We start from the raw sequence: 114,290 nt of genomic DNA, 5'->3' as shown, positions 1-114,290 counted from the left end.
CGCTATGTGCTGCAGCGGCTGCTGGGCGAGGGCGGCATGGCCTCGGTGCACCTCGCGTACGACAGCGTGCTGGACCGGCAGGTCGCGCTGAAGAGCATGCACAACGAGCTGGGCCGGGACGCCTCGTTCAAGGAGCGGTTCCGCCGCGAGGCGCAGGCGGTGGCCCGGCTGGAGCACCCGAACATCGTCACGGTGTACGACAGCGGCGAGGACGTCGCGCCGGACGGCTCCAGCACCCCGTACATCGTCATGCAGCTGGTCGACGGCAAGGGCCTGCGCGAGGCGATCAACGAGGCGGTCGCCCAGTACGGCGCGATGCCGACCGAGGAGGCCCTGCGGGTCGTCGTCGGCGTGCTGAACGCGCTGGAGGCCTCGCACGACATGTCCCTGGTGCACCGCGACATCAAGCCCGGCAACGTCATGTTCGATCGCAAGGGCAACGTCAAGGTCATGGACTTCGGCATCGCCCGGGCGCTGGAACCGGGCGCCACGTCGATGACGCAGACCGGCATGGTGGTCGGCACCCCGCAGTACCTGTCGCCCGAGCAGGCGCTCGGCAAGCCGGTGGACGCCCGCTCCGACCTCTACTCGGTCGGCGTGATGCTCTTCGAGATGCTCACCGGGCAGCTGGTCTTCGACGGCGACTCGGCGTTCTCGATCGCCTACAAGCACGTCCAGGAGGAGCCGCCGGCGCCGTCCACCCTCAACCGGTCGGTCACCCCGGCGGTGGACGCCTTCGTCGCCCAGGCGCTGCGCAAGGACCCGGCGCACCGGTTCCAGAGCGCGGCGGCGATGCGGGACGAGGCGGAGCGGCTGATCGCGGCCGCGAAGGGCGGCGGCAGTGGGCACCCGTTGCAGGCCAGTACGCCGCTGGTGATCAACGAGGGCCCGCGCTCGGTGCACGCGGCGCCGCAGACCCCGCAGACCCCGCACCCCCAGTACCTCCAGCAGTCTCCGCAGCAGCCTCCGCCGCCGCAGCAGCCGCAGTACCGGACCCCGCCGCCGGCCTTCCAGCCGCCGCGTCCACAGGGGCCGCAGACCCCGCACCCCCAGTACCTCCAGCAGCCTCCGCCGCCGCAGCAGCCGCAGTACCGGACCCCGCCGCCGGCCTTCCAGCCGCCGCGTCCACAAGGGCCGCACACGCCGCACCCCCAGTACCTCCAGCAGGCCCCGCCGCAGCGGGCGCACACCCCGCCGCCGCAGCCGATGCCGCCGTACCAGCAGCCGAAGGCGCCCAGCGGCGGCGGCTGCTCGACGGCCGCGGTCGTCATCGTGATCATCGTCGGCGTGCTCGTGCTGGCCGGCATCATCATCGCGATCGTGGTCAACAAGGCGCAGGACACCAAGTCGAAGACCAAGACCGGGCACACCACCGGTGAGCGGCCCGCAGTGGTGCTGGTGGTTGACCTTCCGGTCGACCGGAATGGCCTGCTCTGACGCTTTCCGGCCGGTTCGGGCGTGCCACGGGCCCGCGCCGGAGGCGGTAGCGTTCGGGGATACGAAGCGACAGGGCACCGCGATCCGAGCGAACGCCCGGGGCGAGGAGCGATGGCACAGACGCAGCAGCCGGATGACGGAACGGGTGCCGGAGCTGACGGCCGGACCGGCGGGACGCCGAGGATGCCCGGACCCGGCAGCGACGCCGCGACCAGCGCGTTTCCCCCGGTCGGGCCCGGCGGCCCGCAGACCCCCGGCCGCGGTACGGCCGCGCCGCTGGGCACGGTCGGCGACGGCCGCTACCGGCTGACCTACCGGCTCGGCCGCGGCGGCATGGCCGAGGTGTTCGCGGCCGAGGACGTACGGCTGGGACGGACGGTCGCGGTCAAGCTGCTCCGCGGCGAGCTGGCCCAGGACGACATCGCCCGGCTGCGGTTCACCCGCGAGGCACACGCCGTCGCGGGGCTCAACCACCACTCGATCGTCGCGGTCTACGACACCGGCGAGGAGTACGCCGGGGACGAGTCCACGCCGTACATCGTGATGGAGCTGGTCGAGGGCCGGACCGTCCGCGAGCTGCTGGTGGACGAGGACGCGCCGCCGGTCGACCAGGCGCTGATCATCATCGCCGGGGTGCTGGAGGCGCTGGCGTACAGCCACCGCAACGGCATCGTCCACCGGGACATCAAGCCCGCCAACGTGATCATCACGACCGCGGGCGCCGTCAAGGTGATGGACTTCGGTATCGCCCGGGCGCTGACCGGCACGGCCAGCACCATGACCCAGACCGGCATGGTCATGGGCACCCCGCAGTACCTCTCGCCCGAGCAGGCCCTCGGCAAGCCCGTCGACCACCGCTCCGACCTGTACGCGGCCGGCTGCATGCTGTACGAACTGCTGGCGCTGCGCCCGCCGTTCACCGGCGACACCCCGCTCTCGGTGGTCTACCAGCACGTCCAGGACATGCCGGTGCCGCCCTCGCAGGCCAACGGCCGGGTGCCGGTCGGGCTGGACCAGCTGGTGCTGCGCTCGCTGGCCAAGAACCCGGACGACCGCTTCCAGGACGCCGACGAGTTCCGCGCGCACGTCCAGCACGCGCTGCGCGAGATGCACGGCGCGGGCGGCGCGGGCTGGGCCGGCACCACGGCCGGGCTGGCCGCCGCGGGGCAGGGGAACACCGACGCCACCCAGGTGATCCGGCCCGACCAGACCGCGGCCACCGCGGCCTTCGGCGCGATCGGCCCCGGCGACCAGACCTCGGTGCTGCCCTACCAGGGGATGGGGGGCCCGGGCGGCCCGCACACCCCGTCGACGCCCTACCCGGGGGCCGGCGGCCCCTACGGCGGCGGTGGCGGCGACGACGACGGCGGCTCCGGCCGCCGGCGCGGGCCGTGGGCCTGGGTGGCCGGCGCCGCGGCCGTGCTGCTCGCGGCCGGGGTCGGCATGGCGTTCGCGTTCAGCGGCAACGAACCCGGGAACTCGCACACCGTGCCGCCGACGCCGCTCCCGGCGGTCAGCACGACCGAGCCCAGCACGCCGCCCCAGAGCGGCTCGCAGAGCCCGCCCGCGTCCAACACCGGCAGCCGGCGCCCGACGCAGCCGACCGAGAACGGCAGCAACGGCGGCGGCTACAACAACGGCGGCAGCGGCGGCAACAACAACGGCAACAACAACGGCAACAACAACATGTCGCCGTCGCCGGGTTCGGGCAAGCACTCGACGCCCGCGTCGCCCAGCCAGACCCCCAGCCACACGCAGCCGCCCACCACGGCGCCCGGCACGCCCAGCACGGCGCCGACCACCCCGAGCACGGGAAGCGGCGGCAGCACGGGGGCGGCCACGCAGCCGCCGGCGACCAAGTCGAACCCGCCGGCGACCCAGCCGCCCGCGACCCAGCCGCCGGCGACGCCCTGATCGGGCCGCGCTGACACCGGTCAGTTGGCGAAGGCGTCCAGGACCTGTTCGTACTCCTGGCACCACCACGTCAACTGGCCGGCCGAGGCGGGGTAGAGCGGGTCGGCCCGGTGGTCGGCCCGCTGGTAGCGCCACTGGAGCATCCAGAAGTCGTTCAGCCGCTCCCACCAGACCCGGTGGACGGCGGCGGCCAGGTGTTCGGCGGTGGCGGCTCCGGTGGCCCGGTAGGACTGCGAGTAGTGGCGGACCCGCACCAGGTCGAGGGTGCCGGACGCCCGGTCGTTGAAGAGCAGCGTGGCGGCGCGGACGGCCTCCTCGGCGCGCGGCTGTGGGCCGAGCTTGTCCCAGTCCAGGACGGCCGCGACCGGGCCGCCGTCGGGGCCGTCGCCGTACAGCAGGTTGAGTCCGTGGAAGTCGCCGTGGGTCCAGCCGGTGGGCGGGGCGGTCTGCGGGGCGGGGCGGCGGTGGGCGTGTTCGGCGAGCAGTTCCAGCCTTTCGGTGAGCCTCCGTTCGACCAGCGCGTCCAGGTCGCCGTACGGGCGGTGGGCGCGGGCGTGGCGCCGCAGGTCGCGGGCGAGGTCGGCGCTGTCGAGGGGGTCGGCGGTGCGGTAGCCGGGGGGCTGTTCGAAGGGGGCGCATACGTCGTCGAGCGCGCCGTGCAGTCGGCCGAGCAGCGCGCCGAGCGCGTCGCACTGCGGCGGGGAGAGGTCGGTACCGTGCCGGTGTCGGCCATCCACCCAGGGGAACAGCGCGAACAGCCGGCCGCCGTAGCCGGCCACCGTGCCGGCTCGTTCGGCGCAGGTCAGCGGGGGTGCGACGGGCAGTCCGAGGGCCTGGAGCCCGGCCATCGCCCGGTGGTGGGCGACGATCTTCGGGCGGCTGGCGGTGGCGGCGTCGACGTAGCACTTCAGGAAGTACGCGCCGGTCTCGGTGGTGACCCGGTACCCGCGGTTCAGCAGGCCTTCGGCGACCGGTTCGGCGGTCAGCAGTCCCCCCACCCGATAGCGGCCCAGGACCTCGGCGAGTGCGGCGCGCGGGACGGGCGGACTGAGGGTCCCTATCGGCGGCGCGGAGAGGTCGGGGCGGGCCGGGGAACAGGAGAGGGTCTGGCTGAAAGTCACAGCCAGAGGTTAGGGCCCCCGTGCGGGGGCCCTTGACAAGTCGTCAGTTCTGTGATCGCTGTTCTGATCAGTGCTGCTGGTCCGCCTGGTGCCGCGCCACGAAGGCCGCCGCCTGGGTGCGTCGCTCCATTCCCATCTTGGCGAGCAGACTGGAGACGTAGTTCTTCACCGTCTTCTCGGCCAGGTGCAACTCGTTGCCGATCTGACGGTTGGTCATCCCCTCGCCGATCAGATCGAGGATCCGGCGCTCCTGCTTGGTGAGTTGCGCCAGCCGCTCGTCCTCCTTCTCGCCGCCGTCGCGCAGCCGGGCCAGGACCCGGCTGGTGGCGACCTGGTCGAGCAGCGACTTGCCGGCCGCGACGTCCCGGACGGCGGTGATCAGGTCGGTGCCGCGGATCGCCTTCAGGACGTAGCCGGACGCGCCCGCCATGATCGAGTCGAACAGCGCCTCGTCGTCCGAGAACGAGGTCAGCATCAGGCACTTGATCTCCGGCAGCCGGGACCGGATCTCCCGGCAGACCTCGACCCCGTTGCCGTCCGGCAGCCGGACGTCGAGCACCGCGACGTCGGGGTGGACCGCCGGGATCCGGGTGAGCGCCTCGGCGGCGGTGCCGGCCTCGCCGACCACCTCGATGTCGTCCTCGACCGAGAGCAGGTCGTGCACGCCCCGCCGGACAACCTCGTGATCGTCGAGCAGGAAAACCCTGATTTGTCCGTTATCAGTCACGTCCAAAGCCTCCCATATCACCGTACGGAAGACCTATCGTCCCTGGTGCCGCAGTCAGGCGGTCCGGCCGGGGCGGTCCAAAACCGATACCGAGAACCCCCTTACGTACGGGCTCGCGCCCGGATAACGTGCGCTGGTGTCCTGAAGGCGCCCGAATTGAGAGCTGCGTCACGCGGTCCGTCACCCCCACCCTTCCGACGGCGCGCTGCCCGCGGCACCCTCGGGGTTGTAAGCCCTGAACAAGTAGGACGTCCTAGCGCAAGCGCGCCAAGGGCGGACGCTGGGTAACGTTCTCGTGAGGGACGCCGTCGGAACAGGATCACCACCTGCCCCGCAGTAGGAGCGCACACCCACGCGCGCCCCGCGAGGCGGTGACCGGACCGGTCACCGGCGACCCCGGGCGGCCGGACAGACCGAGGAGTGAACGTGACCGTCAAAAGCACGGCGAGGGCCCGCAAGAAGGCGGCCCCCGGCGTCCCTGACACCCTCCGCGCCACGGGGAAGGACACCCAGCCGGAGCTCGTACAGCTGCTCACCCCGGAAGGCGAACGGGTCGAGCACCCGGACTACCCGCTCACCACCACCCCGGAGGAGCTGCGCGCCCTCTACCGCGACCTGGTGCTGGTCCGCCGGTTCGACGGCGAGGCCACCGCACTCCAGCGCCAGGGCGAGCTGGGCCTGTGGGCCTCGCTGCTCGGCCAGGAGGCCGCCCAGGTCGGCTCCGGCCGTGCCATGCGCACCGGCGACTACGCCTTCCCCACCTACCGCGAGCACGGTGTCGCCTGGTGCCGCGACGTCGACCCGCTCAACCTGCTCGGCATGTTCCGGGGCGTGAACCACGGCGGCTGGGACCCGAACGAGAAGAACTTCCACCTGTACACCATCGTGATCGGCGCGCAGGCCCTGCACGCCACCGGCTACGCGATGGGCATCAGCAAGGACGGCACCGACGACGCGGTCATCGCCTACTTCGGCGACGGCGCCTCCAGCCAGGGCGACGTCAACGAGGCCTTCACCTTCGCCTCGGTCTACAACGCGCCCGTGGTGTTCTTCTGCCAGAACAACCAGTGGGCGATCTCCGAGCCCACCACCACCCAGACCAAGATCCCGCTGTACCGCCGCGCCTCCGGCTTCGGCTTCCCCGGCGTCCGGGTCGACGGCAACGACGTGCTGGCCTGCCTGGCCGTCACCCGCTGGGCGCTCGACCACGCCCGCAGCGGCAACGGCCCGGTGCTGATCGAGGCGTTCACCTACCGGATGGGCGCGCACACCACCTCCGACGACCCCACCCGCTACCGGCCCACCGAGGAGACCGAGGCCTGGAAGGCCAAGGACCCGATCGCCCGGCTCCGCGCCCTCCTGGAGAAGGAGGGCCTGGCCGACGAGGAGTTCTTCACCGCGATCGACGCCGAGAGCGAGCGGCTGGGGCTGCGGGTGCGCGAGGGCGTGCGCGGCATGCCCGACCCGGACCCGACCCTGATCTTCGACCACGTGTACAGCGAGCCGCACGCGCTGGTCGATGAGGAACGGGCCGAGTACGTCCAGTACGCGGCCTCCTTCGAGGCGGGGGAGAACCTCTGATGGCCGGTCAGCTCAGCATTGCCAAGGCGCTCAACGGCGCGCTGCGCAAGTCGCTGGAGAGCGACCCGAAGACCGTCCTGATGGGCGAGGACATCGGCAAGCTCGGCGGCGTCTTCCGGATCACCGACGGCCTGCAGAAGGACTTCGGCGAGGGACGGGTGATCGACACCCCGCTCGCCGAGTCCGGCATCGTCGGCACCGCGATCGGCCTGGCGCTGCGCGGCTACCGCCCGGTGGTGGAGATCCAGTTCGACGGCTTCGTCTACCCGGCCTTCGACCAGATCGTCTCCCAGCTGGCCAAGATGCACGCCCGCGCGCTCGGGAACATCAAGCTCCCGGTCACCATCCGCATCCCCTTCGCGGGCGGCATCGGCGCGGTCGAGCACCACAGCGAGTCGCACGAGGCGTACTTCGCGCACACCGCGGGCCTGCGCGTGGTCAGCCCGTCCAACGCGCACGACGCGCACTGGATGCTGCGGCAGGCCATCGCCTCGGACGACCCGGTGGTCTTCCTGGAGCCCAAGCGCCGGTACTGGGACAAGGGCGAGGTCGGCGACGCCGCCGACCTCGGACTGCACGACGCCCGGATCGTGCGCTCCGGCACCGATGCCACGCTGCTCGCCTACGGCCCGATGGTCAAGGTCTGCCTGGAGGCCGCCGCGGCCGCCGAGGAGGACGGCCGCCGACTGGAGGTCGTCGACCTGCGCTCGCTCTCCCCGGTGGACTTCACCACCCTGGAGGAGTCGGTCAAGCGCACCGGGCGGGCCGTCGTGGTGCACGAGGCGCCGGTCTTCCTGGGCATGGGTGCCGAACTGGCCGCCCGGCTCACCGAACGGTGCTTCTACCACCTGGAGGCGCCCGTCCTGCGGGTCGGCGGCTACCACGCGCCGTATCCGCCGTCCCGCGTCGAGGAGGCCTTCCTCCCCGACCTGGACCGCGTGCTCGACGCCGTCGACCGCGCACTCGCGTACTGATCCGGGGGAGCGAAGATGACCACCGAAGTTCGCTCGCTCCGCGAGTTCAAGATGCCCGATGTGGGCGAGGGCCTGACCGAGGCCGAAATCCTCAGCTGGTACGTCAAGCCGGGTGACACCGTCACCGACGGGCAGGTCGTGTGCGAGGTGGAGACCGCCAAGGCGGCGGTGGAGCTGCCGATCCCGTTCAACGGGGTCGTCGATCAGCTCTTCTTCCCCGCGGGCGCGACGGTCGACGTCGGCACCGTGATCATCTCGGTCGCGGTCGCCGGGGAGGCCGGGGCCGCGGCTCCTGTCGCCGCTGCTGCTGTTGCACCCGTCGCCGCCGCCGCGCCGGCCGAACCGGCCGAGCCCGAGCGGCGCGAGGTGCTGGTCGGCTACGGCCCGCGCACCGGCACCGCCCAGCGCCGGGCCCGGCGCACGACCACGAAGACCGTCACCGCGACGCCGGCTCCGGCCGCGCCCGTCGTGCCGGCCGCTCCGGTCGTGTCGGCCGCGCCCGCCTCGTCCGTCCTGGCCGAACATCCCGCCGGGGAGCGGCCGTTGGCCAAGCCGCCGGTGCGCAAACTGGCCAAGGACCTCGGCATCGACCTGCGCGCGGTCGTCCCGACCGGCCGGGACGGCGTGATCACCCGCGAGGACGTGCACGCCCACGCGTCCGCCCTGGCCACCGCGCAGGCCGCCCCGGCGGCGCCGGTCGAGGCCGGGCCGGTCGCGGCGGCGGTGCCGGCGCCGGTCACCGTGGCGGGCGACGTCCGGGTGCCGATCAAGGGCGTCCGCAAGGCGACCGCGCAGGCGATGGTGGCCTCGGCCTTCACCGCCCCGCACGTCACCGAGTTCGTCCAGGTCGACGTGACCCGCACGATGAAGTTCGTCCGCCGGCTCAAGGAGAGCGGCGAGTTGGGCCGGGACGTCCGGATCAGCCCGCTGCTGCTGGTCGCCAAGGCGCTGCTCACCGCGGTCAAGCGGCACCCCGAGATCAACGCGCAGTGGGACGAGGCGGCCCAGGAGATCGTCATCAAGGGCCAGGTGAACCTCGGCATCGCCGCGGCCACCCCGCGCGGTCTGATCGTCCCCAACATCAAGGACGCCGGCGGCAAGACCCTCACGGGCCTCGCCGTCTCGCTGGGCGAGCTGATCGACACCGCCCGCCAGGGCAAGACCTCGCCGGGCGACATGCAGGGCGGGACCATCACCATCACCAACGTCGGCGTCTTCGGCGTCGACACCGGCACCCCGATCCTCAACCCCGGCGAGGCCGCGATCCTCGCCGTCGGCGCGATCCGGGACATGCCGTGGGTGCACAAGGGCAAGGTCGTCCCGCGTCAGGTGACCACGCTGGCGCTCTCCTTCGACCACCGCCTGGTGGACGGGGAGTTGGGCTCCAAGGTGCTGGCCGACGTGGCCGCGCTGCTGGAGCGCCCGAAGCGCCTGATCACCTGGGGCTGACGGCCCGGGACGTCACGAACGGGAAGCCACGGAGGGGCCTTCCCCCACACCGCCGTGTGGGGGAAGGCCCCTCCGCTTCTGCCCGCCCGTCGGCCGTCGCTGGGGGCGAGGCCGGCGGGCGGCGATCAGGACCAGCCGATGACGGACGCGCGCATGACGTGACTCCCCGGGGTCATGGGTCTGACGGCGTGGCTGGGCGAGGACGACGGGCCCGCTCCGGGCGGGGCGGAAGCGCCCCGGCCCCGCCGGTCGCGCCCCCCGTGCCTTCATCCGTACAGACGTGCATCCTCGCCGGGGGTTGCAGGTGGTTTCAAAGACTTTTCCGTGAGCCCCCGGCGCGGCGTTCGGGATACTTCCGGAATGACTGAAGAGCTGACGGTCCGACCGGAGACGGTGCCGGGCGGGGGCGGGGAGCGTCGGTCGCTGCGGCGGGACGTGTCGGGGCCGGCGCTGCTGGCGGGGTTGGTCTGCATCGCGGTGTCGTTCTCGGGTCCGCTGGTGGTGGTGCTCGCGGCGGCGGCCGCCGGGCGGCTGGACGCGGCGCACACGGCGTCCTGGATCTGGGCGGTGGCCATCGGCAGCGGGCTGAGCGGCTTCGCGCTGAGCTGGTGGACCAGGACCCCGGTGATCACCGCCTGGTCCACCCCGGGCGCCGCGCTGCTGGTGACCAGCCTGGGCGCGTACCCGTACCGGGAGGCGGTGGGGGCGTTCCTGGTGAGCGCGGTGGTGGTGACGCTCTTCGGGGTCACCGGCTGGTTCGGCCGGCTGATCGCGGCGGTGCCGACCGGGATCGTCAACGCGATGCTGGCGGGCATCCTGTTCTCCTTCGGCGCCGGGATCTTCGGCGCCGTGCACGGCGCGCCGGTGCTGGTGGTGGGCAGCCTCGCGGCCTTCCTGCTGGCCAAGCGGCTGGCCCCGCGGTACGCCGTCCCGGTGGCGCTGCTGGTGGGCGGGGTGCTGGCGGCGCTGACCGTCGGACTCCCGCTGCACCTGGGCTCGGGCGGGCCGACCCGGCCGGTGTTCACCGTGCCGGCGTTCTCCTGGGCGGCCACGGTGGGGCTGGCGCTGCCGCTCACGATCGTGGTGCTGGCCTCGCAGAACGCACCGGGCCTCGGGGTGATGCGAGCCTTCGGCTACCGGGCGGACGACCGGCTGCTGATCGGGTCGACCGGTGTGGTGTCGCTGCTGCTGGCGCCGTTCGGCTCGCCGGGGGTGAACCTGGCGGCGATCACGGCGGCGATCTGCTCCGGCCCGGAGAGCCACCCCGACCCGCGCCGCCGCTACGTCGCGGGGATGTCCTCGGGCGTGCTGTACGTGCTGGTGGGCAGCTTCGGCGGGGTGCTGGTGAGCCTGTTCACCGGCCTGCCGAAGGAACTGATCGCGGTGATCGCCGGGGTCGCCCTGCTGGCCTCGCTGCAGGGCAGCCTGGCGGCGGCGGTGGCGGACGAGCGGGGGCGGGACGCGGCGGTGGTGACCTTCCTGGCCAGCGCCTCGGGGATGAGCCTGTTCGGGATCGGCTCGGCCTTCTGGGGCCTGCTGTTCGGCCTCGGCACCCACCTGGTGCTGAACCTCCGCAGGCGCTGACGAGGGGCCTGTCATCGGCCACATTCCAGTCATTGGGATGACTGGTGTGGTGAGGGTCATTCGGCCAGGTCGGTGACTTTTTCGGCGCGCGGTAGGGGTGACACACCCGTCCGGGTACGTCTTCGCTCCACCACCCGGGCTACGCCGGGTGACCGGAACCCCGAGGACGCACCCGCATGCCACCTGGCAACCCTGGCCGTCTCGTTCGGAGTCTGGCCGCGCTCGTGCTGGTGTCCACCGCCGTACTCCCCGCCGCCCTGGAGCTGGTCGGCCCCTCGCCGTTCGGTGTGATCGGGCCGGGCGCCCCCGCCGACCGGGCGGTCCCGCCGCACAGCGCACAGCGCGCCGACCGCCGGCCCGTCACGGCCGCGCCCACCGTCGACATACGCCGCACCGGGGACCCGGCCAACCGGATCACCCTGGTCCTGCTCGGCGACGGCTACACGGCCGCCGAACAGGACCTGTTCCGACAGCAGGTCGACCGGGCCTGGCACGCGCTGATGGCCATCGAGCCGTTCCGCACCTACCAGGGGTTCTTCAACATACGGCGGGTCGAAGTGGTCTCCCCGGTCTCCGGGATAGCCGAGACCGAGAGCCGCGGCCGCAACCCCGCCACCCCGCTCGGCATGCACTTCTGGTGCGAGGGCACCGCCCGGCTGCTCTGCGCCGACGAGGCCGCCACCGCCCGGTACGCGGGCGACAGCTCCGGGCCGCAGTACCTGATAGCCCTGGCCAACTCCACCGAGTACGGCGGCGCCGGTGGTACCGGGGTGACCACCCTGGCCGGCGGCAGCCCGGACGCCGGGCGGATCATCCAGCACGAGATCGGCCACACCGTGGGGGACCTCGGCGACGAGTACGACAGCGCCCCGGACGACGCCGAGTACCCGAACCTCGCCACCCTCGACGCCGACGACATGCGCAAGAAGCAGACCAAGTGGTGGCGCTGGCTGGGCGCGGAGTCCCCGGACGGCGCCGGGACGGTCGGCGCCTACCGCAGCGCCAACGGCCTCTACCGGCCCACCCCCGACTCGGTGATGCGCACCCTGGGCAGCGCCTACAACCTGCCGTCGCGCGAGGCGATCATGGAGGAGCTGTACCGCAGGATCCGGCCCACCGACACCCCGTCGCCGCCGCCCGGCGAGGTGAGCGGGCGGCCCCGGCTGAACGTCCGGCCGGTGCCGCTGACCGGCCCGCGACAGCTGAAGGTCGAGTGGAAGGTGGACGGCGTCGCGGTGACGCCGCAGGCCGCCGACGGCTCCTGGCTGGACACCGACCAGCTGAACCTGGCCCCGGGCCGGACGGCCACCGTCACGGCGACCGTCCGGGACACCACCGACTGGGTGCGGGACGAGGCCTTCCGGGACCGCTACATGACCCGGTCGGTGTCCTGGACGGTGACCGGCTGACGCCCGGTCCGCGGAATCCGTGGAGTCCGCGCCCCGTGGAATCCGTGGTCCGTGGAGTCCGTGGTCCGTGGACGATCGACCGCACCCCGCACTGGGCGTCCCATCATGGGATGACTAGTCTGGTCGCACTATGACCGTGGAGCCCGCCCGCTCAGCCGCACCCCTGTCCGTCCCCGCTCCCCGAACCGCCGACCCGACGCCGCCGGTCGCCCCGACGCCGTCCGCCGCCCCCGCACCGTCCCCGCCCGGCGGGCGCGCGGCCTGGCTGGCCTGGTCCATCGGCGTCAGCGTCTACATCCTCGCGGTGATCCACCGCACCAGCCTCGGCGTGGCCGGACTGGATGCCGCCGACCGCTTCGGCATCGGCGCCTCCGCGCTCTCCACCTTCTCGATCCTCCAGGTGCTGGTCTACGCGGCCATGCAGATACCGGTCGGCCTGCTCGTCGACCGGATCGGGCCGCGCCGGGTGCTGCTGCTCGGCGTCGTCCTGCTGAGCTTCGGCCAACTGGCCTTCGCGTTCAGCTCCTCCTTCGCCCCGGCGCTGGCCTCCCGGGCGGTGCTCGGCTGCGGCGACGCGATGACCTTCATCAGCGTGCTGCGGCTCGCCGCCCGGTGGTTCCCCGCCGCCCGGAACCCGTTCGTGGCCCAGCTGACCGGCCTCGCCGGAATGGGCGGCAACCTGATCACCACCGTGGTGCTCGCACAGGCCCTGCACCGCGAGGGCTGGACGCCCACCTTCACCGCGATCGCCCTGCTCGGCGTCGCGGTCTTCGCGCTGGTCGCGCTCTTCCTCAAGGAGGCGCCGGCGGCGGCCGTACGGCCGGTCGAACACCCGCCCGCGCCGCGGCCGAACGTCGGCCGGCAGGTCCGCGCGTGCTGGCGCGAACCGGGCACCCGGCTCGGGCTCTGGGTGCACTTCACCACCCAGTTCCCCGGCAACGCCTTCGGCCTGCTCTGGGGCCTGCCCTACCTGGTGGAGGCGCAGGGCCTCTCCCGGGCCGCGGCCGGCGGACTGCTGACCCTGCTGGTGCTCAGCAACATGGCCTTCGGCTTCCTGTTCGGCCGGGTGCTCTCCGTCTCGGCGCGGGCCCGGATGCCGATCGTCCTCACCGTCATCACGGCCACCGCCCTCGGCTGGGCGCTGGTCCTGGCCTGGCCCGGCGGACACCCGCCGATCTGGCTGCTGTCCGCCATCATCGTGGTGATGGGCAGCAACGGCCCGGCCTCACTGGTCGGCCTCGACTACGCCCGCGCCAGCAACCCGGTGGAGCGCCTCGGCACCGCCTCCGGGATCGTCAACATGGGCGGCTTCATCGGCACGATGATCACCCTCTTCGGCATCGGCGTCCTCCTGGACGGCCTCTCCCCGGCCGGCACCGACTCCTACTCGGCCGACGCCTTCCGCTGGGCGTTCTGCTGGCAGTACGTCCCGCTGGCGGTCGGCACCGTGATGATCCTGCGCCTGCGCCGCAAGGTCGCGGCGGAGGAGAAGGGGCTCTGACCTGCGAAGGGCGTCGAAACTATTGCTTTGGGTGATGGTTTCCCGCCGCTACAGCCCGATGCCCCGGAGCACCTCGGTGATCTCTGGCGGCCGTCCGTAGAGCTGGACCCGGTCGATCACACAGAGCACCGTGCCCTCCGGCGGCATCATCGGTGTGCGAGCCGGATGCGCCCCCGGTCGGGTCGGCTGCTCGGCGGCTTCGCGCCGCATGCGGATCAGGTCCAGCAGCTTCAGTTTTGGGCAGCCGGGGACGATTCGGCTGGCCCGGATTCCGACTCGTTCTTCGCCCGGGCAGGCGAAGTAGGCGCCGAACGGTGGTCCGCTGTCCTCTTCGCGGTTCGGTAGGTGGAGGACCATCTCGCCGTGCTGGCAGTGGACCGTTCCGTCCGAGTGGACGGTCAGGCCGGGCCAGTCCTCGTGGTCGATCTCGGCGACGATCCGTACCTGTTGTCCGATCGCCTCTGCCAGGGTCTCCGCCATCCGCCGTTGCTGGGCGGGGATGTCGGCGTCCCCACGGCGGATGGAGGGGAGGAGGTCTCGGGTGACCCAGTCCCTGAACGGCTGGGCGTCGGGCTTGCTCGACCTCATGATCAAGGTATACAAGCCAGCCTCGCTGATCACCCCGAGCAGTGGGTTTCCGCGCGCGTATGGTTTCCCACCTGCGGAAACGTCGTAACCATCGCTTTTGGCGATGGTTACCAACCGCAGGTCGACGGTGCGGTGCTGGTGGGTCTCCAACCTCTTGACGGCGTCGGGCGGATTACGCCGGCCCAGGACTCGGCACACGTCCGCCGTGACGAACCACGGTTGTCCGTCGATCATCACGACTCTGATGGGTTGGCCCGTGACCGGGAAGCTCGACCGGACCAGGACCATCTGTTGCTGTTCGTCGTCCATGGGGACGCCCCTCCTTCTTCCGGGTGGTGGCGGGAGTGCCCGGAACAACGAGGTCGAACGGGTGAGGTTCTGGTGCTGGATTGACGGATGGATGCACGAGTGGTGCCGACCCGGCGCGCACTCGTGCGTGTACGCCGGGTGGCGTGCGCTGTGGGGTGGCTGGGGTCAGATGGTGACCGCGAAGGCGGACAGGACGCGGTCGGCGAGTTCCTTGTCGCCGTCGATGGTGACCGGGCCGGGGCGGCCGCGGCCGCAGGCGAGCCGGAGGTAGGTCTCCCAGTCCATGGTGAGCTGGACGTCGGGGGCCAGGCTGATCGACTCGTCGACGGTGCCGCGGCCGGTCGAGTCGACCCGGACGGTGCGCAGGAACTCCACGCGGCCGGTGACGTCCAGAACCATGGCCGTTCCGGCCGGGGCGCCGGCCCGGTGGGCGACGGCCTTGGGCAGCAGCCCGAGCAGGACGTCCCGGGCGATCAGGGCGGCCGGGGAGTCGAGGTTGCCGGGGGTGTCCAGGGCCCGGCGCAGGTCCTGCTCGTGCACCCAGACGTCGAAGGCCCGCAGGCGCAGCAGCTCGTGGTACGGCACGTCGCGGCTGTTCGGGCCGGCCGGCCAGCGCACCGGCTCCAGGGGTGTCTGCTTGGCGTTCCGCAGTGCCCGGGAGCGGCGGATGATCGTGTACTCCAGCTCGCTGGTCATCTCCAGAGCGGTGTGGCAGCGGCGCTTGTCGACCGGCAGTTCGATGTAGCGGGCGAAGTCGGTGGTGACGTGGCGAAGGTCACGCGGCAGGGAGTGGATCGGGCGGGGGTCGCCGAGGAGTTCGGACTCGACCGCGATGATGTGCGAGACGACGTCCCGGACCGACCAGCCGGGGCATTCGGTGGCCCGGTTCCAGGAGCCCTCGGGGAGGGGGGCGACCAGCTCCGATATGGACTCGATGCTCTGGGCCCACGCCTCCGTGTAAGCCTGCACGGTCTGGTTGTCCGTCACGGGAATCTCCGGCCCTCCGTCAGCTTCCTTGCCCTCTGCGCCCGGCCTCCCCGGTCGGCCGGGATGGTCCGGCTTCCAGGCGCACACGCTAACCGCACGTTACGCTGCCGGGAGACAGCTGGGCAGCGCTTTCGGGTGACGATCGTAGGTCTCTTGCCGTGGACGGTGGTACTGTGCGCGCTTCATTGATCCAACTCGGGGTCTCCGACGCCGAGCCGCCCGCCGAACGGCGGGCCCGGGCCGCCGCGCTGGTCCGGGCGCAGCAGGGCGCGGACCTGGTGGTCCTGCCGGAGCTGTGGCCGCTCGGCGGCTTCGCCTACGACCTGTGGTCGGACGGCGCCGAGACGCTGGACGGGCCCACTTCGGACGCGATGGCGGCGGCCGCGCGGGCGGCCGGGGTCTGGCTGCACGCCGGTTCGATCGTCGAGCGCGACCCGGACGGGCCGATCTACAACACCTCGCTGCTGTTCGCCCCGGACGGCGAGCTGGTGCACACCTACCGCAAGATCCACCGCTTCGGTTTCGACAGTGGCGAGGCGGTGGTGATGGGCGCGGGGCAGGAGATCGTCACCGCGGCCACCGACTTCGCCACCCTGGGCCTGGCCACCTGCTACGACCTGCGCTTCCCGGAGCTGTTCCGGGCGCTGCTGGACGCCGGCGCGCAGCTGCTGGTGGTTCCGGCGGCCTGGCCGGCCCGGCGGCGCGAGCACTGGACGCTGCTGGCGCGGGCGCGCGCGGTGGAGGAGCAGGCGTTCGTGCTGGCCTGCAACACGGCCGGGACGCACGCCGGGGTCGAGCAGGCCGGGCACAGCATCGTGGTGGACCCGTGGGGCCGGGTGCTGGCCGAGGCCGGCACGGAGGAGCAGGTGCTGACCGTCGAGTTCGATCCGGCCGAGGTGGGCAAGGCCCGCGAGGAGTTCCCGGTGCTGCGGGACCGCCTGCTGGGGATCCCCGCGCCGGTCCAGCGCTGATCCTGGCCCGCCCCGGCCCGCCCCGGCCCGGTCCGGGCGGGGGAGTCCGGGGGCGCCGGGGCCTCCGGGGGGTTGGTTTGTACCTTCTCGGGGCGGGTTTGAGAAGATGAGCACTCGTCGTGTTCCCCGCCGCTCGTTGGCCGGTCCGCCGAGGGGCGGCCTGATCGGCCCGCCCCAGGAGGTTGCGCGCATGCCCGGCAACGGCGCAGGCGACACCCGTCCCGTCATCCAGCGCAACAGCCTGCGCGAGCAGATCGCCGGTGCGCTGCGCGAGGAGATGATGGCCGGCCGGTTGGCGGCCGGCCGCAACTTCACCGTCAAGGAGATCGCCGAGCTGTACGGCGTCTCGGCGACCCCGGCCCGCGAGGCGCTGGTCGACCTCGGTGCGCAGGGGCTGTTGCGGGCCGAGCACCACCGCGGGTTCACCGTGCCCGAGCTGGGCTGGGACGACTTCCTGGAGATCTTCGAGTCCCGGGTGCTGGTCACCGACAGCTACTACCGTCAGTTCTCCGCACGCAGGGCGCTGCCGGACCTCGCCAGGCTGCCCTCGCTGCGCCGCCGGGCCGACGCGGCGGTCCGGGCCGCCCGGGCCGGGAACCTGGACGTGATGGTGGGCTGCGACCGCCGGTTCTGGCAGGAGGTCGCCGCGCTGATCGGCAACCGCCGGATCGGCGACTACCTGGACTGGCTGCGGGTGCAGTCGTGGATGTTCGCCGCGCCCTACCTGCGGGAGCTGCCCGTTCTGGCCGAGGTCTGCTGGGACCGTCACCTCGACCTGGTCGACGCCATCGGCGCGCGGGACCTGGTCGGCGCGCACCGGATCATCTGCGAGTACAACCTGTACACCGCCCGGCTGCTGGCCGGGCTGGCCGGGCGGCCGCTGGAGTCGGTGACGGTGCTGGGGCTGCTCACCGAACCCCTGGACGGCGATCCTCTGAATAGCGAACCCCTGAATAGCGAACCCCTGGACGGCGAGCCCGGTGGCGGCGGACCCGGTGGCGGCGGGCCCGTGCCGCCGGCCCCGTCCGCCGAAGCCCCGCCGGTGGCGGCCGAACCGGCCCCCGGCCAGGCGTTCGACCAGGTCGGGAGGGGCCGGCGCCGGCCGGGCGAGGAGGTCGGCCGGGAGCTCGGCCGCGAACTCGGGCTGGGCCTCGGCCTGGTGCCGCAGCCGCGCTCGGTGCCGTACGGCCGGTTCGGCCGGCGGCTGCCCGAACCGCCCCCGGACGCACCGCAGGGACGGCCCGACCCGCGCCCGGCCCCGGGCCGGTAGGGTGGGCGGTCGTCGAACCGGGCGTCCCGCACAACGGCCGTCCGGGTACCGACCCCGCCCCCGTCGTCGTCCCGCCCTGCGGGCGACCCCGTCGCCCGGAGAGGAACTGCCGGCCATGGCCTGCGACCTCTGGCTCGTCCCGCTCGTGGACGTGCTGAGCCACAGCCCCGACAATCCCTTCAGGGACGATCTCGCCCTCTACAACGCGGTGTTGGCCTCCCGCGGGCTGCCAGAGGTGCCGGTCTACCAGTACGTCCCGGGGCTGAGCGGGGCGGTCGAGCCGATAGCCGCCTTCGACTACGACTCGCTGCACTTCCTGCGCCGTGCCTACCTGCTGGGCCTCACCGGGCTGGACATCACGCCGGTGGACTCGCTCGGCGGCGACTACGAGCAGCTGCTGGAGATGTTCGAGAGCAGTGCCGAACAGTCGCACCTGGTCTGGCACTTCGACCACGCGGGCGCCTACGTGCCGATAGAGTTCCCGGCGCCGCTGGTGGACGACGCGCTGCTCGCCTCCGGCGGTCCGCTCGGCTCCAGCCACGGGCTGCTGCGCGAACTGCAGGCCGTCGCCCCGGCGCTGGGCCTCGACCCGCTCAACCCGCCGGACCCGACCCGGCCGCTCGGCCCGACCGGCCTGGAGCAGCCGTTCGGGCCGCCGCTGGACGACCTGCACCCCTTCGCCCGCGAGCGGCACGCCTGGGCGGGCCTGTACGCGGCGGCGACCCGCAGCCTCGCCCAGGGCTCGATGGTGGTCTTCGCCTGAGGCGTCCGGCAGCCTTTTGCCCGAGGCGTCGCCCGCCGCATCCGCCCGGGCGCCGCGTCTGCCCGGGCGCCGTACCCTCCCGCCGCACCCTCCCGCCGCACCGGCCCGCCCGCCACGGCAGGCGGCCCGCCTTCCCGCCCGCTACCGCAGCGGCCCCTCCGGCGGCCGCTGGCGCGGCATGGTGGGCCGGGTGCCCGGCGGCGGCAGCACCCGCACCTGGGCGCCCACCCCGCTCTCGCTGCGCCCGCCCCAGGTGCCCGGGGCCTGGGTGGGCAGCTGGGTCATGGACGCGCGGAACTCCAGCATCCACTCCGAGGTCTCGGTGCGGACCATGTCCGAGACGTCCTCGCAGAACCGGCGCAGCACGCCGAGGCAGCGCTCGGCGGCTTCGCCCGCGGTGCCCTCGGTCGGGCCGAGCACCTCGCGCACGCACTCCGACGCCCAGTCGAACTGGAAGGCCTCCAGCCGGCGTTGCAGCGCCTGCGCGGTGCTGACGTCGCGCATCCAGCCGGAGGTGAGGCCGAACACCCGGTCGGTGCCGTGGCAGGCGGCGGCGAGCGCCAGGCCGACGTAGCCCCAGCTGGTGCCGTGTGAGACCGCGCCGGTCAGGTCGACCAGCGGCGCGGTCACCCCGCCCACCGCGAAGCCGGCCGTGCCGAACCGCAGCAGGCGCGCCCAGCGGCGCTTCCAGATCCGGTCCTTGCGGTACCACTCGATCGCCTCGACCGCCCGTTCCTCGGACCAGCGGTACAGCTCCTCCAGGCGCTCGGCCGGCTCGCCCCAGTCCCCGAGCGGGAACTGTCGAGTGCTCAGATCGGTCCGTCGGCGGGTGGACGCCTGGCGGGCGATGGTCGCGGCGGGCGGGTCCTCCTCGCCGATCTCCTTGCCCCAGGCACTCTCCTCGGGCTGCATTTCCGGCTGGCTCACCTGTGGGGCTCCCTGTGGCGGGCGGACTGCTGGGTCTGGCGGTCCATCGGCTGACGCGACGTCTGCCGTTGGTTGTCCAACAGCACTTCTTACCGCCAAATGGCTGACCATGGGGTCGCTTCCCCGGTGATCGTTACCGGATTCGGCCACCGGAACCCGGGGTGGAAGGGATGCGGGGGTCGGCGAGATTTCACCCGTCCGAGGGAGGGTCCGGTGACCCGCCGTCCTGACTCGGGCACCCGGTGCGCACCGAGCCGGTCCGAGTTGGAGGTTTCTCCGACATCCTCGGCGTACGGACCGCCCCGACTGGAGGATCGGACGGGACCGGAGAGCGGCCGGAACTGGCCACCGACTACCCTTGCCAAGCGTGAAGGTCCTCGTCATCGGCGGCGGCGCCCGCGAACACGCCCTGTGCCGCTCTCTGTCCCAAGATCCCGCCGTCTCCGAGCTGCACTGTGCCCCGGGCAACGCCGGGATCGCACAGGTGGCGACGGTCCACCCGGTCGACCAGCTGAACGGCGCGCAGGTCGCCGACCTGGCCGTGCGGCTCGGCGCCGCCCTGGTCGTCGTCGGCCCGGAGGCCCCGCTGGTCGCGGGCGTCTCCGACGCCGTGCGCGCGGCCGGCATCCCGGTGTTCGGCCCGTCCGCCGAAGCCGCCCGACTGGAAGGCTCCAAGGCCTTCGCCAAGGACGTGATGGCCGGGGCCGGCGTGCCCACCGCCCGCTCCTACGTCTGCACCACCCCGGCCGAGGCCGCCGAGGCGCTGGACGCCTTCGGCGCGCCGTACGTGGTCAAGGACGACGGCCTGGCCGCCGGCAAGGGTGTGGTGGTCACCTCCGACCGCGCGGCCGCGCTGGCGCACGCCGCCTCCTGCGAGCGCGTGGTCATCGAGGAGTACCTGGACGGCCCCGAGGTGTCGCTGTTCGCGATCACCGACGGCACCACCGTCGTCCCGCTCCAGCCCGCGCAGGACTTCAAGCGCGCGCTGGACGGCGACGAGGGCCCCAACACCGGTGGCATGGGTGCCTACTCGCCGCTGCCGTGGGCGCCCGCCGGGCTGGTCGAGGAGGTCCAGCGGAGCGTCCTGCAGCCGACCGTCGACGAGCTGCGCCGCCGGGGCACCGAGTTCTCCGGCCTGCTCTACGCGGGCCTCGCGCTCACCTCGCGCGGTACCCGGGTGATCGAGTTCAACGCCCGCTTCGGCGACCCGGAGACCCAGGTCGTGCTGGCCCGGCTGCGCACCCCGCTGGCCGCCGTCCTGCTGGCCGCCGCCACCGGCACCCTGGACCAGCTGGAGCCGCTGCGCTGGGACGAGGGCGCGGCCGTCACCGTGGTCGTCGCCTCCGAGGGCTACCCGGCCGCGCCGCGCACCGGTGACCCGATCGAGGGCCTGGCCGAGGCCGAGGCCGACGGCACCGCGTTCGTCCTGCACGCCGGTACCAGGGCCGACGAGGACGGCCGGGTGCTGAGCGCCGGCGGCCGCGTCCTGTCGGTCACCGCGACCGGCGCCGACCTGGTGGAGGCGCGCGACCGCGCGTACGCCGCCGTGGACCGGATCGCCCTCAAGGGCGGCCAGCACCGCACCGACATCGCCCTGAAGGCAGCCACCGAGTAGGGCCTGCCCCGCCTCCGCCCGCAGGGCGCCGCGCACCGTGGGATTTCCCCCCATGGACGCAGCGCCCTGCGGCGTTTCCGGGGCGGGAGTGACTCCGGGGGCCGGCGCACCGTTCGGCGGCCGGATTCCAGCCCATCGGGTGACAGCACCCGCATCCGGCTGACGTAGCCGGGCGCCCGGCCTTATGGTGCGCTGGATCGCAGTGCGACGTGGCCGTGCGCCGGGGTCGCCGCCGGGTAGCGGTGTTCCCACGGGGGGATGCTGGACGGCGTCCGGCCGGGCGGGTGCCCGGGTGCTTCGCACCGGACCGGTCGTGACCGTCCGGAATCCGGGCGGTGTCACCGGGACGAGTGGAAACCGGGGCGATCCGGAACACCCACTCGGGCCGGTGCGTCGAACATGGCAGAAGCGCCACACAGCATGCACTACCGGGGATCGGACGCCTCCGCTTCCCGGTCGGAACTGATCGTTTCGAGTCGGCTCAGGGCCCGTCGCCGGGCGCCCGAGGGCTCCGAAGGGGGTGCCGCACCGTATGGCCGCAGTCGACACCGCGCGCGCTCACGCCCAGGCGGTCCTGCGGGTCCGTGGTCTCGCCCTGGCCGCCGCCGCCATGCCCGCCGCCGTCGCGGTGGTCCTGCTCGCGGGCCGGTTCACCGGGCGGATCGGCGCACCCGGCTCCTCCGACGCCGCCGGGTGGGACGCCGCCCGCTGGGTGGTCTGCGCGGTGGCCGCGCTGACGCTCCTGGTGGCCGGGCTGACCGCCCGCGCCTACCACCGGGCCGTCCCGCCCCGGACCCCGGCCGTTCCGCTGAAACGCGCCGAGGCACCCGAGCTGTACCGGCTGATCGACGAACTCGCCGACCGGCTGGACGTGCCCGCGCCCTCCACCGTGGCCCTCACCCCGGACTGCGACAGCTGGCTGGAGGACGTGCCCCCGGTGCGGCGGGCCCGCCCGTTCCGGGCGCACCCCGAGCCGCCGGGCCCGGTCCTGGTGATCGGCTCGCCGTTCCTGTGGTGGATGCGGGCCGGCGAACTGCGCGCCCTGCTCGCCCCCGTGGTGGCCGGCACCGCCGCCTCCGCCGACCCGGAGATCGCCGCCGCCCGCCGCTTCCTGCGCAGCCTGGACGCCAGCCTGGACTCCGGCCAGGGTGCCGCCCCCGGCCTCGGCGGCGGCACCCTGGCGGGCCCGCCCCGGCCGCCCCGCCGCGGTCCGGCCGCGCTCGCCGAGCGGATCACCCGCGGGATCACCCGCCGGCTGCTCGGCGCCTGCCGAGGCCACGCCGCCGAGTTGGAGCGCTCCGTGGCGAGCTGGGCCTCCGAGCAGGCCAGGACGGTCGACTACGGCCTGCGGATCGCCGCCCAGGAGCAGGTCGGCCTGGCCTACGCGGGCTGGGACCGGCTGCTCACCCGGGTCGCGCTGCCCGCCTGGCGGCTCGGCCGCCACCCCGCCCACCTCAACGCCGGCGTCGTCTCCGCCCTCACCGAGCTGTCCCGGCGCGACCGCCTGGCCGACGGCTACGGCACCCGGCTCGGCGACCGTCCCGCCTGCGACCTGCTGGAGGAGCCCGGCACCGTCGACCGGGCGGTCTCCCGGCTCGCCGCCGAGCTGTTCTTCGGCAGCCCGGCCGCCGGAGGCTGGCACGAGCTGGAGTGGACCGACTACCCGGCCGACGTGGTGGACGCCGGCTGGCGGGCCCGCGCCGCCGCCCTCCAGACCGCCCTGGACCGGCTCGCCCCCCAGGCCCGCCCCGGCTCCCCGACGCTCACCCGGTTGCTGGTCCGGCTCGCCGAGGGCGAGGGGGAGCAGTTGGCCGCCGCGCTGGCCGCCCAGCTGGCCCGCACCACCGCCCCGGCCCCGCTGCTCGAAACCGCCCGCAGCGGCCGTGACCTGCTGGTCGACCACGTCACCGCGATGGTCTGCTGCGCCGCCGTCGACACCGCGGGCGGCGCGCCCGGCCTGGACTGGCTGGACGGTCCGGTGCTGCTGCTGGGCGGGATCCGCCGCACCGACCTGGCCGGGCCGGTCGCCCAGGCCGTCGAACAGGGCCAGGACGGCCCGCTGCGGTCCTGGCTGGACGCCGCCGACGTCCGTCTGGAGAAACCCGTCCGGTTGTGAGCCGGACAGGCGGCGCTCGGCGCTCCGGCGCGCGCCCCCAAACCGACCGGCGGGCGGCCGTCTCCGCAGGCCGGAGGCCCGGCCGGGGGAGGGCGTGAGATTCCCGGCACCAATTGCGACCGCAGGGTGACGGAGCGCCAGCACTCTGTGGTGTATTAGACCGCACGCACATCCGGGGGGCACGTGCCAACCGGGCGGAAGTGCACCTGGGAGGGGCGCGTGGGCACGGAACTCAACCGCCGCTGGGAGTCCGGAACGCACGCTTACAGCGTCTCCGACCCCTTCGGCCAGGGCCCACTGCCCTGGCTGCGCAGCCCGGACCAGTACCTGGCCGGCGCCGAGGGCGCCGTCCCCTGGTACGTCTCGGTGGACGCGCCCGGCCAGCGGCCGCTGGCGGCCGGCGCCCGGCCCAAGCCGCCGGTCGGCACCCCGCAGAGCGCCAACGACGTGGACCAGCAGATCAAGGGCTTCGCCTCGGCCGGGGTGATCCGCCCCGGCGGTTCGGTGGACTTCCGGGTCACCGTCAACCCGCCCCGCGAGTTCACCGTGGACGTCTGGCGGATCGGCCACTACGGCGGCGACGGCGCCCGCCACATGACGTCCAGCCCGCTGATCGCCGGGCTGGCCCAGCCCGCCCCGCTGGTGGTCGAGCGGACGGTCTCCTGCCACCACTGGTGGCACTCCTGGCGGTTGCAGATCCCGGTGCACTGGAAGCCCGGCGCGTACGTCGCCGTGCTGACCACCGCGGACATGCTGCACCGCAGCCACATCCCGTTCACCGTCCGGGACTTCGAGGACCGGGAGCACGCCGCCGAACTGCTCCTGGTGGTCCCGGACGTGACCTGGCAGGCCTACAACCTGTTCCCCGAGGACGGCCGCAGCGGCGCCAGCCTCTACCACGCCTGGGACGGCCGGGGCGGCCTGGTCGGCGAACCGGAGGCGGCCGTCACGGTCTCCTTCGACCGCCCGCACGCCACCGCCGGGCTGCCGCTGCACGTCGGCCACGCGTACGACTTCATCCGCTGGGCCGAGCGCTACGGCTACGACCTCTCCTACGCCACCGCCACCGACCTGCACGCGGGCCTGGTCGACCCGGGGCGGCACCGGGCGCTGATCTTCCCGGGCCACGACGAGTACTGGTCCGAGCCGATGCGCCGGGCCGTCGAGCAGGCCAGGGACGACGGCACCTCGCTGGTGTTCCTGTCCGCCAACACCATGTACTGGCGGGTCGAGCTGACCGCCGCCGCCTCCGGCGAACCCAACCGGCTGCTCAACTGCCGCAAGCGGCAGAAGGTCCAGCCGGGTAGCTCGGCCGCCGGGGTGCCCGGTTCGGCCAGCGCGCTGTGGCGGGACGCCGGCGAGCCCGAGCAGCAGGTGCTCGGCCTGCAGTACTCGGGCCGGGTCGCCGCGCCCGTCCCGCTGATCGCCCGGCACACCGCGCACTGGCTCTGGGACGGCACCGGCTTGCAGGAGGGCGACGAACTGCCCGGCCTGGTCGCCGGCGAAGCCGACCGCTACTACCCCAAGGTGGCGCTGCCCGAGCACACCGAGCGGGTGCTGCTCGCACACTCGCCGTACCAGGACCTCGCCGGCCGCACCCGCTACCAGGAGACCTCGCTGTACCGGGCGCCCAGCGGCGCGTACGTGTTCGCGGCCGGTACCTTCGCCTGGTCGCCCGCACTGGGCCGCCCCGGCCTCACCGACGAGCGGATCCAGCGGGCCACCGCCAACCTGCTCGACCGCCTCGGCAAGAACGAGGCCTCCTTCGGCCGGGCCTCCCTCACCCGGAACGGGGCCGCCCTCGGCCAGAAACGGGGCCTCGGGGGTTCGTGAAAGACTGCGGGGGCAGTGACCTCCCCTTTCGCGCGCCCCACGCCCGCGAACGACCCCTGAGGACTGAGACACCGTGAGCGGATTTGTCACCAAGCCCGAGCCGGTCCAGGTGCCCGGCCTGGTCCACCTGCACACCGGCAAGGTGCGCGACCTCTACCGGACCGAGTCGGGCGAGCTGGTCATGGTCGCCAGCGACCGGATGTCCGCCCACGACTGGGTGCTGCCGAACGAGATCCCCGACAAGGGTCGCGTCCTCACCCAGCTGTCCCTGTGGTGGTTCGAGCGGATCGCCGACATCGTCCCCAACCACGTGATCTCCACCGAGGTCCCGTCCGGCGCCCCCGCCGACTGGAAGGGCCGCACGCTGATCTGCCGCAGCCTGGACATGGTCCCGGTCGAGGCGGTCGCCCGCGGCTACCTGGCCGGCTCCGGCCTGGCCGAGTACCAGGAGAACCGCACGGTCTGCGGCATCGCCCTGCCGGAGGGCCTGGAGAACAGCTCCGAGCTGCCCGCCCCGATCTACACCCCGGCGCTCAAGGCCGAGGTCGGCGAGCACGACGAGAACGTCTCCTACGAGGAGACCGCCCGCCGGATCGGCGCCGACCTGGCCGCCCAGCTGCGCCGCACCACCCTGGACGTCTACGGCCGGGCCCGGGACATCGCCCGCGACCGCGGCATCATCCTGGCCGACACCAAGTTCGAGTTCGGCCTGCTGGACGGCGAGCTGCTGATCGGCGACGAGGTGCTCACCCCGGACTCCTCCCGGTACTGGCCGGCCGACGAGTGGCGGCCCGGCCGCTCGCAGCCGTCCTTCGACAAGCAGCTGATCCGCGACTGGCTGGTCTCCCCGGCCTCCGGCTGGGACCGCTACAGCGAGCAGCCGCCGCCGGAGCTGCCGGCCGAGCTGGTCGAGCAGACCCGCGCCAAGTACATCGAGGTGTACGAGCGGCTGACCGGCACCGCCTGGGCCTGACGCCCGGCCGCCCGCGAGCCGTGCCCGTATTCGGGACCTAGATCCAGCCGTGCTCGCGGGCGATCCGCACCGCCGCGTGCCGGTTCTCGGCGCCCAGCTTCCCGGCCGCCGAGGACAGGTAGTTGCGGACGGTGCCGGGGGACAGCGCCGCCCGTTCGGCGATCTCGGTGATCGAGGTGCCGTCGGCGGCCAGCTCCAGGACGTCCGTCTCGCGCGGGGTGAGCGGGGTCTCGCCCGCGCTGATCGCGTCCGCGGCCAGCTCCGGGTCCACGTACCGGCCGCCGGCCCGGACGGTCCGGATGATGCCGGCCAGGTCGGCCGCCGAGACGGTCTTCGGCAGGAAGCCGCGCACCCCGACCTCCAGCGCCCGCTTGAGGTAGCCGGGGCGGCCGTGGCCGGTGACGATCATGCAGCGGCAGTCCGGCAGCAGCCGGCGCAGTTCGGTGGCCACCTCGATGCCGTCCTTGCCGGGCATCTGGAGGTCCAGCACCGCGACGTCCGGGCGGTGGGCCTGTGCCATCGCCAGCGCCTCCGGGCCGGAGCCGGCCTCGGCGACCACGGTGATGTCCTCCTCCAGGGAGAGCAGCGCGGCCAGCGCGCCCCGGATCAGGTGCTCGTCGTCGGCGAGCAGGACGCGCACGGGTGCGGGGTCGGTCATCGGGCGGTCCTCCGTCGGTGGGTGCGGGTCAGAGCGGGACGGCGGCGAGCATCCGGAAGGTGCCCTGGGCGGCCTCGGGGATGGTGAGCTCGCCGTCGTGGGCGGCCAGCCGTTCGCGCAGGCCGCGCAGTCCGGTGCCGCCGCCCAGCGAGGGGAGCGGGACGGCGGGCACCCCGTCATTCTCCAGCTCCAGGACGGCGCGGCCGTCCTGGAGGTTCAGCCGGATCAGGCAGTGGGCGGCCTCGCTGTGCCGCAGCACGTTGGTGGTGGCCTCGCGGATCACCCAGCCGAGCACCGACTGGATCGGCGGCGGCAGTTGGTCGGCGTTCTCGCCGAGGTCGATCTCGCAGGCGACGTCGGCGCTGCGCAGCACCGCGCGGGCGCCGATCGCCTCGGCGTGCAGGTCGGCGGTGCGGTAGCCGCGGATGACGTCCCGGACCTCGCGTTGCGACTCCTGGGCGATCCGCTGCACCTCGGCCATCTGGTCGGCGGCCTCCGGGCGCCCGCGGCGGGCGAACTGGACGGCGAGTTCGCTCTTGAGCGCGATGGTGGTGAGGTTGCGGCCCATCACGTCGTGCAGGTCGCGGGAGAACCGCAGCCGCTCCTCGGCGACGGCCAGCCGGGACTGGGCCTCGCGGGCGGTCTCCAGCTCCCAGATGATCGCGGTCACCCAGGCGAAGCTGCGGCAGGTGCCGACGAGGAAGGTCAGGCTGATCGCCGCCCCGACCGCCAGTCCGGCCGTGGTGGCGGGGCTCATCCCGGCCAGCAGCATCGCCGGGGCGATCAGCAGGATCAGGCCGAGTCCGGCGGCGAAGACCTGGCGCAGGGGCAGGCCCACGCTGATCGGGCCGATGGCGGCGCACAGCATGGCGATGGCGATCGCCGCGGTGAACGGCGTCCCTCCGGGCTGCCCGGGTTCGGCGGAGGACGGGCCCAGCAGCAGGACGGCCCAGGAACCGGCGACCGAGAGTGCGCTGTTGACGATCAGCCAGCGCAGGTGCTCGGTGGGGCGGTGCAGGTAGTGGTCGAGCGAGGTGCGGAACGCCCGGAGGCAGAGCAGGGTGGAGGCGAGCGAGACGACCACGGTGACCCGGACGGCGTCGACCGACCGGTCGATGTTCGTGACGGAGGAGGCGCTGAGCACCAGGTTCACCGGAACGATGCACCAGGCCACCATGTAGAGCGACCAGCGGAAGTACAGCTCGGCGCGTTGGGGCTTGCCGAAGCCCTTCCATCTGCGGACCGGCCCCTGGACGGCCATCGAATCGCTCCCCGTTTCGATCAAGATCGTGTCGCTACCTTCATATCAGAGGCGGAACGGGGGTCTGACCTTCGCACTTCCGGAGAGGGTGCCCGCCGGGGGCGTCAGCGGCGCGACTCCCAGCGGAAGTAGCGCACCGCGCCCCAGACCGCCAGGCCGAGCCAGACGGCGCCGGTCACCAGGTGCGGGGCGGCGGTGGACCAGGTGCCGGCGAAGCCGGTGGCGGCGGCCGAGCCGTCGCTGCCGGTCCAGCCGATCCGGATCAGCTGGAAGGCCGGGGTGGTGGGCAGCAGGCGGCAGAAGTCGGCCAGCCCGGGGGGCATGATCTCCAGCGGGATGAGCAGGCCGGAGCCGAACTGGGAGACCAGCAGCACCGGGAGGGTGGTGATGCCGGCGGTCTCGACGGTCTTGGTGAAGGCGCTGGAGACGGCGGCCAGTGCGATGAAGACGGCGATGCTCAGGACCAGCCCGACGGCCAGCAGCAGCGGGTTCACCGGCGTGCTGAGCTTGAGAAGGGCGGCGGCGCCGACGCCGACCACGGCGCACATCATCAGGGCGAGGCTCACCGAGGGCACCGCCGTGCCGGCCAGGATCTCGATGTCCCGGGCCTCGCCGGTGCGCAGCCGCTTGAGCACCAGCTCGTTGCGGCGGGCGACGTACGCGGCGGTCAGGTTGTAGTAGACGACGAAGGCGAGGACGCCGCCGATGGTGCCGGTGATCAGCAGCGTGTCGACGTCCAGTCCGGGGTGGGACTCGGCCTGCTGCTTGAGCATGTTGTGCCGGCCGGCGATCAGCAGCAGCGGCAGCAGCAGCGCGGTGAACAGGGCGGCCCGGTTGCGCAGCAGCAGGGTGGCCTCGGCGCGGCCGAGGGAGAGCAGCCGGCGGGCGGTGGTGCTCTGCGGGCCGGCGGCGGTCTTGGCGGCGGTGGCGGTGGTCATCGGGCGGATCCGATCAGGCGGCGGCGGGCGGTGCGGGCGGTGGGGGCGGCGGGCGACTGGGGCGGGGCCTGGTGGGCGGCCTCGGAGGCGATGGCGAGGAAGGCCTCCTCCAGTGAGGCGCTGCGGGCGTCCAGGGAGCCGAGCGCGATCCCGTGCTGCTGGGCCCAGCCGAGCAGTTCGAAGAGGGTGCGCTGGAGGCCGCCGGTCTGCACGGTGACCTTGCGGCCGTCGACGGTGATCTCGGCCCCGGCGAGGACCGGCAGCGCCGTCCCGGTGAACTCGGGGAGTTCGAAGCTGATCCGGGAGGGCCGGCCGGCGATCACCTCGGCGACGGTTCCGGTGGTGACGACCCGGCCGCCGTGCATGATGGCCAGCCGGTCGGCGAGCTCCTCGGCCTCCTCCAGGTAGTGCGTGGTGAGCAGCACGGTGGTGCCCTGGGCGCGCAGTTCGCGGACCAGCCGCCAGACGGCGGCGCGCGCCTCGGGGTCGAGGCCGGTGCTGGGCTCGTCCAGGAAGAGCACCTCGGGGCGGCCGAGCAGGGCCATCGCGAGGTCGAGCCGGCGCCGCTCGCCGCCGGACAACTGCTTGACCCGGACGTCGCGGCGGTGGCCGAGGCCGACCAGCTCCAGGGCCTCGTCGACCGGGCGGGCGCCGCTGGTCATGCCGGCCCAGCTGCGGCCGGTCTCGGCGATGGTGAGGTCGCCGGGGAAGCCGCCTTCCTGGAGCATGATGCCGATCCGCGGGCGGACGGCGGCGCGCTCCCGGTGGGGGTCGTGGCCGAGCACCCGGACGGTGCCGCCGGTGGGGGCGGCCAGGCCCTCGATGAGCTCCATGGCGGAGGTCTTGCCCGCCCCGTTGGTGCCGAGCAGGGCGAACAGCTCACCGCGGCCGACGGTCAGGTCGACGCCGCGGACGGCGTGGTAGCCGGTGGTGCCGGTGCCGTAGTGGCGGTGCAGGTCGGTGACCTCGATCACGCTGTCGCCGGGGCGGAGGGGCTGGCTCGTTTCCATGGCTCAAGCCTTCCGCCTCCCCGGCCGGGCGGGCAGTGCGCGCCGTCATGAGCCGGCGGTGGAGATCCACGGGTCGGCGATGACAAATGTCATGGGCCGGGATCGGCGTGGAGCGGGAATGCCGAAAGGCCCCCTCGATCGAGGGAGCCTTTCGTTCTGGAGCGGACGACGAGATTCGAACTCGCGACCCTCACCTTGGCAAGGTGATGCTCTACCAACTGAGCCACGTCCGCAGGTCTTACTATGGAGTTGTGCTGTGCTCGCGCACTGCGAGCGGACGACGAGATTCGAACTCGCGACCCTCACCTTGGCAAGGTGATGCTCTACCAACTGAGCCACGTCCGCACGGTGCCTGGTGGGGCACCCGCCGCCTCTCCGGATCTCTCCGTTGCGGCGACGAGGATTACTCTACAGCATCGTTCGGGGTGGTCGCCCCACCCTTTCGGTCCAGGCGGGCGGGGCGACCGGGGTGCCCGGGGCGGTCAGTTCGCCTCGGCGAACTGCTCGTACACGTGCTTGGGGATGCGTCCGCGGGCCGGCAGCTCCATGCCGCGCGACAGGGCCCAGGCGCGCACCGCGGCCGGGTCCGGGGTGAGCGCGGTGCGGCGGAAGGACTTTCCGGTGCGGCTCTGGCGGCGGCCGGCCGCGACGAACGGAGCGAGGGCCTCCCGCAGCTTTTCCGCGTTGTCCACGGACAGGTCGATCTCGTACGACTTCCCGTCGACGCCGAAGTGGACGGTTTCCGCCGCGGCGCCGCCGTCCAGGTCGTCGGAGAGCGTGACAACTACACGCTGAGCCATGGGTGTCAATCCTCTCGGGCAATTCGGCCGCCGGTCCGCGGGGTGCGTCCGGGGGCCTGATGTGCACCCACTCGCGCAAGCGCATACGGGCAGGCCTGGTGGCCCGCCGGATACGCAGCACTTGCCGCGACAGGTGGCCCTATTCTGCACCCGAAGGGGGTCGAAATCGAAGAGTCCGGCATTCTTTTCCGGATATTCACGTGTCTTCGCCGGAGTGCCGGATACCGGAGTGCGGGACGGGTCGATCTGTCCCGGAGTGCCGTATTCGGGTGTTCTTCGGGTGTTCTCGTTCCGGGGGTCGAATCCGTGGAAACCGCGCGGCCCCGCCGGGGGTTCACGGGCTTGGATCCCTTGCCGCGTAAGGGTCTCGAGTCTACGCGCGTCGCCTGCCCCGGCCAGCAATCCCGCCCGAAACCCCCGGTAGTCTGGAGTTCCCCCGCCTCACCGAAGACACCACCGGGAGTGCCAGTGGCACGCGTCGTAGTCGACGTCATGCTCAAGCCGGAGATCCTCGACCCCCAGGGCCAGGCGGTGCAGCGTGCACTGCCCCGTCTCGGATTCACCGGGATCGCCGACGTCCGCCAGGGCAAGCGTTTCGAGCTGGAAGTGGAGGGCCCGGTCGACGACGCCGCGCTCGCCCGTATCCGCGAAGCCGCCGAGACCTTTCTCGCCAACACCGTGATCGAGGACTTCACCGTCCGCGTCGAGGAGGCGGCGAAGTGACCACCCGCGTCGGCGTCGTCACTTTCCCCGGCTCCCTCGACGACCGTGACGCCCAGCGCGCGGTCCGCCTGGCCGGCGCCGAGCCGGTCGCGCTCTGGCACCGTGACAAGGATCTCCACCAGGTCGACGCCGTCGTCCTGCCGGGCGGATTCAGTTACGGCGACTATCTGCGCTGCGGCGCGATCTCCCGCTTCTCGCCCGTGATGGACACCGTCATCGAGCAGGCGAAGCTGGGAATGCCGGTCCTCGGTATCTGCAACGGCTTCCAGGTGCTCTGCGAATCGCACCTGCTGCCCGGCGCGCTCACCCGCAACGACTCGCTGCACTTCGTCTGCCGCGACCAGAAGCTGCGCATCGAGAACACCGGTACCGCCTGGACCCGGGATTACTCGGCGGGCCAGGAAATCGTCGTTCCGCTGAAGAACGGCGAGGGCCGGTTCGTCGCCGAGGAGCGCGTCCTGGACCAACTGGAGGCGGAGGGCCGGGTGGTGGCCCGTTACGTGGCCCGCGGCGATGCCGCTGACGGATGCGGTAACCCGAACGGTTCGTACCGCGACATCGCCGGCATCACCAACGCCGCCGGCAATGTCGTCGGCCTGATGCCGCACCCGGAGCACGCCGTGGAGCCGCTCACCGGTCCGACCGTCGAGGGCCTGGGCTTCTTCACTTCCGTCCTGAAGCAGCTGGTGAACGCCTGATGAGCCTCGACACCGTCAAGAACGCCGAGCAGACCCCGGACGTCGCCCAGCCCTGGGCCGAACTCGGGCTCAAGGAGGACGAGTACGCGCGCATCCGCGAGATTCTCGGCCGCCGCCCGACCGGCGCCGAACTCGCGATGTACTCGGTCATGTGGTCGGAGCACTGTTCGTACAAGAGCAGCAAGGTCCACCTGAAGCAGTTCGGCGACAAGAAGCCCGACTCGGACGCGATGCTCGTCGGCATCGGCGAGAACGCCGGTGTGGTCGACGTCGGCCAGGGCTACGCCGTGACCTTCAAGGTCGAGTCGCACAACCACCCGTCGTACATCGAGCCCTACCAGGGCGCGGCCACCGGCATCGGCGGCATCGTGCGCGACATCCTGGCGATGGGCGCCCGCCCGGTCGCCGTGATGGACCCGCTGCGGTTCGGCGCGGCCGACCACCCGGACACCCGGCGCGTGCTGCCCGGGATCGTCGCGGGCATCGGCGGCTACGGCAACTGCCTGGGCCTGCCGAACATCGGCGGCGAGGTCGTCTTCGACTCCTGCTACCAGGGCAACCCGCTGGTCAACGCGCTGTGCGTGGGCGTCATGAAGCACGAGGACATCCACCTCGCGCAGGCCTCCGGCGCCGGCAACAAGGTCATCCTGTACGGAGCCCGCACCGGCGGCGACGGCATCGGCGGCGTCTCCGTGCTCGCCTCCGAGACCTTCGACGACACCAAGCCGACCAAGCGTCCGGCCGTCCAGGTCGGCGACCCGTTCCAGGAGAAGCTCCTGATCGAGTGCACCCTGGAGATCTTCCGGGAGAAGCTCGTCAAGGGCATCCAGGACCTGGGCGGCGCGGGCCTGTCCTGCGCGACCTCGGAGCTGGCGAGCGCCGGCTCCGGCGGCATGCGGGTCGAGCTGGACACCGTGCCGCTGCGCGACAACACGCTCTCGCCCGAGGAGATCCTCATGAGCGAGTCGCAGGAGCGCATGTGCGCCATCGTCGAGCCCGGCAAGGTCGACCGCTTCCTGGAGATCTGCGAGAAGTGGGACGTCATCGCCACCGTCATCGGTGAGGTGACCGACGGCGAGCGCCTGGAGATCTTCTGGCACGGCGAACTCGTCGTCGACGTGCCGCCGCGCACCGTCGCCCACGAGGGCCCGACCTACCAGCGCCCGTACGCCCGCCCGAGCTGGCAGGACGCGCTGCAGGCCGACGCCCCCACCGGCGAGCGGCTGGCCCGCCCGACCACCGGCGAGGGCCTCAAGGCCGACCTGCTGAAGGTCGCCGGCTCCCCGAACCAGGCCTCCAAGTCCTGGATCACCGACCAGTACGACCGCTACGTGCTCGGCAACACCGTGCTCTCGGTCGGCGAGGACTCGGGCATGATCCGGATCGACGAGGAGACCAACCTCGGCGTCTCGGTCGCCACCGACGGCAACGGCCGCTACACCAAGCTGGACCCGTACACCGGCGCCCAGCTGGCCCTCGCCGAGGCCTACCGCAACGTCGCGGCCGGCGGCGCCAAGCCGCTCGCGATCTCCGACTGCCTCAACTTCGGCTCCCCCGAGGACCCGGACGTGATGTGGCAGTTCGCCGAGGCCACCCGCGGCCTGGCCGACGCCTGCCTGGTGCTCGGCACCCCGGTCACCGGCGGCAACGTCTCGCTGTACAACCAGACCGGCGAGGTCGCCATCCACCCGACCCCGGTGGTCGCGGTGCTCGGCGTCATCGACGACGTCACCCGGCGCACCCCGGTCGCCTTCGCCGAGGAGGGGCAGCTGCTCTACCTGCTCGGCGACACCGCGGACGAGCTCGGCGGTTCGGCCTGGTCGCAGGTGGTCCACGACCACCTCGGCGGTCTGCCGCCCAAGGTCGACCTGGAGCGCGAGCGGCTGCTCGGCGACATCCTGATCGCCGCCTCGCGCGACGGCATGATCGACGCCGCGCACGACCTCTCCGACGGCGGCCTCGGCCAGGCGCTCGTGGAGAGCTGCCTCAAGGGCGGCCACGGCGCGCGGATCATCGTGCCCGAGGGCGCGGACCCGTTCGTGTTCCTGTTCTCCGAGTCGGCCGGCCGCGCTGTCGTGGCGGTGCCGCGCAGCGAGGAGCTCCGGTTCAACGACATGTGCACCGCGCGCGGCCTGCCGGCCACCCGCATCGGTGTCGTGGACGGCGAATCCCTGGACGTCCAGGGCCAGTTCACCGTCTCGCTGGCCGAGCTGAAGGACGCCCACACCGGCGTCATCGAGGCTCTGCTCGCCTGACCCGCGCGGTTCGAGGGGCGGACGGTCCGACGGGGCCGTCCGCCCCTCGGCGTATGTTGGGGGCCATGCCCCCCAAGCCCCGTACCTACCAGCCGCAGAAGGTGCGCACCGCGCTCGCGGCGCAGACCGGCGCGCTGCGCGACGCCGTCCGGCAGCTGTGTGAACGCCCGGACGCCGAGCAGTGGTTGGCCCGGCCGACCAGGCTGGGGGAGTGGACGGTCCGCGAGCTGATCGCGCACCTCGCCGTCCAGCTCGACTTCGTCCCCGAGCACCTCGACGATCCGCTGGAGGGGCGGGCACCGTTGGACCTGTCGGGGTGGGTGGCCGCGGTCGGCACGGTCGCGCCGCTGCTCGACGAGCAGGCCCGGGCGAGGGCCGCGGGCGACTTCGGCGGGGACGCGGCCTCGGTGGCGCAGGCCTTCACCCGGGCGGCGGACGCGCTGACCGGTCTGCTGGACCGGCCCGAAGCCGCCGACCCGGTACGGCGGTTCGAGATCCGGCTGGGCTCGATGACACTCGCCGACATGCTGGTGACCAGGCTGGTGGAGACCGTCGTGCACGCCGACGACCTGGCCGCCGCGCTCGGCCTCGACGGCTTCCCGCACGACCGCCAGGCCGTCGCCGCCGTCACCCGGCTGCTGGCCGACGCCTTCGCCGACCGCGCGCCGGGCGGCGCGGTCGAGCTGCGGATCCCGCCGTACGCCGTCGTGCAGGCCGTCGAGGGCCCCCGGCACACCCGGGGCACCCCGCCGAACGTGGTCGAGACCGACCCGCTGACCTGGATCCGGCTGGCCACCGGCCGGGCCGACTGGGCCGCCGCGGTGGACGCGGCGGCGGTCTCCGCCTCCGGCGAGCGCAGCGACCTGCGGGAGTACCTGCCGGTGCTCGGGTAGCCGCGCTTCGGGGGGCGTCCTACGGCACCGACGGCCCGCTGAGGTAGGTGCCGTTCTCCGAGTACGGCCAGGCGTTGGGCTCGCAGCCCTTGAGTCCGTAGATCTGCTGCATCATCGCGGGCGCCGGCTTGCCCGGGCCGGGGCAGGTCTCGTGCCCGTGGCCTATCCGGTGGCCGACCTCGTGGTTGATGATCAGCGCCCGGTACTCGTCGAGCGGGCCGCTGAACTGCGGTGAACCGGTGTTCCAGCGCTTGGAGTTGACGAGCACCTGGTTGCCGACGTTGCAGTTCACCTCGCCGTGGGTGTCCAGGCCGGAGGCGCCGCAGATCCGGTCCACGGTGGCCGGCGAGGCGATCTTCACGGTGAAGTCGTACCCGCCGCCGGCGACCAGCTGGAAGCCGTTCTTGCGGTCGTTGGTCCAGCCGCGCCTGTCGCCGAGGAAGCCGTGGATCTGGGCGGCGGCGCCGCCGGCGTCGATGCCTATGCCGTCCTCGACCTCCACCCGGTAGCGGCGCACGGTGCCGCGTCCGACCGGCTGGGCGGTGGCGGCGGCGATGCTGAAGGTGCCCGCGCCCTTGGCCGGGCCGGGGTCGGGCGTGGTGGGCGTGGTGGGGGTGGGTGTCGAGGACGGGGCGGGGGGCTCGCTCGGGGTGTCGGTCGGCGTCGGGGTCGGCGTCGGGCCGGCGGGCGAGGGAGCCTGATCGGTCGGCGGGGCGATCCGCGCCTGGGCGGTCGGCCCGCCGCCGGGCGCGTCGGAGGAGCGGGTCAGCACGACCGCCGTACCGCCCAGCACCGCCACCGCCGTGACCAGCGCCGCGAGCATGCCGGGCCCGAGCCGGCGCGGCGGCCGTCGGCGTCGGCGGCCGCGGGCACTGCCGCTCCTGGCGGCGGATCTGGCTGCGGGCATGATCGACACCCTGACATGGCGAACGGGTGAATGTCCACATACCGGGTATGCAGGCGCCCGGCGGCTGCCGCCGATCCCGGGACGCCGGTTGACCCTGGCGTCCCGGATGGCAGACTGCCTGCATGGCGATTCACCGGAATCTTCTCGACGGCCCCGATCCGACCCTTCTCCCGGAGGACGAGCAGCCCTACCGCATGCTGGCGGAGGAATCGGCCTCACCCACCCAGGTGGCCGCCGACTTCCCGACCTTCTGCCTCGCCTGGGCGATGCTCGCCGACGACGCCTACGCGGCCGGCCGCTACGTCGAGTCCTACGCCTACGCCCGCACCGGCTACCACCGCGGCCTGGACGCGCTGCGCCGCAACGGCTGGAAGGGCCACGGCCCCGTGCCGTGGGAGCACCGCGGCAACCGCGGCTTCCTGCGCTGCCTGGCCGGGCTCGCACGGGCGGCCGGCGCGATCAAGGAGACCGAGGAGGAGGCCCGCTGCTGGCAGTTCCTGAAGGACAGCAGCGCGGAGGCGTACGCGGAGCTGAAGCAGTAGACCCGCACGGCTGCTGAGGCAGCAGACCCACACACGGGTGCGCCCCCCGGTGAAGTCCACCGGGGGGCGCACCCGCGTTCACGCCGTGGCCGGGCTCACTTCAGACGGTTGCCGGCCGAGCGCAGCTGCTGCGCGGCCTCCAGCACACGGGCGGCCATGCCCGCCTCGGCGAGCTTGCCCCAGGTGCGCGGGTCGTAGGTGTTCTTCTTGCCGACCTCGCCGTCGACCTTCAGCACACCGTCGTAGTTGCGGAACATGTGGTCCACGACCGGGCGGGTGAAGGCGTACTGGGTGTCGGTGTCCAGGTTCATCTTCACGACGCCGTTCTCCAGCGCGGTGGCGATCTCCGCCGCGGTCGAGCCGGAACCGCCGTGGAAGACGAAGTCGAACGGGTCGGTCTTGCCGTACTGCTTGCCGATCGCGTCCTGCAGCTCGCGCAGCAGCTCCGGCTTCAGCACGACGTTGCCCGGCTTGTAGACGCCGTGCACGTTGCCGAACGAGGCGGCCAGCAGGTAGCGGCCCTTCTCGCCCAGGCCCAGCGCCTCGGCGGTGCGCACGGCGTCGTTGACGGTGGTGTACAGCTCGTCGTTGATCTCGTGGGTGACGCCGTCCTCCTCGCCGCCGGTCGGGGTGATCTCGACCTCAAGGATGATCTTGGCGGCGGCGGCCTGGGCCAGCAGCTCCTGGGCGATCGCCAGGTTGTCGGCGAGGGTCTCGGCCGAGCCGTCCCACATGTGCGACTGGAACAGCGGGTTCTGGCCCTTGGCCACGCGCTCGGCGGAGACCGCCAGCAGCGGGCGGACGTAGCCGTCCAGCTTGTCCTTCGGGCAGTGGTCGGTGTGCAGTGCGACGGTGATGTCGTACTTGGCGGCGACGATGTGCGCGAACTCGGCCAGCGCCACGGCGCCGGTCACCATGTCCTTGTTGTGCTGGCCGCCCAGGAACTCCGCGCCACCGGTCGAGATCTGGATGATGCCGTCGCTCTCGGCCTCGGCGAAACCACGCAGTGCGGCGTGCAGGGTCTGCGACGAGGTGACGTTGATGGCCGGGTAGGCGAACTTGCCCGCCTTGGCCCGGTCCAGCATCTCGTTGTAGACCTCGGGAGTTGCGATGGGCATGCGATCCGCTCCTGTCGGGTTGCGGCGTACGGACGGTGCTGTCCGACGCTGTGTACGCCTTCGGTACGACTCCGTGCCGGCCGCCGACGCGCGGCGCTGCGGTGTGGCTCTCCGGCACCAAGGTTCGAGCGACCTCCGCGGTACGGCAATGAGGGTGGTGTGCCGCTGCGGACCGGACGCCCGTGCCATCCTCCCAGACTCGTGCCCGCAGGTCAGCAGGAGCCCGCCAGTCGGACCGTCGCCGCCGCCGACGCGGACGGCCCGCTCCTGCGACGTTCGGCGGACACCGGATACACCTGCCGGGCGAAGCCTCCGTACAGGACGGCCCGCTATCCTGCGGCCGTGGACTACAACCAGCTGGCCGTCAACCTGCTCGACGCCAAATCACTGATCTCGTCCCTCGGCGCCATCGGGCTGATCGCGATCATCTTCGCGGAGACCGGCCTGCTGGTCGGCTTCTTCTTCCCGGGTGACTCACTGCTGATCATCGCCGGCGTCGCGGCGTCGAACGCCGCCTCGTCGGTGCTCGGCGACGGCGCCAAGCTGCCGATCGCCGTCCTGCTCGTCGGCGCCCCGGTGGCCGCGGTCGCGGGGGCCCAGCTCGGGCACCTGATCGGGGTCAAGGTCGGGCCGAAGATGTTCGACAAGCCCGAGTCGAAGATCTTCCGCCGCGAGTACGTGATGAAGGCGGAGGAGTACTTCAACAAGTTCGGGCCCGGCAAGGCCGTGGTGCTGGCCCGCTTCATGCCGATCGTCCGGACCTTCCTCAACCCGGTCGCGGGCACCCTGGAGATGCCCGCCCGGACGTTCTTCCTGTGGAACGTCATCGGCGGCGTGCTCTGGACCGAGTCCATGCTGCTGATCGGCTACTTCTTCGGCGACGCGCTCGCCCCGGTGATCGACAAGTACCTGATCCCGGCGGTGCTGCTGATCGTCCTGCTCTCGATCTCGCCGATCCTGATCGAGGTCCTGCGCGAGCGCAAGAAGCGGAAGGCCGGCGGCGCCGTGGAGAGCACCGAGGCCGACGCCGTGCAGAGCGGCGGCCGCCACCGGCGCGGCTGAGCACCGGGGCTTCGCGCACGACACGCGAAGGGGCCGGGTCCCGTCTCACGTTTCACGTGAAACAGGACCCGGCCCCTCGTGCTGTCAGGTCCGGCCGGGCTCAGAGGCCCAGGTCGTCCAGGGTGTAGGCGGTCACGTACGGCAGGCCCTGCGCCTCGACCGCGGCCGCGCCGCCGCGCTCCACGATCACCGCGACGCCGACCACCTCGGCGCCCGCCTCGCGCAGCGCCTCGACGGCGGTCAGCACCGAGCCACCGGTGGTGGAGGTGTCCTCGACCGCCAGCACCCGGCGGCCCTTGACCTCCGGGCCCTCGATCCGGCGCTGGAGGCCGTGCGCCTTGCCCGCCTTGCGGACCACGAAGGCGTCCAGCTCACGCCCGCGCGCGGCGGCGGCGTGCAGCATCGCGGCGGCCACCGGGTCGGCGCCCAGGGTCAGACCGCCGACGGCGTCGTACTCCAGGTGCGAGGTCGCGTCCAGCATCACCCGGCCGACCAGCGGGGCGGCCTGGCCGTCCAGCGTGATCCGGCGCAGGTCGACGTAGTAGTCGGCCTCCTTGCCGGAGGAAAGGGTGACCTTGCCGTGTACGACGGCCTTGTCCTTGATCTGTGCCAGCAGGGCGTCGCGGTCGTTGCTCATGAGCGTCCAGTCTAGGCCCTCCCCCGCCGGTCAGCGCCGACGCAAGGCCCTGACCAGCACCACGGCGCCACCCAGCAGCGCGACCCCGCCGCCGATCACCCACGGCACCGCGCTGCGGCCGCCCGAACCCGGCACCACGATCCCGCCGGCCTCGCCGCCCCAGCGGGACGCCGCCCGGGCCCGGGCACTACGGGCCGGCAGCGCCGGGGCGTACCGCCCCCGCGGCGGCGCGTGGTCCACCTCCTCGGCCGACCGGCCGACGATGCTGCGGCGCACCGGGCCGCCGCCCGCCGGTTCCTCCTCGTACTCGAAGAGCGGCTCGGCGGGGAGCTCCTCGGCGACTCCCTCCTCGGGCCCGTCCCCGTCGCCGCCGCCGGTGGGCAGGCCGAAGCGCTCGGCGTCGGCGTCGGAGAAGGCGATCAGGTCGGACAGGTCGTCGTCGAGGTCGTCGCCGGGCTGGTCCTGGTGCTCCTCGATGAACACCACGCCGGCGTCGGTCCCGGTCCCGCCCTCGGCCCCGGCCTCGCCACCGGTCTCCGTGTCGCTCTCGCCGTCGCCGTCGCCGTCGCTCTCGCTCTCGCTCTCCGGCTCGGGCTCGGCGTCCGGGGAGGCGAGCGCGGTGGCGAACCGGTCCAGCAGACGGCGGCCGGCGGCGTCGAGGGTCTCCTCGTCGAACTCGGTGAGCCGGCCGGTGGCGCTCAGGTCGCCGGTGAAGCGGACCACCGCGGTACCGCCCTCGGCGCCGTCCGCGACGCTGACCCGGACGGTGGCGGTCGCCTCGCCGCTGCCACGGGCCTCCTGGCCCTCGGCGAACACGGTCAGCACGCCCTCGCGCCCTTCGATCAGGGACAGCACGCCCCTGTACGTGATGGTGGAGCCGCCGATCCGCAGCTTCAGCCGGCCGCCGATCTCCTCCGCCGGCCCACCGCCGACCGCGGCCGGCTCGGTGCTCAGCCCCGGCACGCTACGGGCCAGCAGAGCCGGATCCTGCAAGGCCTGCCGCACCAACTCGGCGGGCATCGGGACGACAACCTCATGCTCCATGTCAGGGAGCCTACCGACCCAACCCCGCCCGGTCCCCACCCACCGCCACCCGACTTCCCCGGACCACCGGTGTCCAGCCCCGCGCCCCCGGCTCAGCGGGGGCCGAGCAGGGTGAGGGCGGCCGGGGGGTGGGCGGGGCGGAGGGCGGCGAGGCGGGTGGCGGAGCCGCGGAGGCCGTCGGGGGTGAGGGCGCGGGGCGGTGGGGCGTCGGGGGCGAGGGTGAGCGGGGGCCGGGCGGCGGCCGCGAGGAGGAAGGTCTGGGCGGCGCCCGGCGGGTCGGGGCGGCAGCTCGCGGTGGCGCTGCCCTGGACGGAGTACGGGACGGTCTGCAGTCCCGCCGTCCGCAGGCCGGACTCGATCGGCCAGAGGCCGTCCGGGTCGCCGCCGGCCCGGACGGCGACGCGGCCGCCGGGGGAGAGCAGCCGGGTGGCGAGGCCGTAGAACTCCTGGGAGTGGAAGGTGACCGGTCCGCCGTCGGCGGGCGCGGGCAGGTCGGCGAGCACCACGTCGTACGGTCCGCCGGCCGTGGCGGCGCCGCGCAGCCAGGCCATCGGGTCGGCGGCGGTGGCGTGGACGCGGGGGTCGTCGAGGGAGTGGTCGGTGAGGGCGGCGAGCCCGGGGTCGGTGCGGGCGAGCCGGGGGAGCGCGGGGTCGGCGTCGACGAGCCGGACGGAGCGGACGCCGCGGTGCCGGAGCACCTCGCGCAGGGCGAGGCCGTCGCCGCCGCCGAGGAGCAGGACGCGGGCGTCCGGGCCGGCGGCCATCGCCGGGTGGACCAGGGCCTCGTTGCCGCGGTACTCGTCCGGCCCGCAGACGGTGAGGCGGCCGTTCAGGTAGAGCCGGAGCGGGCCTTCGGCGGGGCCGGTGAGCACGATCTCCTGGGAGCGGCTGCGGGCGGCGAAGCGGACCTGCGCACCGTAGAGGGCGTGCCGGGCGGCGCGTTCGATGGCGCCGGAGCCGGCGGCGGCCGCGGCGAGCAGGGCGAGGACGAGCGCGCAGCCGCCCCAGAGCAGGAGCCGTATCCGGGGGGCGGGTTCCTCGCGGAAGAGCCAGAGCACGACGGCGGCTCCGGCGACGGCGTTGACGGCGCCGGTGACGAGGGCGCCGTCGCCGGGCCCGAGGCCGGGGAGGATGAGGAAGGGGAAGGCGAGGCCGCCGATCAGCGCGCCCACGTAGTCGGCGGCGAAGAGGTCGGCGGCGGCGCGGCCGGCGTCCTCGCGCCGGATCCGCTGGATGAGGGTCATCAGGAGCGGGATCTCGGCGCCGATGAGGATGCCGATGAGGCAGGTGAGGCCGACCATGGCGGCCTGGTAGCGGCCGATCCAGGCCCAGCAGGAGTAGAGCGCGAGGACGGAGAGGCCGCCGGTGAGCGCGAGGGCGCATTCGACCAGGGCGAAGGCGGTGGCGGGCTGCCGGGTGAGGCGTTTGGCGAGGAGCGAGCCGAGGCCCATCGCGAACACCATGACGGAGAGCACGACGGAGGTTTGGGTGACCGAGTCCCCGAGCAGGTAGTCGCCGAGCGCCACGAGTTCGAGTTCGTAGACGAGTCCGCAGGCCGCACAGACGAACGCGGCCAGCAGGACGGTGAGGCGGGCCAGCCGGGGGTGGGAGCGCAGCCGGGACCGACGGCGGGTGGGCAGGGGGGCGAGGCTCCGCCCGGGCCGAGGTGGGGCGCCGTCGTCGAGGTCCACTCGCGAGCGGGCGGGTGGACCGGCCGGATGGTTGATCACGAACAAACGCTAGGGGACGTTCGGGACGGATAGCTGCGCCCATTCGACGGACAGTGTGGGACGCCGGATTGACGAATCGTTCCTGCGTACGATTCATAGGCCGTGGCGGGATCGGCGACCCTGCTCGGACGGCTGGCGGTCATGCCCCGGACACCACCAGCGAGGAGCGGGTGCAGACCAGCCGGCCCTCCTGCGGGTAGGCGTGCCAGGTCCGCCAGAGCAGCCGGTCGGCGCCGCCCTGGGTGACCAGCGCGGTGAAGGCGCTCGGGTCGCCCGGGAACACCCCGGCCAGGCCGCGCGGGTGGCCCTCGACCAGGGCCAGCAGTTCCTGCGCGCGGGCCGCGAAGTCGTGCGGGGGCAGCGCCTCGATCCGGGCCGCGAACTCGTACTCCCAGCCGCCGACCTGCTTGGCCACCCGGGCCGGCAGCGGGGTGCGGCGGCCGGGCAGGCAGGCGACGGTCTCCAGGCACTCGCCGGGGCCGGCGGCGATCACCACCTGGTGCGAAGCGCCGAGCAGTCGCAGCTGGAGGGTGCCGGACGCGGTGGGGTGGCCGCCTCCGTCGAGTCTCAGGTCGCGGACCGCGAGAGCGGGCAGCGGGTCGCCGCCCAGGCACCAGGCCAGGTCACCGGCGCGGGTGTCCGTGTAGGAGGTCTGCAGTGTGGTGAGCATGCTCGGCTCCGCGTTTCAGCTCCGTGCGCGCCCGCCGAGCAGCACCGAGTAGGCCTAGGCGATGGCGAGGCTGTTCGTGGCTGTGCGGCCCTGGGCGCGGCCGACCGTGGAAGGAGGGATTCCGGCTGGAGATTCAGCAGCAGAGAAGCATGAATACGCCGGGTCCGCCGGTGATTTACCCAACTTTGTCAAGCATTCACCGTTTCGAGCACACCTGCTTCCCGGCTCTGATCGACCCGGTGTGCGACTCTGCACAGCGCGCGCCCCTACGACCGGGTCGTGCGCCGTGCACGCTGGTAGTGCGCCGGGTGCACGCCTTGTGCGCCGCCGCCCTGCACGCACCGGGCGGGCAGGGCGGTCGGAGCGTTCCGTCGAGGCCGAAGGAATTGCCTCACAGACATCATTCAATCGTCAACCAGACGTCAACCAACCATGACTGTCAGGCGAGTTGAGAAGAACTGGGCCCACTCGCCGGGCCATCATTGCTCCCCTCACGGCCGGGGGTCGATCGGCGCGAGCACCCCGAGCCGGTCCTCGACCGCCTGGGCCGCCTCCAGGCAGAGGTCCTCCCGGAACGCCCGCCCCACGAGCTGCACCCCGGTCGGCAGCCCGTCGGCCAGGCCGGTGGGCACCGCCACCGCGGGCAGCCCCGCGAAGCTGGTCACCTTGCACAGCCGCATCGCCGTGCGGACCAGCTCCCACCCGGCCGCGTCCCGGGACTCGATGCCCGGTTCGACCGGCGGTTCGGTGAACACCGGTCCGAGCAGCAGCGGGTACTCGTCCAGGAATTCGGCCCAGGAGCGGCGGATGCCCAGCCAGCTCCCCATCAGCTCCATGAGCTCGGCGGCGGTCGCGGGCGGGGTCCGGGCCATCGTCAGCTCGATGTAGCGGTCGCCGCCCGGGCCGAGCAGGGGGCGTACGGCGGGCCACTTGGGTGCGAACTCGGTCATGGTGATCCGGTCGCACACCTCCAGGGCCTCGTCGAGCCGCGGGACGTCCGCCACCTCGCGCACGTCGTACCCGGCGTCCCGCAGCGCCGCCGCCGCGCGTTCGACCGCGGCCCGGACCGTCGGGTGGACGCCGTGGCCGCCCGGATCGGCCACCACCGCGACCTTCACCGGCCCGGGCAGCGGCTCGCCGTAGCGCGGCACGGGCAGGGCGCGCGGGTCGCGCGGATCGGGGCCGGCCAGCACCTCGTAGGCCAGCCGGAGGTCGGCGACGCTCCGGGCGAGCGGGCCGTCGGCGACCAGCCACTGGGAGGCCGGCCCCGGGTCCTGCGGCCCGAACGCGCGGTGGTCGGCGGGGAACCGGCCGTTGGACGGGTTCAGCCCGGCGACCCCGCAGAACGCGGCCGGGACGCGGACGGACGCGCCGGAGTCGTTGCCGAGCCCGAGCGCGGCCAGGCCGGTCGCGACGGCCGCGCCGTCGCCGCCGCTGCTCCCGCCCGGGGTGCGGCTGCGGTCCCACGGGTTGGCGGTGTCGCCGTAGAGCTCGCTGCGGGTGTGCATCCCGGCCAGGATCATGGTGGGCATGTTGCTGTGCCCGATCGGTACGGCCCCGGCCGCGCGCAGCCGGGCGACCGGGGGAGCGTCGGCCCGCGCCACCAGGTCGCGGAAGCGCGGCACCCCGAAGGTGGTGGCCACGCCCTCGATGGCGGTGGTCTCCTTCACGGTGAACGGCACGCCCGCCAGCGGGCCGGGGTCCTCGCCCGCGGCCAGGCGCCGGTCGAGTTCCCGGGCCTGCACCCGGGCGCGCTCCGCCAGGACCTGGGTGACGGCGTTCACCTGTGGGTTCACCGCGCTGATCCGCTCCAGGTGGCTGTCGAGCAGTTCGACGGCCGAGACCTCCTTGCCGCGTACCGCCGCCGCCTGCGCGGTGGCCGTCAGTCGCCACAGGGCGTCCTGCATGACGTACTCCCCTCCTCGTTCCGATGCGCTCGTATCGGTACCGTAGCCTGGGAACCGATACGAGTGCATCGAATAAACCGGAGGGGGAGCCCGTGCCCAGACAGGTGGACCACGACGGACGGCGCCGACGGATCGCCGAGGCCGTCTGCCGGCTCGCCGACGAACGAGGCCTGGAAGGGGTGACCCTGCGCGACGTGGCCGACCGCGCGCAGGTGTCGACCGGCGCCGTCCAGCGCTGCTTCCGCACCAAGGACGAGATGCTCCGCTTCGCCCTCGGCTACGTCGGTGAGCGGATCACCGCCCGGGTCCGGGCGTACCCCGCCGACGACCCGGCGCCCTCGCCCGCCGCCCTCCTGGCACACGCGGCCGCCGAGGCGGCGCTGCTCGGCGACGGACAGCGCTCCCAGGCGCGGGTCTGGCTGGCCTTCGTCGCGCAGGCCGCCGTCGACGAGCGGCTGGCGGGCCCGCTGAACGCCGACTACGCGGCCCTGGAGGGCCTGTTCGCCCGGCTGATCGCCGAGGCGTCGCCGGCGGCCGGGCCGGACGCCGCCCGGGAGGCGAAGACGCTGCTGGCCCTTGCCGACGGGCTCACCACGCACGTCCTCGTCGGCCGCCTCACCGCACCCGAGGCCCGGGCGATCCTGAACGCCCACCTGTCCGGCCTCGGGCGGCGGCCGGGCGACGGCTCAGAGGCGCTGGAGCCGTGACACCGCTTCCTCCAGCACGGAGTCCTGCTTGCAGAAGGTGAAGCGGACCAGGCTGCGGCCGGCCTCGGTGTTGTCGTAGAAGACGGCGTTCGGGATGGCGACGACGCCGCAGCGCTCCGGCAGGGCGCGGCAGAACTCGATGCCGTCCTTCTCGCCGAGCGGGGTGATGTCGGTGGTGATGAAGTACGTGCCCTCGGGGGTGAACACCCGGAAGCCGGCCGCGGTGAGCCCGTCGACCAGCAGGTCGCGCTTGCGGAGCAGGTCGGCGCGGAAGCCGTCGAAGTAGCTGTCGGGCAGCCGCAGCGCCTCGGCGACGGCGTACTGGAAGGGGCCGGCGCTGACGTAGGTGAGGTACTGCTTGGCCGTGCGGACGGCCGTGACCAGGGCCGGGTTCGCGGTGACCCAGCCGACCTTCCAGCCGGTGAAGGAGAAGGTCTTGCCGGCGGAGGAGATGGAGACGGTGCGCTCGCGCATGCCGGGCAGGGCGGCGATCGGGTGGTGGGTGGCGCCGAAGACGAGGTGCTCGTAGACCTCGTCGGTGACGACCAGCAGGTCGTGCTCGACGGCGAGGGCGGCGATGGCGGCCAGCTCGTCGGCGGTGAGCACGGTGCCGGTCGGGTTGTGCGGGGTGTTGATCAGCAGCAGGCGGGTGCGCGGGGTGATCAGGGTGCGCAGTTCGTCCAGGTCGGGGCGGAAGTCCGGGGCGCGCAGGGTGAGCGGGCGGCGGGTGGCGCCGGCCATCGCGATGCAGGCGGCGTAGGAGTCGTAGAAGGGTTCGAGGGCGATCACCTCGTCACCCGGCTCCAGCAGGGCGAGCAGGGTGGCGGCGATGGCCTCGGTGGCGCCGGCGGTGACCAGCACCTCGGTGTCCGGGTCGTAGCCGAGGCCGTGGAAGCGCTGCTGGTGCTCGGCGATGGCCTGCCGCAGCTCGGGGATGCCGGGGCCGGGCGGGTACTGGTTGCCGCGCCCGTTCAGCACGGCGTCGGCAGCGGCCCGGGCCACCGAGGCCGGGCCGTCGGTGTCGGGGAAGCCCTGGCCGAGGTTGATCGAGCCGGTGGCCGTGGCCAGGGCGGACATCTCGGCGAAGACGGTCGTCCCCATGCCGGCCAGTCGGCGGTTCAGCAGCGGCCTGTTGCCCATCGGTGGCTCCTCACGCGTCGTCGTCGGCCCCATCCTGGGTCAGCCGGGGGCCGGGGACAAGGACGGCCCGACCACCTGGGGCCAAGTGGTCGGGCCGTGCGCTCGCGGGGCGGGCAGGGTCACGCCTCGTTGGTGTCCTCGGGGGTCTCGCCGTCCTCGCCCTCGATCTCGTTCTGCAGACCGAGGCGCTCGACGATCCACTGCTCGAAGCCGACGGCGGCCTGGGTCCAGTTGGCGGTGGTGGTGACGAAGTAGTCCAGGTTGACGCCGGTGCCGACGATCATCTGGGCCTCGCCGATCAGGCGGACCACGCCGTCCTCGTGGGTGTGGGTGTAGACCTTGGGCCAGAGGGTCTCGCGGTTCCACTCGTCGATGAGGTCGAGGATCTCGCCCTTCTTCTCCAGCGGGTACGCGCGGTCGTAGAAGGCGCGCACCGCGAAGAGCTCCTTCTGCTCGCCGCGGAACATGTAGTAGACGCGGAAGCCCTCCCAGGGAGCGGTGAGGTCGCCCTCCTCGTCCACGACGTGCTTGAGCTGCATCTGGTCCAGCAGCTGGGCCACCAGGCCCTGGTCCGGGACGATGATCGGCGGCGGGCCGGCCGGCCGCCCCTGGTCGCCGGGCTGGCCGCCACCCTGGGGTGCGCCGAACGACGGGATGGACGACGGGTCGATGCTCATGGGGTCCTCTTCCTCAGTGCACGTGGTGGCCGGCAATGAGAGGCCGCCCTTTCCACTTCCCATCCTGCCTCATCCGGGGCCTGCCTCACAGGGGCACCCGGCCACGCGTCGATCTTCGTCCGGGGCGCTCCGACGCCCGCCGCGAGCGGTGATGGTGACGGAGCGTGTCCGGTTGGAGGGCCGTCGCTGCCGGGGCTCCGGCGGGGTGCGGCGGGGTGCGGCCGTAGCCGAGTGGGCCGTCAACTGTGCTGTGCGGCAAGGGTGTTGCCCGGGCCGCCCGCGCTGTCGTGCGGGCGGCCCGGGCTGGTGGTGCTACTTCTCCAGCGGTCCGCGGCTGCGGACGGTGAGGCGGTCGCCCTCCTCGTCCCGCTCGACCAGGACGGTGTCCCCGTCGTGCACCTGGCCGGACAGGATGGCCCGGGCCAACTGGTCGCCGATCGCGGACTGGACCAGCCGGCGCAGCGGGCGGGCGCCGTACGCCGGGTCGTAGCCGGTGAGGGCCAGCCAGTCGCGGGCGGCCTCGGAGACGTCCAGGGTGAGCCGCCGCTCGCGCAGCCGGTCGCCGAGGCGGGCCACCTGGAGGTCGACGATCCGGCTCAGCTCGGCGGTGCCCAGCGGGTCGAAGACCACGATGTCGTCCAGCCGGTTGAGGAACTCGGGCTTGAACGCGGCCCGGACGGAGTCCAGCACCAGGGCCTTCTTCCGGTCCTCCGGGGTGGCCGGGTCGACCAGGAACTGGGAGCCCAGGTTGGAGGTGAGGATCAGGATCGCGTTGCGGAAGTCCACCGTGCGGCCCTGGCCGTCGGTGAGCCGGCCGTCGTCCAGCACCTGGAGCAGGACGTCGAAGACCTCCGGGTGGGCCTTCTCCACCTCGTCCAGCAGCACCACGCTGTACGGGCGGCGGCGGACCGCCTCGGTGAGCTGGCCGCCCTCCTCGTAGCCGATGTACCCGGGCGGGGCGCCGACCAGGCGGGAGACGGAGTGCTTCTCGCCGTACTCGCTCATGTCGATCCGGACCATGGCCCGCTCGTCGTCGAAGAGGAAGTCGGCCAGGGCCTTGGCGAGTTCGGTCTTGCCGACGCCGGTCGGGCCGAGGAAGAGGAACGAGCCGGTCGGGCGGTCCGGGTCGGCGATGCCGGAACGGGTGCGGCGCACCGCGTCCGAGACCGCCCGTACGGCCTCCGCCTGGCCGATCAGGCGCTGGCCCAACTCCTCCTCCATGCGCAGGAGTTTGGCGCTCTCGCCCTCCAGCAGGCGGCCGGCCGGGATGCCCGTCCAGGAGGCGACCACGTCGGCCACGTCGTCCGGGCCGACCTCCTCCTTCACCATCGAGGCGGAGGCGTCCTGGTCGGCCGCCCGCTCCTGGGCTTCGGCGAGCTCCGTCTCGGCGGCCGGGATCTCCGCGTACATCAGCTTCGACGCCCGCTCGAAGTCCCCGTCACGCTGGGCCCGTTCGAGCGCGCCGTGCAGGTCGTCCAGCCGCTCCTTGAGCTCGCCGACCCGGTTGAGGCTCTTCTTCTCCTGCTCCCAGCGCGCGGTCAGGGCGCTCAACTGCTCGTTCTTGTCGGCGAGATCGCGCCGCAGCCGGGCCAGCCGGTCGATCGAGGCGGCGTCCGACTCCTTCTCCAGGGCCAGCTCCTCCATCCTCAACCGGTCGACGGAGCGCTGGAGTTCGTCGATCTCGACCGGGGAGGAGTCGATCTCCATCCGCAGCCGGGAGGCCGCCTCGTCGACCAGGTCGATCGCCTTGTCGGGCAGGAAGCGGGAGGTGATGTAGCGGTTGGACAGGGTGGCCGCGGCGACCAGCGCGGCGTCCGCGATCTGCACCTTGTGGTGCGCCTCGTAGCGGCCCTTGAGGCCGCGCAGGATGGCGATCGAGTCCTCCACGCTGGGCTCGCCGACCAGCACCTGCTGGAAGCGGCGCTCCAGGGCCGGGTCCTTCTCGATCCGCTCGCGGTACTCGTCCAGCGTGGTGGCGCCGACCATCCGCAGCTCGCCGCGGGCCAGCATCGGCTTGAGCATGTTGCCGGCGTCCATCGCGGAGTCGCCGCCGGCGCCCGCGCCGACCATGGTGTGCAGCTCGTCGATGAAGGTGACGACCTGGCCGTCGCTCTGCTTGATGTCGTTCAGGACGGCCTTCAGCCGCTCCTCGAACTCGCCGCGGTACTTGGCGCCCGCGACCATCGCGCTGAGGTCCAGCGCGACCAGCCGCTTGCCGCGCAGCGACTCCGGCACGTCGCCGGCGACGATGCGCTGGGCCAGGCCCTCGACCACCGCGGTCTTGCCGACGCCCGGCTCGCCGATCAGCACCGGGTTGTTCTTGGTCCGGCGGGAGAGGACCTGGACGACCCGGCGGATCTCCTGGTCCCGGCCGATCACCGGGTCGAGCTTGCCGTCCCGGGCGGCCTGGGTCAGGTCGGTGCCGTACTTCTCCAGCGCCTTGTAGGTGCCCTCCGGATCCGGAGAGGTCACCCGGCCGCTGCCGCGCACGTCCTTGAACGCGGCGAGCAGGTCCTTCGCCGTCGCGCCCTGCCGCGCCAGCAGTTCGGCGACCGGCCCGCCCTCGGCGGCCAGGCCGACCATCAGGTGCTCGGTGGAGACGTACTGGTCGTCCAGGTCGTCGGCGCGCTTGCCGGCCTCGGTGAGCACCGCGAGGGTGTCCCGGGAGAGCTGCGGCGCGGCGACCGTCGAGCCCATCGCGCTGGGCAGGGCGGTCAGCTGGCGGCGGGCCTCGGCGTCGATCCGGGTGACGTCCGCCCCGACCGCCTCCAGCAGCGGCCGGGCGATGCCCTCGGGCTGCTCCAGCAGGGCGATCAGGATGTGCACCGGCTTGACGTCCGGGTTCCCGGACGCGCCCGCCTGCCGGATCGCGGCGGACAGGGCGTCCTGCGTCTTGGTGGTGAACTTGCTGGCGTCCACTGCTGGGGGGTCCTCCCTCGTCGTCCTTCAATGCTGCTACGTACAGCATGCACTAAGTTGAGTCTATTCCGCTCAAGTTCTTACGCCCGTTCCGCGCGTTCCACCCGTTCCGCGCGTTCCACCCGTTCCGCGCGTTCCACCCGGGGTGGCCGCTGCGCGCGGGGCGTCCGGCGGGTCAGCCCCAGCAGCTCCCGGGCCGGCCCGCTCGGCCGCTGCCCGGCCGGCCACACCGCGCGCAGCGGCCGTCGCAGGTCCAGCCCCTCGGCCAGCGGCACGGCCACCAGCCGCCGGACGGCCAACTCCTCCACCACCGCCAGCTCGCTCAGGCAGACCGGCCCGGCCCCGGTCATCGCCGCCGCCTTCAGCGCGGTGGACGAGGCCAGCTCCAGCCGGGGCCGCACCGCGCCCCCGTACGGCGCCAGCGCCATCTCCAGCACCTCCCGGGTGCCCGAGCCCGACTCGCGCAGCACCAGCGGGGTGGCGGCCAGCTCCGGCCCGGTCAGCGGCGCCCGGCGGCGCGCCCACGGGTGGCCGGGCGCCACCACGACCACCAGCCGGTCCGCCGCCACCACCGCGCCGGCCAGCCCGGGCGGGGTGGACGGGCCCTCGACGAAGCCGAGGTCGGCGTCCCCGGCCAGCAGGTGCCCGGCGACCTCCGCCGAGTTCGCCGTCCGCAGCGTCACCGCCGTGCCCGGACTGGCCTCGGCCAGGGCCAGCAGCCAGCCCGGCATCAGGTACTCGGCGACGGTCAGGCTGGCCACCACCCGCAGCTTGGCGTCCCGCCGCTCGCGCAGCGCGTCGATCCCCGCGTCCAGCGCCTGCGCCGCCTCCACCACGTGCCCGGCCCACTCGACCACCAGCCGACCCGCCTCGGTCGGCCGGCTGCCCCGGGGCGAGCGCTCCAGCAGCGGGACGCCGATCTGCCGCTCCATGCCCTTGATCCGCGCACTGGCGGTCGGCTGGCTCACGCCCAGTTCGGCCGCGGCCCGCCCGACGCTGCCCAGCCGGGCCACCGCGAGCAGCAGTTCCAGGGCGCCGAGCTCGGGGACGCGGGGGGAGAGGGCCATAGGTCCAGGCTATGTCCTCATAGAACCCGCGGCGCTACCGGAGCCCGGCGCGGGGCGGCACGGTGGAACCATGTCCACCCTGGCCGATGCCCGCCCGCTCACCCGCCCCTCCCGTTCCTCCCGCCCCTCCCGTTCCTCGCTGGGTGCCCGCCTCGACCTCGCCCAGCTCGGCCCCAACTGGTACGCCGCCGTCATGGGCACCGCGATCCTGGGCAACGGCGCGGCCGTCCTGCCGCTCCGGCCGCCCGGGCTGATCGGCTTCGGCGAGGTGATGTGGGCGCTCGGACTCGCGGCCCTGCTGGTGCTGGGCGCGGCCCGGCTGGTCCACCTCACCCGGCACCGCGAGGCCGCCCGCACCCAGCTGCTGGACAACCCGGCCACCGCCGTCTTCTACGGCTGCCCGCCGATGGCCCTGCTCTCGGTCGGCCTCGGCACCCTGCTGCTCGGCTCCCGGGTGATCGGCACTGGCCCCGCGGTCGCCGTCGACGCCGTGCTGTGGGGCGTCGGCACCTTGTACGCGCTGGCCGTCGCCGGCGGCATCCCGTACCTGATGATCACCCGGCACCCGGTCTCCGCCCTGGAAGCCAACCCGACCTGGCTGCTGCCGGTGGTCGCCCCGCTGGTCGCCTCCGCCACCGGCCCGGCCCTCGTCCCGCACCTGCCGGCCGGGCTGCCGCAGCAGGCCATGCTGTACGCCTGCTGGGCCCTCTTCGGGATCGGCCTGCTGGCCACCCTGGTGCTGCTGCCGGTGGTCTTCACCGGGCTGTTCCACAGCAAGCTGCCCACCCTGGTGCTCACCCCCTCGCTGTTCCTGGTGCTCGGCCCGCTCGGCCAGTCCGTCACCGCCGTCCACCAACTCGCCGACGCCGCCCGCCCGGTGCTGCCCGCGCTGGCCCCCGCCATGCTCCCCTTCGCGGAGCTGTACGGCGTCGCGGTGCTCGGCGTCGCGATGCTCTGGCTGGCCGTCGCGCTCACCGCCAACCTGCGCGCCCGCCGGGCCGGCATGCCGTTCGCGATGACCTGGTGGGCGTACACCTTCCCGATCGGCACCTGCGTCACCGGCGCCTCCGCGCTCGCCCGGCACACCGGGTTCGGCGGCTTCACCGCGATCGCCGCCGGGCTCTACCTGCTGCTGGCCACCGCCTGGGTGCTCGCCGCCGGCGGGACCGCCGCCGGGCTCGCCCGGGGACGCCTGCTGGGGCGTGCCTGACTCCTCCCGCGGCACGCCGCCGTTGCAGGAACCCGCACCCGCGGCCCGACCGCGCACGGCCGACCGACCGTACGGGCGGTGACCACCCGGGCACCGCGCTGGCCTCGGCCTTTACCGGAACCCGGCCCGCCGCTCGACCCCTCCCGCCGTACCCGTCGTGCAGATAGCTGCAATTGCGCGAACCTGCACTCGGGCGACACTTGTTCACCGGCCGTCACGCTGTGAGGGTGGAGTCACGCCAGGCCGTCCGGGCACCGCAGCCCGATGGTGGCGACTTGCTCTTCGGAACTGACCACGGGTGCAACGTCCCGCACGCGTGAAACGGGGGGGAAGAGCGCCGGCCGGGGCGCCATGTGTGGTGATGGCCCCCGGAACCGGAGCCGTCGAGGCGTTGCTGCTCCGCCTCGACGGAAGCGCCTGGGCACGGGCGTGGCGACGTCGGCCCCCAGGACACCCCGGAGTGCGACGGCACCCGGGCCCCGGGGGCCGACGTCGAGCCCGGTACCGTGACCGCCGAGCCCCGCGCCCGACGGCGCGGGCGCGGCGACGAGGGAGAAGCATCCGGCAGGGAGTGTGCGACGTGACGGCGGAACCGGCGGTCGCGCCGCAGCACGGGCAGCCACCGGGCGAGGAACCCGACGAGGCCGCCCGGCAGCTGTACCTGGCGATCCTCGCCCGGGGCGGCCGCATCCCGTTCACCGACACCCAGGACACCGGCCAGGCCGCGCTCCAGCAGCTCGTCGACCTCGGCCTGCTCATCGCCAACCCGATGGACCACTGCTACACCGCCGTCAGCCCGCGCTCCGTCACCGACCGCCTGGGCGCCGAACTCCGCAGCGAGGCGACCAGGCTGCTGGTCCGCGCGGAGAACCTCCCGGGCGCCCTCGACGGCCTCACCCGCGCCTACGACGCGATGCCCCGGCCCTCCGGCCGGGCCGGCGGCGCCGTCCACGTCGAGGGCCACGTCCACATCCGCCAGCGGATCTCCCAGCTCGCCTCCGACTGCCGCTCCGAAGTCCTCGCCGCCCAACCCGGCCACCGCCCCGCCGGCACCCTGCAAGTCGCCCTCCTCCAGGACCTCCACCTGCTCCAGCGCGGCTGCTCCCTGCGCACCATCTACCAGCCCGTCGCCCTCGCCGACCCGCCCGCCCTCGCCTACGTCGAAGAGGTCACCCAGCACGGCTCCCTCATCCGTGTCCTCGACGAACCGTTCCAGCGGCTGCTCGTCTTCGACCGCACCGTCGCCGTGATCTCCGCCAACGACGACAACAGCACCGCCGCCTTCATCACCGACCCGGCCGCCATCACCTTCCTGGTCGGCGCCTTCGAGCGCGACTGGGCCCGCGCCGAAACCGCCGAAACCTCCGCCGCCCTCGGCCCCACCCGCACCATCCCCGACCGGGTCGGCCGGCTCCTCGCCCGAGGCCTCACCCAGCGCGCCGTCGCCACCCGCCTCGGCCTCAGCGAACGCACCGTCGCCGCCCACATCTCCCGCCTCCGCGACCGCCACGGCGCCCAGACCCTCTTCCAACTCGGCTGGCTGATGAGAGGCGCCCGCGATGACCGATGAACCCGGCCCCGCCGAGCGGGCCCCAGCCGACCGGCCCGCCCCGCGCCCGTACCCTCGTCCACCTCGGCGGGCGGCTCCGGGGGGATCCCCATGACCGATCCGTCGACCTCCCCCCTGCCCGACGACGCCGCCCGGGCGCTGTACCTCGCCGTCGTCGGCAACGGCGGCATCCTCCGGGCGGCCGACCTGACTCCGGCTGACGAACCGGTCCTGGGGCGGTTGCTCGACCTCGGACTGGTCGTCCCGAGGGTCGAGGACGCGGCCTACGCCGCGGTGAACCCGCGTGTCGTCATCGGCCGGATCGGATCCGAACTGCGTTCCGTGGGTGGCGAACTGCTGGCCAGGGCGGACGAAGCACCCGAGCGGTTCGCCGAGTTGGCGCAGGCCTTCGACGTCACGCCGCGCCACCCCGAGTGCTCCGTCGATGTCACGTACGTGCACGGCTTCGAACAGATCCGCCTGCGCCTGGCCCAACTCGACGCCGAGTGCTCGCAGGAGATGCTGTCCGCCCAGCCCGGCGGTGCCCGGCCCGTCGAGGGGCTCCCGGACGCCCTCGACCGAATGCGGCGGCTCGCCGAGCGCGGCGGCACCGTCCGGGGCATCTACGAGCCGGCGGCGGCCGCAGACCCGGCGACCGCCGCCTTCGCCGCCGCGTCCGCCGAGATCGGCTGCCGGTACCGGGTGCTGGGCGAGCCGTTCCGGCGGGTCCTGATCTACGACCGGAAGGTGGCCGTCATCCCCGCCGCGTCCGACAACAGCCGCGCGGCCTTCGTCGAGGACCCGGTGGTGGTCGACTTCATGGCCGACGCCTTCGAACGCGACTGGCAGCGCGCCGCCCGGGTCCGCTGGTCCCGTGGCCCGGAAGCCACCGAACCAGCCGATTCCCTGCCCGACCAGGTCGGCCGTTTCCTCGCCCAGGGCCTCACCCAGCGCGCCATCGCCACCCGCCTCGGCCTGAGCGAACGCACGGTGGCCGGCCACATCGCCCGGCTGCGCGAACTGTACGACGCCGAGACGCTCTTCCAACTCGGCTGGCAGCTCCGGTCGGCGGCCGACGCCGCCCGTCGGCGGGTGCCGTGATGCACGGGCGCGGCGCCGAGCGGCCCGACCAGGCCGCACACGACCTGTACCTGCGCATCCTCCGGCGCGGCGGCTGGATCGACCGGGCCGAGGTGGCCGACGCCGACCGACCGGCCCTGGAACACCTGCTCGCGCTCGGGCTGCTGCTCGCCCGGCCCGAATCCGACGTCTGCACCGCCGTCAACCCGCGGACGGTCGGCGACCGGATCAGTGCCGAGCTCCGGGCCGAAGGCACCCGGCTGCTCGTCCAGGCCGCCCAACTCCCGCAGGCCCTCGACGACCTGACCAAGGCCTACGACACGGCCCCGCGCCCGACCGACCGCGCCGGTACGGTGCATCACGTCCAGGGCCTCGGCGCGGTCATCCGGCGGTTCACCGAGGTGGAGGCGGCCTGCCGCCAGGAGATCCTCGTCGCCCAGCCCGGCCGGCCCCGCCACGCCCACCAGTTGGAGGAGGCCCTGGAACGGATCGGCCGGTTCTGCGGCCGGGGCGGCCGGATCCGGGTGATCTACGCACCCGGCGCCGTCCGGGACCAGGCGACCGCCGACCACACCGCCCGCGGCACCGAACTGGGCGCCCGCTTCCGGGTCCTGGCCGAGCCGTTCCGCCACCTGCACATCTTCGACCGCCGGATCGCCGTGCTCCAGTCCGCCGACGACCTCCGGAGCGCGACCTTCATCGAGGATCCGGCGACCGTCGACCATTTCCTGGCCGTGTTCGAACGGGACTGGGCCCGCTCAGGCCGCCTCCTCTGGAGCGCCGACCAGGCGTCCGCTCCCGAGTCGACGGCCCACGAGCAGGTCGGCCGGCTCCTCGCCCAGGGCCTCACCCAGCGCGCCATCGCCGGGCGCCTCGGCCTCAGCGAGCGGACGGTGGCCGGCCACATCGCCCGGCTGCGCGAACTGCACGACGCGGAGACGCTGTTCCAGCTGGGCTGGCAGCTGCGGGGCGCCCGGACGGGGGAGCCCGATGGGTGAGCGCTGTTCAGCCGGTGGCGGCGCTGGTCGGCCAGTAGCCGGCCCGGCCGACGACGGGGGGCTGCTGCCGGGGGACGTTGAACTGCTCACCGGGGGCGGTCCAGAAGCCCTCGCGCAGGGACAGCGCCATGCCGGCCCAGTCGAGCGCGGTCTCCACGGTGTGGTTGAGGGCCTCCTGCGACCAGGTGTCGTCGAAGACCAGCGGCAGGACGGGGGCGACCTGCTCGATGGTGGCGATCAGCGGGTTGTGCGTGATGGCCTCGTCGACGAGGAGGACGATCGGCTTCCGCAGCGCCGACGCCCACCCCAGCTCCAGGCTCACCCCGGCCGACAGCGGCGCCCCGACGTAGGCGAACACGAGGTCCGCGGACTGCAGGGCCCGGAAGTCGGACGGCACCCGGGGCTCCGGCGCCTGCCCGGCGACGGTCCAGGCATCACTGTGGTGCGCGCTGTACACGGCGGCACCGCTGCGGAGCAGGGTGGTACGGAGCGTCGTCAGCCGCGTCCGGCTGGCGAGCGTCACCACACTGTCCGCGGGCCCGGTCAGCCGCATCAGCGGCGCGGCCAGGAACACACGCGCACGCCGGCCCTCGGGGGTCTGTCCGGCGTGCTCTCGCAGGTAGGGCTCACTCATTGTCGACTCCGGGGATAGGTGCCAACCAGGCCGATCGCCCCGTTGGGTGGTGACTATCGGAATGCTGCTGTGCATTCGTTGTGGTCGAAACGAACTAGTCATGGACATGTTGTTTGTGGTGTCCCCGTCTTCCCCCTCCCGCGAGAGGGGTTGGGGAGTGCACTGATCGTCTCTGTCGACCGTCGCCACCGTCCACAGAGCCGTGGTGTCATCTCGATGCCTGGCAGAGAGATGACGCACTGGGGTAGCAGGCCCCCTGGCTTCCGGCATGGGCTTGCGGCATTATGTGGCAGGTTGTTCGAAACAATGGCTGGGTACCCGCGTCAAGTCTTAAACAAAGAGAGGGGGCACCATGTCTCGGATACGCCGGGTGGTGCGGTTTGTCCTGGTTCCAGTCGTTGTGGGTCTGGCGCTTTTCATCAGCAGCGGTTCGAGTCCGGCCGACGACACGATCTGGAACATCGGGGTTTCCCACGATGCGGCAGCGCCGAAGACCATGGCGCTGGCCAATGACACGATCTGGAACTGAGACCGCCGCGACGCTTGGTCAGTGATAGCTGTCGGAGTCGGTCGGAACGCTGTTCCTGGCCAATGCGTACCCGAGTTGGAAGAGCGACTCGACATTGTGCTCGTCGCGCATCTCGGCCAGGTGCCGCGCGAGCGTCCTTTCACTGATGCCGAGTCTGCGGGCGATCACCCGGTGGTTCACGCCTTCGAGCATGAGGTCGATGATCGTCTGCCGCATCCCGGAGACCACCTGCTGCGGAACGGCGCGCGCGCCGTCGAAGTCCAGCGCCCGGCTCCAGTTCCGCTCGAAGATCTCGCTGATCAGGTAGCTGATGACGGCCCGATCGTGCACGAAGGCAGCCAGATTGAGGTCCTCGGCGATGGGGATGACCGCGATTCGGCGATCGATGACGATCAATCGCGTGTAGGGCTCCTCCAGCGTCCGGAACCGCCCGCCGGCCTTGGTTATCGTGGCCACGTATTCCCTGGTGGGAGCGTGGTACCGGGTGCTCGGGTGGTAGATCGTCCTGAGCGTGATGCCCAGGCGGAGGGCTTCGAGGTCGCGGGTGAGGATGCCGGTGAGCGCCTCCGACGGGCGCGGCCCGCCGGGTTGGGCGGCGAGGATCTCCTCCGAGGCGCTGGCGACGATCTGCTGCACCCGCTGGTTGATCAGCACCTTCCCCCGCACGTACTCGATCGCGCCGCCGGCCTGCTCCGGTGAGTGGTAAGCGGCCGTCAGGTCGTGGAGATCGGTGGCGAGGGCCGACGCGCGGGTGAGCAGGTCGAGCGCCTGGCGCTGCCAGGTCACGGAGAGGCTCTCGGACAGCTGCTGGGGGTCGACCGCGACGAGGACACCGGGCTCGTCGGTGTCGGCGACCAGAAGGCCTATGGCCACCAACTCCTCCTGGGCCCCGCCCGCCCTGGCGAGGTCGGAGTCCTTCGGAAGCCGTCCGTTCTCGCGGATGACCGCCAGATACAACTCCCGCGCTTCTTTCGAGAGGACGGAGGGCCCAATCGCGGCGGTACTGGGCTGTTCTCGTCCACTCATCTGCGGGCTCCTTGCCGTGGCCGTGTCTGCACTACCTGCCGGGCACCAATACCGGAATCGCAGTGCAGCATGCCAGATCGGGTGGCATCGGTGAGGGCGGCCAGATTTGTTCGACAGCACTCTCTCACCACGATCAAGCCGCCGGCACCCCCCGGGTGGAGGGGAGCCGGCGGCCGGAGGTGTTCAGCCAAGTCTCAGCGTTTGGGGCGCCAGACGACCAGGGCGCTGGACTGGGTGGGGGGCTGGTAGGGGACGAGGTCGCGGCGGTAGGAGGCGTGGACGGCGGCCTCGCGCTGCTGGAGGGCGCTGGTGGCGCCTTCGAGGGAGTCGACCAGTTCGCCGATGCGGGACTGGAGCGCGGTGACCTGGTTCTCCAGCTCGATGATCCGCTTGATGCCGGCCAGGTTGATGCCCTCGTCCTGGGAGAGCCGCTGGACCTCGCGCAGCTGCTGGATGTCGCGCGCGGAGTAGCGGCGGCCCCGGCCGGCGGTGCGGTCGGGGCTGACCAGACCGAGGCGGTCGTACTGGCGGAGGGTCTGCGGGTGCAGGCCGGAGAGCTCGGCGGCGACGGAGATGACGTACACCGGGGTGTCCTCGGTGAGGACGTACTGCGGCGGGGCGGTGGGCCGCCGGGTGCGGCGGCCGTCGCCGGGCAGGCCGGAGCCGATGCCGGGCAGGCCTTCACCGATGCCGGGGCCGATGGGGCTGTCGGGGATCATCTGGTCGTCACGCTCCCTTCGCCGCCCGGAACAGGGCGGCTCGTGGGTCGTCGGAGGCGGTGGCCTCGCGGTACTGCTCCAGGGCGTTCAGCGCGTCCCCGGTGACGTGCCGCGGCACCACGACCTCGACGGTGACGAGGAGGTCGCCGCGGGTGCCGTCCTTGCGGGTGGCACCCTTGCCGCGGGCGCGCATGGTGAGGCCGTTGGCGCTGCCGGGGGGCAGCTTCAGCTTCACGGCGGGCCCGTTCAGCGTGGGCACCTCGATGGTGGCGCCGAGGGTGGCCTCGGGGAAGGTGACGGGGACGGTGACGGTGAGGTTGTCCCCCTTGCGCCCGAAGACGGGGTGCGGGCCGACGTGCACGGTGACGTAGAGGTCGCCGGGCTGTCCGCCGCGTTCGCCCTGGGCGCCCTTGCCCTTGAGCCGGATGCGCTGGGCGTCCTGGACGCCGGCCGGGATGCGGACCTGCATGGTGTGGGCGGAGCTGGCCCGGCCGCTGCCGTGGCAGTCGACGCACGGGTCGTCGACGATCATGCCGCGCCCGCGGCAGTCCTTGCACGGCTCGGAGAGCGCGAACGCGCCCTGGCCGCGGCTGACGGTGCCGGCGCCGACGCAGGTCGGGCAGACCCGCGGGGTGGTGCCGGACTTGGCGCCGGTGCCGTTGCAGCTGCGGCAGGGGGCCTGGCTGGTCATCCGCAGCGGGACGGTCGCACCGTCGACGGCCTCGTCGAAGGCGAGGGTCACCTCGGTCTCGACGTCGGCGCCGCGCCGGGGCTGGGCCTGCCGGCCGCCGCCGCGGTTGAAGAGCCCGCCGAAGACGTCGCCGAGCCCGCCGCTGCCGGTGTTCTGGCTGCCGCTGAAGAGGTCGCCGAAGTCGAAGTTGTAGCTGCCGTTGCCCTGGCCGGGTCCGCCGGCCCGGAAGCCGCCGTTGGCGAAGAGGCTGCGGGCCTCGTCGTACTCCTTGCGGCGCTTCTCGTCGGACAGGACGTCGTAGGCCTCGGAGATGTCCTTGAAGCGTTCCTCGGCCTTGACGTCACCCTTGTTGGCGTCCGGGTGGAACTCGCGCGCGAGCTTGCGGTAGGTCTTCTTGATCTCGGCGGCGGTGGCGTCCTTGGGCACGCCGAGGACCTTGTAGTAGTCCTTCTCCACGTAGTCCTTGCCACTCATGCGTCCACCTCGCTCCGCTCGGCAGCCGCTCCGCGCAACACGCGCCTTTCAACGATTCGTTTTTCAACGATTCGCTCGCTGCGCTTGCTCATAGCTGCCGCCACCTCCCGATGTCCATCGTCGCTGCGCTGTCAACAGCCGCTTCACCGGGCGCTGTTGACAGCGCGCTGCGGAGCCGGCCGCCGTACTGGCCGGCGTACGACTCCGCAGCGCACTGGTTGTCAGCTGTCACAGGTTGTCAGCTGTCCGAACCACCGTCGGACTTGTCCGCGTCCCCGGACTTCGCCTCGCCGTCGGGCGCGGCCGTGGTCTGGGTGCCCGGCTGGGGCTCCGCGACGGCGACCATGGCGGGGCGGATGATCCGCTCGCCGATGCGGTAGCCGGGCTGGAGGATCTGCACACAGGTGTCCTCGGTGACGTCCGAGGAGTAGCTGTGCATCAGCGCCTCGTGCATGGTCGGGTCGAAGGGCTCGCCCTCCTTGCCGAACTGCTGGAGGCCCAGCTTGGCGACGACCGTCTCCAGGGACTCGGCGACGGACTTGAAGCCGCCGGTGACCTCGCCGTGCTCGCGGGCGCGGCCGATGTCGTCGAGCACCGGGATCAGGGACTCCAGGATGTTGGAGACCGCGATCTCGCGGACCGTCAGCCGGTCGCGCTCGACCCGCTTGCGGTAGTTCTGGTACTCGGCCTGCAGGCGCTGCAGGTCGGCGGTGCGCTCGGCCGACTCCCGCTTGGCAGTGGCGAGTTCGTCGGAGCCCGCACCGGAGCCGGAGTCGGCGGCGCCGGCTGCGGCGGCCTCCTCGGCGGCCTTGATCACAGCCTCGTCGGCGGCGGAGTCGTCGCCGGGCTTGCCGCCCTGCGGCTTGTCCGTCATGCCGCACCGCCCTTGGGCTTCTCGTCGTCCACGATCTCGGCGTCGACGACGTCGTCGTCCTTGGCCTGGGTGGACTCGCCGGCCGGGGCGGCGGCGTCGGCGTTGGCGTACAGCGCCTGGCCGAGCTTCTGCGCGGTGGTGGAGACCTTCTCCGAGGCTTCGCGGATCTTCGCGATGTCCTCGCCCTTCAGGGCCTCCTTGAGCTCGCCGATGGCGGTCTCGACCTCGGCCTTGACGTCGGCGGGGAGCTTGTCGGTGTTGTCGGCGATGAACTTCTCGGTCGAGTAGACGAGCTGCTCGGCGGAGTTGCGGGTCTCGACGGACTCGCGGCGCTTGTGGTCCTCCTCCGCGTACTGCTCGGCCTCGCGCATCATGCGCTCGATGTCGTCCTTCGGCAGCGCGGAGCCGCCGGTGACGGTCATCTTCTGCTCCTTGCCGGTGCCGAGGTCCTTCGCGCCGACGTGCATGATGCCGTTGGCGTCGATGTCGAAGGTGACCTCGATCTGCGGCAGGCCGCGCGGCGCCGGCGGCAGGCCGGTCAGCTCGAACATGCCCAGCTTCTTGTTGTACGCCGCGATCTCGCGCTCGCCCTGGTAGACCTGGATCTGCACGGACGGCTGGTTGTCCTCGGCCGTGGTGAAGATCTCGGACCGCTTGGTCGGGATCGTGGTGTTGCGCTCGATCAGCTTGGTCATGATGCCGCCCTTGGTCTCGATGCCGAGGGACAGCGGGGTGACGTCGAGCAGCAGGACGTCCTTGACCTCGCCCTTGAGGACACCGGCCTGGAGCGCGGCGCCGATGGCGACGACCTCGTCCGGGTTGACGCCCTTGTTGGCGTCCTTGCCGCCGGTCAGCTCGCGGACGAGCTCGGCGACGGCGGGCATGCGGGTCGAGCCACCGACCAGGACGACGTGGTCGATCTCGGAGAGCGAGATGCCGGCGTCCTTGATCACGTTGTGGAACGGGACCTTGCAGCGCTCCAGCAGGTCGGAGGTGAGCTGCTGGAACTGGGCGCGGGTGAGCTTCTCGTCCAGGTGCAGCGGGCCCTCGGCGGAGGCCGTGATGTAGGGCAGGTTGATCGAGGTCTCGGAGGACGAGGACAGCTCGATCTTGGCCTTCTCGGCGGCCTCGCGCAGACGCTGCAGGGCCATCTTGTCCTTGGACAGGTCGACGCCGTGGCCGGCCTGGAAGACCTTGACCAGGTGGTCGACGACCTTCTGGTCCCAGTCGTCACCACCGAGGTGGTTGTCACCGTTGGTGGCCTTCACCTCGACGACCCCGTCGCCGATCTCCAGCAGGGAGACGTCGAAGGTGCCGCCGCCGAGGTCGAAGACCAGGATGGTCTGGTCGTCCTTGTCGAGGCCGTAGGCCAGGGCGGCCGCGGTCGGCTCGTTGACGATGCGCAGGACGTTGAGGCCCGCGATCTCACCGGCCTCCTTGGTGGCCTGGCGCTCGGAGTCGGAGAAGTACGCCGGAACGGTGATGACGGCGTCGGTGACGGTCTCACCCAGGTAGGCCTCGGCGTCCCGCTTCAGCTTCTGCAGCACGAAGGCGCTGATCTGCTGCGGGTTGAAGTCCTTGCCGTCCAGGTTGATCTTCCACCCGGTGCCCATGTGGCGCTTGACCGAGCGAATGGTGCGATCGACGTTGGTGACCGCCTGACGCTTGGCCACCTCGCCGACCAGGACCTCGCCGTTCTTCGCGAAAGCGACGACGGACGGCGTGGTCCGCGCGCCCTCGGCGTTCGTGATGACGGTGGGCTCGCCACCCTCCAGAACGCTGACGACCGAGTTCGTCGTACCGAGGTCGATGCCGACCGCGCGTGCCATCGTAAATACCTCCACGGAAGAGTTGAGCTTTACAGGCTCAAGGATGCATGACCGGATGGGTGTCGTCAACAGGGATGAGTCGCCACCGCTCAACTTTGCTGAGCGGTCTCCTTCCCGCGGCCGCGGCGACTTCCCGTGGCCTTGGTCGTGGCCGTGGTCGCCGGCCGCGGCGCGTGTGGCGCCACGTGACTGCCGCCATAGCTTGGGAACCTTCTGGAGGACTGGTGGTGGGCGGTAATGTCCGGGCCGTCGGCCCGGAAAGTTACCGGCGAGTACAATCCCTTCCACGCAAGACCGTTCAAAGACCGCTCAACAGCAAGCCGCAGGAGACGGAGAGCCGATGCAGCTAGCAGCGATCGTCATCTCGCTGGTCACGTTCGTGATCGGCACCGCGCTCGCCGCCCGTGCGGCGCTGTACATCTACAAAGTGGTACGGACCGGCCAGCCGGACCCCACCCGCTTCGGTCAGCCCGCCCAGCGGGTGAAGACCGTCGCGGTCGAGTTCGTCGGACACACCCGGATGAACCGCTGGGGGATCGTGGGCATCGCCCACTGGTTCGTCGCGGTCGGCTTCTTCAGCCTGGTGCTGACCATCGTCAACGCCTTCGGCCAGCTCTTCGACGCCGAGTTCGCGCTGCCGATCATCGGCCACTGGATGCTCTGGCAGCTCTTCGTCGAGCTCGTCGGCACCCTCACCACGCTGGGCATCGCGACGCTGATCGTGATCCGGCTGCTCAGCCTGCCGTCCCGGTCCGGCCGCAAGTCCCGCTTCGCCGGCTCGATCGCCTGGCAGGCCTTCTACGTCGAGTACACGATCCTCGGCATCGGCCTCTGCATCCTGATGCTGCGCGCCCTGGAGGGCGCCCTCAACGGCGTCGACTCGTACGGGCCCGAGCACCTGGTCTCGTACCCGCTGGTCTCCGCCTTCAGCGGCCTGTCGCACGGCACGCTGGAGAACCTGATCTACCTCTTCGCGATGCTGAAGATCTGCATCTCGTTCGCGTGGGCGACCACCATCGGCATCAACCCCTCGATGGGCGTGGCCTGGCACCGCTTCCTCGGCTTCTTCAACATCTACTTCAAGCGCGAGGAGGACGGCGGCACCGCGCTCGGCGCCCTGCGTCCGATGACCAGCGGCGGTCAGCCGATCGACTTCGAGGACCCGGCCGACGACGCCGTGTTCGGCGTCTCCCAGGTCGAGCACTTCTCCTGGAAGGGCATCCTCGACTTCTCCACCTGCACCGAGTGCGGCCGCTGCCAGTCGCAGTGCCCGGCCTGGAACACCGGCAAGCCGCTCTCGCCGAAGCTGCTGATCATGGGCCTGCGCGAGCACGCCTTCGGCAAGGCGCCCTACCTGCTGGCCGGTGGCGGCAAGGACATGGAGGGCGAGGAGAAGGCCACCGCCGAGCAGCTCAAGGACGTCCCGGCGGCCGCCTTGGCCGAGGCCGAGCGCCCGCTGATCGGCACCGCCGAGGAGAACGGCGTCATCGACCCGGACGTCCTGTGGTCCTGCACCACCTGCGGCGCCTGCGTCGAGCAGTGCCCGGTGGACATCGAGCACATCGACCACATCGTCGACATGCGCCGCTACCAGGTGATGATCGAGTCCTCGTTCCCGACCGAGGCCGGGACGATGCTCAAGAACCTGGAGAACAAGGGCAACCCGTGGGGCATGGCCACCAAGGCCCGCCTGGACTGGGTCAAGGAGCTCAAGAAGGAGACCGGCATCGAGGTGCCGGTGATCGGCGAGGACATCGACCCCGCCGAGGTCGAGTACCTCTACTGGGTCGGCTGCGCCGGCGCCCTGGAGGACCGCGCCAAGAAGACCACCAAGGCCTTCGCCGAGCTGCTGCACACCGCGGGCGTGAAGTTCGCCATCCTCGGCAAGGAGGAGTCCTGCACCGGTGACTCCGCCCGCCGGCTGGGCAACGAGTTCCTCTTCCAGATGCTCGGCGCGCAGAACGTCGAGACGCTGAACGCGGCCCTGGAGGACGCGCCGGTCAAGCGGATCGTCGCCACCTGCCCGCACTGCTTCAACACCATCGCCAACGAGTACCCGCAGCTGGGCGGCCACTTCGAGGTCATCCACCACACCCAGCTGCTGCAGCACCTGATCGACGAGGGCAAGCTCGTCCCGGTCAACCCGGTCGAGGGCCTGATCACCTACCACGACCCCTGCTACCTGGGCCGCCACAACAAGGTCTACAGCCCGCCGCGCGAGATCATGGACAAGGTCCCCGGTCTGCGTCAGCAGGAGATGCACCGGCACAAGGAGCGCGGCTTCTGCTGCGGCGCCGGCGGTGCCCGGATGTGGATGGAGGAGCGCATCGGCAAGCGGATCAACACCGAGCGCGTGGACGAGGCGCTGTCCCTCAACCCGGACATCGTCTCCACCGCCTGCCCGTTCTGCCTGGTGATGCTCTCCGACTCGGTCAACGGCAAGAAGAACGAGGGCGCTGCCAAGGAGCACCTGAAGGTGGTCGACGTCGCCCAGCTGCTGCTCGACTCGGTGAGGGCGACCCCGCCGGCCGCCGCCGAGGAGCCTGCGACGGTGGACGCGTAGCGTCCTCTGTTCGACAGTTCTGCTACAACTGCCCGGCCCGGTGGTCGCCGCGAGAGCGCCCGCCGGGCCTGGCTTTTGGGGGGCCGGGACGGGCCGGACCGGGGGCGGATCCGGGGCGGGACCCGTAGGGGAGTGGTGCCAATCGCACGGCCGCCTGAGTGTCCGCCCGTTGGGAGGAAATACAGTAGGCGGCAGACCGGCCTCGCGCCGGTCGACCCGTTCCGGACGGCCGGACGGGTCCTGACCACCGACGGAGGTATCGGCCCGCCGGGCCGGGCCGCAGAGCACAAGGGGAACAGCGCAGACCATGACCGAGGCGATCATGCTGGTCGGTGGTAAGGGCACGCGACTGCGTCCGCTGACCACCCACACCCCCAAGCCCATGCTGCCGGTGGCGGGCGTCCCCTTCATCGCACACCAGCTGGCCCGCGCGGCCGCCGCCGGTGTCACCCGCGTCGTGCTGGCCACCTCCTACCTGGCCGAGGTCTTCGAGGACCACTTCCAGGACGGCACCCCGTACGGCATCGAGCTGGTCTACCTGACCGAACGCGAGCCGCTGGGCACCGGCGGCGCGATCCGCAACGCGGCGACCGGGCTGACCTGCGGCCCCGACGAGCCCGTGCTGGTCTTCAACGGCGACATCCTCTCCGGCGTCGACATCGCCGCCCTGCGCGACGGCCACGTGGCCGCCGGGGCCGACGTCACCCTGCACCTCACCCGGGTCGAGGACCCGCGCGCCTTCGGCCTCGTCCCGACCGACGCGAACGGGCGGGTGCTGGAGTTCCTGGAGAAGCCGGAGACGCCCGAGCAGATCGTCACCGACCAGATCAACGCCGGCTGCTACGTCTTCACCCGGTCCGTCATCGACCGCATCCCGGCCGGCCGCGAGGTGTCCGTCGAACGCGAGACCTTCCCCGAGCTGCTGGCCACCGGCGCGCTGCTGCGCGGCGTCGTCGACACCTCGTACTGGCTCGACCTCGGCACCCCGGCCGCGTTCGTCCGCGGCTCGGCCGACCTGGTGCTCGGCAAGGTCGACTCCCCGGCCGTCCCCGGCCCGACCGGCGACGCCCTGCTGCTGCCCGGCGCCACCGTCCACCCCGGCGCGGTGCTCAGCGGCGGCACCGTGGTCTCCGCGAACGCGGTGGTCGAGGCCGGCGCGATCGTCGAGGGCAGCGTGATCCTGCCGGGCGCGGTGGTCGGCCCGGAGACCCTGGTCAAGGACTCCATCGTGGGCGCCTTCGCCACCGTCGGCGCCCGCTCGGCGCTGGACGGCGCGGTGATCGGCGACGGCGCGATCGTCGAGTCCGACAACGAGCTGCCGAACGGCATCCGGATCGCCTGCGGCACCCTGCTGCCGGTCGGCGCGGTCCGCACCTCGGCCGGCCCGGGCGGCTGCCCGGCCGGCACCGCCGCGGCCGCCGCGGTGCACGGGCCCTCGGTCAGCGCGCAGCGGTAGCGGACGCCGGGCCGGGGCGCTGTCGCCGGGCCGCTGTAGCGCCGTCGGCGGGTCGCAGTGGCGCCGTCGGCGGATCGGCGGTGGCGCCGTCGGCGGCGGGATTTCGGCCGCGTTCGTCTCAGGCTCGCTGCAAACCGGCCCCGGCTCCGTCCAGGCCCCACGCGGATTGGGCCGGACGGGTACCGTCAGAGCGTGGCTGGTAATCGATACGACAGCGGGCAGGGCGCCGACCCCCACGGCGGGTGGGCGCCCCCTCCGCCGCCGGCGGGGCCCGGGGGGCACGGGCAGACGGACGGGCCGGAGTACTTCACGACCTCGCACCGGGGCGTGACCGACGGCCCCGACGGCAGGCCCGGAGGCCCCGGCGCCCCGGGCCCGCAGGGCGGCTACGACCCGTACGCCGCCGACCGGCCCGGCGGCACCCGGGCCTTCCCGACCGGCGACCCGTACGCGCAGGAGCCGCCCCACCAGGGGTACTACGACCAGGGCCAGTACCCCGGGCACCCCGGCTACCCCGGGTACCCCGGGTACCCACAGGAGGGGTACGGCGCCGAGGGCTACGACCAGGGCGGACACCCGCAGGGCGACGGCTACGGCCAGGACGGCTACGGGCCGCAGCAGCAGCCGCCGTACGGCCAGGACAACGTCACCGTCTACCGGGCCGGCGGCCAGTCCGCCCCGCACGTCGCCGGGCCCCGCCCGCACTGGCGCGAACTGCTCATCGGCATCTTCCGCGCCCCCACCGCGACCTTCGACCGCGCCCGCGACCACCAGGTCTGGCTGCCCGCCCTCACCGTCTCGATGCTGTACGGCGCGCTCGCGGTGCTCGGCATCGGCCTGACCCACGACGACATCGTCGACTCGACCTTCACCGTCGCGCTGACCGGCATCGCCGCCGCCGCGATCGGCTTCGCCGTGGCCGGAGCGGTCTTCGGCGGCGTCACCTACGCGCTGGCCCGCCAGCTCGGCGGGGACGGCCCGTGGAAGTCGACGGTCGGCCTGGCCGCGCTGATCGGCTGGCTGACGGACGCGCCCCGGCTGCTGCTCGACCTGGTGCTGCCCTCGGGCAGCGCGGTCGTCCAGGTCGCCGGATGGGCCACCTGGGCGTTCTGCGCGTACCTGCTGACCAGCATGGTCCGGCGGGTGCACGACCTGCCCTGGGGCAAGGCGGCCGCCGCCTCGGCGGTGCAACTGCTCGCGCTGCTGGTGCTGATCAAGCTGCCGACCCTGGGCTGACGGCCGGAGGGCACAATGGTGGACGGATCCCGGTCAGGCCGGGCCCGTCCACCCTCTTCACCCCCTCAGCCTTCACCCCCCACCCCCTCACGCCCCCACCCCCTCACCCGTTCCACGTCACCGGAGCCAGGAATGACCCTCCCCACCACGCACGTCAGCTTCCCGGCCGGGGCGGTGACCGGCGAGTCGACGGTGATCGCGGTGCACCCGCTGGGGGACGGTCGGCACGCCGTCGTGACCGGGGCCACCCCGTTCCACCCGCTCGACCACACCTGGCCCGACCAGCCCGCGGACCTCGGCATCCTCACCGTCGACGGCACCGAGCTGGCCGTCGTCGACTGCCTCACCGGCGCCGTCGGCCCGGACGGCGGAACGCCGCTGGCCGGCGCCGACATCCCGGTCCGGCGCGGCGACGAGGAGTGGTCCTGGCTGGTCCTGCACGTCGTCGACACCGACCCCGGCGACCTCGTCGGGCGCACCGCCGTCCTCGCCGTCGACGCCGACCGCCGGGCCGCCCTCAGCGCCTCGCACAGCGGCTGCCACCTGCTCGCCCTCGCCCTCAACGAGGCCCTCGCGCCGCGCTGGCGCAAGGACCCGGGCCGCTCCGACGCCCTCGGCCACCCCGACTTCGACAGCCTCGCGATGGCCACCTCGGTGATGGACACCGAGGCCAGCACCGACACCTACCGGCTCGGCAAGTCGCTGAAGAAGAAGGGCTTCACGGCGGACGCCACCGACGAGCTCCCCGCCCTCGCGGACGCCCTGCCCGCCCTCACCGAGGCCGTCAACGCCCGGCTCGCCGCCTGGGTCGCCGCCGCCGCCCCGGTCCGCATCGAGGTCCCCGGCCCCGAGCTCACCGCCCGCCGCCAGTGGCACTGCGAGCTGCCCGAGGGCGGCGCGCAGATCTTCTGCGGCGGCACCCACCTGCACCACCTCGGCGAACTCGCCGAACTCCGCACCGAACTGCGGCTCTCCGAGGACGGCACCGAACTGGTCGCCGTCACCCGCCCCAAGCGGGCCTGAGCACCCGGGAAACGCGACGGGCGGCCGCCCCTCGTCCGTCATCGGCGAGGGTCGGCCGCCCGTACTGCGTGCGCTCCGCCCGGATCAGACGTCGGTGCGGTGGAAGTTCAGGAACGAACGGGACGGCGTCGGGCCGCGCTGGCCCTGGTAGCGCGAGCCGTACCGCTCCGAGCCGTACGGGTGCTCCGACGGCGAGGAGAGCCGGAACAGACAGAGCTGCCCGATCTTCATCCCCGGGTACAGCTTGATCGGCAGCGTCGCGACGTTCGACAGCTCCAGCGTCACGTGACCGTTGAAACCGGGGTCGATGAAGCCGGCCGTCGAGTGCGTCAGCAGGCCCAGCCGGCCCAGACTCGACTTGCCCTCCAGCCGGGACGCCACGTCGTCGGGCAGCGAGATGACCTCGTACGTCGAGGCCAGCACGAACTCGCCCGGGTGCAGGATGAACGCGTCGTCGCCCTCGGGCTCCACCAGCCGGGTCAGGTCCGGCTGCTCCTCGGAGGGGTCGATGTGCGGGTAGCGGTGGTTCTCGAACACGCGGAAGAAGCGGTCGAGGCGCACGTCGATGCTCGACGGCTGGATCATCGCCGGGTCGAACGGGTCGACGACGACCCGGCCCAGGTCGATTTCGGTCCGGATGTCCTTGTCAGAGAGCAGCACGCTTCGAGGTTACGTGCACGACAGGGCCCCGGACGAATCCGCCCGGGGCCCGTTCCGTCCTCGCGTCGACCGTCAGGCCAGGAACTCCGCGGCCTCCAGCCGCAGCGCCCGGTCCAGCTGCGGCGCCGACAGCTCCCGCACGTCGGCCAGCACCGAACTCCTCAGCCGCCCGCACTGCGGACAGCGGATCAGCCGCCCGGGCCCGAGCCGGCCCGGACCGAGGTTCTGCATCGGGAACGTGGTGGTGCTGAACAGGTGCCCCTCGGCACAACGAACGACGGCGCGCTGCTCCATCGATCCCCTTCCCATCCCTAACCCAGTACTCACCCGTACTCATCGCGCCCCGCGGGACCTCGCCCCGGGACAGCGTCACATTAGGGGATGCTCCGGACATTCCACACCGTGGCTCGCCGCCCCGAACCCACCCGCCGGAGCACTCGTACGCGGCCCACACAGTACGCCCCCCACCCACCCCCGCCCGCCCCGCCACTCCCCGGGCGGGCCGTGCAACCACAGTCGCGAATGGGGTACAGTGACACTGGATTGAGCGGTCTCTGACGGCTCATCAGGCGGGCGTAGTTTAATGGTAGAACATGAGCTTCCCAAGCTTAGAGCGCGAGTTCGATTCTCGTCGCCCGCTCCAGCAGTAAAGCCCCAGGTCAACGGCCTGGGGCTTTCGTGTTGTCTGGACCAATTCGGGGTCGTCGTGCCAGATCCGCTCCAGAAGGTCGATCGGTGCGGTGTGCGGGCGGCGAAAGCCGGCTCGCCGGCCTGGCTTCCGAGGTCGTGAGTGGCGATCGGTGGTGCCAAGGGCTTCGGTGAGGTGCGCTGTGATCTCGGGCGGAGAGTCGGTGGCCCCGAGCGTGCTGGCGACGGTCGTGGCGGCTCGGTCGGCAGCTTGACATCCCCGAGGGGCTCGGCGGCTGTAGTGGCCGAATGTTCTGATCGGCGATCCCCCGTTGGGGGTCGGGATGCCGGGCGAGGCGCTTCGGTTTGCATCAGGCGAGCCGGGGGCGGAGCTATGCCCCTCGAAGCTTCCAGTCGTTTCGGATCTTGTGGTCCGTCCTGTCCCTGACGTGCGGCATTGCGGAAGCGGCGGGAAACCACGCTTTGGCGGGGTCGGCAGCTTCCGCGGATAGAGACCTGGCAAGGAAGAATCATTCGCAGTCGCTGCTGTGGCGAGCTTTACTCCACCGCAGTTCGAGATTTTCCAGCTGAGGTGAAGTCAAATAGGGAGTTCTGTCACCGCAGTTGACGATCTAAAGAGTGACCAGCTAGCGTCCAACGACACGACGAGACGTCAGAGGGGCGCTCGTGTAGGGGAGGGAACCCGTGTCCATCACCATGTTCACGAAGCCGGTCACCACCGGCTTCCCCATCCAGCTCTCGGTCGTCCGCGAGGACGTCATGGTGAACGCCGTCATCGACGGCGAGAACCTGCTCTACCTCGTCAATGACCCGGCGAAGGTGGAGGAGGACGCCAAGCGTGCCGTGAAGGCCGGCTATGAGACCGACCCTTACGCCCGCTTGCGCGCCGAGGTACAGCGGCCCATAGGTACGGCAGGCAGCAAGAAGGCCAAGAACGTCGGCGAGTACGCGGACTACATTGCAGCCGGCTTGCGGGGGGACTTCGATAGTGCGTGGTCGGTGCCGCAGATCACCCTCTGGTCCCCCCGCCCGCTGAGCCGGGACGAGAGCGGTATGTGGCACCTGCCGATCCGTGACGGCCTCATCGCACTCGACGCAGAGACCCAGGTCACGGCGCTGCACCGGATCAAGAAGAACCCGGCGGCGTACGACCTCGAGGATTTCGACTTCGGTGAACTGAAGCTCTCCATTGAGATCTTCCACGGCATCAGCGTCATGGCCGCCCGGCAGATCTTCCACGACCGAAACCTCAAGGGTGTCCCGGTCGACAAGTCCCTGGCCATGTCCATGGACGGCCGCGACTTCGGCACCACGGTGACGCGCAAGTTGATGGAGTCGCTGACCGTGCCGTTCGGTGAGGGCACGGCTCCGCTGTCCAGCCTGATCCTCACAGGCAAGCGCCAGGTGTCGGACAAGGCCGCGGAGTGGATGACGATGTCTGTCCTGCGGACGCTCATTTCCACGGCCATGCTCGGCAAGGCCGGCATCCATGCCGCCTCGACCGGCATCGAGTACGAGGACATCCCCACCGACGGCAACAACAGCCGCCCCGAGCAGGCCGTCGTCCAGCGCGAGATCATGGAGACGGTCGGCCACTTCCTCCAGCAGAACGCCGAGCTGTTCCACGCCAAGACCGCCATCACTGCTCCTGCCGTCGTGGCCGGCCTCGGCGCGACCATGAGCCGCACCATGTCCTGGTCGACCGACCCGATGCCCGAGGGTGTCACCCTGGAAGCCCTCCTGGAGAACGTCCAGTGGGAGCGTGAGGCGAAGTACTGGAGTGGCATCGCTGCCAAGCCGACGCACACGGGCAAGATCAGCTGGGCCGGTGGTGCCCGTGACTCTGGCCACAAGGTCTATGACGCGCTGAACAACCTGGACAGCGAAACCGGCATGCAGATCCGCGGTCGTTTCTAGCTTGCAGGTAGCGGCGGATCCTCTCCAATCACGGTGGGGGAGGAGCCGCTTGGCGTCTTCGCAGCTTCTATGCGGATCGTCGGCGGATGCGGATGCGGATGCGGATGCGGATGCCGACGACGGCGGCGAGGACGTTGCCGGTGTGGCGGAGGTCGTAGAAGCGGAGATGGTCGAGCCCCAGCTTCTTGCGGGTCCTGCGCCACTTGCGGCCGAAGGTCGAGCGGCGGAACGGGGCGCCGTGCCTGCCGATGAACAGAAGTCCCTCCTCTCCCTTCTGGGTGTACCAGCGCAGGTGCCGTTCGAACTCCGGGAAGAGCTCCCGAAAAGCGACTTGACCCGCCATGGGCGCACGGGAGGCCCGTCGTTCACCTCAAGGCCCCCCGTACTTCCGACCGTGAGCATAGTTCCCGTCGGAAACCCGCCGTTAACATCCGGCCCCGGCCTGCGAATCCGAGGTCCACCGCCAGTTGCTCCTGCCAACTCGCCCTGGGTTTCGCGATGATCGGCTCTCGACGGACCGGACGGCGGCTCGTACAGGTGGTGCGGCGGTCGAATGCGGGTCCGGGCGGGGGCTTCACTCGATGGGGGGAAGCGTGGCGGCGGGGTCCCCTATGTCCCGATTGTCGGACGTGGGCGGGCGGGGCGCTCGGGTGGGATGGGCGTCCCGATCGACTGGAGCCGCTGAGCATGGGTCTGTTCCGACGCTCCGGGAAGGCGGCTCGGACCGCCCCGGAGCGCACCGAGACCGCTGACACCGCCGCGGTCGCCCCGGCCGGGGCGGTCAACGGCCATCAGGTGCTGGAGACGGTCGTCGCCCTGCCCATCAGCACCTGGCGCTACCTGTGGGAGCCCGAGCAGGTGCGGCACATCGGACCGATGGCCCAGGACTGGCACGCCTCCTTCGACTTCCACCATGAGAACACCCGCGTGATCCCCGTCGTCGACGCCAACGGCATCGCCCTGGTCTGCATCCAGGCCCTGAACCGGCGCATCGACGAACTCACCACCGAGGTCCGGCGCCTGAGCGAACTGCGGGATGCGGGGGAGGCGGGGGATGCGGGGGCTCGGGAGGGGCGTGCGAAAGGGGCGTGCGAGAGGGGTGCGGAGGAGGGTGTGGGAACGGTAAGAGGCGGAACTGTCCGTCCACGTCCACCGTCCAAGCAGTGACGGAATCCCGGCCCGGTCTGAACGCCGGGAGGAGCGTGGAGGGGACCAGTGCAGCCAGGTGGTGCCGAACTGAATGTCGGATTCCCGGGTGGAAGCCGAGGCGGTGTGCCGGTCGTGCCGCCCGCCCGGTGGCTCGGCCCGACGCCGGCGGTCGATCAGCTCGAAGCGGCCGAGCGCTGCGAGACACTGCTGCAGGACACCCTGGACGCTGTCCGGCCGGCGCCGGTCTGGCAGGGGGCGGCGCCCAGAGCGGGCGCGCGGCTGCCGTTGCCGGGGCGGGACCCGGACCTGCGCTGGTACGTCACCCGGGGGCGGGACATCCTCACCATCGTCTCGGCGGTCCGGCGGGCGGCACTGGTGGACGCGGTCGAGCGGCACTGGCGGCGGCGAGGCTGGACGATCACTTCGCTGAACGCCGGCCGGAGCCGCCCCGGAGTCGCCGCCGCCACTCTGGACGGTTATCGACTGGCTCTGACATTCGGTGAGTTGGGCGAGGCTGGACTGACCGCGAGCTCGCCCGGCGTGGCCCGCTCGGAGCGGCTGCCGTCACTGCAGGGCGCCGGCGGTCGCGGCCCGGCACCGTTGCCGAACGTGTGCTGCCCGTACTGGAGTGCGATGGGCTAGCCAGGCCCTGTCCGGCTGCGGAAGAACCAGGGAGCCGGAAGAACCGGGGAGCCGGAAGAACCGGAAGGCGCTGGGGGCGGCGGAGGTTCGTGGACGCAGGGGAGGCGCGGAGCGAGTCCCCCCGGACTCGCTCCGCACCGCCTCGTCGCGCGGCTTCGCGCTGCCGCTCCCCCCGACTCCCCGGCAGCCCCGCCGTTCCCCCCTGGCAGCACCCTCCGGCGAGAGCGGTCCGCACAGGCCCCGGCGAGCCCCCACCCCCGGGGACGTCGTTGGTATCACGGTAACAAACCGCGTGGTTGGTTTGTCAATAGTGGGATCCACGAAAAATCCACAAACGTGACGGTCGGTCCGTAAGGTCCCGCCAGGCGCTGGACCAGCGGGTTGAGGCCCGGCAGGACGCCCGGCGACCCTTCGACGGGCGCGCGACGGGCTCCGGTACGGGCGGCAGGCCGTGCGGCGGGCCGCGCTGGAATCCGACATTCCGAGCATCATGGCAGCACGCAGTGACACCGCGCGAGCGCTGAGCGCAGCGGATGCGTCCTGTGGTGCTATGGCAGGCTGATGCGGAGTGAGTTCACCGGCGGGACGGCCCGGCCGTACGTGAGGGCCCGTCAGCGCAGCAGTCGGCGCTCCTTGGCCACGGCCACCGCGCCGGACCGGGTGTCCACCCCCAACTTGTCGTAGATCCGGCCGAGATGGGTCTTCACGGTGGCCTCGCTGATGAACAGTGCCCGGGCGATCTCCCGGTTGCCCAGCCCCTGCCCCAGCTGCGCGAGGATGTCCTGCTCGCGCTCGGTGAGCTGCGGTGCGGGCGCCCGCATCTGCGCCATCACCCGGGAGGCGACCGGCGGCGAGAGCACCGTACGGCCCCGGGCGGCGGCGTGCACGGCGGCGAACAACTCCTCCGGCCGCTCGGCCTTCAGCAGGTAGCCGGTGGCGCCCGCGGCGATCGCCCGGGTGATGTCGGCGTCGGTGTCGTAGGTGGTGAGCACGAGCACGTGCGGACCGCCCGGCGCGGCGGTGATCCGCCGGGTGGCCTCCACCCCGTCGATGCCGTCGCCGAGTTGGAGGTCCATCAGCACCACCTGCGGCGCCAGCCCGGTGGCCAGCGCGACCGCCTCCTCCCCGGTGCTCGCCTCGCCGACCACCTCGATGTCGCCCGCGCTGGCGAGCAGCGCCAGCAGGCCGGCCCGGACCACCGCGTGGTCGTCGCAGACCAGCAGCCGGACGGGGGCGGGTCCGGTTCGTTCGCTCATCGGTGCTCCAGGGGGATCGCGGCGGAGACGACGGTGCCCTCGCCGGGGGTGCTCTCCACGGTCAGCGTGCCACCGAACTGCCGCAGCCGGGCGCGCATCGCGGGCAGCCCGTACCCGCGGCCGCCGGCCGACCCGACCGCGCCCGGGTCGAAGCCCCGCCCGTCGTCGGCGACGTCCAGGACGGCCTGGTCGCCGAGGTAGGACAGGGTGATCGCCGCGGCCGAAGCACCGGCGTGCTCCCGGACGTTGGCCAGCGCGCCCTGGGCGATCCGCAGCAGCGCGGACTGCGCGGCGGCGGGCAGCGGGACGGGCGTGCCGTCCAGGTGGAAGCGGACCGGCAGACCGCTCTCGGCGGCCTCCCGTCCGGCGAGCGCGCGCAGCGCCTGGTCGAGCGGACGGCCGTCGGCGAGTTCGGCCGGTGCGAGGTCGTGGACGAAGCGGCGGGCCTCGGCCAGGTTGCGGGCCGCCACCTCGGCGGCGGTCCGGACGTGGGTGCGGGCGGTCGTCGGCTCGGTGTCCCAGGTGCGCTCGGCGGCCTGCAACAGCATCTGCTGGCTGGACAGCCCCTGGGCCAGGGTGTCGTGGATCTCCATGGCGAGCCGCTCGCGCTCCGCGTGGGTGCCCTCCCGCCGTTCGGTGGCGGCGAGTTCGCGCCGGGTGCGGACCAGGTCGGTGATCAGGGCGCGCTGCCGGGCGTCCTGCCGGTCCATGAAGAGGAACACGCCGGTGGCGAGCGCGGCCACCGCGAACGGCAGCAGGACGAGAGTGGCGTCCGCCCCGCCGGCCAGCCGGAGCTCGGCGATCACCACCAGCAGCGTCAGGGCCGCCACGAGCGGGATCGCCGCCCGCGCGGGGAGCGTGCGCAGCGCGGTGTAGACCAGCGGGACGGCGCACCAGGCGAAGCTCGGCGCGAGCAGCACCAGCACCACCCAGAGCGCGACCACCAGGGCCAGCGGCCACCGGCGCCGACGCGGAACCCGGTCGCCGGGCGCAGCTTCAGCCCCGGGCGTGGGCGTGGGCGTGGGCGCGGGCGCGGGCGCTGGTGGCGGTGGCGGTGGCGGGTGGCAGTGCGCGAGCCAGGAGCCGGCCGGCTGGGCGAGGGCGAGGGCGATGCTGAGCCCGATCACCCAGGGGATCCGGGGGTTGCCGGGATGGTGGGTGAGGTAGCGGCTGAGCGAGGCGGCGAGCAGCAGCAGGAAGGCGGAGTCGAGCAGCACCGCCAGGCGGCCCGCGTCCGGGTCGCCGGCGTCGTGACCGGCGGCGGGGCGGGGCTGCTGCACGGGTGGCTCCTGGCTGGACGGGCGATCGGCACCTGGGCGCCTCGGTGGGCGGTCGGCATCCGGACGGGCACCGGCCGCCTCGACCGCGTGCCCGGTGCGCCCGGTGCGCCCGGCGCACCGACCTGCACCGATCCCTCGATGGTGGCCCGGTCGACCCGGTCCCGCATCAGCCGATCGGTTGACGGGGCTGTCCTCCATCATGCCCGCGCGGTCGCGCCGGAGCGTCGATGTGGCGAGCCTCGCCCCGGCCGGAGGATCGGGGTGGAGCCGGGCGGACCCCCTGCCGCCCGGCGGCCCCGATCCCGTTCGCCGATCCGCTGAGGAGCTGGACCATGAAGAAGATCTCCGTGCGCACCCGGGTGCTGACCGGCACTCTCGCCGCCGCCGCGCTCGCCGCCACCGTGGGCGCCGTCTCGGCCAGCGCCGAGACCTCAGGGACCCCGGCCGCGCCGGCCGCGGTGAAGGTCGACACCCAGAACAAGAACCTCGCCCAGAGCACCGGCCTGACCATCGACGCCGCGACCCGCGCCGCCCAGGCCACCCTGGACGCGGCGGCCAAGGCCGGCCAGCACGTCTCGGTCGCGGTCGTCGACCGGGACGGTGTCACCCGGGTGCTGCTCAAGGGCGACGGTGCCGGCCCGCAGTCTCCGGAGTCGGCGCAGCGCAAGGCGTTCACGGCGGTCTCCTGGAACGCGCCGACCTCGGAGCTGACCAAGCGACTGGCCCAGGCCCCGACCCTCAAGGACATCCCGGGCACGCTGTTCCTGGCCGGCGGCGCCCCGGTGCAGTCCAAGGGCGCCCCGGTCGCGGCGATCGGTGTCGCGGGCGCGCCGAGCGGCGACCTGGACGAGCAGTTCGCGCAGGCGGGTGTCGCCGCACTGGCGAAGTGATCCCCTGGCCGGTTGCCCGTCCCCTGATGCGCGGGGCGGGCCGACCGGCCAGGATGGGCGGTATGCCGACGATGACCGATGACCAGTGGCGGGCGTTCCTCTCCGAGGGCACCCGCACCGCCAAGCTCGCCACCACCCGGGCCGACGGCCGTCCGCACGTCGCGCCGGTCTGGTTCCTGCTGGACGGCGACGAGCTCGTCTTCAACACCGGTGCGGGCACCGTCAAGGGCCGCACCCTGGCCCGCGACGGCCGGGTGATGATCTGCGTGGACGACGACCGGCCGCCCTTCGCGTACGTTCTCGTGCAGGGCACCGCCCGGCTGAGCGAGGACCTGGCCGAGGTGCGCGCCTGGGCCACCCGGATCGCCGCCCGGTACATGGGGGAGGACGTCGCGGAGCAGTACGGGGCCCGGAACGGCGTGCCGGGGGAACTGCTCGTTCGGGTGAAGATCGAGAAGGTCTCCGCAGAACACGGGGTGGCCCTCTGAAAAGCCGGTGCCGCTGTCAGTGGTGCATGGCAGGCTTCCCGGTATGACGGCGTGGACCCTCAACGACATCGAACGTGCGATCCGCTCCTCCTGGGGTGTCGACACCTGTGCGCCCGAGGATCTGGCCCACTGGCGTCCCGACAATCCCGCCCGCGGACAGTGCGGGGTGACGGCGATGGTGGTGCACGACCTGCTCGGCGGCGAGCTGATGATGGGCGAGGTGCACGTCGGCGGGGTCCGGACGGATCTGCACTGGTGGAACCGCTTCGCCACCGGCATCGAGATCGACCTCACCCGCGAGCAGTTCGGGCCGGACGAACTGGTCGGCCCCGGCCGTCCGGTCGCCCGCCCGGCCCGCCCCGGCCGGCTCCAGGCCCAGTACGAGCTGCTGAGCCGCCGGGTGGTCACCGAGCTGGAGCGCGGCCGCGTCCGGCTACCGGAGCGCGCCTGTGCGTGAGTCCGTCCAGTACGCAGGAGGCCACCGTCTCCTGACGTACAGTCATCCGCAGATGCGGTGACAGTGACGGTGACGGCGACGGGAGTGCGGGATGACCGGGGCGACGATCGGCTTCGTGGGGCTGGGTGCGATGGGGCGGGGCATGGCCGGCAGCCTGTTGCGGGCCGGCCACACCGTCCGGGTCTGGAACCGCTCGCCCGAGCCGGTGGCCACCCTGGTGGCCGAGGGCGCCGAGGCGGCGGGCACACTCGCCGAGGTGTACGCCGCCGACACCGTGGTCTCCATGCTCGCCAACGACGAGGCGGTCGAACGGCTGCTGCTCGACCCCGCCCTGCTCGCGGGCGCCGCGACGACCCTGCACGTCAACATGGCCAGCATCTCCGTCGGACTCGCCGAGCGCGCCGAGGCACTGCACGCCGAGCACGGCATCGGCTACCTGGCCGCCCCGGTCCTCGGCCGTCCGCCGGTCGCGGCGGCCGGCCGGTTGAACATCCTGACCGCCGGCGCGCCGGAGCTGCTGGCCCGCGCGGAGCCGCTGTTCGCCGCGATGGGGGAGCGCACCTGGCACTTCGGTGCGAGCCCGCGACAGGCCAACACCGCCAAGATCAGCACCAACTTCCTGCTGGCCTGCGCGATCGAGTCGATGGCCGAGGCGTGCAGCCTGGCTGAGGCCCACGGCGTCCGGCCGACCGACCTGGTCGAGATGTTCACCGGCACGCTGTTCCCGGGGCCGGTCTACTCCGGCTACGGCGCGATGGTGGCCGAACGCCGCTACGAGCCGGCCGGGTTCAGGCTGCCGCTGGGCCTCAAGGACGTCGGCCTGGCCCTGGAGGCCGGGGCCGCGCGGAACGTCCCGCTCCCGTTCGGCGGCATCCTGCGGGACGCCTTCCTGGACGCGCTGGCCCACGGTGACGCGGACAAGGACTGGGCGGCGGTCGCGGCCGTCGCCCGGCGCCGGGCCGGCCTGCCCGCCTGAGCGAACTCCCGGGCGAACTCCCGGGCGCCGGACGTGGAACAACCGGGGGGCGGGGGGTGCTCGCACCTTCATCCGCACCACCGACCGGGGGAGTCCCGATGGCCGACCAGCCGACGGGCGCCGAGGCGCCGCGCACCTTTCTGTTCCTCAACGCCAGTGCGCGGGCCGGCGGCAACTCCGAGCAACTCGCCCGGCTGGCCGCCGAGGCGAGCCTGCCGGCCGGGTCGGAGCAGCGCTGGCTGCGGCTGAGCGAGCACCCGCTGCCGCCCTTCGAGGACCTGCGGCACGTCGAGGGAGGCCGCCACCCCGAGCCGGTCGGCCACGAACGGACCTTGCTGGACGCCACGTTGGCGGCCACCGACCTGGTCTTCGTCGCACCGCTGTACTGGTACTCGCTGCCGACCAGCGCGAAGCTCTACCTCGACCACTGGTCGTCCTGGCTCCGGCAGCCAGGGGCTGACTTCCGTGCCCGGATGCGCGGCGGCACCATCTGGGGCGTCACCGCCCTCGCCACCGAGGACGACAAGGCCGAACCGCTGATCGGCACGCTCCGGCTGACGGCCGAGTACATGGGGATGCGCTGGGGCGGCGCGCTGCTCGGCAACGGCACCCGCCCCGGGGACGTGCTGCGCGACGAGCGGGCGCTGATCGCGGCCAAGTCCTTCTTCGCGGGCTGAGCCCGCGCACCCGTTCCGGCGGGCGCTCGCGCGGACGCTGACGCGGACGTTCGCACGGATGTGCACGCCGGCGCTCACGTGGACGTTCGCAGGGCGTTCGCACCGGCGCGCGCAAGGCGTTCGCACCGACCCTCACAGGACATTCACCCGGGCATTCGCCGGACGTTCACACGACCGATCGCTTCACGCCACGCGAGGTGGTGCGATACGGTCCCCCGGGCGTGTACCCGTCACTCTCCGGTCATCTTTCTGTAAAGCGCAAAAGCCTTACCACAGGACGGAATTGGGCGATTCGGGCACTCCCGTCCCGTGAGCGGTCCCCAGCGTGACACCCGCCTTCCGGAGTGGCCGGATCCTTCGGTAATCTCCGTCGGACTTTCAAGCTTCGCGAGGGGTCAGAGGCGTCCACGGCCGCCCGCCCCGCCGCGCCCCGGGCCTCGCCCGGACTCTTCCGTGAGGTCTCCCTTGCCCATACGTCGCAGTCTTGCCCTTGCCGGCGTCGCCGCGCTCGCGTCCTCGCTCGTGCTGTCCGGCGCCCAGGGCGCCATGGCCGTCGGCACCACCGGTTCCCCGTCCGCCGCCGCCCAGGCGGCCGGCAAGGCCTCCCACCAGAGCCTCGACCTCTCGGTGAACGGCGTGCCCGGCACCTTCATCGCCGGCGGCGACGCCCGCGACTTCACCTTCAAGATCGACAACTCGACGAAGCACGACTTCCTCTTCCTCCCGCTGCTCAAGTTCAAGAACAAGGCGGGCTCGCTCAAGGCGAAGGACCTCAAGGTCCAGTACCAGCTGCCCGGCGGCCAGTGGCAGACCGGTTCGGTCGCCGCCGACGGCGGCGAGGACAAGGACAAGTCCGTCCTCACCCTGCTCGGTGCCCTCGGCCAGGACGGCAACCCCACCGACGACGACCTGCTCGTCGTGAACCGCGGCAAGAGCTTCTCGATCAAGGTCCGGGTCTCCTTCACCTCGGAGGCGCCGCTCGGCCGGGCCGGCGTCGTCCCGGTGGTGTTCTCCGCCGAGCTTGACGACGAGACCCACGCGCCGGTCGACGGGGGCCACCTCAGCTGCGACGGCGTCCGCGGCGCGGGCTTCGTGATCAAGGCGGGCGGCGGCGGCAAGCCGAGCCCGACCATCAGCCCGAGCCACACCGGCAAGCCCAGCCCGACCGCGAGTACCTCGCCGACGGCCTCCCACTCGGCGACCGCCTCCACCTCGCCGACGGCCTCCCACTCGGCGACCGCGAGCACGTCGCCGACCGCCTCCACCTCCACCTCCGCCACGGCCACCCCCTCCACCTCGGCCACCCCGAGCGCCGAGCCGACCACGCCGTCGCCGTCGGTCCCGCCGACCACCCCGACCACGGGCGAGCCGTCCGGCTCCGCCTCCGCGTCGACCTCCGCCCCGGCCCCGGTCGACGGCAACGGCGACACCGCCGGCCCGATCGACTTCCCGGTGGCCGTCCCGACCCTCACCCCGCCGCCGCTCACCCCGGCCGCCGTCACCAAGGCCAAGGCCGCCGCCGACAACGGGGACAAAGCCCTGGCCCAGACCGGTGTCGGTGACGACACCACCGCCATCGCCGTGGCCGGCGGCGCCGTGCTGCTCGCCGGTGTCGGCACCCTCGTGGTGCTGCGCCGCCGCAAGTCGGCCCAGCAGGGCTGACCGCGGCCGCAAGGCACGCTCCAGCCGTTACACCGAGGCGGTACCCGCCTGACAACCGCCCGCGCCGCCCGGCCGTCCGTTCGACGGACCTCCGGGCGGCGCGGGCGGGACACCTCCGTCACATAGGATGTCCGGCCGGAGGGGGGCGGAACCGGCGGGGAGAGGGACAGGTGCGGGGATCACGCACGGCACGGACGGCCACCGACTACGAGTCGGCGACCGGGCGGATCGCGGGGCTGCCGCTGCGCAGACACCACGTTCTACTGGTGGCCTGGACGGTGCTCTGGTTCTTCCTGGTCGAGCCCAGCGGCGGCTTCTCCTGGCACTACCTGCGCCAGGGTGAGCAGCTGCTCTTCAGCGACCACCCGGACGGCGGGCTGGCGCTCTACGCCCACCACCCGGAGCTGCAGATCGGCCCGGTCAGCCTGGCCGTGGCCCGGCTCACGGCCCCGTTCTCGGCCCACACCGGCCAGCTGATCGCCGAGGCGGCGATGTCCGGGCTCGGCCTGGTGATGCTGGTCCTGATCGGTCGCACCGCCGCCCTGTACTACCTGGGCACCGGCACCAACCACCGCCGGCTCCAGCAGCGCCTGCTGATCGCCGGACTGGCGTTCATCCCGATGTGGGTCGAGGTCTCGGTCCGATTCGCGCACCTGGACGACGTCCTGGCGCTGTTCTTCACCACCCTCGCCGCGCACGCCCTGGCCCGCGGCAAGCCCACCATGGTCGGTGTCTACCTGGCGCTGGCGGTGGACTCCAAGCCCTGGGCGATCGCCTTCGCCCCGCTGATCCTGGCGCTGCCCAGGCCCGCCTGGCTGCGCAGCGCGATCTGGTTCGTCGGACTGGTGGCGATCGCCTGGCTGCCGTTCTACCTGGGCAATCTGGACACCCTGGCCGCCGCCAAGTTCACCATCCCCAACCAGCCGGCCTCCGCACTGCGCTGGTTCGGGGTGACCGACCCGGCCACCCCCTGGTGGGATCGTCCGACCCAGTTCGCCCTCGGCCTCGGCCTCGGCACCATCGCGGTCTGGCGCGGCCGCTGGCCGGCCGTGGTGCTGCTCGGCGCGGACGCCCGGATCCTGCTCGATCCGAGCGTCTACACCTACTACACGGCCTCGATCCTGCTCGGCACCCTGCTCTGGGACGCGGTCGGGCAGAAGCGGCTCGTCCCGTGGTGGAGTTGGATAGCGCTGGCCGCGCTGTACGGCGGGACGCTGTTCATCCCGTCCGACGCGGGCCGCGGCTTCGTCCGGCTGGCCTTCGTGGTGGTCTCCGCCGCGTACGTGCTGTTCTGGCCCACCCAGCAGACGCGCCGCCCGCGGTCCCCGGCGGACGGCGAGGGGCGGCGCCGTTCCTCCCGGCGGCGCGAGCGCGTGCTGACCGGCACCGGAGCCTGACCGGCCCCGGCCCCGGCCCCGGCCCCGGCCCCGGCCCCGGCCCCGGCCCCGGCCCCGGCCCCGGAGCCCGAGCCTGACCGGGGCCCTCCCTCCCGAGGACGGCTTGACCCTCACGCGGCGTGAGAGCGGAGGCTGGTGGTCAGCACGAAGGGAGGACCCGGATGAGCAGCGAGGGCTACTCGGTCGGAGCCGTGGCCAAGATCGCCAAGGTGACCGTCCGCACCCTGCACCACTACGACGAGATCGGCCTGTTGTCCCCCGCGGGCCGCACCCGGACCGGCTACCGCCGCTACCAGGACGCCGACCTCGACCGGTTGCAGCAGATCCTCTTCTACCGCGAACTCGGGTTCCCCCTGGAAGAGATCGCGGCGATCCTGGACGACGACTCGGTCAGTCCGAGCGAGCACCTCCGTCGGCAGCACCAACTGCTGACCGACCGGATCAGGCACCTCCAGGACCTCGCCACAGCCGTCGAACACGCCATGGAGGCACGAAGAATGGGTATTCAGCTGAGCCCGGAGGAGAAGTTCGAGATCTTCGGCGAGGGCTACCAGGAGGAGTGGGAGCAGGAGGCCGAACAGCGCTGGGGCGACACCGCGGCCTGGGCCGAGTCGCAGCGCCGCACCGGCGGCTACGACAAGGCCGACTGGCAGCGGATCCAGGCGGAGATGGCCGACCTCAACACCCGCCTGGTCGAGGCGCTCACCGCCGGCGAACCCGCCGACGGCGCCGCCGCCACGGACCTCGCCGAGGCGCACCGGCAGCACATCTGCCAGAACTTCTACGACTGCACGTTCACCATCCACCGCGGCCTGGCCGGGCTGTACGTCTCGGACCCGAGGTGGACCACCACCTACGAGAACCTCGCCCCGGGCCTGGCGCAGTGGCTGCACGACGCCATCCTCGCCAACGCGGACCGGCACGAGAAGGCATAGTCGCCGCCGGATGCCGGATGCCGGATGCCGGATGCCGGATGCCGGATGCCGGATGCCGGATGCCGGATGCCGGATGCCGGGCCACGTGGCCGGGGGGCTACGCGACCCCGCGCCCGAAGGAGCGCCGGTAGGCGGTCGGGGAGGTGCGCATCACCCGGCCGAAGTGGTGGCGGAAGGTCGCGGCGCTCTCGAAGCCGACCGCCGCCGCAATCTCCTCCACCGTCCCCTCCGGTGACTCCAGCAACGGCAGGCTGGCCGCGATGCGCTGGGTGACGACCCAGCGCATCGGGCTGGTGCCGTTGCGGGCCGTGAAGTGCCGCAGGTACGAGCGGTCCGACATCCGGGCGGCGCGGGCCAGCAGCGAGATGGTCAGCGGGGACGCCAGGTGGCCCATCGCCCACTGCATGCTGCGGGCGACCCCGTCGTCCTCCTCCTCGACCGGGCGGACGGCGGCCTCGATGAACTGGGCCTGCCCGCCGTCCCGGTGCGGCGCCACCACGAAGCGGCGGGCCACGCTGTTGGCCACCTTGGCGCCGTGGTCGCGGCGGACCAGGTGCAGGCAGAGGTCGATCCCGGCGGCGCTGCCCGCGCTGGTGAGCACGTTCCCGTTGTCGACGTACAGCACGTCCGGGTTGACCCGCACGTCCGGGTGGCGCTGCTGGAGCAGGTCGGCGTACCGCCAGTGGGTGGTCGCCTCCCGCCCGTCGAGCAGTCCGGCGGCGGCCAGCGCGAAGGCGCCCGAGCAGATCGAGACGATCCGGGCGCCGCGCTCGTGCGCCGTCCGCAGCGCGGCGACCAGCCCGGGGGAGACCGCGCCGCCGAACGCGTTCGGCACCCCGGGGACCACCACCGTGTCGGCCGAGGCCAGTTCGTCCAGCCCGTGCCGGGCGGTCAGCGCGAACCCGCCCACCGCGTCCAGCGCCGTCCCGGGCCGGTCGGCGCACACCTTCAGCCCGTACCAGGGCGCTGCCAGCAGGCCGCCCAGTTCGGGCCGGGCCAGTCCGAACACCTCCACCACCACGCCGAGTTCGAACGGCGCCATGCCCGCGAAGGCGTACACCGCGACGTGGTGCACCGGTTCCGGGCGGGGGCCGATGACGACGGGCACCGGGCCCGACCCGGTGCCGACCGGGCCCTCGACGTGCTGCTCGGTCATGCGGACCCCCTGCTGACGGGTGGCGGGATGGCGGTGAGTGTAGCCGTTCCGGCCGGCCGGGAATCTTCCTCGGATCCACCTGCAACCTCCACCCCGGCCACACGTCCATTGGTACGGGGGCGGAGAGAGGCGGGCCGAGGGCGGCTGTCAGGATCTCCCCGGTCACGATCTTGATCAGGAGTCCTGACGGTCCGGCGAGAGCCGCCACCGTCCCGGGGGAAAGCGGAAACGCGCATGTCCATGGCCATCGGGCCGATCGCCGGGCCGACGAGGGGGCGCGGTTTCTCCGTTCGCGGAGTGGTCGCCGTGCTGTTCGGCGCGCAGGAGGCCGGCGAGGTGCCCGCCGGCCCGGGCGACGAGCAGGCGGCGCAGCGCCGCTCCGGCTTCCGGCTGCTGCGCGGCGGGCGCAAGCCCACGGAGGACCGGCCCACCCTGACCGACCTGTACCACGTCCACCGGCTGGGCCTGGTGCGGATGGCCGTCCTCCTGGTCGACCACCAGGACCTGGCCGAGGACGTCGTCCAGGAGGCCTTCACCCAGCTCTACCAGCGGTACGGCGAGCACCTGGACGACCTCGACAACGCGCTCGGCTACCTGCGCACCGCGGTGGTCAACGGCGCCCGGTCGATGCTGCGCCGCCGGAAGACCGCCCGCGAGTACGTCCCGCCGCACGAGCCCGACGCCGCCTCCGCGGAGGACCACGCGGTGCTCAACGACGAGCACCGGCGGGTGCTCGCGGCCATGCAGGAGCTGACCTCCCGCCAGCGCGAGGTGCTGGTGCTGCGCTACTGGTCCGACCTGTCGGAGGCGCGGATCGCCGAGGCCCTGGGGCTGTCCCGGGGCGCCGTGAAGTCCACCGCCAGCCGGGCCCTGGACGCCTTGGAAAAGCATCTGGAGAAGGTTCGATGACCGACAAGCTCCCCGGCCGCGAGAGCGGAGGCCGAGACGGTGACGGGCCGGCCGAGACGGCGACCGAACGGCTGCTACGCGAGGCGATGAACGCCCGCGCCTCGCTGATCACCGCGCACGACCTGCGCCCGGCGCAACCGCCGCGCGGCCGGGTGTGGCGATTGCGCCCGGTCTACCTGACCGCCGTGCCGGTCTTCGCGCTGGCCGCCTCCCTGGCGATCGGCCTGCTCACCTTCCACGGCGACCCGCTGGCCAGGAAGGACGTCCCCCCACCGGCCGCCACCATGACGACCTCGCCGAGCCCGACCCCCGAGCCGACCGCCGCCCCGACCCCCACGGCCACCTCGCCGGACACCGGCAGCCCCGCCGCCGACCCGGAGACCGGGGCCCCCCTCTCCGACCCGACGTCGGCCGGCACCCGGACGACGGCGCCGCCCACCACCCCGGCCACCACCCCGGCCACCACCGCGCCGGCCGGGACGACCTACCCCTTCCGGGGCGTCAGGTTCAAGATCCCGCCAGGTTGGCGGGCCGTCAATCCGGATCCTTCCGCCAACACCCTCTGCATCCTGAGCCCGAGCGCTCCGCAGGACGCGACGGCCGGGGACTGCCTGCCGCACGGCGTGCTTCTGACGGTCACGGACCAGGAGTCGCAGCTCTGGCCGAGGCTGCCCGACCTGGATTCCGAGAGCGGCTGGTCCACGCAGCCCTGGTGCCCGGCGTGGTCCTACTCCCCCACGCTCACCAGGAACGGACAGATCGACAGTGTCGGCCCGACCAGGAGCACACCCACCGTGGCAGGCCGTGCCGCACGCAAGTCGCAGTGGCAGATCAACTGCGGCGGCGACGCCTTCACGGCCCAGATGTGGGCCCTGCCGAAGGACTTCGTGTCCGTCTCGGCGATCGGCCTCAAGGCCGACTACCAGCCCGGACTGATGACGATCGTCAACACCCTCGACCTGAGCGGCCGCCAGGCGCCACCGGTGAAGTACCACGAGAACGACATCGATATCACCGTGGGCGGCTTCACGGGCGTTCAGGAGCTGAAGGCGGGAAGTCCGGCCGTCACCTTCTCGGTGACCTACAAGAACAACAGTCCGACGAATTTCGCCCAGGTGGAGCCCTTGGTCTACACCGAGTGGCCCATGGACACGCCGGTGGATGTGGTGTCGCTGAACGCGGGCAAGCTCGAGCGTCTCGACGGTGCCACCTGGAAGGAAAAGCCGCTCACGCGAGGAAGCGCGATGGACTACGCGATGGCGGATCCCGAGTCGCTCTTCCCCCTGGCTCCAGGGCAGAGCCGAACGGTCAAGTACCGGATGACGATCGATGCCGGACACGGCCTCGGGCCACTGTGGGTGATGACGCGGGCCGTCCTTCCCTACACGGGAGGAACCCTCACGGGTCTCGGCAACGAGGTTGTCTCGCTCAAGATCACCAAGTGACACGGGGGCCCGGCCTCCCCGCCACGGGGAGGCCGGGCCCCCGGAGGGTGGCTCAGGCCAGCGAGGCCATCCAGGCCTCGACCTCGTCGGCGCGGCGCGGCAGGCCGGCCGAGAGGTTCTCGTTGCCGTCGGCGGTGACCAGGATGTCGTCCTCGATCCGGACGCCGATGCCGCGGTACTCCTGCGGCACGGTCAGGTCGTCCTGCTGGAAGTACAGGCCGGGCTCGACGGTGAGGACCATGCCGGGCACCAGCAGCGCGTCGGCGTGCTCCTCGCGGCGCGAGTGGGCGCAGTCGTGGACGTCGAGGCCGAGCATGTGGCCGGTGCCGTGCAGGGTCCAGCGGCGCTGGAGGCCCAGCTCCAGGACCTTCTCGACGTCGTAGGCCGAGGCGTCCAGCAGGCCCCAGGCGAGCAGGCGCTCGGCGAGCACGCGCTGCGAGGCGTCGTGGAAGTCGCGGAAGCGGGCGCCGGGCTTCACCGCGGCGATGCCGGCCTCCTGGGCGTCGTACACGGCGTCGTAGATCTTGCGCTGGAGGTCGTTGAAGCGGCCGTCGATCGGCAAGGTGCGGGTGACGTCGGCGGTGTAGAGGGTGTGGGTCTCGACGCCGGCGTCCAGCAGCAGCAGCTCGCCGGGGCGGACGTCGCCGTCGTTGCGGACCCAGTGCAGCGTGGTGGCGTGCGGGCCGGCGGCGGCGATGGTGCCGTAGCCGACGTCGTTGCCCTCGACCCGGGCGCGGCGCCAGAAGGTGCCCTCGATCCAGCGCTCGGAGGTGGCGACGGCCTGGCCGAGCTCGCGGACCACGTCGGTGAAGCCGTTGACGGTGGCGTCGCAGGCGGCGCGCAGCTCGCCGACCTCCCACTCGTCCTTGACCAGCCGCAGGCCGCTCAGGAACTCCTTGAACTCGGCGTCCCGGTCGGCGTCCAGCACGTCGGCCAGGGTGTCCTCCAGGCCGGCGTCGTAGCCGCGGACGATCCGGGTGGGCACCGCGGAGTCCTTGGTGCGCCCGGCCAGTTCCTCGGCGGCCTTGCGCACGTCGCGCGCCGGCAGGCCGAGCAGCTGCTCCTGCTCGCCCAGGCTGTTCCGGCGGCCGACCCACAGCTCGCCGTAGCCGTCCAGCCAGAACTCGCCGTTCTCGCGGTCGGAGCGGGGCAGCAGGTAGAGGGCGAACTCGTGGCCGGCGTCGCCGGTGGGCTCGGCGACGAGCACGGCGTCCTCGGTCTGGTCGCCGGTGAGGTGCACGTACTCGCTGGCGGCGCGGAAGCTGTAGTCGGTGTCGTTGGAGCGCACCCGCAGGTTGCCGGCCGGGACGACCAGCCGCTCGCCGGGGTAGGCGGCGGAGAGCCGGGCGCGGCGCTCGGCCGCGTACGGGGCCTGGGCGACCGGGACGAGGCCGTGCAGCTCGGTGTCGGCCCAGCCGGTCTTCATCGAGGCGGCCAGCTCGTCGGAGACCTCGCCGTACAGGCCGTTCTTGCGGCCCTTGAACTGCTGCGGCTCGTCGCCGCCGTCGGCTTCGGGGTTCTCGGCCACTGCGGGCGTGCGGTCCTCGGTCACGTGTAACGCCTCCTTGGGGTGGTACCGCCGCCCCTCGGGGGAGTGTCGGATCGCGACACGCGCGGGCGGCCGTGCGTCCATGGTACGGACGCCCGGCCGCTCGCCCGTTCGGGGTCGGGACGACTGTTCGGGACGGCTATTCGAAGCGGGCCGCGAGCAGCAGCAGGTCGTCGGTGGCCGGTCCGGGTCCGGGGTCGGGGCAGACGGCCAGCAGGTGGGCGCAGAGCCGGTCCGGGTCGATCCGCACGTCGCGCGGGGCGTCGGCGGCGGCCCGGCGCAGGTTGGCCTGGCCGGCGTGCAGGGTCGGGCCGCAGCGGCGGGCCAGCCCCTCGGTGTAGAGCAGCAGGGTGTCGCCGCGGTCGGCGGTGAGCTCGACGCCGGGGGCCTCCCAGCAGGCCAGCATGCCGAGCGGGGCGGAGAGCGAGGTCTCCACGAACTCGGCGCCGTGCCGGCCGACCAGGACGGGCGGGCAGTGGCCGGCGCCGGCCAGGGTGATCCGGCGCTCCTCGGGTTCCACCCAGGCGTAGACGGCGGTGGCGGTGCGGGCCAGCTCGGTGGTCTTGAGCAGGAGTTCCAGGTCGCCGAGGACGGAGACCGGGTCCTCGCCCTCCAGGACGGCGTAGGCGCGCAGCGCGGCCCGGATCCTGCCCATCGCGGCGGCCGCGCCGGGGGCGGAGCCGGGGCCCGCGCCGGGGCCGTCGCCGGAGACGGAGCCGACGGTGAGGCCGACGGTGCCGTCCGGCAGCGGGATGGCGTCGTACCAGTCGCTGCCGCAGGAGCGGTCCAGGCCGGCCGGGAGGATCCGGGCGGCCAGCCGCAGGCCGGCGGGCTGGGGGAGCCGGTCGGGCAGCAGGCCGCGGCGCAGCGCCTCGGTGGTGCGCCGGACCTTGTCCGCCTCCAGCTGTTTGGCGAGCAGCGGGGCGGCGATCGCGGCGTAGCGGTGGGCGAGCTCGCGCTGGCGCTCGGTGGGTTCGGCGGGCTCGTCGTAGAACCAGAGGGCGGCGGCGAGCGGGCCGTCCTCCTCGGTGGCGAGCGGCAGGCCGTAGCAGCCGCCGAGGCCGAGCTGGGTGGCGAGTTCGCGCAGCCGGGCGCCGGTGGCCGGGTCCTCGGCGAGGTCGGGGGAGTGCAGCCGTTCGGGCCGGTCCTGTTCGCGCAGCAGTCTGGCGAGCAGGCTCTGCTCGGGCGGGACGGTCTCCAGCGCGCCGAGGCTGGCGCGGTCGAGGCCGAGGCCGACGGGCTGGCCGGGCCTGCCGCCGGGCATCCGGGTGACCAGGACGCCGCGTCGGGCGCCGAGCAGGGCGGCGCCGGAGGCGAGGACGGTGTCCAGGGTGGCGGCGAGGCCGCGGGCGCGGGCGAGCTGTTCGGTGTGCCGGTGCAGGCTGGCGAAATCGGACAGTCGTCCGGCCAAACGGTCCTGCACTCCGGCGGCCGGTGCCGTGCGGACGTCCGCCGCGCCGTCCTGCGCGTCGGCGGGGCCGGGGAAGCCCGGTGGGTCGAGGACGGTCAGCCCGCCGGCGCTGCCGGGCTCGCCCGGCTCGGAGGGTGTCGATGACGACGGGTGGGACTCGGTCATGCCGCCACTCCTGACGTGCTACGTGCCATGCGGAACCCCCAGGTACGGCCGGTGTGGAGCGATGACGGCCAAAGGGCGCGTTTCGCCTCGATTCGCTACTACTCGTCATTGATCGACAGCAATGCCACCACTTCTACACAGGCCATTTGGGGCATGTCCAGATCCAGGACGACGCGGTGGCCTGTTCCACATCCGCGAGACCCGGTCGGGGGGCGCATACGGCCTGGGCGCGCGCCGGTCCGGTCGGGAGGCATGGAGGGGACCGGGAGCGGGCAGAACGGAGGGGACGGACCCGGCGGCCGTCCGGATCGTATGCCCGCGCCGCCCGGGACCCGGGCTGGCCGGAAGTCTCTCACTCGTACGGTGGAACCAAGCGCGCCCGGGCGGCGTCCATCCGGTCGCATACGGGATTCTCGTTCCAGGGGCTGTTTCAGTGCGCGGCCCTTCTCATGTCGTGCTCCACACCGTGATCCACGTCGTCGCCGCGCCGCCCGCCATGCCGCCCGCCCCCCTTCGCGCCGCCGGGGCCGTGCCACCGCGGGTCCGCGTGACGAGTCCCGGCGGTGCCGACGGGCCGGAGCGAACCGAGCGGTCAGGGAAAGGAACGAGCGCCATGCGTGAGAACCCGAAAGATCCGTGTCCGCCCGCCACTCCCCACCACCCCGTCCAGGACGACGTCGCACGTCAGCGCCCTGCCCGGCTCGCCGCGGCCCTGACGGCCGCCGTCGACCACCGCTGGCCCGTGGTGCCCGGGGCCGTCCTGCGCGGCGGTCAGTGCTCCTGCGGCGACCAGGACTGCGTCGTGCCGGGCGCGCACCCGCACGACCCGTCGCTGCTGGCCGCCACCACGGACGCCCGGATGGTGCGCTGGTGGTGGGAGCGGCAGAGCCCGGACGCTCCGGTGCTGGCCGCCACCGGTTCGGTGGTCTCGGCGGTCAGCCTGCCGGCGGCGGCCGGGGCCCGGGCGCTGGTCTACCTGGGCGCGCTGCGGCTGCCGCTCGGTCCGGTGCTGGCGATGCCGGGCCGGTACGCGCTGCTGGTGGCCCCGTACTCGCTGGACGCGCTCGGCGAGATGCTCTCTCAACTCCCTTGGGTGCCAGGCTCGTTGCGCTATCACGGGGTGGACGGCTTCCTGCCGCTGCCGCCCGGTGGAGCGGCTGGCCGGGTGCGTTGGGTGCTGGCCCCGCGCGCGGACGCCGACGGCGGGGTGTGGCTGCCGCAGGTCGGGCCGCTGCTGGGCGAGTTGGTGGAGGCGACGGTCCGGCTGGACAGCGGTCGCTCGGCGTACTGATCCGCCGGTCCGTTCCCGGGCCGCTCGTCGGGGCCCCGCGGAAAACAAAAGATCCGGCCGCTGGCGACGGGGGATGCACCAGCGGCCGGACTCTTTAGACAGTAACAAGGATCCGCGCCCGCGCCAATTTCCAAGACGCCCTGCCAGCCCGGAAATTGCGGCTTCATGGCGACAATGTGACGCGTATCACCCGGATCCCGGGCGCTTTAGTTCAAGGTGACCTGACGGTTCACCAGGTTCGCGCGGGCGCGCCGCTCCTCGGCGGTCAACGGGGTCTCGTCGGCGAGCACCGAGGCCAGCCGCTCGGCGAACTCGGCGGCCGGCTTCTCGCAGTCGGCGGCGGTCATGGCGAGCGGGAGGTCCCAGACCGGGACGGTCAGGCCGTGCGCGCGGAACGAGCCGACCAGGCGGGTGTCCGGGCCGAGCGAGGACTGGTCGGCGGCGCTGAGCCGGGCCAGCGCGTCCAGCAGCCGCTCCTCGGGCACGGTCATCACCCAGCGCAGGTGGTTCTTGTCGGGGGTGCCGCACCAGTAGGCGGCGTCGGCGCTCGCCAGCTTCTCGGTCGGGATGGCCGAGGCGTTGGCGCGCTCCAGGGAGGCGGCGACCTCGCCGGTCGCGGTCTCGGCGTCCTCCAGCCAGAACTCGAAGCCGGTGTGCACGGCGGGCGTGAACGCGGCGGTGACGTCCAGCAGGTCCTGGAGCCGGCGTCCGCCCGCCTCGGTCCGGCGGGACGGCACCGGGTTGCCCGGCTCGGTGGCCAGCGCCAGCTCCAGGGCGTCCGCGAGGTCGCGGCTGAGGTCGCCGGAGGAGGACTGGGTCTGCAGGCCGAGCAGGATGGAGCCGTCCTGGCGGCGCAGGGCCGGCCAGGCCAGCGGCAGCACGGTGGCCAGGGTCACCGACGGGACCTCGCCGGTGGCGCCCTCGGCCACCCCGGCGGCCAGCGTCAGCGGCACCGTGGCGGCGGGCACCAGCTCGCGCAGCGCGACCCAGTCGGCCTCGCCCGACAGGCCCTCGAACGGGCGGTGCACCAGCTCCTGCACCGCGTGCGAGGCCTCCCGGCCGTGACAGGCCTTGTACCGGCGGCCCGAACCGCAGGGGCAGTTCTCGCGGGCCCCCACCACGGGGACCTCGCCCGCGACGGCGGTGGTGGACTGACGCTGCGGCGCCTTCTTGGCGGCCTTCTTGCCCATGGTGCGGCTCTCCCGGGAACGGTGGTCCTTTGCTCCGGGCAGCCTACTGACGTTCCCCCGGCGCGCGGGCACGCGCCGGGCGGACGGGTGGGGAGCGCGCGTCGGTTCAGGCGCTGCGGGCGTCACCACCGGTGCGCCGGGCGTGCCGGGCCCGGGCGGGCAGCGCCGCCCAGACCGTCACCTCGCCGGGCGCGTCGCGCACGCCCCAGTCGCTGGCCAACTGGTCGACGATGTTCAGGCCGCGACCGCCGCGCGAGGTCAGCGAGGGGCCGGCGGGCAGCGGCCGGGTGGTCGCGCCGCCGTCGGTGACCTCCAGGGTGAGCACGCCGTCGGCGTGCAGCTGCCAGCGGACCAGCACGCCGCCGTCCGTTCCGCTCCCGTGCTCCTCGCGCTCCCGGCCGCCCGTGGCGGAATGCGCCCCGGAGGGGACGCCGACCAGCAGTTGGTCCACCACCTCGGCCCGGGCGCCGCGCCCCAGGGCCCGCAGCGGGCCGAGCGGACGGGCGTACCGACAGGCGTTGCTCAGCAGTTCGGAAAGGATCAGTACGGCATCATCAACGACCGGCTCCGGTATCTCCCGGTCGCCGAGATCTCGACGCAGTCGGCGCCGTGCGACCCCGACACTCGCCGGGCCGTGCGGCACTGCCATGGTCGATGAAGCCGGCACTTCACGCGCCACCATCAACGCCACCCCCGGACCTCCTTCAGCGTATGCCGAGGGAGAGATGCCCCTTGGTAATGCGTCGGAAACGACCGCCGGACGATCCCGCGAGGACATTTCAAGCGATTGCGACCGAGGGTGGACCTGAGGTCATTCCGTGCTCACCGTGCGTCGCCCCGGCGCATGAATTCCGGCAATAACGGGCCCGGAAGGTTTGACTGCCGACCAGAACGATCAGGTTGTGTCCGGGCTTTGCGGGTGGATTTGCGGGCGGCCCGCCGTCCGACGCCGGATCACCGGCCGAGCTGCGCCAGGACCTCGGCGGGCCGGTTGGTGATGATCGCGGACACCCCGAGCTCCAGGCACAGTTCCACGTCGGCCGGTTCGTCCACGGTCCACACGTGCACCTCGTGCCCCAGCTCGCGCAGCCGCGTCACCAGCTGCGGGCGGGCCCGCACCAGGTCGATGCCCGGTCCGGCGATCCGAGCCCCGCCCGGCAGCGGGGAGCCCGGGCGCAGCCGGCCGAGCAGCGGCAGGGTCCGTTCGAACAGGAACACCCGCCGGTACTCCGGCGCCGAGGCCGCCACCCGGTTCAGCCCCACCGAGGAGAAGCTCATGATCCGGGCCGAGGGGCGCTCGCCCTCCCGGCTCGCGCCGATCTTGAAGCGTTCGAGCTTCCGCAGCAGTTCGGCCTCCACCCGGCCGCGGTAGCGCACCGGGTGCTTGGTCTCGATCGCCAGGTCCACCGGGCGGCCGCAGTCCACCACCAGCTCCAGCAGCCGCTCCAGCCGCAGCACGCCGCGCAGCTCGGGGTCGGTGCTGGGGCGGCCGGTCTTCCAGGCGCCGAAGTCGTACGCCTCCAGCTCGGCCAGCGTCATCGCCGAGACGGTGCCCTGGCCGTTGGAGACCCGGCCGATCCGGCGGTCGTGCACGCAGACCAGCTCGCCGTCGGCGGTCAGCCGGACGTCGCACTCGACCGCGTCCGCGCCCTCGTCGAGCGCGCGCCGGTACGCCGCCAGGGTGTGCTCGGGCAGGGCGTGCGAGGAACCGCGGTGGGCGATCACCTGGACGGGCGGCGTGGTGCGCGCCGCCGTCGAGGACGGGTCTGTGCTGGTCACGGGCCCCACGATAGGCGGCGGAAGTGACGCGCAGGCGAAGACGGCCCCAATCTGCGGGGCCGTCTTCGGTGTCGGTCGGTCAGCTCGGCGCCGTCCTGCGGGTCAGCGGGGTGAGCGCCCAGGTGACCAGCGCGGGCACCAGGAAGGCGAACAGCGAGGCGGACGTCCACTCCTGCGGGGTGAAGTGCAGGGCGTCCTGGGCGGAGGTCCAGAAGTCCGTCCACCAGCCGGCCACCGCGGTCGGCGCGATGAACTGGTAGACCGCGAAGCCCAGCACCCAGGGCAGCAGCATCAGGCGGCGCGAGGGCGCGTCGGCGGAGAGGTTCCAGCCGTACCGGCCGGCGCCGAAGAAGTAGTCCACCGCCAGCACCGCCAGCAGCGGCACGAAGACCGAGCCGATCAGACCGAGGAAGTTGGTGTAGGTGTCGGTGAACTTGTCGATCTGCAGTGCCAGCACGGTGATCAGCAGGCCGATCCCGCCGGTCAGCACCCGGCGGTCCACCTTCGGCAGCAGGTTCTGCACCGACATCGCGGTCGAGTACACGTTGGCGAAGGACTGGTCCGTCTCGCGCAGCACCAGCACCAGCAGGAACAGCCAGCCGGCCCAGACGCCGAGGAAGGAGTCGAAGATCCTGTTCGGGTCGCCGTCGGACTGCAGCAGGGCCATCAGGCCGAGCACGTAGCACCAGACCTGGGCGATCGTGTAGCCGGAGAAGCTGCCCCAGAACGCCGAGCGTGCGGTGCGCGAGTGCCGGGTGTAGTCGGCGGCCAGCGGGACGAAGGAGATCGACACCGCGATCATCGCGTCGGTGGCGCCCAGGAAGCCGTGCCAGTTGCCGGCGCCCGGGTCGGGCACCCCCTGGCGGCCCAGCTGGACGGTGAAGTACACCATCGCGACGGCGACCGCACCGGCCACGAAGCGGCGCAGCACCGCGATCGAGCCCAGCGGCCAGATGGTCAGCGCGGTGGTCAGCGCGCCCGCCAGGAGCACGAACAGCCAGCGGTAGCCGTCGGTGTGGGCGACGGTCTGCGCGCCCGCCGCGATCGTCAGCAGCTCGAACACGCCCCAGCCGACGCACTGGACGATGTTCAGCACCGTCGGGACATACGACAGCCGGGTGCCGAACAGCCCGCGCAGGTTCGCCATCGCGGGCGCGCCGGTACGGGCCCCGATCAGCGCGGCCACGCCGAGCATCGCGGTGCCGACCACGGTGCCGGCCACGATCGCGGTCACCGCGGCGGCCAGCGACAGCTCGCTGCCCTTGGCGCCGAGCACGGTCGCGGCGGTGGAGAAGCCGATCAGGCTGACGCCCAGGTTCATCCAGAGCGCGAAGTGGTCCCGGAAGCGCAGCGTGCGCGGCGGCTCGGTGTCCAGCACGAGCGGCGCCTCGGCACGCTCCGGGCGCTCCAGGACGGCGGTCGCCGTGCCGGTGGGGCCCGCGTGACCGCTGTCACCGCCGTGAGCGGTCGGGGACGGTTCGGGGAAACCCTTGGACGCGGGCGCGTCCGAAGAAGAGGATGGCGAAGCAGGCGACATGGCCGATACTCCCTACGCCGGCATTACCCGGACAGGTTCCGGCGGTCTGCGCCCCCTCGACGGTCCGCCCACGATCCCGTGGCGTACGGTCGACCAGCGCACTCTCAGCCTGGATGGTCCAAGCTCCCGCGTGTCAGTTGTGAGCGACAGGCTAACCGGCCCGGGGGTGAACGCCAAGGCCACGGGGTGTGCGGCCCGCATCGCGGGACGCCCGGCGGAGGTGGGGGAGCCTCCGGTCGTCGGCCTGGTCTTCGGTTCGGCCGTCGACTTGCTCGTCGGCTCGGTCATCGCTCGGTCGTCGGCGTAGGACAGCCTGGTCGGCGGCCCGGCTGTCGGCTGCGGCTAAGGATTCTTATGAGTTATTCAGAGGGGTCCTTACGGCAAACGAATCGGCAGTACGAAAAACTATGGTCCTTGGTTCTGTCAGCTATGGAGGTCGTTCGTGAGCACCGAGCGCGAGGTTGGGCCCACCGGGCCGCAGGGGGAGCAGCCCTCGGGCGGCCAGGCGGCGGCTGTTCCCGCTTCCGACGGCCACGCCTCGGGCGGGCACCAGCCGACACTGGCCTTCGGCCGGGTCCCCGAGCCCGGGGCCGCTCCGGCCGCCGAGGCCGCACCGGCTGAGGCCGCGCCGACGGAGGGCGTTGCGGCCGATGGTGTTCCGGCCGAGGGCGGGTACCAGCCCACCGTGGCCTTCACCAAGGTCCCCGCGCCGGAGGCGCCCCCGCAGACCCCGGCCGCGCCGGTCGTCGACGCACCGGCCGCCCCGGTCGACGCCGCCACCGGCTACATCGACGCGCCGCCGCCGGTCCTGCCGCCCGCCCCGCCGGTCCCGGCCGCGCCGGCGGCACCCGCCGCACCCGTCGCACCCGTCGCACCCGTCGCCGAGAGCCCGGCCCTGCCGCCGGGTGCCAACCCGTACGCCACCCCGGCCCACGGCGTCCCCGCCGCCGGCCCGCACGACCCGTACGGCACCCCGGCCGCCCCCGGCGCGCCCGCCGCGCACCCCGCGCCCGGCCACCACCCGTTCGGCGCCGGCCAGCCGCTCGGCGGCTGGGGTGCCTCCCACGACGCCGGCGGCGGCGCGGGCTACCCGGGTGGCCCGGCCGGACCGCTCGGCTACCCGGCCGACTACCCCGGCGGCCCCGGCGGCCCGCGCAAGAAGCGCGGCGGCCTGGTCGCCCTGATCGCCGCCGTCGCGCTGATCGCCGGCGTGGCCGGCGGTGCGCTCGGCGTGACCGTCGCGGACCGCAACGACAGCACCAGCAGCGCCGACGACCACCGCAGCACCACCGTCCAGGCCAGCAACACCCAGAAGAACGAGCCCGCTCCCGGCTCGATCGCCGGCATCGCGCAGAAGGCGCTGCCCAGCGTCGTCACCATCAAGGCGCAGGGCAACGGCGAGTCGGGCACCGGCACCGGCTTCGTCTTCGACACCGAGGGCCACATCCTCACCAACAACCACGTGGTCGCGCCGACCCTCAACGGCGGCAAACTGACCGTCAAGTTCGCCGACGGCACGTCCTACAACGCGTCCGTGCTGGGCCACGCCGAGGGCTACGACGTCGCCGTGGTCAAGATCGAAAACCCGCCGAAGAGCAAGCTGGCCCCGCTTCCGCTGGCCGACTCCGACAAGGTCAACGTCGGTGACGCCACCGTCGCGATCGGTGCGCCGTACGGCCTGGAGTCCACCGTCACCAGCGGCATCGTCAGCGCCAAGGACCGCCCGGTCGCCTCCGGCGACGAGACCGGCGGCCAGTCCTCCTACATGAACGCCCTGCAGACCGACGCCTCGATCAACCCCGGCAACTCCGGCGGCCCGCTGCTCGACTCCAGCGGCTCGGTGATCGGCATCAACTCGGCGATCCAGTCCAACGCCTCCGCCAACGGCCGGGCCGGCAGCATCGGCCTCGGCTTCGCCATCCCGATCAACCAGGCCAAGTGGGTCGCCGACACCCTGATCAAGACCGGCAAGCCGGTCTACGCCAAGCTCGACGTGCTGCGCAACGACGACTACAAGGGCGACGGCGCGCAGATCCAGACCCGCGACATCCAGGGCCAGCCGGCCGTCACCCCCGGCGGCGCCGCCGACAAGGCCGGTCTCAAGCCGGGCGACGTCATCACCAAGCTCGGCGGAGTGCCGATCGACAACGGCCCCGCCCTGGTCAGCCGGATCTGGACGCACAAGCCCGGCGAGACCGTCGACGTCGAGTACACCCGCAACGGCCAGCAGTTCAACACCAAGGTCACCCTCGGCCAGCGGGACGGCGACAGCTGACCCCCACCCGCACGAAACGGTGTGCACCGAACCCCGCCGGACCCGTTAGGCTGACCTCCGCCTGGAGAGCTGCCCGAGCGGCCTAAGGGAACAGTCTTGAAAACTGTCGTGCGGTGACCCCGTACCGTGGGTTCGAATCCCACGCTCTCCGCTGGTTGGAGAACCACCTGCTCAGGGCGGGTGCCGAGATCACTCGGCACCCGCCTTCCGCGTTTTCGGCGGGCGGGGGTTGACCCTGACACGGTGGCAGGGGGTGGAGTGGGGGCACCATGTTGAACATCGGAGACTTCGCCAGCCACGGCCGGGTGTCGGTGCGGATGCTGCGCCACTACGACGCGATCGGGCTGCTGCGGCCCGCCAGGGTGGACCGGGTCAGCGGGTACCGGTCCTACGAGGCGTCCCAACTCGCCCGGCTCAACCGGGTGATCGCGCTCAAGGAGCTCGGCTTCACGCTGCAGCAGGTGCGGGCCGTCCTGGACGAGCAGGTGGACGCGGCCGAACTGCGCGGGATGCTGCGGCTGCGCCGGGCCCAACTCGCCGAGGCGATCGCCGCGGACGAGCAGCGGCTGACCCGGGTGGAGGCGAGGCTCCGGACGATCGAGAGCGAGGGGACCATGTCCGCACACGACGTCGTACTGAAGCGGGTGCCGTCCGTCCGGGTGGCCGAACTGACCGCGGTGGCCGCGAGTTACCAGCCGGAGGACATCGGGCCGGTGATCGGCCCGCTGTTCGCGGAGCTGTGCCGGCGGCTGGCCGAGGCCGGGATCGCCGAGGCGGGCCCGTCCGTCGCCCGGTACGAGGACGTGCCGGAGGGCGAGGGCACGGTGCTGATCCGGGTGGCCGTCCCGGTCGGGCCGGCGGTGGAGCCGGGCCGGTACGGCTTCGCGGTGCTCGACCTGCCGCCGATCGAGGAGGCGGCGACGGTCGTGCACCGCGGCTCGATGGACGAGGCGATGGGGAGCTTCCAGGAGCTGGCCCGCTTCATCGACGCGAACGGCTACCGCTCGGCCGGCTACGCCCGGGAGCTCTACCTGGAGTGCCCGGACGACCCGGCGCGGTGGGTCACGGAGTTCCAGGAGCCGGTGGTCCGCCGGTAGGCCCGGTCCGGCCGGGGCCCACGCCCGCAGATCCGCCGGGGGCCCACTTGCCCGGCCTCCGGCGGGCGGGCAGAGTGCGGTGGAGGCGGCTGGCGGCGAGTGGAGGCGGCGATGGGTGACCTGACGGACCGACTGGCGCAGGGCCTTCCGGCCGGGGCGGTGGTGGTGGATCCGGACGTGACCGCCGCCTACCGCCACGACATGGCCGGCTTCTGCGCCGCCGGTGCGCCCGCCGTGGTGGTGTTCCCGGAGACGGTCGAGCAGGTGCAGCACGTGCTGCGCATCGCCACCGCGCTGCGGGTGCCGGTGGTGCCGCAGGGGGCGCGGACCGGGCTGTCGGGTGCGGCGAACGCCGTGGACGGCTGCATCGTGCTGTCGATGGTGAAGTTGAACCGGATCCTGGAGCTCGACCCGGTGAACCGGATCGCGGTGGTCGAGCCCGGCGTGGTGAACGCCGAACTTTCGCGAGCAGCCGGTGAGTTGGGCCTTTCGTACCCGCCGGACCCGTCCAGCTGGGAGTCCTGCACGATCGGCGGCAACATCGGCACCGGCGCGGGCGGGCTCTGCTGCGTGAAGTACGGCGTCACCAGCGAGTACGTGCTCGGCCTGGACGTGGTGCTGGCGGACGGGCGGCTGCTGTCCACCGGGCGTCGGACGGCCAAGGGCGTGGCCGGGTACGACCTGACCCGGCTGCTGGTCGGCTCGGAGGGCACGCTGGGCGTGGTGGTCCGGGCGGTGCTCGCGCTGCGGCCCGCGCCGGCGCCGCAGCTGGCGCTGGCGGCGGAGTTCCCGAGCGCGGACGCGGCGGGCGCGGCCGTCTGCGAGGTGATGGCGTGCGGCCTGACCCCGTCGCTGATGGAGCTGATGGACGCGGTCAGCGTGCGGGCGGTCAACGACCTGGGGCGGATGGGGCTGCCGGAGACGACCCGGGCGCTGCTGCTGGTGGCCTTCGACGGGCCGGACCGGGAGGCCGGGCTGGCGCGGGTGGCGGAGCTCTGCCGGGCGGCCGGGGCGACCGAGGTGGTGCCGGCCGAGGACGAGGCGGAGTCGCAGCTGCTGCTGGAGGCCCGGCGACTGGCACTGCCCGCGCTGGACCGGTTGGGCACCACGATGATCGACGACGTGGCGGTGCCGCGCTCCCGGCTGGCCGAGATGCTGAACGGCGTGGCGCTGATCGCCGAGCGGCACGCGCTGACCATCGGGGTGGTCAGCCACGCCGGGGACGGCAACACCCACCCGATCGTGATCTTCGACGGCTCGGACGAGGAGCAGGCGGCGCGGGCGCAGCGCTCCTTCGACGAGATCATGGCGCTGGGGCTGGAGCTGGGCGGCACGATCACCGGGGAGCACGGGGTGGGGCTGCTCAAGCGGGACTGGCTGGCGCGCGAGCTGGGGCCGGTCGCGCTGGACCTCCAGCGACAGCTGAAGGCGGTCTTCGATCCGCTGGGAATCATGAACCCGGGCAAGATGGTGTGATGTTATTTCTCCCATATTCCAGTACGACTTTCCGATGGTCTGGGAATGGCTGGGAAAGTCGACATGGGAGGGTGGTCGAACTTTTCGGGGGCGCGTTTCCTGATTTCCCTGCGCCGGGGTGGTGCGCCTGGTGGTTCGTGTGACGGCGGAGCGCCCTGCCTGAAGGGCCTTCCAGGAGGCCATCGCCCGGGCAAAGTGCCAGCTCAGTAGGGGCGTGTCGGCGCACTGTCCGATTTTCGGTCCGTTATGCGCAGCCCGGGTGGATATCACGCTAACGGGCGAAAACTGCTTCGCCGACTAGTGCTTTGTCGATTTGTTGCGGAAGTCTGTCTCTCGGCGTCGCAGCCCGCAGGTGTTCGTCTGGCCGGCGAACTCCCGCACCCCCTGCTCGACAATTGCACGATTTACAGCTTCTTGGAGGCTCTCATGGCTCGCATCCACACCCGCCGGGTGGCCGGACTCCTGCTCGCCGCCCCGCTCGCGGCCGGCCTGCTGCTGGCCGGTGCCGGTGCTGCGGCCGCCGACAACGGTGCGGGCGCCGGTGCCGGCTCCAACGCCGGCGTGGTGTCCAACGTCGGCACGGGCAACGTGTTCGGCGGGGTCGACGGCAACTACATCTCCACCCAGCAGACCGCCACCGGGACGGGCGCCTCGAACCAGAACAACACCCTCGCGGTGAAGGACAACGCGGGCACCATCCTGGCCGGGCAGTCCAACAAGAACATCAACGTCGTGTTCGCCCCGATCTTCCACTGATCCGATCGGGCACCACCGACGGCGGGGGCGCCGGAGGTGGGCGGCCGCGGGTGAGCTGAGCACTCGCGGAGGGGCTCGAACCAGTCTCCGGGCGGAATTCCCGCCCGGGCGCGGATCAGAACAGCGCATGACCGGCCAGCGGAAAGGGTCACCGTGAAGCCGGCCTCGTGGGCGGTGCCGCCATCGGCACCGCCCACGAGTGCGTCCGGAGCCGGGAGCGAACCGCCCGGGCCCGCTCGTCGCCGGCTGCCCGTCGCCGCCGACACCGCCCGGGACCGCCCGTCGAGGCCGGCCCGGACGGCCCGGACGCGTCCAGCGAGGGCCCGCGCCCGGAGCCGTCGGTGTTCGGCGGTACGGTTGCGCTCCGACAGCGCACCACGTGCCCGGGCCCGGGAAGGACGGCCCGGCCGGGGCGGCGACCGCGGCAACCGGAGGAGAGGGCGCGCGATGGCGGCGGAGGAGGAGGGCCTGACCGGCCCGGGCGAGGCCTGGCCTGCACCGGAGCCGGTTCCGCGATCCGGGCCGGACGCCCGCCGGGAGCCGGCGGAGCACCGGCCCGAGCCGAAGTCCGTGCCCGAGCTGCTGCTCGGCCGCCCGCCGATGGCCCGCCCGCTGCCGACCTTCGACGCCGAGGCCGCGCCCGCCGAGCCCGGCCCGCTGTTCGTGGACTGGCTCGCCACCGCGCTGGCCGCCGGCGTGCCGGACCCGCAGGTGGTCACCCTCTCCACGGTCGACGCGGACGGCCTGCCGGACGCCCGGGTGCTGGTGCTGCGCGACGTCGACGCGGCCGGCACCGGCTGGGTCTTCTCCGCCGCCGCCGACAGCCCCAAGGGCCGCCAGCTGGCCGACCACCCGGCCGCCGCGCTGACCGTCTACTGGCCCCAGCTGGGCCGCCAGGTACGGGTCCGCGGCACCGTCGAGCGGGCCGCCGACCTGGTCGCCGCCGCCGAGTTCGCCACCCGCTCCCCGGACGCCCGGGTCGGCGCGCTGGTCGGGCGGCAGAGCGAGCCGATGGCCTCGCTCGCCGAGTACGACGAGGCCGTCGCCGTCGCCCGCCGCCGCCTGGAGGCCACCCCGGACGCCGTCGCGGCCGGGCACGCGGTCTACACCCTGTGGGCGCACGAGGTGGAGTACTGGCAGGGCGACGCGCAGCGCCGGCACGTCCGGCTGCGCTACACCCGCACCGGACCGGTCCGGACCCCGGAGTGGTCGCGCACCCTGCTGTGGCCGTGACGACCTGACGGTCCAAGGGCCCGGCCCTCGGACCGACCGTGCTGCCCTACCGCCGCCCGGTCAGCGTGGCTCCCACGCTGGCCGCCACCACACAGCCGATCCCGGCCAGCTGCGGCACGCCCAGCAGCTGGCCGAGCACCACCAGGCCGACCAGCGCGCTGACTGCCGGCTCCAGACTGACCAGCACGCTGAACACCCGCTGCGGCATCCGCCGCAGCGCGGTCATCTCCAGCGCGTACGGGATCACCGGCAGCAGCAGCGACACCCCGGCCACCGCGGCCAGCAGCCCCAGCGGCGAGGCGCCGGGCGCGGTCAGCCCGTCCCAGGCCTGGCCGAGTCCGAACGGCGCCAGGGCGAGCGCGCCGACCGTCATCGACACCGCCAGGCCCTGGAAGCCCTGGAAGGCGGCGCCGACCTTGTCGGTGAACAGGATGTACGCGGCGTAGCAGGCGGCCGCCCCGAAGGCGTAGAGCAGTCCGACCGGGTCGAGCCCGCCCCCGTCGCCGCCCTCGCCGAGCAGGGTCAGCAGGACGACGCCGCCGGCGGCGAGCAGCGCCCAGAGCAGGTGGCTGGCACGCCGGGCGAAGACCAGGGCGACCGCGAGCGGGCCGAGGAACTCGATGGTCGCGGCGGTGCCCATCGGCAGCCGGTCGATCGCCCCGGCGAACAGGAAGGTCATCCCGGCCGAGGCCACGCCCAGCAGGGCCGCCGCGGCGAGGTCGCGCGGGCGCTTGTCGCGCAGCCGGGGCCGGGTGACGGCGAGCAGGATGACCGCCGCGAAGCCCAGCCGCAGGAAGGTGGTGCCGCTGACCCCGAGCGGGCCGAACAGCGGCTTGGACAGGGCGATCCCGGTCTGCACCAGGAACATCGCGGTCAGACAGAGAAGCGGCGCCGGGATCCTCTCCGGGCGCCGCAGGACCTTCGGGAGTCGGCCGGTGGGCCGGCCGGGGGGCGCGTCGGGCGGTGCCGTGGAGCCGGGTGCCCCGCCTCGTCGCCAGCTGCCCCGCTCGCCGGCGGGCTCGCCCTGGGGGGCGGGCGGCATGGCAAGCGCCTCGGCGACGGCGGCAGCCGGCATCGGGGCGGTGGTTTCGCTGGGATGGGAGGTGGGCATATGGGCGAGTTTGCCGTAAGGAGTGATGAACGGGCAAGCTCGTTACAACTATCGGGACGGATGTGGACGGGTGCGGCCGAAAGGGTGGGCTCTCCCGGTGCGCCCGGCGTGGTTGCCGCATTCGTCCGATGGTCCGTCAGTAGCAAGGGCGGGTGCGCTATCTCCGCCCCGTGGCCCTGCTCGCCGCCTCCCTCGTGCTCCTGCTGGCCACCGACGGGACGGGCGTGAGCGCCGGGGCCGCCGCCCTCCCACGCATCCGGGCCCTCACCCTGCCCGACCGGTTCGGCCCGCCCAGGATCCACGACGACTTCACCGGCCCCGCCTTCGACGTCTGCACCGCGCCGCCCCTCGACACCCTGCGGGCCTGGCACGGGGTCTCCCCGTACGGCGCGCTCGGCATCTACGTCAGCGGCGCCCAGCGCGGCTGCGGCCAGCCCCGGCTCACCGCCGAGTGGGTGCGCCAGGCCCGCGCACTGGGCTGGCGCTTCCTGCCGGCCCACGTCGGGCTCCAGGCGCCGTGCAGCGAACTCGGCAACAAGCCGCGCCGGATCGACCCCGCCCACGCGGTCGAGCAGGGCCGGGACGAGGCCACCGAAGCCGTCCACGCGATGGGCTCGCTCGGATTCGGCAAGGGCGGCCCGGTCTACCTCGACATCGAGGCCTACCCGATGCGCGACCCCGCCTGCGGCCAGGCGGTGGTCGACTTCGCCGTCGGCTGGACCCAGGCCCTGCACGCCGCCGGCTACCGCTCCGGCTTCTACTCCAGCCTCGACTCCGGCATCGCCGACCTGGCCGCCGCCGCCCGGGCCGGCAGCTTTCCGCTGCCCGACGCCCTCTGGTACGCCCGCTGGGACGACCGGGCCGACACCGCCGACTCCGGCGCCCTAGGCTCCGACCTCTGGGGCTACCACCAGCGCGTCCACCAGTACCGCGGCAACGTCGAGGAGACCTACGGCGGCGCCGCCCTCACGATCGACCGCAACCACGTCGACGGCCCGACCGCGGGCTGACGCGTCGCCGATCCGTGATGCGGGCAACGGGGCCGGGATACTGACAGCGGGCGGGGCGGGGCGGCACAATCGGGCACGTCCGCGCGCATTACCGCCCGGTAGGTGCCGCGGGCGCAGCCGCCAGTGCCGCCAGGTCAAGGAGGACCCGTGTTCAGCACGATGCAGGACGTCCCGCTCACCGTCGCCCGGATTCTTGAGCACGGGTCCACCATCCACGGCCGGTCCACCGTCACCACCTGGGACGGCACCGGGCCGGTCGTGCGGACGTACGCCGAGGTGGGGGCGCGGGCCGCGCAGCTCGCCCACGCGCTCCGCGACGAACTGGGGGTGACCGGGGACGACCGGGTCGCGACCCTGATGTGGAATAACTCGGTCCACCTGGAGGCCTACCTCGCCGTCCCCGCGATGGGGTCCGTGCTGCACACGCTCAACCTGCGGCTGCCCGCCCACCAGCTCTCGTTCATCGTCAACCACGCCGCCGACCACGCGGTGATCGTGGACGGCAGCGTGCTCCCGCTGCTCGCCGCCGTCCTGCCGGACCTCGCCCCGACGCTCCGGCACATCGTGGTGAACGGCCCCGGCGACCGCTCGCTGCTGGCCGGCTTCCCGGGCACCGTGCACGACTACGAGGAGCTGATCGCGGGCCGGCCCACCGCCTACCCGTGGCGCGGCGACCTCGACGAGCGCGAGGCCGCCGTGCTCTGCTACACCTCCGGCACCACCGGGGACCCGAAGGGCGTGCTCTACAGCCACCGCTCGGTGTACCTGCACTGCCTCCAGGTCAACACCGGCGACAACTTCGCCTTCACCCCGCGCGACACCGCGCTGCCGGTGGTCCCGATGTTCCACGTGAACGCCTGGGGCATCCCGCACGCCGCCTTCATGTCCGGCGCCAACCTGCTCATGCCGGATCGTTTCCTCCAGCCCAAGCCGATGGCCGAGATGATCGCCGCCGTCCGGCCCACCGTCGGCGCCGCCGTCCCGACCATCTGGAGCGGCCTGCTGGACGAGCTCGACGCGGGCGACTACGACACCTCCAGCCTGCGCATGGTGGTCATCGGCGGCAGCGCCTGCCCGCCCTCGCTGATGAAGGGCTTCGAGGAGCGCCACGACATCCGCGTGCTGCACGCCTGGGGCATGACCGAGACCTCGCCGCTCGGCTCCTTCGCCCAGCCGCCCGGCGGCCTCACCCCGGAGGAGGAGTGGCCCTACCGGGTCACCCAGGGCATCTTCCCGGCCTCCGTCGAGGCCCGGCTGGTCGGCCCGTCCGGTGAGCGGATGCCGCACGACGGCGTCGCGGCGGGCGAGCTGGAGGTGCGCGGCCCGTGGATCGCCGGGGCCTACTACGGCGGTGCCGGGCAGGACCCGCTCCGGCCGGACGACAAGTTCTCCGAGGACGGCTGGCTGCGCACCGGCGACGTCGGCACCATCACCGCCGACGGCTACCTGACCCTCACCGACCGGGCCAAGGACGTGATCAAGTCCGGCGGCGAGTGGATCTCCTCGGTCGAACTGGAGAACCAGTTGATGGCCCACCCCGAGGTGGCCGAGGCCGCCGTGGTCGCCGTCCCGGACGAGAAGTGGGGCGAGCGCCCGCTGGCCACGGTCGTGCTGCGCCCGGGTGCCACGGCCGGGCTGAGCGAGCTGCGGGCCTTCCTGGCCGGACGGATCGCCTCCTGGCAGCTGCCGGAGCGCTGGTCGATCGTCGAGTCGGTGCCGAAGACCTCGGTCGGCAAGTTCGACAAGAAGGTGATCCGCGCCAGCTACGCGGCGGACGAGCTGGACGTGACGGTGCTCGGCAAGGAGTAGCCGTCCGCCCGACCGCCGAGGGCCGGCCACCCCCCGTTCCAGCGGGGTGGCCGGCCCTCGGCGCGTGCCGTGCGGATCTCGCCGGGCCCTCGGCGTCAGAGCGCGGTCAGCCCGCCGCGGCGACGCCCGCCTCGCCCATCGCGCCGATCCGCCCGAGCAGGTCGACGATCCGGGACTGGACGTCGGCGCTGGTCGAGCGCTCGGCGAGGAACAGCACGGTCTCGCCGGTGCGCAGCCGGGGCAGTTCGCGCGGGTCGAGGTCCACCGAGGTGTAGACCACCAGCGGGGTGCGGTGCAGCCGGTCGTTGGCGCGCAGCCAGTCCAGCAGGCCGACCCGGCGGCGGCGGATCTGGAGCAGGTCCATCACCACCAGGTTGGGCTGCACGCTGCTGGCCCGGGCGACGGCGTCGTTCTCGTCCACCGCGTGCTCGACGTGCATGCCGCGCCGCTCCAGGCTGCTGATCATGGCGGCGGCGATGTCCGGGTCCCCCTCGACCAGCAGGACGCGCGGGGCGTGGTGCTCGCCGTCGCGCGGCGCGAGGGCGCGCAGCAGCACGGCCGGGTCGGCGCCGTACGCGGCGTCCCGGGTGGCCTGGCCGAGACCGGCGGTGACCAGCACCGGGACGCGGCTGTTGAGCGCGGCGGTGCGCAGCGACTGCAGCGCGGTGCGGGTGATCGGGCTGGTCAGCGGGTCGACGAAGAGCGCCGCGGGGAAGCCGGCGACCTGGGCGTCCACCTCCTCGCGGGAGCGGACGATCACCGGGCGGTAGCCGCGTTCCTGGAGGGCCTGCCGGGTGGCCGGATCGGGCTCGGGCCAGACCAGCAGCCGACGGGCGCTGCCGCCCTCGCCGGTCGAGCCGTTCGGGCCGGCCATGGCCGGCGGCTGCTCCTCGGTCCGGTCGCCGGCGGCGGCGGGCAGTTCGGCCATCGGGCGCGGGGCGGTCCTGGCCTCGGCCGGGACGGGCGGCTGCGGCCCGGCGGCGGGGGTCGGCGAACCGCCGAGCGGGCGCGGCGGCGCGAGTTCGGCGAGGCCGGTGCCAACCGGGCGCGGGCCGGACGGGTCCTCGGCGGCGGGCAGCGCCGGGCGGGCGGCCGGCAGCGCGGCGGGGCCGCCGGGCGCGGGCCGGTCCTCCTGCGGGGCCTGGTCGGACGGCGCGGCCGGGGCCTCCTGGCCGGGGCCGGGCGGCACGGCCAGCCGGCGACGGCGGCCGGTCGGTGGGGCGGCGGGCTCGGGCTGCGCGGGTGCCGGGCCGGTCGGCAGGGCGTGCTCCAGGCCGGGGTACACCGGGGTGTCGGTGGCGCCGGGGAGGGCGAAGCCGCCGGAGGAGTCCTCGGTGGAGGGCAGGGCGCGGCGCCGGCGGGGCTTGGCCTCGGCGCCGTCGGCGGCCGGGGCGCCTTCCGCGGCGGGCGTGCCGCCCGCCGGGGTGCCGTCGGCGGGGGCGGCACCGGTGCCGGGGCCGAGCGCGAGCGGTTCGCGCCCGCCGGTCCGGTGCTGCTGCGGGCGCTCGCCCTCGACGGGGACGGCGTAGGCGGGGCCGGAGCGGCCGTCGTCCTTGCCCCAGGGGTCGCGCTGCGCGCCGTCCGGACCGGCCAGGCCCTGGCGGCCGTACGCGGGGTCGTTGCCGGTGCCGTTCCACTGTTCGGGGACGGCCCGTTCGATCCGGGCGGGGGCGTTCGGCCACTGGTCGGCGGGGGCGCTGGGGGCGGTCCGGGTCGGCGGCGCCGGTTCCTCGGCGGCGGGGCGGCCTCGGCGGCCGCGCCGCTCGGCGGCGGGTTCCTCGGCGGGCTGCTCCGCCTCCGCGGCCGCGGCCGGGGTCTCGCGGTCGGCCTGCTCGCCGCCGTCGGCGACCGGCTCGGGGGCTTCGTCGCTGCTGGGCAGCTGCGGGATGCCCGGCAGGTCGGGCAGGACGGCGCTGTCGCCTTCCTTGGGCCGGTCGGAGCGGCCCTCGGCGGCCGCGCGCTCGGCGGCGGCCTTCGCGGCGGCCGGGTCCAACGGCAGCTCGACGACGTACGTGGTGCCGGCCTTGCCGGGCAGCTCGTGCGGCTGGAGCACGCCACCGTGGCGCTCGACCACCGCGCGGGCTATCGGCAGGTGGACGGGGCTGCCGCCGAGGCCGGGCCCGCGGATCTCGACCCGGGCGACCTCGCCGCGCTGGGCGGCGGCCAGGACGACGGTCGGCGGCTCGCCGCCGGAGGGCAGCGCGGCGGGCGCGCCGGGGGCGGCCAGGCCGGGGGAGGGGGCGGTCGGGGCGTCCAGGGCGAGGCCGATGCCGCTGACGTCGGCGACCAGGTGGGCCAGCGCCTGGGCGAGCCGGCGCTCGTCGGCGATCACCTCGACGGCGGCGGCGTGCACCGAGAACCGCACCCGGCCCGGGCCGACCAGCTCGCCGGCCGCCTCGACGGCCCGTCGGACCACCTTGTCCAGGGCGACCGGCACCCGCCGCTCGGTCGGCTTGCGGCGGTCCTTGCCGTCCTTGCCGTCCTTCGCGTCCGGGCCGTCCGCCGGGGCGGTCTCGCCGGTTTCGCCGGCCTCGGAGCGCTGGTGCGCGAGCACGCCGTCGATCAGCCGGCTGAACCGGCGGCACTCGTCGGCGAGCCGACGCAGCGTCCAGTTGGCCTCCGGCCACAGCTGCCCGGCCGGGTCGGCGGCGAGCGCGTCCAGCCGCTGGTTCAGCGCGGTCAGCGCGCCGCCGAGTTCGCTCTCCAGGACGGCGGTGAGGTGTTCGTTGCGGGCGACCAGGGCGAGTTCGCGGCTGCGGTCGGTGAAGGTCATCACCGCGCCGACCAGTTGGTCGCCGTCCCGCACCGGCGCGGTGGTGAGGTCGACGGTGACCGGGCGGCCGTCCTTGCGCCACAGCACGGTGCCGCGCACCCGGTGCTTGCGTCCGGAGGTCAGGGTGTCCAGCAGCGCGGACTCCTCCAGCGCCAGCGGTGTGCCGTCGGCCCGGGAGTGCTGGATCAGCGGGTGCAGTTCGCGCCCGCCCAGCTCGCTCGCCCGGTACTCCAGGATGTGCGCGGCGGCAGGGTTGACCAGCACGCAGCGGCCTTCGAGGTCGACGCCGAGCACGCCCTCGGCGGCGGCGCGCAGGATCATCTCGGTCTGCTTGTGCTGGCGGCGCAGCTCGGCCTCGACGCCGAGCCGGCTGGAGAGGTCGCGGACCAGCAGCAGGAGCAGGTCGCTCGCGGAGGACGGGCGGGAGCGCTCGCGGTACGAGTCGTACGAGGTGAGTCCGTAGCCGCGGCCCTCGCCGGTGCCGTCGTCGGGGAAGTCGTTGCCGGAGACCTCGACCGGGAAGCTGGTGCCGTCGGTGCGCCGGGCGGTCATCCGGACCGGGCGGTCGGGTTCGTCGCCGTCGCGGGCGGCCGGGCGCATCGAGCCGGGGATCCGGCTGGGGTCGAACTCGGGCAGGAGGTCCAGCACGCCCATGCCGACCAGCGAGGTGCCGGGCGTCTGGAGCGCCTGGACGGCTGCGCTGTTGGCGTCCACGACGGTGCCGTTGCTGTTCACCAGCAACAACGCGTCGGGCAGGGCGTCGAGTATGGCGGCGAGGCGAGCAGCGCCTCGGATCGGCCTGCTGCTCACGTCGACAGGTCTCCTCGGCTCAGGGCAGCTCCTCCGGAGACGGCAGTATCTCATTCTTCTTTGCGGCGGGGTCGACCCGCCTAGTAACGTGGGCGGTGGTTGGTGCCGAGCCCCACGGTTGTGGCATCATCTCAGGCACACGGAACGGGTCCGCTCACGCGGACGTGGTCCCTGTGGAGGAGGCTTCGCCTAGTCCGGTCTATGGCGCCGCACTGCTAATGCGGTTTCGGGGTTATTCCTGATCGAGGGTTCAAATCCCTCAGCCTCCGCAGCCGGAAAGCCCCGTCGACGATCTTGTCGGCGGGGCTTTCCCCGTCCCCGGGGAGGTTCCGGACCCACCCCGCCGCCCACCTCCCCGACCTGCCCCGCGGGCCGGGGCCGTCGGGGGCCCGGGCGGCCTCCAAGGGGTCGGCCCGGAGGGAGGGAGCAATCGATTTCGTCCCGCGTCGCAGGTCATGTAATGTTGTCCCCGCAACGCCCCGCTGGCACCGTTCATCAGGGCGAGCGCTCATAGCTCAACGGATAGAGCACTTGACTACGGATCAAGAGGTTGCAGGTTCGAATCCTGCTGAGCGCACCAATCTCCGCAAGATCGGGTTCGCCCGTTCCTTGCGCTCATAGCTCAACGGATAGAGCACTTGACTACGGATCAAGAGGTTGCAGGTTCGAATCCTGCTGAGCGCACCAGCGAGAAGCCCCCGGCCACCGGCCGGGGGCTTCTCCCGTTTCCGGGCCCGGACAGGGCGCCGGGTGCCTGGTCCGTTCTGGATTGCGGGCCTAATGGATGAAATGCATCTGTTTCGGGTATATCCCGTCCTGTCGCTCGGATGACCGCCAAACGGGTGGGACCCGGCTATAAGCCCAGGTGTCGCAGTATGACCGGCTCAGGATCGTGATTCCTTTTTGTCAGATCTTGTGCCCAGGCTGCCCGGCACCCCGGCAGCCGACCGCGAAGGAGAGCCGGATGGGCCGACAGTTTCCCCGCACGGCCGTCGCCCTGACCGTCCTCGTGGCCGGGCTGCTGACCGGCTGGAACGCCCCACGCTCGGTGGCCCAGCAGTCCCCTGACGCCTGGTCGGGGGAGCACCGGGCGGTCCTGCCCTCCGGCCTCTCCGTCCAGCTCGAATTCACCGCCACCCCGGGTACCGAGGTGGCCGCCGCGGCCGGCGAACTGGCCGACCGCCCCGGCGGGGGGCGTGCGGCCGGGCCGTACACGGACGGAATGCACCCCGGGAACCCCGCGCAGACCTTCAGCGTCACCGAGAACCGCCCGCAGACGGACGGATCCTGGCGCACCGTCGGAACGCTCCGGCTCGCCTTCTCCCGACCGGTCCGCAATCCCCGGCTGCACCTCAGCGGATTGGTCGCGCTCGCCACCGGGAAGTCGGGCACCACCAGCACCGCGGCCCGGCTGACCCTCACCGGCGGCTCACCCGCCGCCCCCACCCTGGTCAACCGCACCGACTGGCCCGGCTGGACGGTCGACGCCAACGCCCTCGCGCCCGTCGGAGCCGACGGCAGCTCCGACGGCGCGGCCGGCTCCGCCTCCGAGGGCACCCTGGAACTCGTCGGCACCCTGCGCACCGCGGTCTTCCGGATCGAGCAGCGCTCCACCGCCCGGGCCGGCAGCACCACCGCCCCGCCCGTCCTGCGCCAGGCCTACACCGTCACCGTCGACGAGGACCTCGGCACCGCCCCGCAGAACTACGGCAACGCCTCGCACGTGCTCTCCGACCTGTTCCTCGGCGCGGACGCCGCCAACGCTGCGCACCGCACCCGCCCCCGGTCCGCCGACGACCGGGGCACGGCCGGGCCGACCGGTGAGCCGCTGGTCCAGCTCGACCACGGAGCCGGCCGGCGCAGCGTCTTCGCCAGCCCGCCGCCCCCCAAGCTCCAGCCCGGCCGCGGCGAGTACCAGGGCGCCGACCCGTCGATCGGCTTCCCCACCGAGGCCGCGATCGGCCGCTACTACCGGCTCACCGTCCCGGTGGCGGTCGGCGACCAGCCCGCGACCCTGGCCGGCTGGATCGACTTCGACCACAGCGGGCGCTTCGACCCCGCCGAGCGGGTGCAGACCGAGATCCCGGCCGGCGCCGACACCGCGACCCTGGAATGGACCGTCCCGACCGGCGCCGGCTCCGGCGACACCTGGGCCCGGCTGCGGATCGCCCGCGACGCCAGCCAACTCGTCCCCTCCGGCGGCTTCGCCGACTCCGGGCAGGTCACCGACCAGCGGATCAAACTGACCGTCGGCGCCGCCCGGCCCGAGATCGCCGAACCCGTCGACGGCGCCGTCCTCGCCGAAGCCCGTCCGCGGGTCCACGGCGACGGAGCGGTCGCCGGCGCCTCGGTGGAGATCCGGGACGGTGACGCCACGGCCTGCCGGGCCCGGGTCGAGCGCGGCGGCGGCTGGTCCTGCCGGCCCGGTGAAGCGCTCACCGCGGGCCCGCACTCCCTCACCCCGGTCGAGATCACCAGCGGTGGTGTGGTGCTGCGCGGCGAGGCCGTCCGGGTCACCGTGAAGACGGCGCCGCCCGCAGCGCCCGTCCTCACCCTCCCGGAGTACACCAACGACCCGGGGATCCAGCTCACCGGCACCGGCGAGGCGGGCAGCACCGTCGCGGTCACCGACCAGGCCGCCGAACTGTGCCGCAGCGCCGTCCGGGCGGACGGCCAGTGGTCCTGCCTGCCGGTCGAGAACCTGGTGGACGGGCGCCACCTGCTCACCCCCGTCGCGGTCGACGCGGCCGGGAACCGGACGGCCGGGCAGGCGGTCGTGCTGGTCGTCGACACCGTCCCGCCGGACAAGCCGGTGCTCGGCTCGCCGGCCGCCGGGGAGACCCTGCGGGTCAGTCGGCCGACGTTCACCGGGCGGGCCGAGCCGGGCTCGAAGGTGCTGGTCACGGCGCGGGCGGGCGGCTCGGCGGCCTCGGGGCCGGCTTCGGCCTCGGGTTCGGCCTTGGGTTCGGTCTCGGGCGAGCGGACGGTGCTGTGCGGGGCGACGGCGGCCCTCGATGGCAGCTGGACCTGCACCGCCAACCGGGACCTGACGGACGGGCAGCAGTGGCTGGTCGTCACGGCGACCGACCTGGCGGGGAACGGGGCGGCGGCGGACGCGGTGCCGGTGCGCGTCGCGGCGGCGCCGAGCCCATCGGCGTCGGCGGCGGCGTC

93 protein-coding genes, 7 tRNA genes, 1 pseudogene and 1 riboswitch (1 of these 102 only partly in view) are annotated in these 114,290 nt (G+C 73.1%); of the genes and pseudogenes, 58 read left to right on the top strand and 43 right to left on the bottom strand.

What is annotated here, in order from left to right:
- Both AB0O82_RS03020 and AB0O82_RS03015 read left to right on the top strand, forming a co-directional pair.
- Positions 1–1,437 carry the 3' portion of a protein kinase gene (locus tag AB0O82_RS03020; RefSeq protein WP_363579846.1) on the top strand. It extends 51 nt beyond the left edge of the window, so 1,437 of the gene's 1,488 nt are visible here — the last part of the coding sequence; the start codon falls outside the window, past its left edge; the stop codon is at positions 1,435–1,437.
- Between the two features lie 183 nt (positions 1,438–1,620).
- A complete protein-coding gene (locus tag AB0O82_RS03015) occupies positions 1,621–3,351 on the top strand; it encodes a protein kinase (protein WP_363579845.1) in 1,731 nt (576 codons plus the stop codon).
- A 20-nt stretch (positions 3,352–3,371) separates the two neighbouring features.
- On the opposite strand, the gene AB0O82_RS03010 is transcribed toward AB0O82_RS03015, so the two are convergent.
- Together AB0O82_RS03010 and AB0O82_RS03005 are read right to left on the bottom strand one after the other, a co-directional pair.
- On the bottom strand, positions 3,372–4,472 hold the full coding sequence (locus AB0O82_RS03010; protein ID WP_363579844.1) for a phosphotransferase: 1,101 nt from the start codon (positions 4,470–4,472) through the stop codon (positions 3,372–3,374).
- Positions 4,473–4,539: 67 nt separating this feature from the next.
- Positions 4,540–5,199, bottom strand: coding sequence for a response regulator transcription factor (locus tag AB0O82_RS03005; protein ID WP_350876661.1), 660 nt, complete (start codon positions 5,197–5,199; stop codon positions 4,540–4,542).
- Between the two features lie 420 nt (positions 5,200–5,619).
- Between AB0O82_RS03005 and pdhA the strand changes: the two genes are divergently transcribed.
- The 6 genes from pdhA (at position 5,620) to AB0O82_RS02975 (ending at position 13,697) form a co-directional block, all read left to right on the top strand.
- Positions 5,620–6,780, top strand: coding sequence for a pyruvate dehydrogenase (acetyl-transferring) E1 component subunit alpha (gene pdhA, locus AB0O82_RS03000; RefSeq protein WP_363579843.1), 1,161 nt, complete (start codon positions 5,620–5,622; stop codon positions 6,778–6,780).
- A complete protein-coding gene (locus AB0O82_RS02995) occupies positions 6,777–7,754 on the top strand; it encodes an alpha-ketoacid dehydrogenase subunit beta (protein WP_107452899.1) in 978 nt (325 codons plus the stop codon). The genes pdhA and AB0O82_RS02995 overlap by 4 nt, the downstream gene beginning before the upstream one ends.
- Positions 7,755–7,769: 15 nt before the next feature.
- Positions 7,770–9,203, top strand: coding sequence for a dihydrolipoamide acetyltransferase family protein (locus AB0O82_RS02990; RefSeq protein ID WP_363579842.1), 1,434 nt, complete (start codon positions 7,770–7,772; stop codon positions 9,201–9,203).
- A 360-nt stretch (positions 9,204–9,563) separates the two neighbouring features.
- A complete protein-coding gene (locus AB0O82_RS02985) occupies positions 9,564–10,787 on the top strand; it encodes a benzoate/H(+) symporter BenE family transporter (protein ID WP_363579841.1) in 1,224 nt (407 codons plus the stop codon).
- 176 nt (positions 10,788–10,963) lie between these two features.
- A complete protein-coding gene (locus AB0O82_RS02980) occupies positions 10,964–12,196 on the top strand; it encodes a M64 family metallopeptidase (protein WP_363579840.1) in 1,233 nt (410 codons plus the stop codon).
- Positions 12,197–12,326: 130 nt separating this feature from the next.
- The gene (locus AB0O82_RS02975; RefSeq protein ID WP_363579839.1) at positions 12,327–13,697 is read left to right on the top strand and encodes an MFS transporter; all 1,371 of its coding nucleotides are present in this window, start codon (positions 12,327–12,329) and stop codon (positions 13,695–13,697) included.
- A gap of 48 nt (positions 13,698–13,745) precedes the next feature.
- Here the strand turns inward: AB0O82_RS02975 and AB0O82_RS02970 are convergent, their stop codons facing one another.
- Positions 13,746–14,594, bottom strand: a complete 849-nt coding sequence (locus AB0O82_RS02970; RefSeq protein ID WP_363579838.1) for a Bro-N domain-containing protein — start codon at positions 14,592–14,594, stop codon at positions 13,746–13,748.
- Between the two features lie 165 nt (positions 14,595–14,759).
- Positions 14,760–15,581 carry a maleylpyruvate isomerase family mycothiol-dependent enzyme gene (locus tag AB0O82_RS02965; RefSeq protein WP_363579837.1) on the bottom strand — a complete coding sequence of 274 codons (822 nt, stop codon included), beginning with the start codon at positions 15,579–15,581 and terminating at the stop codon, positions 14,760–14,762.
- A gap of 173 nt (positions 15,582–15,754) precedes the next feature.
- Here AB0O82_RS02965 and AB0O82_RS02960 point away from each other — a divergent pair, with 173 nt between their 5' ends.
- From AB0O82_RS02960 to AB0O82_RS02950, 3 genes are all read left to right on the top strand, one after another.
- On the top strand, positions 15,755–16,552 hold the full coding sequence (locus AB0O82_RS02960) for a carbon-nitrogen family hydrolase (RefSeq protein ID WP_063348508.1): 798 nt from the start codon (positions 15,755–15,757) through the stop codon (positions 16,550–16,552).
- Positions 16,553–16,742: 190 nt separating this feature from the next.
- The gene (locus AB0O82_RS02955) at positions 16,743–17,822 is read left to right on the top strand and encodes a GntR family transcriptional regulator (RefSeq protein WP_363579836.1); all 1,080 of its coding nucleotides are present in this window, start codon (positions 16,743–16,745) and stop codon (positions 17,820–17,822) included.
- 115 nt (positions 17,823–17,937) lie between these two features.
- Positions 17,938–18,585, top strand: coding sequence for a hypothetical protein (locus tag AB0O82_RS02950; RefSeq protein WP_350876643.1), 648 nt, complete (start codon positions 17,938–17,940; stop codon positions 18,583–18,585).
- Between the two features lie 141 nt (positions 18,586–18,726).
- On the opposite strand, the gene AB0O82_RS02945 is transcribed toward AB0O82_RS02950, so the two are convergent.
- A complete protein-coding gene (locus AB0O82_RS02945) occupies positions 18,727–19,512 on the bottom strand; it encodes an SLATT domain-containing protein (protein ID WP_363579835.1) in 786 nt (261 codons plus the stop codon).
- A gap of 367 nt (positions 19,513–19,879) precedes the next feature.
- Here AB0O82_RS02945 and purD point away from each other — a divergent pair, with 367 nt between their 5' ends.
- From purD to AB0O82_RS02925, 4 genes are all read left to right on the top strand, one after another.
- Positions 19,880–21,127 carry a phosphoribosylamine--glycine ligase gene (gene purD / locus AB0O82_RS02940; protein ID WP_363579834.1) on the top strand — a complete coding sequence of 416 codons (1,248 nt, stop codon included), beginning with the start codon at positions 19,880–19,882 and terminating at the stop codon, positions 21,125–21,127.
- Between the two features lie 532 nt (positions 21,128–21,659).
- Positions 21,660–23,243: a hypothetical protein gene (locus AB0O82_RS02935; RefSeq protein ID WP_363579833.1), complete on the top strand. Its 1,584-nt coding sequence runs from the start codon at positions 21,660–21,662 to the stop codon at positions 23,241–23,243.
- Positions 23,244–23,462: 219 nt separating this feature from the next.
- Complete coding sequence (locus AB0O82_RS02930) at positions 23,463–25,076, top strand: N,N-dimethylformamidase beta subunit family domain-containing protein (RefSeq protein ID WP_363579832.1); 1,614 nt, start codon at positions 23,463–23,465, stop codon at positions 25,074–25,076.
- Positions 25,077–25,149: 73 nt separating this feature from the next.
- Entirely contained in the window at positions 25,150–26,049 is a 900-nt protein-coding gene (locus tag AB0O82_RS02925; RefSeq protein WP_363579831.1) for a phosphoribosylaminoimidazolesuccinocarboxamide synthase, read from the top strand.
- Positions 26,050–26,086: 37 nt separating this feature from the next.
- Here the strand turns inward: AB0O82_RS02925 and AB0O82_RS02920 are convergent, their stop codons facing one another.
- From AB0O82_RS02920 to AB0O82_RS02890, 7 genes are all read right to left on the bottom strand, one after another.
- Positions 26,087–26,707 (bottom strand): response regulator transcription factor, encoded by a 621-nt coding sequence (locus tag AB0O82_RS02920; protein ID WP_350876631.1) that lies wholly within the window; start codon positions 26,705–26,707, stop codon positions 26,087–26,089.
- 28 nt (positions 26,708–26,735) lie between these two features.
- A complete protein-coding gene (locus AB0O82_RS02915; protein WP_363579830.1) occupies positions 26,736–27,968 on the bottom strand; it encodes a histidine kinase in 1,233 nt (410 codons plus the stop codon).
- Positions 27,969–28,072: 104 nt separating this feature from the next.
- Positions 28,073–28,906, bottom strand: coding sequence for an ABC transporter permease (locus AB0O82_RS02910; RefSeq protein WP_363579829.1), 834 nt, complete (start codon positions 28,904–28,906; stop codon positions 28,073–28,075).
- Complete coding sequence (locus AB0O82_RS02905) at positions 28,903–29,916, bottom strand: ABC transporter ATP-binding protein (RefSeq protein ID WP_363579828.1); 1,014 nt, start codon at positions 29,914–29,916, stop codon at positions 28,903–28,905. The genes AB0O82_RS02910 and AB0O82_RS02905 overlap by 4 nt, the downstream gene beginning before the upstream one ends.
- A 157-nt stretch (positions 29,917–30,073) precedes the next feature.
- Positions 30,074–30,149 (bottom strand) — tRNA-Gly (locus AB0O82_RS02900).
- Between the two features lie 39 nt (positions 30,150–30,188).
- Positions 30,189–30,261, bottom strand: a tRNA-Gly gene (locus tag AB0O82_RS02895).
- 137 nt (positions 30,262–30,398) lie between these two features.
- Positions 30,399–30,716: an Lsr2 family protein gene (locus tag AB0O82_RS02890; RefSeq protein ID WP_063348519.1), complete on the bottom strand. Its 318-nt coding sequence runs from the start codon at positions 30,714–30,716 to the stop codon at positions 30,399–30,401.
- Between the two features lie 468 nt (positions 30,717–31,184).
- On the opposite strand from AB0O82_RS02890, the gene purS reads away from it, so the two are divergent.
- From purS to AB0O82_RS02870, 4 genes are all read left to right on the top strand, one after another.
- On the top strand, positions 31,185–31,439 hold the full coding sequence (gene purS, locus AB0O82_RS02885) for a phosphoribosylformylglycinamidine synthase subunit PurS (protein ID WP_045692676.1): 255 nt from the start codon (positions 31,185–31,187) through the stop codon (positions 31,437–31,439).
- Positions 31,436–32,137 (top strand): phosphoribosylformylglycinamidine synthase subunit PurQ, encoded by a 702-nt coding sequence (gene purQ / locus AB0O82_RS02880; protein WP_363579827.1) that lies wholly within the window; start codon positions 31,436–31,438, stop codon positions 32,135–32,137. Before purS ends, purQ begins: the two co-directional genes overlap by 4 nt.
- A complete protein-coding gene (gene purL, locus AB0O82_RS02875) occupies positions 32,137–34,392 on the top strand; it encodes a phosphoribosylformylglycinamidine synthase subunit PurL (RefSeq protein ID WP_363579826.1) in 2,256 nt (751 codons plus the stop codon). The genes purQ and purL overlap by 1 nt, the downstream gene beginning before the upstream one ends.
- A 65-nt stretch (positions 34,393–34,457) precedes the next feature.
- Entirely contained in the window at positions 34,458–35,285 is an 828-nt protein-coding gene (locus AB0O82_RS02870; RefSeq protein ID WP_363579825.1) for a sterol carrier family protein, read from the top strand.
- Positions 35,286–35,304: 19 nt separating this feature from the next.
- On the opposite strand, the gene AB0O82_RS02865 is transcribed toward AB0O82_RS02870, so the two are convergent.
- Positions 35,305–36,192 carry a DUF3152 domain-containing protein gene (locus AB0O82_RS02865; protein ID WP_363579824.1) on the bottom strand — a complete coding sequence of 296 codons (888 nt, stop codon included), beginning with the start codon at positions 36,190–36,192 and terminating at the stop codon, positions 35,305–35,307.
- A gap of 122 nt (positions 36,193–36,314) precedes the next feature.
- On the opposite strand from AB0O82_RS02865, the gene AB0O82_RS02860 reads away from it, so the two are divergent.
- Positions 36,315–36,734 carry a DUF3151 domain-containing protein gene (locus AB0O82_RS02860; RefSeq protein ID WP_350876615.1) on the top strand — a complete coding sequence of 140 codons (420 nt, stop codon included), beginning with the start codon at positions 36,315–36,317 and terminating at the stop codon, positions 36,732–36,734.
- Positions 36,735–36,829: 95 nt separating this feature from the next.
- Here the strand turns inward: AB0O82_RS02860 and fbaA are convergent, their stop codons facing one another.
- The gene (gene fbaA, locus AB0O82_RS02855) at positions 36,830–37,852 is read right to left on the bottom strand and encodes a class II fructose-bisphosphate aldolase (protein WP_063348525.1); all 1,023 of its coding nucleotides are present in this window, start codon (positions 37,850–37,852) and stop codon (positions 36,830–36,832) included.
- Positions 37,853–38,194: 342 nt separating this feature from the next.
- On the opposite strand from fbaA, the gene AB0O82_RS02850 reads away from it, so the two are divergent.
- A complete protein-coding gene (locus AB0O82_RS02850; RefSeq protein ID WP_363579823.1) occupies positions 38,195–38,914 on the top strand; it encodes a VTT domain-containing protein in 720 nt (239 codons plus the stop codon).
- A gap of 100 nt (positions 38,915–39,014) precedes the next feature.
- On the opposite strand, the gene pyrE is transcribed toward AB0O82_RS02850, so the two are convergent.
- From pyrE to AB0O82_RS02825, 5 genes are all read right to left on the bottom strand, one after another.
- Positions 39,015–39,551 carry an orotate phosphoribosyltransferase gene (gene pyrE, locus AB0O82_RS02845; protein WP_280673778.1) on the bottom strand — a complete coding sequence of 179 codons (537 nt, stop codon included), beginning with the start codon at positions 39,549–39,551 and terminating at the stop codon, positions 39,015–39,017.
- Positions 39,552–39,581: 30 nt separating this feature from the next.
- A complete protein-coding gene (locus AB0O82_RS02840; RefSeq protein WP_363579822.1) occupies positions 39,582–40,595 on the bottom strand; it encodes an SRPBCC family protein in 1,014 nt (337 codons plus the stop codon).
- A 92-nt stretch (positions 40,596–40,687) separates the two neighbouring features.
- Positions 40,688–42,211, bottom strand: coding sequence for a polyamine aminopropyltransferase (locus AB0O82_RS02835; protein ID WP_363579932.1), 1,524 nt, complete (start codon positions 42,209–42,211; stop codon positions 40,688–40,690).
- A gap of 253 nt (positions 42,212–42,464) precedes the next feature.
- Positions 42,465–42,995, bottom strand: coding sequence for a DUF2617 family protein (locus AB0O82_RS02830; protein ID WP_363579821.1), 531 nt, complete (start codon positions 42,993–42,995; stop codon positions 42,465–42,467).
- A 491-nt stretch (positions 42,996–43,486) separates the two neighbouring features.
- Positions 43,487–44,902 (bottom strand): amidase, encoded by a 1,416-nt coding sequence (locus AB0O82_RS02825; protein WP_363579820.1) that lies wholly within the window; start codon positions 44,900–44,902, stop codon positions 43,487–43,489.
- A 92-nt stretch (positions 44,903–44,994) separates the two neighbouring features.
- Between AB0O82_RS02825 and AB0O82_RS02820 the strand changes: the two genes are divergently transcribed.
- Positions 44,995–45,609: a TetR family transcriptional regulator C-terminal domain-containing protein gene (locus AB0O82_RS02820; protein WP_363579819.1), complete on the top strand. Its 615-nt coding sequence runs from the start codon at positions 44,995–44,997 to the stop codon at positions 45,607–45,609.
- Here the strand turns inward: AB0O82_RS02820 and AB0O82_RS02815 are convergent.
- From AB0O82_RS02815 to AB0O82_RS02800, 4 genes are all read right to left on the bottom strand, one after another.
- On the bottom strand, positions 45,589–46,749 hold the full coding sequence (locus tag AB0O82_RS02815; RefSeq protein WP_363579818.1) for a pyridoxal phosphate-dependent aminotransferase: 1,161 nt from the start codon (positions 46,747–46,749) through the stop codon (positions 45,589–45,591). The genes AB0O82_RS02820 and AB0O82_RS02815 overlap by 21 nt on opposite strands.
- Before the next feature lie 119 nt (positions 46,750–46,868).
- Complete coding sequence (locus AB0O82_RS02810) at positions 46,869–47,426, bottom strand: YbjN domain-containing protein (RefSeq protein ID WP_363579817.1); 558 nt, start codon at positions 47,424–47,426, stop codon at positions 46,869–46,871.
- A gap of 312 nt (positions 47,427–47,738) precedes the next feature.
- Positions 47,739–50,345, bottom strand: a complete 2,607-nt coding sequence (clpB, locus tag AB0O82_RS02805; protein ID WP_363579816.1) for an ATP-dependent chaperone ClpB — start codon at positions 50,343–50,345, stop codon at positions 47,739–47,741.
- Positions 50,346–50,425: 80 nt separating this feature from the next.
- Entirely contained in the window at positions 50,426–51,412 is a 987-nt protein-coding gene (locus AB0O82_RS02800) for a LysR family transcriptional regulator (RefSeq protein ID WP_363579815.1), read from the bottom strand.
- A gap of 70 nt (positions 51,413–51,482) precedes the next feature.
- Between AB0O82_RS02800 and AB0O82_RS02795 the strand changes: the two genes are divergently transcribed.
- From AB0O82_RS02795 to AB0O82_RS02780, 4 genes are all read left to right on the top strand, one after another.
- A complete protein-coding gene (locus tag AB0O82_RS02795) occupies positions 51,483–52,622 on the top strand; it encodes a TDT family transporter (protein ID WP_363579814.1) in 1,140 nt (379 codons plus the stop codon).
- A gap of 580 nt (positions 52,623–53,202) precedes the next feature.
- Positions 53,203–54,192, top strand: a complete 990-nt coding sequence (locus tag AB0O82_RS02790; protein WP_363579813.1) for a LuxR C-terminal-related transcriptional regulator — start codon at positions 53,203–53,205, stop codon at positions 54,190–54,192.
- Positions 54,193–54,282: 90 nt separating this feature from the next.
- Positions 54,283–55,272 (top strand): LuxR C-terminal-related transcriptional regulator, encoded by a 990-nt coding sequence (locus tag AB0O82_RS02785; protein WP_363579812.1) that lies wholly within the window; start codon positions 54,283–54,285, stop codon positions 55,270–55,272.
- Positions 55,272–56,249, top strand: a complete 978-nt coding sequence (locus AB0O82_RS02780; protein WP_363579811.1) for a helix-turn-helix domain-containing protein — start codon at positions 55,272–55,274, stop codon at positions 56,247–56,249. Before AB0O82_RS02785 ends, AB0O82_RS02780 begins: the two co-directional genes overlap by 1 nt.
- A 7-nt stretch (positions 56,250–56,256) precedes the next feature.
- Here AB0O82_RS02780 and AB0O82_RS02775 read toward each other — a convergent pair whose 3' ends face one another.
- On the bottom strand, positions 56,257–56,883 hold the full coding sequence (locus AB0O82_RS02775; protein WP_063348539.1) for a hypothetical protein: 627 nt from the start codon (positions 56,881–56,883) through the stop codon (positions 56,257–56,259).
- 352 nt (positions 56,884–57,235) lie between these two features.
- Between AB0O82_RS02775 and AB0O82_RS02770 the strand changes: the two genes are divergently transcribed.
- The gene (locus AB0O82_RS02770) at positions 57,236–57,412 is read left to right on the top strand and encodes a hypothetical protein (RefSeq protein ID WP_363579810.1); all 177 of its coding nucleotides are present in this window, start codon (positions 57,236–57,238) and stop codon (positions 57,410–57,412) included.
- Positions 57,413–57,430: 18 nt separating this feature from the next.
- Here AB0O82_RS02770 and AB0O82_RS02765 read toward each other — a convergent pair whose 3' ends face one another.
- The 5 genes from AB0O82_RS02765 to dnaK all read right to left on the bottom strand — a co-directional run bounded on the left by AB0O82_RS02765 (position 57,431) and on the right by dnaK (position 63,025).
- Positions 57,431–58,438, bottom strand: a complete 1,008-nt coding sequence (locus AB0O82_RS02765) for a helix-turn-helix domain-containing protein (RefSeq protein WP_363579809.1) — start codon at positions 58,436–58,438, stop codon at positions 57,431–57,433.
- 194 nt (positions 58,439–58,632) lie between these two features.
- On the bottom strand, positions 58,633–59,157 hold the full coding sequence (locus AB0O82_RS02760; protein WP_363579808.1) for a helix-turn-helix domain-containing protein: 525 nt from the start codon (positions 59,155–59,157) through the stop codon (positions 58,633–58,635).
- Between the two features lie 7 nt (positions 59,158–59,164).
- Positions 59,165–60,322: a molecular chaperone DnaJ gene (gene dnaJ, locus AB0O82_RS02755; protein WP_363579807.1), complete on the bottom strand. Its 1,158-nt coding sequence runs from the start codon at positions 60,320–60,322 to the stop codon at positions 59,165–59,167.
- Positions 60,323–60,560: 238 nt separating this feature from the next.
- Entirely contained in the window at positions 60,561–61,196 is a 636-nt protein-coding gene (gene grpE, locus AB0O82_RS02750) for a nucleotide exchange factor GrpE (RefSeq protein WP_063348542.1), read from the bottom strand.
- On the bottom strand, positions 61,193–63,025 hold the full coding sequence (gene dnaK, locus AB0O82_RS02745) for a molecular chaperone DnaK (RefSeq protein ID WP_350876573.1): 1,833 nt from the start codon (positions 63,023–63,025) through the stop codon (positions 61,193–61,195). The genes grpE and dnaK overlap by 4 nt, the downstream gene beginning before the upstream one ends.
- A gap of 340 nt (positions 63,026–63,365) precedes the next feature.
- Between dnaK and AB0O82_RS02740 the strand changes: the two genes are divergently transcribed.
- The 4 genes and pseudogenes from AB0O82_RS02740 to AB0O82_RS02725 all read left to right on the top strand — a co-directional run bounded on the left by AB0O82_RS02740 (position 63,366) and on the right by AB0O82_RS02725 (position 69,303).
- Positions 63,366–65,588 carry a (Fe-S)-binding protein gene (locus AB0O82_RS02740; protein WP_363579806.1) on the top strand — a complete coding sequence of 741 codons (2,223 nt, stop codon included), beginning with the start codon at positions 63,366–63,368 and terminating at the stop codon, positions 65,586–65,588.
- Between the two features lie 307 nt (positions 65,589–65,895).
- Positions 65,896–66,969: pseudogene (locus AB0O82_RS02735) on the top strand (NDP-sugar synthase); the annotation flags it as partial.
- 267 nt (positions 66,970–67,236) lie between these two features.
- Positions 67,237–68,280 (top strand): Yip1 family protein, encoded by a 1,044-nt coding sequence (locus AB0O82_RS02730; protein WP_363579805.1) that lies wholly within the window; start codon positions 67,237–67,239, stop codon positions 68,278–68,280.
- 132 nt (positions 68,281–68,412) lie between these two features.
- Complete coding sequence (locus tag AB0O82_RS02725; RefSeq protein ID WP_363579804.1) at positions 68,413–69,303, top strand: metal-dependent hydrolase; 891 nt, start codon at positions 68,413–68,415, stop codon at positions 69,301–69,303.
- A gap of 84 nt (positions 69,304–69,387) precedes the next feature.
- On the opposite strand, the gene dcd is transcribed toward AB0O82_RS02725, so the two are convergent.
- Together dcd and AB0O82_RS02715 are read right to left on the bottom strand one after the other, a co-directional pair.
- Entirely contained in the window at positions 69,388–69,963 is a 576-nt protein-coding gene (gene dcd, locus AB0O82_RS02720) for a dCTP deaminase (protein WP_363579803.1), read from the bottom strand.
- A 72-nt stretch (positions 69,964–70,035) separates the two neighbouring features.
- Positions 70,036–70,257: a hypothetical protein gene (locus tag AB0O82_RS02715; RefSeq protein WP_079135746.1), complete on the bottom strand. Its 222-nt coding sequence runs from the start codon at positions 70,255–70,257 to the stop codon at positions 70,036–70,038.
- A 275-nt stretch (positions 70,258–70,532) separates the two neighbouring features.
- Between AB0O82_RS02715 and AB0O82_RS02710 the strand changes: the two genes are divergently transcribed.
- Both AB0O82_RS02710 and AB0O82_RS02705 read left to right on the top strand, forming a co-directional pair.
- Positions 70,533–70,606: transfer RNA gene (locus AB0O82_RS02710), tRNA-Gly, on the top strand.
- Positions 70,607–71,295: 689 nt separating this feature from the next.
- Positions 71,296–72,528 (top strand): DNA sulfur modification protein DndB, encoded by a 1,233-nt coding sequence (locus AB0O82_RS02705; protein WP_363579802.1) that lies wholly within the window; start codon positions 71,296–71,298, stop codon positions 72,526–72,528.
- A gap of 67 nt (positions 72,529–72,595) precedes the next feature.
- On the opposite strand, the gene AB0O82_RS02700 is transcribed toward AB0O82_RS02705, so the two are convergent.
- Complete coding sequence (locus AB0O82_RS02700) at positions 72,596–72,871, bottom strand: hypothetical protein (protein ID WP_363579801.1); 276 nt, start codon at positions 72,869–72,871, stop codon at positions 72,596–72,598.
- Between the two features lie 344 nt (positions 72,872–73,215).
- On the opposite strand from AB0O82_RS02700, the gene AB0O82_RS02695 reads away from it, so the two are divergent.
- Entirely contained in the window at positions 73,216–73,695 is a 480-nt protein-coding gene (locus tag AB0O82_RS02695) for a tail fiber domain-containing protein (RefSeq protein WP_363579800.1), read from the top strand.
- A gap of 105 nt (positions 73,696–73,800) precedes the next feature.
- Entirely contained in the window at positions 73,801–74,319 is a 519-nt protein-coding gene (locus tag AB0O82_RS02690) for a hypothetical protein (RefSeq protein ID WP_363579799.1), read from the top strand.
- Between the two features lie 611 nt (positions 74,320–74,930).
- Here AB0O82_RS02690 and AB0O82_RS02685 read toward each other — a convergent pair.
- Together AB0O82_RS02685 and AB0O82_RS02680 are read right to left on the bottom strand one after the other, a co-directional pair.
- Positions 74,931–75,575 carry a response regulator transcription factor gene (locus tag AB0O82_RS02685; protein WP_363579798.1) on the bottom strand — a complete coding sequence of 215 codons (645 nt, stop codon included), beginning with the start codon at positions 75,573–75,575 and terminating at the stop codon, positions 74,931–74,933.
- Positions 75,572–76,855 (bottom strand): sensor histidine kinase, encoded by a 1,284-nt coding sequence (locus tag AB0O82_RS02680; protein ID WP_363579797.1) that lies wholly within the window; start codon positions 76,853–76,855, stop codon positions 75,572–75,574. Before AB0O82_RS02680 ends, AB0O82_RS02685 begins: the two co-directional genes overlap by 4 nt.
- Positions 76,856–77,187: 332 nt before the next feature.
- On the opposite strand from AB0O82_RS02680, the gene AB0O82_RS02675 reads away from it, so the two are divergent.
- From AB0O82_RS02675 to AB0O82_RS02640, 8 genes are all read left to right on the top strand, one after another.
- The gene (locus AB0O82_RS02675; RefSeq protein WP_363579796.1) at positions 77,188–77,745 is read left to right on the top strand and encodes a heme-binding protein; all 558 of its coding nucleotides are present in this window, start codon (positions 77,188–77,190) and stop codon (positions 77,743–77,745) included.
- A gap of 71 nt (positions 77,746–77,816) precedes the next feature.
- Complete coding sequence (locus tag AB0O82_RS02670; RefSeq protein ID WP_107453052.1) at positions 77,817–78,233, top strand: PPOX class F420-dependent oxidoreductase; 417 nt, start codon at positions 77,817–77,819, stop codon at positions 78,231–78,233.
- Between the two features lie 43 nt (positions 78,234–78,276).
- Entirely contained in the window at positions 78,277–78,690 is a 414-nt protein-coding gene (locus AB0O82_RS02665) for a hypothetical protein (protein ID WP_363579795.1), read from the top strand.
- A 91-nt stretch (positions 78,691–78,781) separates the two neighbouring features.
- Complete coding sequence (locus AB0O82_RS02660; RefSeq protein ID WP_363579794.1) at positions 78,782–79,666, top strand: NAD(P)-dependent oxidoreductase; 885 nt, start codon at positions 78,782–78,784, stop codon at positions 79,664–79,666.
- A gap of 98 nt (positions 79,667–79,764) precedes the next feature.
- Positions 79,765–80,343 (top strand): NAD(P)H-dependent oxidoreductase, encoded by a 579-nt coding sequence (locus AB0O82_RS02655; RefSeq protein ID WP_363579793.1) that lies wholly within the window; start codon positions 79,765–79,767, stop codon positions 80,341–80,343.
- Positions 80,344–80,808: 465 nt separating this feature from the next.
- The gene (locus tag AB0O82_RS02650) at positions 80,809–82,005 is read left to right on the top strand and encodes an LPXTG cell wall anchor domain-containing protein (RefSeq protein ID WP_363579792.1); all 1,197 of its coding nucleotides are present in this window, start codon (positions 80,809–80,811) and stop codon (positions 82,003–82,005) included.
- A gap of 236 nt (positions 82,006–82,241) precedes the next feature.
- Entirely contained in the window at positions 82,242–83,402 is a 1,161-nt protein-coding gene (locus AB0O82_RS02645; RefSeq protein ID WP_363579931.1) for a hypothetical protein, read from the top strand.
- 161 nt (positions 83,403–83,563) lie between these two features.
- Complete coding sequence (locus AB0O82_RS02640) at positions 83,564–84,337, top strand: MerR family transcriptional regulator (RefSeq protein WP_363579791.1); 774 nt, start codon at positions 83,564–83,566, stop codon at positions 84,335–84,337.
- 97 nt (positions 84,338–84,434) lie between these two features.
- Here AB0O82_RS02640 and AB0O82_RS02635 read toward each other — a convergent pair whose 3' ends face one another.
- The gene (locus tag AB0O82_RS02635; RefSeq protein WP_363579790.1) at positions 84,435–85,493 is read right to left on the bottom strand and encodes a helix-turn-helix domain-containing protein; all 1,059 of its coding nucleotides are present in this window, start codon (positions 85,491–85,493) and stop codon (positions 84,435–84,437) included.
- Positions 85,494–85,727: 234 nt separating this feature from the next.
- Here AB0O82_RS02635 and AB0O82_RS02630 point away from each other — a divergent pair, with 234 nt between their 5' ends.
- Positions 85,728–86,402 carry a SigE family RNA polymerase sigma factor gene (locus AB0O82_RS02630; protein ID WP_363579789.1) on the top strand — a complete coding sequence of 225 codons (675 nt, stop codon included), beginning with the start codon at positions 85,728–85,730 and terminating at the stop codon, positions 86,400–86,402.
- The gene (locus AB0O82_RS02625) at positions 86,399–87,847 is read left to right on the top strand and encodes a hypothetical protein (protein ID WP_363579788.1); all 1,449 of its coding nucleotides are present in this window, start codon (positions 86,399–86,401) and stop codon (positions 87,845–87,847) included. Before AB0O82_RS02630 ends, AB0O82_RS02625 begins: the two co-directional genes overlap by 4 nt.
- 52 nt (positions 87,848–87,899) lie before the next feature.
- Here the strand turns inward: AB0O82_RS02625 and AB0O82_RS02620 are convergent, their stop codons facing one another.
- Together AB0O82_RS02620 and AB0O82_RS02615 are read right to left on the bottom strand one after the other, a co-directional pair.
- A complete protein-coding gene (locus AB0O82_RS02620) occupies positions 87,900–89,399 on the bottom strand; it encodes an aminopeptidase P family protein (protein WP_363579787.1) in 1,500 nt (499 codons plus the stop codon).
- Between the two features lie 136 nt (positions 89,400–89,535).
- Positions 89,536–90,972, bottom strand: coding sequence for a PP2C family protein-serine/threonine phosphatase (locus AB0O82_RS02615; RefSeq protein WP_363579786.1), 1,437 nt, complete (start codon positions 90,970–90,972; stop codon positions 89,536–89,538).
- Between the two features lie 613 nt (positions 90,973–91,585).
- Between AB0O82_RS02615 and AB0O82_RS02610 the strand changes: the two genes are divergently transcribed.
- Entirely contained in the window at positions 91,586–92,263 is a 678-nt protein-coding gene (locus AB0O82_RS02610; RefSeq protein WP_363579785.1) for a bifunctional DNA primase/polymerase, read from the top strand.
- Between the two features lie 206 nt (positions 92,264–92,469).
- On the opposite strand, the gene AB0O82_RS02605 is transcribed toward AB0O82_RS02610, so the two are convergent.
- From AB0O82_RS02605 to AB0O82_RS02590, 4 genes are all read right to left on the bottom strand, one after another.
- On the bottom strand, positions 92,470–93,453 hold the full coding sequence (locus AB0O82_RS02605) for a DUF5926 family protein (RefSeq protein WP_363579784.1): 984 nt from the start codon (positions 93,451–93,453) through the stop codon (positions 92,470–92,472).
- Positions 93,454–93,559: 106 nt separating this feature from the next.
- The gene (locus AB0O82_RS02600; protein WP_363579783.1) at positions 93,560–94,102 is read right to left on the bottom strand and encodes an ATP-binding protein; all 543 of its coding nucleotides are present in this window, start codon (positions 94,100–94,102) and stop codon (positions 93,560–93,562) included.
- 305 nt (positions 94,103–94,407) lie between these two features.
- Positions 94,408–95,232 (bottom strand): glycerophosphodiester phosphodiesterase family protein, encoded by an 825-nt coding sequence (locus AB0O82_RS02595; RefSeq protein ID WP_363579782.1) that lies wholly within the window; start codon positions 95,230–95,232, stop codon positions 94,408–94,410.
- Between the two features lie 79 nt (positions 95,233–95,311).
- Positions 95,312–96,769, bottom strand: a complete 1,458-nt coding sequence (locus AB0O82_RS02590; protein ID WP_363579781.1) for a cytosine permease — start codon at positions 96,767–96,769, stop codon at positions 95,312–95,314.
- Positions 96,762–96,909: riboswitch (TPP riboswitch) on the bottom strand. It overlaps the preceding gene by 8 nt.
- A 302-nt stretch (positions 96,910–97,211) precedes the next feature.
- On the opposite strand from AB0O82_RS02590, the gene AB0O82_RS02585 reads away from it, so the two are divergent.
- From AB0O82_RS02585 to AB0O82_RS02560, 6 genes are all read left to right on the top strand, one after another.
- Positions 97,212–99,044 (top strand): trypsin-like peptidase domain-containing protein, encoded by a 1,833-nt coding sequence (locus tag AB0O82_RS02585; protein ID WP_363579780.1) that lies wholly within the window; start codon positions 97,212–97,214, stop codon positions 99,042–99,044.
- Positions 99,045–99,107: 63 nt separating this feature from the next.
- Positions 99,108–99,195: transfer RNA gene (locus AB0O82_RS02580), tRNA-Ser, on the top strand.
- A 118-nt stretch (positions 99,196–99,313) separates the two neighbouring features.
- Positions 99,314–100,141 (top strand): MerR family transcriptional regulator, encoded by an 828-nt coding sequence (locus tag AB0O82_RS02575; protein WP_363579779.1) that lies wholly within the window; start codon positions 99,314–99,316, stop codon positions 100,139–100,141.
- A gap of 111 nt (positions 100,142–100,252) precedes the next feature.
- Positions 100,253–101,617 carry an FAD-linked oxidase C-terminal domain-containing protein gene (locus AB0O82_RS02570; protein ID WP_363579778.1) on the top strand — a complete coding sequence of 455 codons (1,365 nt, stop codon included), beginning with the start codon at positions 100,253–100,255 and terminating at the stop codon, positions 101,615–101,617.
- Positions 101,618–102,043: 426 nt separating this feature from the next.
- Positions 102,044–102,373, top strand: a complete 330-nt coding sequence (locus AB0O82_RS02565; protein ID WP_363579777.1) for a hypothetical protein — start codon at positions 102,044–102,046, stop codon at positions 102,371–102,373.
- Positions 102,374–102,820: 447 nt separating this feature from the next.
- Positions 102,821–103,606 carry a pyridoxal 5'-phosphate synthase gene (locus tag AB0O82_RS02560; RefSeq protein WP_363579776.1) on the top strand — a complete coding sequence of 262 codons (786 nt, stop codon included), beginning with the start codon at positions 102,821–102,823 and terminating at the stop codon, positions 103,604–103,606.
- A gap of 46 nt (positions 103,607–103,652) precedes the next feature.
- Here AB0O82_RS02560 and AB0O82_RS02555 read toward each other — a convergent pair whose 3' ends face one another.
- Positions 103,653–104,717 carry an EamA family transporter gene (locus AB0O82_RS02555; RefSeq protein ID WP_363579775.1) on the bottom strand — a complete coding sequence of 355 codons (1,065 nt, stop codon included), beginning with the start codon at positions 104,715–104,717 and terminating at the stop codon, positions 103,653–103,655.
- A gap of 152 nt (positions 104,718–104,869) precedes the next feature.
- On the opposite strand from AB0O82_RS02555, the gene AB0O82_RS02550 reads away from it, so the two are divergent.
- Positions 104,870–105,727: a glycoside hydrolase domain-containing protein gene (locus tag AB0O82_RS02550; protein ID WP_363579774.1), complete on the top strand. Its 858-nt coding sequence runs from the start codon at positions 104,870–104,872 to the stop codon at positions 105,725–105,727.
- 147 nt (positions 105,728–105,874) lie between these two features.
- The gene (locus AB0O82_RS02545) at positions 105,875–107,536 is read left to right on the top strand and encodes a long-chain fatty acid--CoA ligase (RefSeq protein WP_363579773.1); all 1,662 of its coding nucleotides are present in this window, start codon (positions 105,875–105,877) and stop codon (positions 107,534–107,536) included.
- A gap of 106 nt (positions 107,537–107,642) precedes the next feature.
- Here the strand turns inward: AB0O82_RS02545 and AB0O82_RS02540 are convergent, their stop codons facing one another.
- The gene (locus AB0O82_RS02540; RefSeq protein WP_363579772.1) at positions 107,643–111,119 is read right to left on the bottom strand and encodes a PAS domain-containing protein; all 3,477 of its coding nucleotides are present in this window, start codon (positions 111,117–111,119) and stop codon (positions 107,643–107,645) included.
- Between the two features lie 178 nt (positions 111,120–111,297).
- Here AB0O82_RS02540 and AB0O82_RS02535 point away from each other — a divergent pair.
- The 4 genes from AB0O82_RS02535 to AB0O82_RS02520 form a co-directional block, all read left to right on the top strand.
- Positions 111,298–111,388, top strand: a tRNA-Ser gene (locus tag AB0O82_RS02535).
- Positions 111,389–111,623: 235 nt separating this feature from the next.
- Positions 111,624–111,699, top strand: a tRNA-Arg gene (locus AB0O82_RS02530).
- Positions 111,700–111,730: 31 nt separating this feature from the next.
- Positions 111,731–111,806, top strand: a tRNA-Arg gene (locus AB0O82_RS02525).
- Positions 111,807–112,083: 277 nt separating this feature from the next.
- Positions 112,084–114,290 (top strand): Ig-like domain-containing protein (locus tag AB0O82_RS02520; protein ID WP_363579771.1); only part of this gene is annotated, 2,207 nt, incomplete at its 3' end.

The sequence above is a fragment of the Kitasatospora sp. NPDC088264 genome (genome assembly GCF_040685715.1).
GTDB lineage: Bacteria > Actinomycetota > Actinomycetes > Streptomycetales > Streptomycetaceae > Kitasatospora.
This window is presented reverse-complemented; position numbering and strand designations above follow the sequence as displayed.

What these genes read in the sequence shown, in the direction of transcription:
- AB0O82_RS03015 (WP_363579845.1), top strand. Translation starts at nt 1,621, where the DNA reads ATGCCCGGACCCGGCAGCGACGCCGCGACCAGCGCGTTTCCCCCGGTC.
- AB0O82_RS02990 (WP_363579842.1), top strand. Translation starts at nt 7,770, where the DNA reads ATGACCACCGAAGTTCGCTCGCTCCGCGAGTTCAAGATGCCCGATGTG.
- AB0O82_RS02985 (WP_363579841.1), top strand. Translation starts at nt 9,564, where the DNA reads ATGACTGAAGAGCTGACGGTCCGACCGGAGACGGTGCCGGGCGGGGGC.
- AB0O82_RS02980 (WP_363579840.1), top strand. Translation starts at nt 10,964, where the DNA reads ATGCCACCTGGCAACCCTGGCCGTCTCGTTCGGAGTCTGGCCGCGCTC.
- AB0O82_RS02975 (WP_363579839.1), top strand. Translation starts at nt 12,327, where the DNA reads ATGACCGTGGAGCCCGCCCGCTCAGCCGCACCCCTGTCCGTCCCCGCT.
- AB0O82_RS02970 (WP_363579838.1), bottom strand. Translation starts at nt 14,594, where the DNA reads ATGGACGACGAACAGCAACAGATGGTCCTGGTCCGGTCGAGCTTCCCG.
- AB0O82_RS02955 (WP_363579836.1), top strand. Translation starts at nt 16,743, where the DNA reads ATGCCCGGCAACGGCGCAGGCGACACCCGTCCCGTCATCCAGCGCAAC.
- AB0O82_RS02950 (WP_350876643.1), top strand. Translation starts at nt 17,938, where the DNA reads ATGGCCTGCGACCTCTGGCTCGTCCCGCTCGTGGACGTGCTGAGCCAC.
- AB0O82_RS02935 (WP_363579833.1), top strand. Translation starts at nt 21,660, where the DNA reads ATGGCCGCAGTCGACACCGCGCGCGCTCACGCCCAGGCGGTCCTGCGG.
- AB0O82_RS02920 (WP_350876631.1), bottom strand. Translation starts at nt 26,707, where the DNA reads ATGACCGACCCCGCACCCGTGCGCGTCCTGCTCGCCGACGACGAGCAC.
- AB0O82_RS02915 (WP_363579830.1), bottom strand. Translation starts at nt 27,968, where the DNA reads ATGGCCGTCCAGGGGCCGGTCCGCAGATGGAAGGGCTTCGGCAAGCCC.
- AB0O82_RS02910 (WP_363579829.1), bottom strand. Translation starts at nt 28,906, where the DNA reads ATGACCACCGCCACCGCCGCCAAGACCGCCGCCGGCCCGCAGAGCACC.
- AB0O82_RS02905 (WP_363579828.1), bottom strand. Translation starts at nt 29,916, where the DNA reads ATGGAAACGAGCCAGCCCCTCCGCCCCGGCGACAGCGTGATCGAGGTC.
- AB0O82_RS02890 (WP_063348519.1), bottom strand. Translation starts at nt 30,716, where the DNA reads ATGGCTCAGCGTGTAGTTGTCACGCTCTCCGACGACCTGGACGGCGGC.
- purL (WP_363579826.1), top strand. Translation starts at nt 32,137, where the DNA reads ATGAGCCTCGACACCGTCAAGAACGCCGAGCAGACCCCGGACGTCGCC.
- AB0O82_RS02870 (WP_363579825.1), top strand. Translation starts at nt 34,458, where the DNA reads ATGCCCCCCAAGCCCCGTACCTACCAGCCGCAGAAGGTGCGCACCGCG.
- AB0O82_RS02865 (WP_363579824.1), bottom strand. Translation starts at nt 36,192, where the DNA reads ATGCCCGCAGCCAGATCCGCCGCCAGGAGCGGCAGTGCCCGCGGCCGC.
- AB0O82_RS02860 (WP_350876615.1), top strand. Translation starts at nt 36,315, where the DNA reads ATGGCGATTCACCGGAATCTTCTCGACGGCCCCGATCCGACCCTTCTC.
- fbaA (WP_063348525.1), bottom strand. Translation starts at nt 37,852, where the DNA reads ATGCCCATCGCAACTCCCGAGGTCTACAACGAGATGCTGGACCGGGCC.
- pyrE (WP_280673778.1), bottom strand. Translation starts at nt 39,551, where the DNA reads ATGAGCAACGACCGCGACGCCCTGCTGGCACAGATCAAGGACAAGGCC.
- AB0O82_RS02840 (WP_363579822.1), bottom strand. Translation starts at nt 40,595, where the DNA reads ATGGAGCATGAGGTTGTCGTCCCGATGCCCGCCGAGTTGGTGCGGCAG.
- AB0O82_RS02830 (WP_363579821.1), bottom strand. Translation starts at nt 42,995, where the DNA reads ATGCTCACCACACTGCAGACCTCCTACACGGACACCCGCGCCGGTGAC.
- AB0O82_RS02825 (WP_363579820.1), bottom strand. Translation starts at nt 44,902, where the DNA reads ATGCAGGACGCCCTGTGGCGACTGACGGCCACCGCGCAGGCGGCGGCG.
- AB0O82_RS02815 (WP_363579818.1), bottom strand. Translation starts at nt 46,749, where the DNA reads ATGGGCAACAGGCCGCTGCTGAACCGCCGACTGGCCGGCATGGGGACG.
- AB0O82_RS02810 (WP_363579817.1), bottom strand. Translation starts at nt 47,426, where the DNA reads ATGAGCATCGACCCGTCGTCCATCCCGTCGTTCGGCGCACCCCAGGGT.
- AB0O82_RS02800 (WP_363579815.1), bottom strand. Translation starts at nt 51,412, where the DNA reads ATGGCCCTCTCCCCCCGCGTCCCCGAGCTCGGCGCCCTGGAACTGCTG.
- AB0O82_RS02795 (WP_363579814.1), top strand. Translation starts at nt 51,483, where the DNA reads ATGTCCACCCTGGCCGATGCCCGCCCGCTCACCCGCCCCTCCCGTTCC.
- AB0O82_RS02785 (WP_363579812.1), top strand. Translation starts at nt 54,283, where the DNA reads ATGACCGATCCGTCGACCTCCCCCCTGCCCGACGACGCCGCCCGGGCG.
- AB0O82_RS02780 (WP_363579811.1), top strand. Translation starts at nt 55,272, where the DNA reads ATGCACGGGCGCGGCGCCGAGCGGCCCGACCAGGCCGCACACGACCTG.
- AB0O82_RS02775 (WP_063348539.1), bottom strand. Translation starts at nt 56,883, where the DNA reads ATGAGTGAGCCCTACCTGCGAGAGCACGCCGGACAGACCCCCGAGGGC.
- AB0O82_RS02770 (WP_363579810.1), top strand. Translation starts at nt 57,236, where the DNA reads ATGTCTCGGATACGCCGGGTGGTGCGGTTTGTCCTGGTTCCAGTCGTT.
- AB0O82_RS02765 (WP_363579809.1), bottom strand. Translation starts at nt 58,438, where the DNA reads ATGAGTGGACGAGAACAGCCCAGTACCGCCGCGATTGGGCCCTCCGTC.
- AB0O82_RS02760 (WP_363579808.1), bottom strand. Translation starts at nt 59,157, where the DNA reads ATGATCCCCGACAGCCCCATCGGCCCCGGCATCGGTGAAGGCCTGCCC.
- dnaJ (WP_363579807.1), bottom strand. Translation starts at nt 60,322, where the DNA reads ATGAGTGGCAAGGACTACGTGGAGAAGGACTACTACAAGGTCCTCGGC.
- grpE (WP_063348542.1), bottom strand. Translation starts at nt 61,196, where the DNA reads ATGACGGACAAGCCGCAGGGCGGCAAGCCCGGCGACGACTCCGCCGCC.
- dnaK (WP_350876573.1), bottom strand. Translation starts at nt 63,025, where the DNA reads ATGGCACGCGCGGTCGGCATCGACCTCGGTACGACGAACTCGGTCGTC.
- AB0O82_RS02740 (WP_363579806.1), top strand. Translation starts at nt 63,366, where the DNA reads ATGCAGCTAGCAGCGATCGTCATCTCGCTGGTCACGTTCGTGATCGGC.
- AB0O82_RS02725 (WP_363579804.1), top strand. Translation starts at nt 68,413, where the DNA reads ATGACCCTCCCCACCACGCACGTCAGCTTCCCGGCCGGGGCGGTGACC.
- AB0O82_RS02715 (WP_079135746.1), bottom strand. Translation starts at nt 70,257, where the DNA reads ATGGAGCAGCGCGCCGTCGTTCGTTGTGCCGAGGGGCACCTGTTCAGC.
- AB0O82_RS02700 (WP_363579801.1), bottom strand. Translation starts at nt 72,871, where the DNA reads ATGGCGGGTCAAGTCGCTTTTCGGGAGCTCTTCCCGGAGTTCGAACGG.
- AB0O82_RS02695 (WP_363579800.1), top strand. Translation starts at nt 73,216, where the DNA reads ATGGGTCTGTTCCGACGCTCCGGGAAGGCGGCTCGGACCGCCCCGGAG.
- AB0O82_RS02685 (WP_363579798.1), bottom strand. Translation starts at nt 75,575, where the DNA reads ATGAGCGAACGAACCGGACCCGCCCCCGTCCGGCTGCTGGTCTGCGAC.
- AB0O82_RS02675 (WP_363579796.1), top strand. Translation starts at nt 77,188, where the DNA reads ATGAAGAAGATCTCCGTGCGCACCCGGGTGCTGACCGGCACTCTCGCC.
- AB0O82_RS02670 (WP_107453052.1), top strand. Translation starts at nt 77,817, where the DNA reads ATGACCGATGACCAGTGGCGGGCGTTCCTCTCCGAGGGCACCCGCACC.
- AB0O82_RS02665 (WP_363579795.1), top strand. Translation starts at nt 78,277, where the DNA reads ATGACGGCGTGGACCCTCAACGACATCGAACGTGCGATCCGCTCCTCC.
- AB0O82_RS02660 (WP_363579794.1), top strand. Translation starts at nt 78,782, where the DNA reads ATGACCGGGGCGACGATCGGCTTCGTGGGGCTGGGTGCGATGGGGCGG.
- AB0O82_RS02655 (WP_363579793.1), top strand. Translation starts at nt 79,765, where the DNA reads ATGGCCGACCAGCCGACGGGCGCCGAGGCGCCGCGCACCTTTCTGTTC.
- AB0O82_RS02640 (WP_363579791.1), top strand. Translation starts at nt 83,564, where the DNA reads ATGAGCAGCGAGGGCTACTCGGTCGGAGCCGTGGCCAAGATCGCCAAG.
- AB0O82_RS02635 (WP_363579790.1), bottom strand. Translation starts at nt 85,493, where the DNA reads ATGACCGAGCAGCACGTCGAGGGCCCGGTCGGCACCGGGTCGGGCCCG.
- AB0O82_RS02630 (WP_363579789.1), top strand. Translation starts at nt 85,728, where the DNA reads ATGTCCATGGCCATCGGGCCGATCGCCGGGCCGACGAGGGGGCGCGGT.
- AB0O82_RS02625 (WP_363579788.1), top strand. Translation starts at nt 86,399, where the DNA reads ATGACCGACAAGCTCCCCGGCCGCGAGAGCGGAGGCCGAGACGGTGAC.
- AB0O82_RS02615 (WP_363579786.1), bottom strand. Translation starts at nt 90,972, where the DNA reads ATGACCGAGTCCCACCCGTCGTCATCGACACCCTCCGAGCCGGGCGAG.
- AB0O82_RS02610 (WP_363579785.1), top strand. Translation starts at nt 91,586, where the DNA reads ATGCGTGAGAACCCGAAAGATCCGTGTCCGCCCGCCACTCCCCACCAC.
- AB0O82_RS02605 (WP_363579784.1), bottom strand. Translation starts at nt 93,453, where the DNA reads ATGGGCAAGAAGGCCGCCAAGAAGGCGCCGCAGCGTCAGTCCACCACC.
- AB0O82_RS02600 (WP_363579783.1), bottom strand. Translation starts at nt 94,102, where the DNA reads ATGGCAGTGCCGCACGGCCCGGCGAGTGTCGGGGTCGCACGGCGCCGA.
- AB0O82_RS02590 (WP_363579781.1), bottom strand. Translation starts at nt 96,769, where the DNA reads ATGTCGCCTGCTTCGCCATCCTCTTCTTCGGACGCGCCCGCGTCCAAG.
- AB0O82_RS02575 (WP_363579779.1), top strand. Translation starts at nt 99,314, where the DNA reads ATGTTGAACATCGGAGACTTCGCCAGCCACGGCCGGGTGTCGGTGCGG.
- AB0O82_RS02570 (WP_363579778.1), top strand. Translation starts at nt 100,253, where the DNA reads ATGGGTGACCTGACGGACCGACTGGCGCAGGGCCTTCCGGCCGGGGCG.
- AB0O82_RS02565 (WP_363579777.1), top strand. Translation starts at nt 102,044, where the DNA reads ATGGCTCGCATCCACACCCGCCGGGTGGCCGGACTCCTGCTCGCCGCC.
- AB0O82_RS02560 (WP_363579776.1), top strand. Translation starts at nt 102,821, where the DNA reads ATGGCGGCGGAGGAGGAGGGCCTGACCGGCCCGGGCGAGGCCTGGCCT.
- AB0O82_RS02555 (WP_363579775.1), bottom strand. Translation starts at nt 104,717, where the DNA reads ATGCCCACCTCCCATCCCAGCGAAACCACCGCCCCGATGCCGGCTGCC.